89 protein-coding genes and 1 tRNA gene (1 of these 90 cut by a window edge) are annotated in these 115,343 nt (G+C 68.3%); 63 read left to right on the forward strand and 27 right to left on the reverse strand.

Features of this window, described 5'->3' with window-relative positions; translation table 11 throughout:
• Positions 1 to 173 precede the first annotated feature (173 nt).
• The gene (locus F4Y45_16615) at positions 174 to 1,100 is read left to right on the forward strand and encodes a hypothetical protein (GenBank protein ID MXY26126.1); all 927 of its coding nucleotides are present in this window, start codon (positions 174 to 176) and stop codon (positions 1,098 to 1,100) included.
• A gap of 6 nt (positions 1,101 to 1,106) precedes the next feature.
• On the opposite strand, the gene F4Y45_16620 is transcribed toward F4Y45_16615, so the two are convergent.
• The 3 genes from F4Y45_16620 to F4Y45_16630 are packed head-to-tail and all read right to left on the reverse strand — an operon-like array spanning position 1,107 to position 4,237.
• Entirely contained in the window at positions 1,107 to 1,562 is a 456-nt protein-coding gene (locus F4Y45_16620) for a hypothetical protein (protein ID MXY26127.1), read from the reverse strand.
• Positions 1,563 to 1,579: 17 nt separating this feature from the next.
• Positions 1,580 to 3,562: a C cytochrome precursor gene (locus tag F4Y45_16625; GenBank protein MXY26128.1), complete on the reverse strand. Its 1,983-nt coding sequence runs from the start codon at positions 3,560 to 3,562 to the stop codon at positions 1,580 to 1,582.
• A gap of 33 nt (positions 3,563 to 3,595) precedes the next feature.
• A complete protein-coding gene (locus F4Y45_16630) occupies positions 3,596 to 4,237 on the reverse strand; it encodes a hypothetical protein (GenBank protein ID MXY26129.1) in 642 nt (213 codons plus the stop codon).
• Between the two features lie 174 nt (positions 4,238 to 4,411).
• On the opposite strand from F4Y45_16630, the gene F4Y45_16635 reads away from it, so the two are divergent.
• The 6 genes from F4Y45_16635 to frc all read left to right on the forward strand — a co-directional run bounded on the left by F4Y45_16635 (position 4,412) and on the right by frc (position 12,836).
• Positions 4,412 to 5,056, forward strand: a complete 645-nt coding sequence (locus tag F4Y45_16635; GenBank protein ID MXY26130.1) for a hypothetical protein — start codon at positions 4,412 to 4,414, stop codon at positions 5,054 to 5,056.
• A gap of 121 nt (positions 5,057 to 5,177) precedes the next feature.
• Positions 5,178 to 7,343, forward strand: a complete 2,166-nt coding sequence (locus tag F4Y45_16640; protein MXY26131.1) for a carboxypeptidase regulatory-like domain-containing protein — start codon at positions 5,178 to 5,180, stop codon at positions 7,341 to 7,343.
• An 18-nt stretch (positions 7,344 to 7,361) separates the two neighbouring features.
• On the forward strand, positions 7,362 to 9,362 hold the full coding sequence (locus F4Y45_16645) for a hypothetical protein (protein MXY26132.1): 2,001 nt from the start codon (positions 7,362 to 7,364) through the stop codon (positions 9,360 to 9,362).
• 107 nt (positions 9,363 to 9,469) lie between these two features.
• A complete protein-coding gene (locus F4Y45_16650; GenBank protein ID MXY26133.1) occupies positions 9,470 to 10,492 on the forward strand; it encodes a hypothetical protein in 1,023 nt (340 codons plus the stop codon).
• Positions 10,493 to 10,545: 53 nt separating this feature from the next.
• The gene (locus tag F4Y45_16655; protein ID MXY26134.1) at positions 10,546 to 11,523 is read left to right on the forward strand and encodes a 2-dehydropantoate 2-reductase; all 978 of its coding nucleotides are present in this window, start codon (positions 10,546 to 10,548) and stop codon (positions 11,521 to 11,523) included.
• Between the two features lie 68 nt (positions 11,524 to 11,591).
• Complete coding sequence (frc, locus tag F4Y45_16660; protein ID MXY26135.1) at positions 11,592 to 12,836, forward strand: formyl-CoA transferase; 1,245 nt, start codon at positions 11,592 to 11,594, stop codon at positions 12,834 to 12,836.
• Positions 12,837 to 12,915: 79 nt separating this feature from the next.
• Here the strand turns inward: frc and F4Y45_16665 are convergent, their stop codons facing one another.
• The 3 genes from F4Y45_16665 to F4Y45_16675 are packed head-to-tail and all read right to left on the reverse strand — an operon-like array spanning position 12,916 to position 15,469.
• A complete protein-coding gene (locus tag F4Y45_16665) occupies positions 12,916 to 13,323 on the reverse strand; it encodes a HEPN domain-containing protein (GenBank protein MXY26136.1) in 408 nt (135 codons plus the stop codon).
• Positions 13,320 to 13,856, reverse strand: coding sequence for a nucleotidyltransferase domain-containing protein (locus tag F4Y45_16670; protein MXY26137.1), 537 nt, complete (start codon positions 13,854 to 13,856; stop codon positions 13,320 to 13,322). Before F4Y45_16670 ends, F4Y45_16665 begins: the two co-directional genes overlap by 4 nt.
• On the reverse strand, positions 13,853 to 15,469 hold the full coding sequence (locus tag F4Y45_16675; protein ID MXY26138.1) for a choline dehydrogenase: 1,617 nt from the start codon (positions 15,467 to 15,469) through the stop codon (positions 13,853 to 13,855). The genes F4Y45_16670 and F4Y45_16675 overlap by 4 nt, the downstream gene beginning before the upstream one ends.
• Before the next feature lie 49 nt (positions 15,470 to 15,518).
• On the opposite strand from F4Y45_16675, the gene F4Y45_16680 reads away from it, so the two are divergent.
• From F4Y45_16680 to F4Y45_16695, 4 genes are all read left to right on the forward strand, one after another.
• Positions 15,519 to 17,657 carry a PQQ-binding-like beta-propeller repeat protein gene (locus F4Y45_16680; GenBank protein MXY26139.1) on the forward strand — a complete coding sequence of 713 codons (2,139 nt, stop codon included), beginning with the start codon at positions 15,519 to 15,521 and terminating at the stop codon, positions 17,655 to 17,657.
• 251 nt (positions 17,658 to 17,908) lie between these two features.
• Entirely contained in the window at positions 17,909 to 21,247 is a 3,339-nt protein-coding gene (locus tag F4Y45_16685; GenBank protein ID MXY26140.1) for a TonB-dependent receptor, read from the forward strand.
• A 350-nt stretch (positions 21,248 to 21,597) separates the two neighbouring features.
• A complete protein-coding gene (locus tag F4Y45_16690) occupies positions 21,598 to 24,939 on the forward strand; it encodes a TonB-dependent receptor (GenBank protein MXY26141.1) in 3,342 nt (1,113 codons plus the stop codon).
• 135 nt (positions 24,940 to 25,074) lie between these two features.
• The gene (locus F4Y45_16695; protein MXY26142.1) at positions 25,075 to 25,674 is read left to right on the forward strand and encodes a Uma2 family endonuclease; all 600 of its coding nucleotides are present in this window, start codon (positions 25,075 to 25,077) and stop codon (positions 25,672 to 25,674) included.
• Between the two features lie 82 nt (positions 25,675 to 25,756).
• On the opposite strand, the gene F4Y45_16700 is transcribed toward F4Y45_16695, so the two are convergent.
• On the reverse strand, positions 25,757 to 26,335 hold the full coding sequence (locus tag F4Y45_16700) for a hypothetical protein (GenBank protein MXY26143.1): 579 nt from the start codon (positions 26,333 to 26,335) through the stop codon (positions 25,757 to 25,759).
• A gap of 86 nt (positions 26,336 to 26,421) precedes the next feature.
• Here F4Y45_16700 and F4Y45_16705 point away from each other — a divergent pair, with 86 nt between their 5' ends.
• The 3 genes from F4Y45_16705 to F4Y45_16715 are packed head-to-tail and all read left to right on the forward strand — an operon-like array spanning position 26,422 to position 29,326.
• Positions 26,422 to 26,919 (forward strand): nucleotidyltransferase domain-containing protein, encoded by a 498-nt coding sequence (locus tag F4Y45_16705; GenBank protein ID MXY26144.1) that lies wholly within the window; start codon positions 26,422 to 26,424, stop codon positions 26,917 to 26,919.
• The gene (locus F4Y45_16710; GenBank protein MXY26145.1) at positions 26,916 to 27,335 is read left to right on the forward strand and encodes a HEPN domain-containing protein; all 420 of its coding nucleotides are present in this window, start codon (positions 26,916 to 26,918) and stop codon (positions 27,333 to 27,335) included. Before F4Y45_16705 ends, F4Y45_16710 begins: the two co-directional genes overlap by 4 nt.
• Positions 27,332 to 29,326 carry a tetratricopeptide repeat protein gene (locus F4Y45_16715; GenBank protein MXY26146.1) on the forward strand — a complete coding sequence of 665 codons (1,995 nt, stop codon included), beginning with the start codon at positions 27,332 to 27,334 and terminating at the stop codon, positions 29,324 to 29,326. Before F4Y45_16710 ends, F4Y45_16715 begins: the two co-directional genes overlap by 4 nt.
• Before the next feature lie 113 nt (positions 29,327 to 29,439).
• On the opposite strand, the gene F4Y45_16720 is transcribed toward F4Y45_16715, so the two are convergent.
• The 4 genes from F4Y45_16720 to F4Y45_16735 are packed head-to-tail and all read right to left on the reverse strand — an operon-like array spanning position 29,440 to position 31,729.
• Positions 29,440 to 30,288 carry a creatininase family protein gene (locus F4Y45_16720; GenBank protein MXY26147.1) on the reverse strand — a complete coding sequence of 283 codons (849 nt, stop codon included), beginning with the start codon at positions 30,286 to 30,288 and terminating at the stop codon, positions 29,440 to 29,442.
• A 23-nt stretch (positions 30,289 to 30,311) separates the two neighbouring features.
• Positions 30,312 to 31,223, reverse strand: a complete 912-nt coding sequence (locus F4Y45_16725; protein ID MXY26148.1) for an aldose 1-epimerase — start codon at positions 31,221 to 31,223, stop codon at positions 30,312 to 30,314.
• Positions 31,216 to 31,521 carry a HigA family addiction module antidote protein gene (locus F4Y45_16730; protein ID MXY26149.1) on the reverse strand — a complete coding sequence of 102 codons (306 nt, stop codon included), beginning with the start codon at positions 31,519 to 31,521 and terminating at the stop codon, positions 31,216 to 31,218. The genes F4Y45_16725 and F4Y45_16730 overlap by 8 nt, the downstream gene beginning before the upstream one ends.
• Complete coding sequence (locus F4Y45_16735; protein MXY26150.1) at positions 31,478 to 31,729, reverse strand: plasmid maintenance system killer protein; 252 nt, start codon at positions 31,727 to 31,729, stop codon at positions 31,478 to 31,480. The genes F4Y45_16730 and F4Y45_16735 overlap by 44 nt, the downstream gene beginning before the upstream one ends.
• Positions 31,730 to 31,872: 143 nt before the next feature.
• Between F4Y45_16735 and F4Y45_16740 the strand changes: the two genes are divergently transcribed.
• From F4Y45_16740 to F4Y45_16770, 7 genes are all read left to right on the forward strand, one after another.
• Positions 31,873 to 34,026: a M3 family metallopeptidase gene (locus tag F4Y45_16740; GenBank protein ID MXY26151.1), complete on the forward strand. Its 2,154-nt coding sequence runs from the start codon at positions 31,873 to 31,875 to the stop codon at positions 34,024 to 34,026.
• 6 nt (positions 34,027 to 34,032) lie between these two features.
• Positions 34,033 to 35,070, forward strand: coding sequence for a Gfo/Idh/MocA family oxidoreductase (locus F4Y45_16745; GenBank protein ID MXY26152.1), 1,038 nt, complete (start codon positions 34,033 to 34,035; stop codon positions 35,068 to 35,070).
• Positions 35,071 to 35,080: 10 nt separating this feature from the next.
• On the forward strand, positions 35,081 to 36,724 hold the full coding sequence (locus tag F4Y45_16750) for a GMC family oxidoreductase (GenBank protein MXY26153.1): 1,644 nt from the start codon (positions 35,081 to 35,083) through the stop codon (positions 36,722 to 36,724).
• A complete protein-coding gene (locus F4Y45_16755; GenBank protein ID MXY26154.1) occupies positions 36,616 to 37,239 on the forward strand; it encodes a VOC family protein in 624 nt (207 codons plus the stop codon). The genes F4Y45_16750 and F4Y45_16755 overlap by 109 nt, the downstream gene beginning before the upstream one ends.
• Positions 37,240 to 37,306: 67 nt before the next feature.
• Positions 37,307 to 38,377, forward strand: coding sequence for a hypothetical protein (locus tag F4Y45_16760; GenBank protein MXY26155.1), 1,071 nt, complete (start codon positions 37,307 to 37,309; stop codon positions 38,375 to 38,377).
• Between the two features lie 135 nt (positions 38,378 to 38,512).
• Entirely contained in the window at positions 38,513 to 39,091 is a 579-nt protein-coding gene (locus F4Y45_16765) for a lectin (GenBank protein MXY26156.1), read from the forward strand.
• A gap of 76 nt (positions 39,092 to 39,167) precedes the next feature.
• The gene (locus F4Y45_16770) at positions 39,168 to 39,842 is read left to right on the forward strand and encodes a hypothetical protein (protein ID MXY26157.1); all 675 of its coding nucleotides are present in this window, start codon (positions 39,168 to 39,170) and stop codon (positions 39,840 to 39,842) included.
• On the opposite strand, the gene F4Y45_16775 is transcribed toward F4Y45_16770, so the two are convergent.
• Positions 39,829 to 40,149 (reverse strand): heavy metal-binding domain-containing protein, encoded by a 321-nt coding sequence (locus F4Y45_16775; protein ID MXY26158.1) that lies wholly within the window; start codon positions 40,147 to 40,149, stop codon positions 39,829 to 39,831. The genes F4Y45_16770 and F4Y45_16775 overlap by 14 nt on opposite strands.
• Before the next feature lie 151 nt (positions 40,150 to 40,300).
• Between F4Y45_16775 and F4Y45_16780 the strand changes: the two genes are divergently transcribed.
• The 5 genes from F4Y45_16780 (at position 40,301) to F4Y45_16800 (ending at position 46,181) form a co-directional block, all read left to right on the forward strand.
• On the forward strand, positions 40,301 to 41,314 hold the full coding sequence (locus F4Y45_16780) for a hypothetical protein (GenBank protein ID MXY26159.1): 1,014 nt from the start codon (positions 40,301 to 40,303) through the stop codon (positions 41,312 to 41,314).
• Between the two features lie 69 nt (positions 41,315 to 41,383).
• Complete coding sequence (locus tag F4Y45_16785) at positions 41,384 to 42,508, forward strand: hypothetical protein (GenBank protein ID MXY26160.1); 1,125 nt, start codon at positions 41,384 to 41,386, stop codon at positions 42,506 to 42,508.
• A 16-nt stretch (positions 42,509 to 42,524) separates the two neighbouring features.
• A complete protein-coding gene (locus F4Y45_16790) occupies positions 42,525 to 43,892 on the forward strand; it encodes a PQQ-binding-like beta-propeller repeat protein (GenBank protein ID MXY26161.1) in 1,368 nt (455 codons plus the stop codon).
• A 12-nt stretch (positions 43,893 to 43,904) separates the two neighbouring features.
• Positions 43,905 to 45,392 (forward strand): serine hydrolase, encoded by a 1,488-nt coding sequence (locus F4Y45_16795; GenBank protein MXY26162.1) that lies wholly within the window; start codon positions 43,905 to 43,907, stop codon positions 45,390 to 45,392.
• 423 nt (positions 45,393 to 45,815) lie between these two features.
• Positions 45,816 to 46,181: a hypothetical protein gene (locus F4Y45_16800; protein MXY26163.1), complete on the forward strand. Its 366-nt coding sequence runs from the start codon at positions 45,816 to 45,818 to the stop codon at positions 46,179 to 46,181.
• Positions 46,182 to 46,279: 98 nt separating this feature from the next.
• Here F4Y45_16800 and F4Y45_16805 read toward each other — a convergent pair whose 3' ends face one another.
• On the reverse strand, positions 46,280 to 46,753 hold the full coding sequence (locus F4Y45_16805) for an EVE domain-containing protein (GenBank protein ID MXY26164.1): 474 nt from the start codon (positions 46,751 to 46,753) through the stop codon (positions 46,280 to 46,282).
• Between the two features lie 157 nt (positions 46,754 to 46,910).
• Here F4Y45_16805 and F4Y45_16810 point away from each other — a divergent pair, with 157 nt between their 5' ends.
• On the forward strand, positions 46,911 to 48,542 hold the full coding sequence (locus F4Y45_16810) for an L-lactate permease (GenBank protein MXY26165.1): 1,632 nt from the start codon (positions 46,911 to 46,913) through the stop codon (positions 48,540 to 48,542).
• A 72-nt stretch (positions 48,543 to 48,614) separates the two neighbouring features.
• On the opposite strand, the gene F4Y45_16815 is transcribed toward F4Y45_16810, so the two are convergent.
• The 3 genes from F4Y45_16815 to F4Y45_16825 form a co-directional block, all read right to left on the reverse strand.
• On the reverse strand, positions 48,615 to 49,547 hold the full coding sequence (locus F4Y45_16815; GenBank protein MXY26166.1) for a formylglycine-generating enzyme family protein: 933 nt from the start codon (positions 49,545 to 49,547) through the stop codon (positions 48,615 to 48,617).
• Positions 49,548 to 51,239 (reverse strand): hypothetical protein, encoded by a 1,692-nt coding sequence (locus F4Y45_16820; GenBank protein MXY26167.1) that lies wholly within the window; start codon positions 51,237 to 51,239, stop codon positions 49,548 to 49,550. It lies immediately after the preceding gene.
• Positions 51,240 to 51,468: 229 nt separating this feature from the next.
• Complete coding sequence (locus F4Y45_16825; protein ID MXY26168.1) at positions 51,469 to 52,647, reverse strand: hypothetical protein; 1,179 nt, start codon at positions 52,645 to 52,647, stop codon at positions 51,469 to 51,471.
• A gap of 37 nt (positions 52,648 to 52,684) precedes the next feature.
• Between F4Y45_16825 and F4Y45_16830 the strand changes: the two genes are divergently transcribed.
• The gene (locus tag F4Y45_16830; GenBank protein ID MXY26169.1) at positions 52,685 to 53,497 is read left to right on the forward strand and encodes a VOC family protein; all 813 of its coding nucleotides are present in this window, start codon (positions 52,685 to 52,687) and stop codon (positions 53,495 to 53,497) included.
• Here F4Y45_16830 and F4Y45_16835 read toward each other — a convergent pair.
• Entirely contained in the window at positions 53,482 to 54,552 is a 1,071-nt protein-coding gene (locus F4Y45_16835; GenBank protein MXY26170.1) for a hypothetical protein, read from the reverse strand. The genes F4Y45_16830 and F4Y45_16835 overlap by 16 nt on opposite strands.
• Here F4Y45_16835 and F4Y45_16840 point away from each other — a divergent pair.
• From F4Y45_16840 to F4Y45_16870, 7 genes are all read left to right on the forward strand, one after another.
• Positions 54,551 to 56,569, forward strand: a complete 2,019-nt coding sequence (locus F4Y45_16840; protein MXY26171.1) for a cyclic nucleotide-binding domain-containing protein — start codon at positions 54,551 to 54,553, stop codon at positions 56,567 to 56,569. The genes F4Y45_16835 and F4Y45_16840 overlap by 2 nt on opposite strands.
• Positions 56,570 to 56,701: 132 nt before the next feature.
• The gene (locus F4Y45_16845; GenBank protein ID MXY26172.1) at positions 56,702 to 56,929 is read left to right on the forward strand and encodes a hypothetical protein; all 228 of its coding nucleotides are present in this window, start codon (positions 56,702 to 56,704) and stop codon (positions 56,927 to 56,929) included.
• Between the two features lie 234 nt (positions 56,930 to 57,163).
• Positions 57,164 to 60,820 (forward strand): TonB-dependent receptor plug domain-containing protein, encoded by a 3,657-nt coding sequence (locus F4Y45_16850; protein MXY26173.1) that lies wholly within the window; start codon positions 57,164 to 57,166, stop codon positions 60,818 to 60,820.
• 167 nt (positions 60,821 to 60,987) lie between these two features.
• Complete coding sequence (locus F4Y45_16855; protein MXY26174.1) at positions 60,988 to 61,989, forward strand: VWA domain-containing protein; 1,002 nt, start codon at positions 60,988 to 60,990, stop codon at positions 61,987 to 61,989.
• Positions 61,986 to 63,788 (forward strand): CRTAC1 family protein, encoded by a 1,803-nt coding sequence (locus F4Y45_16860; GenBank protein MXY26175.1) that lies wholly within the window; start codon positions 61,986 to 61,988, stop codon positions 63,786 to 63,788. Before F4Y45_16855 ends, F4Y45_16860 begins: the two co-directional genes overlap by 4 nt.
• A complete protein-coding gene (locus F4Y45_16865) occupies positions 63,785 to 65,380 on the forward strand; it encodes a tetratricopeptide repeat protein (GenBank protein ID MXY26176.1) in 1,596 nt (531 codons plus the stop codon). Before F4Y45_16860 ends, F4Y45_16865 begins: the two co-directional genes overlap by 4 nt.
• Positions 65,377 to 66,672: a tetratricopeptide repeat protein gene (locus F4Y45_16870; protein ID MXY26177.1), complete on the forward strand. Its 1,296-nt coding sequence runs from the start codon at positions 65,377 to 65,379 to the stop codon at positions 66,670 to 66,672. Before F4Y45_16865 ends, F4Y45_16870 begins: the two co-directional genes overlap by 4 nt.
• Positions 66,673 to 66,747: 75 nt before the next feature.
• Here F4Y45_16870 and F4Y45_16875 read toward each other — a convergent pair whose 3' ends face one another.
• Complete coding sequence (locus F4Y45_16875; GenBank protein MXY26178.1) at positions 66,748 to 70,494, reverse strand: tetratricopeptide repeat protein; 3,747 nt, start codon at positions 70,492 to 70,494, stop codon at positions 66,748 to 66,750.
• An 11-nt stretch (positions 70,495 to 70,505) separates the two neighbouring features.
• Between F4Y45_16875 and F4Y45_16880 the strand changes: the two genes are divergently transcribed.
• The 9 genes from F4Y45_16880 (at position 70,506) to F4Y45_16920 (ending at position 85,165) form a co-directional block, all read left to right on the forward strand.
• The gene (locus F4Y45_16880) at positions 70,506 to 72,290 is read left to right on the forward strand and encodes a CRTAC1 family protein (protein ID MXY26179.1); all 1,785 of its coding nucleotides are present in this window, start codon (positions 70,506 to 70,508) and stop codon (positions 72,288 to 72,290) included.
• A gap of 159 nt (positions 72,291 to 72,449) precedes the next feature.
• Positions 72,450 to 74,111 (forward strand): tetratricopeptide repeat protein, encoded by a 1,662-nt coding sequence (locus F4Y45_16885; protein ID MXY26180.1) that lies wholly within the window; start codon positions 72,450 to 72,452, stop codon positions 74,109 to 74,111.
• 109 nt (positions 74,112 to 74,220) lie between these two features.
• Complete coding sequence (locus F4Y45_16890) at positions 74,221 to 74,418, forward strand: hypothetical protein (GenBank protein MXY26181.1); 198 nt, start codon at positions 74,221 to 74,223, stop codon at positions 74,416 to 74,418.
• A 31-nt stretch (positions 74,419 to 74,449) separates the two neighbouring features.
• Positions 74,450 to 75,457: a VWA domain-containing protein gene (locus F4Y45_16895; protein MXY26182.1), complete on the forward strand. Its 1,008-nt coding sequence runs from the start codon at positions 74,450 to 74,452 to the stop codon at positions 75,455 to 75,457.
• Positions 75,458 to 75,512: 55 nt separating this feature from the next.
• Positions 75,513 to 78,374 carry a tetratricopeptide repeat protein gene (locus tag F4Y45_16900; protein ID MXY26183.1) on the forward strand — a complete coding sequence of 954 codons (2,862 nt, stop codon included), beginning with the start codon at positions 75,513 to 75,515 and terminating at the stop codon, positions 78,372 to 78,374.
• 28 nt (positions 78,375 to 78,402) lie between these two features.
• Entirely contained in the window at positions 78,403 to 80,091 is a 1,689-nt protein-coding gene (locus F4Y45_16905) for a CRTAC1 family protein (protein ID MXY26184.1), read from the forward strand.
• On the forward strand, positions 80,088 to 83,645 hold the full coding sequence (locus F4Y45_16910) for a hypothetical protein (GenBank protein MXY26185.1): 3,558 nt from the start codon (positions 80,088 to 80,090) through the stop codon (positions 83,643 to 83,645). The genes F4Y45_16905 and F4Y45_16910 overlap by 4 nt, the downstream gene beginning before the upstream one ends.
• 3 nt (positions 83,646 to 83,648) lie before the next feature.
• A complete protein-coding gene (locus F4Y45_16915) occupies positions 83,649 to 84,125 on the forward strand; it encodes a universal stress protein (GenBank protein MXY26186.1) in 477 nt (158 codons plus the stop codon).
• 146 nt (positions 84,126 to 84,271) lie between these two features.
• Entirely contained in the window at positions 84,272 to 85,165 is an 894-nt protein-coding gene (locus F4Y45_16920; protein ID MXY26187.1) for an acyl-CoA desaturase, read from the forward strand.
• 210 nt (positions 85,166 to 85,375) lie between these two features.
• On the opposite strand, the gene F4Y45_16925 is transcribed toward F4Y45_16920, so the two are convergent.
• The 3 genes from F4Y45_16925 to F4Y45_16935 all read right to left on the reverse strand — a co-directional run bounded on the left by F4Y45_16925 (position 85,376) and on the right by F4Y45_16935 (position 90,605).
• On the reverse strand, positions 85,376 to 88,273 hold the full coding sequence (locus F4Y45_16925; protein MXY26188.1) for a TonB-dependent receptor: 2,898 nt from the start codon (positions 88,271 to 88,273) through the stop codon (positions 85,376 to 85,378).
• Between the two features lie 224 nt (positions 88,274 to 88,497).
• Complete coding sequence (locus F4Y45_16930; GenBank protein ID MXY26189.1) at positions 88,498 to 89,559, reverse strand: phytoene synthase; 1,062 nt, start codon at positions 89,557 to 89,559, stop codon at positions 88,498 to 88,500.
• Positions 89,559 to 90,605, reverse strand: coding sequence for a squalene/phytoene synthase family protein (locus F4Y45_16935; protein MXY26190.1), 1,047 nt, complete (start codon positions 90,603 to 90,605; stop codon positions 89,559 to 89,561). Before F4Y45_16935 ends, F4Y45_16930 begins: the two co-directional genes overlap by 1 nt.
• 123 nt (positions 90,606 to 90,728) lie before the next feature.
• On the opposite strand from F4Y45_16935, the gene F4Y45_16940 reads away from it, so the two are divergent.
• The 4 genes from F4Y45_16940 to F4Y45_16955 all read left to right on the forward strand — a co-directional run bounded on the left by F4Y45_16940 (position 90,729) and on the right by F4Y45_16955 (position 94,624).
• Positions 90,729 to 92,225, forward strand: a complete 1,497-nt coding sequence (locus F4Y45_16940; GenBank protein ID MXY26191.1) for an alpha/beta fold hydrolase — start codon at positions 90,729 to 90,731, stop codon at positions 92,223 to 92,225.
• Positions 92,222 to 92,953, forward strand: a complete 732-nt coding sequence (locus F4Y45_16945) for an ATP-binding cassette domain-containing protein (GenBank protein MXY26192.1) — start codon at positions 92,222 to 92,224, stop codon at positions 92,951 to 92,953. The genes F4Y45_16940 and F4Y45_16945 overlap by 4 nt, the downstream gene beginning before the upstream one ends.
• Positions 92,950 to 94,143: an ABC transporter permease gene (locus F4Y45_16950; protein MXY26193.1), complete on the forward strand. Its 1,194-nt coding sequence runs from the start codon at positions 92,950 to 92,952 to the stop codon at positions 94,141 to 94,143. Before F4Y45_16945 ends, F4Y45_16950 begins: the two co-directional genes overlap by 4 nt.
• A gap of 70 nt (positions 94,144 to 94,213) precedes the next feature.
• Positions 94,214 to 94,624, forward strand: coding sequence for a cupin domain-containing protein (locus tag F4Y45_16955; protein ID MXY26194.1), 411 nt, complete (start codon positions 94,214 to 94,216; stop codon positions 94,622 to 94,624).
• 28 nt (positions 94,625 to 94,652) lie between these two features.
• Here the strand turns inward: F4Y45_16955 and F4Y45_16960 are convergent, their stop codons facing one another.
• Positions 94,653 to 97,142 carry an FtsX-like permease family protein gene (locus F4Y45_16960; protein MXY26195.1) on the reverse strand — a complete coding sequence of 830 codons (2,490 nt, stop codon included), beginning with the start codon at positions 97,140 to 97,142 and terminating at the stop codon, positions 94,653 to 94,655.
• Between the two features lie 8 nt (positions 97,143 to 97,150).
• Between F4Y45_16960 and F4Y45_16965 the strand changes: the two genes are divergently transcribed.
• From F4Y45_16965 to F4Y45_16985, 5 genes are all read left to right on the forward strand, one after another.
• Positions 97,151 to 98,302, forward strand: coding sequence for an aminotransferase class I/II-fold pyridoxal phosphate-dependent enzyme (locus tag F4Y45_16965; GenBank protein MXY26196.1), 1,152 nt, complete (start codon positions 97,151 to 97,153; stop codon positions 98,300 to 98,302).
• 84 nt (positions 98,303 to 98,386) lie between these two features.
• The gene (locus F4Y45_16970; protein ID MXY26197.1) at positions 98,387 to 98,626 is read left to right on the forward strand and encodes an AbrB/MazE/SpoVT family DNA-binding domain-containing protein; all 240 of its coding nucleotides are present in this window, start codon (positions 98,387 to 98,389) and stop codon (positions 98,624 to 98,626) included.
• Between the two features lie 4 nt (positions 98,627 to 98,630).
• Positions 98,631 to 99,029 carry a type II toxin-antitoxin system VapC family toxin gene (locus F4Y45_16975; GenBank protein MXY26198.1) on the forward strand — a complete coding sequence of 133 codons (399 nt, stop codon included), beginning with the start codon at positions 98,631 to 98,633 and terminating at the stop codon, positions 99,027 to 99,029.
• A 137-nt stretch (positions 99,030 to 99,166) separates the two neighbouring features.
• Complete coding sequence (locus tag F4Y45_16980) at positions 99,167 to 100,669, forward strand: hypothetical protein (GenBank protein ID MXY26199.1); 1,503 nt, start codon at positions 99,167 to 99,169, stop codon at positions 100,667 to 100,669.
• A 17-nt stretch (positions 100,670 to 100,686) separates the two neighbouring features.
• Complete coding sequence (locus tag F4Y45_16985; GenBank protein MXY26200.1) at positions 100,687 to 100,905, forward strand: hypothetical protein; 219 nt, start codon at positions 100,687 to 100,689, stop codon at positions 100,903 to 100,905.
• 81 nt (positions 100,906 to 100,986) lie between these two features.
• On the opposite strand, the gene F4Y45_16990 is transcribed toward F4Y45_16985, so the two are convergent.
• The 4 genes from F4Y45_16990 to F4Y45_17005 all read right to left on the reverse strand — a co-directional run bounded on the left by F4Y45_16990 (position 100,987) and on the right by F4Y45_17005 (position 102,914).
• Positions 100,987 to 101,868: a VOC family protein gene (locus tag F4Y45_16990; protein ID MXY26201.1), complete on the reverse strand. Its 882-nt coding sequence runs from the start codon at positions 101,866 to 101,868 to the stop codon at positions 100,987 to 100,989.
• A 32-nt stretch (positions 101,869 to 101,900) separates the two neighbouring features.
• On the reverse strand, positions 101,901 to 102,317 hold the full coding sequence (locus F4Y45_16995; protein MXY26202.1) for a DUF983 domain-containing protein: 417 nt from the start codon (positions 102,315 to 102,317) through the stop codon (positions 101,901 to 101,903).
• A 62-nt stretch (positions 102,318 to 102,379) separates the two neighbouring features.
• Entirely contained in the window at positions 102,380 to 102,784 is a 405-nt protein-coding gene (locus F4Y45_17000) for a DUF385 domain-containing protein (GenBank protein MXY26203.1), read from the reverse strand.
• Positions 102,785 to 102,838: 54 nt separating this feature from the next.
• Positions 102,839 to 102,914: transfer RNA gene (locus tag F4Y45_17005), tRNA-Glu, on the reverse strand.
• Between the two features lie 147 nt (positions 102,915 to 103,061).
• Between F4Y45_17005 and F4Y45_17010 the strand changes: the two genes are divergently transcribed.
• The 6 genes from F4Y45_17010 (at position 103,062) to F4Y45_17035 (ending at position 109,424) form a co-directional block, all read left to right on the forward strand.
• A complete protein-coding gene (locus F4Y45_17010; protein ID MXY26204.1) occupies positions 103,062 to 104,102 on the forward strand; it encodes a MoxR family ATPase in 1,041 nt (346 codons plus the stop codon).
• Positions 104,099 to 105,160 carry a DUF58 domain-containing protein gene (locus tag F4Y45_17015; protein MXY26205.1) on the forward strand — a complete coding sequence of 354 codons (1,062 nt, stop codon included), beginning with the start codon at positions 104,099 to 104,101 and terminating at the stop codon, positions 105,158 to 105,160. Before F4Y45_17010 ends, F4Y45_17015 begins: the two co-directional genes overlap by 4 nt.
• Positions 105,157 to 106,425, forward strand: a complete 1,269-nt coding sequence (locus F4Y45_17020; GenBank protein MXY26206.1) for a hypothetical protein — start codon at positions 105,157 to 105,159, stop codon at positions 106,423 to 106,425. Before F4Y45_17015 ends, F4Y45_17020 begins: the two co-directional genes overlap by 4 nt.
• 9 nt (positions 106,426 to 106,434) lie before the next feature.
• Entirely contained in the window at positions 106,435 to 107,526 is a 1,092-nt protein-coding gene (locus tag F4Y45_17025) for a VWA domain-containing protein (protein MXY26207.1), read from the forward strand.
• Positions 107,527 to 107,587: 61 nt separating this feature from the next.
• Positions 107,588 to 108,286: a hypothetical protein gene (locus tag F4Y45_17030; GenBank protein MXY26208.1), complete on the forward strand. Its 699-nt coding sequence runs from the start codon at positions 107,588 to 107,590 to the stop codon at positions 108,284 to 108,286.
• Positions 108,287 to 108,347: 61 nt separating this feature from the next.
• Positions 108,348 to 109,424 (forward strand): VWA domain-containing protein, encoded by a 1,077-nt coding sequence (locus tag F4Y45_17035; protein ID MXY26209.1) that lies wholly within the window; start codon positions 108,348 to 108,350, stop codon positions 109,422 to 109,424.
• A 123-nt stretch (positions 109,425 to 109,547) separates the two neighbouring features.
• Here F4Y45_17035 and F4Y45_17040 read toward each other — a convergent pair whose 3' ends face one another.
• Positions 109,548 to 111,119 carry an AAA family ATPase gene (locus tag F4Y45_17040; protein ID MXY26210.1) on the reverse strand — a complete coding sequence of 524 codons (1,572 nt, stop codon included), beginning with the start codon at positions 111,117 to 111,119 and terminating at the stop codon, positions 109,548 to 109,550.
• 150 nt (positions 111,120 to 111,269) lie between these two features.
• Here F4Y45_17040 and F4Y45_17045 point away from each other — a divergent pair, with 150 nt between their 5' ends.
• The 4 genes from F4Y45_17045 to F4Y45_17060 form a co-directional block, all read left to right on the forward strand.
• On the forward strand, positions 111,270 to 112,412 hold the full coding sequence (locus F4Y45_17045) for a hypothetical protein (GenBank protein ID MXY26211.1): 1,143 nt from the start codon (positions 111,270 to 111,272) through the stop codon (positions 112,410 to 112,412).
• A 2-nt stretch (positions 112,413 to 112,414) separates the two neighbouring features.
• The gene (locus F4Y45_17050) at positions 112,415 to 113,395 is read left to right on the forward strand and encodes a hypothetical protein (protein ID MXY26212.1); all 981 of its coding nucleotides are present in this window, start codon (positions 112,415 to 112,417) and stop codon (positions 113,393 to 113,395) included.
• 12 nt (positions 113,396 to 113,407) lie between these two features.
• Entirely contained in the window at positions 113,408 to 113,869 is a 462-nt protein-coding gene (locus tag F4Y45_17055) for a hypothetical protein (GenBank protein ID MXY26213.1), read from the forward strand.
• Positions 113,870 to 113,949: 80 nt separating this feature from the next.
• Positions 113,950 to 115,343 carry the 5' portion of a hypothetical protein gene (locus F4Y45_17060; GenBank protein ID MXY26214.1) on the forward strand. 178 nt of this gene lie beyond the right edge of the window, so 1,394 of the gene's 1,572 nt are visible here — the first part of the coding sequence; its start codon is at positions 113,950 to 113,952; its stop codon lies off the right edge, out of view.

Below are 115,343 nucleotides of genomic sequence, written 5' to 3' on the forward strand. Positions count from 1 at the left end.
CCCCCCCTCTCCTGCGCCCCCCCAACAACCCACAACCATCTCGCCTGTGTTAGCAGCAGACCCGGCTGGGGGGCGCGCCCGCCCCGCGTTGGGGGGCGGCCTCCGTCGTTTTCGCGCTCTTCGTCCTCGCCGGCGCCATCGGCCCCGCCGAGGCGCAGGTCAACCCGCGCGACGTGCCGATCGTCACGCAGCCGCAGCAGCGGTTCGACGGCGGTCAGGACATCCAGCCCATTTTCGAGGGTTGGACCCGCAACGATGACGGCAGCTACCTGTTTCACTTCGGCTACCTGAATCGCAACTATCGCGAGCAGCCAGCCATTCCGATTGGGCCGGAGAACCACTTCTCGCCCGGCGCCGAGGATCGCGGGCAGCCGACGTACTTCTACCCGCGGACGCAGCGGTACCAGTTCACCGTGCCCATGCCGGCCGACACCGGACCGGACCCCGAGGACGGCATCGTCTGGAACGTCACCGCCAACGGCAGTGAGCAGCAGGCGTACGGCTGGCTCCAGCCCGAGTGGGAGATCGACGAGAACACGATTACGTCGAACAATCGGACCGGCTTCGGCCGTCCGGTCGAGCAGTTGTTCGAGAACGCGGCCCCCGAGGTGAGCGTGTCGGCGAGTGCAGCCGCCGTGGGCGTGGGTGAGGCTGTGACGCTAACCGCCGTCCTGAGCGACGACGAATTGCCGGAGCAGATGCCGCCCCGCCGTCCCCGGACGCGCCTGCCCGCGCTGATACCGCCCGACGATCTGCCGAAGGCGCCCGACAACATTCGCTGGTATCGGAAGCCGAGCCCGCCCCGTAACGGTCTGGCGTTGCTCTGGGTTGTCTACCGTGGTCCGGCGGACGCGGACTTCGAGCCTTCGGGCTACCAGCGGGCGTACGCGGAAGAGGAGGGCGACACCGAGGTGGACGGGCTGGTGACCGAGGCTACGTCTTCCGGCACGCCCGCAACGCACATCGATGGCGACGGCTGGACATCAGCGACGTTCGAGGCGACCGTGACATTCGACGAGCCGGGCGAGTACACGCTCCGCGGCTGGGCGTCGGACGCCATGTTCCTCACGCCCGGCGACGTGACCATCACGGTCCGATAAGAACTCTCACCGTCGCACTTCTGCGCTCCCGCGCGCCAATTGCACCACCGCAATCAGCAGGCAGGCGGCTCCTGGCGGTACGAGAGCGATGCCGATCCCCGGGTCACCGCTGTAGAACGTGACGCCGCCGGCGAAGAAGCCGGCCGGCAGCAGGATTGTCGCGGCCATCAGCATCGTCGACGCCAGCCCCGTGCGGCGATGGTCTTCCGCCAGCTCCGGCACGGCGCGCAGCGTCACTCCCGCCACGACGTTGATCAGGCTGAGCAGCGCCCCATGCGCGTGCGCGAGCGTCCACATCAGTCGCCGTGTCTCGTTGGATACGTCGAGATAGAAACCCACCTTGAAGCCGTGCAGGGCTTCGAGCGTCGCGCCAAGCGTCAGGAACAGCGCGAGGGCCCAGAAACCGAATCGCAGATGACGGCGGACGTAGTCCGGTCGGCGAGCGGACGGCGCGGCGGTCACCGGGCGTTTCCCCCCATCTATTCGCGCAGGAACAGCGGCCGGTTGTCCCGCTGATCGAAAAGGCGGCGCATGGCCGCCGTATCCAGCGCGCCGTCGGGACCGAAGAGCAATTCCGGATCACGGCGCTCGCGCGAGAGGGTGCTCTCGCGCCAGTCGGTCAGGGCTCGGACGGCGGCGGCGATCCGGTCGTCGCGGTCGCCGGTGAAGTCGTAGTCGAACGAGGCATACCCGGGCAGCGTCCGCAGTGAACCAGCCGCGATGTAACGGATCGTGTCGTACGAGTCGCCCAGCAGCTCGCCGAGGTACGGGACCATCCAGCTTGTGCCCGAAGCGGTCTGCGCCGGTTCCCAGCCGTAGCTCCAGGCGGTCAGGGCGCGCTGGCCCGCGTCGCCCCGAAGCAGCCAGAGGACAGATGCCGCGACACGCTCCTCGTCGTCGTCCAGAGTCGGCGGCTCGTGACCGTACCACTCGTTCATGGCGTCGGCGGTCCAGGCGAGCGGGCGGTCCAGGTGGCAGAGGTTGCAGGCGTTCGGCCGGCCCACTTCCACCGTTTCGCGTACCGACGGGCTGGTGACCGTGTGGCTCCGGATGGCGCGCATGAGGCCGTACGACGTGTACGGCATGTGGCAGTTGTAGCAACGGCTGCCGGCGGACTCGGCAGCATGGTTGGTATGCGCGGCAACGTTGGCGGCGATGGGCTCATGGCACTGCGTGCACGCGGCGTCCCCTTCCATGCCGGCCGATACCTGGTGGGTGTCCGCCCATTCCGCCACCGGGCGCGGATCCTCCGGCGTCTGATGCATGGTGTGACAGGAGAAACAGGTCAGCGTCCGCTCCGCCGTGTCGGCGTTCGTATAGCAGGGCGAGTCGAGCAGGCCGTTGTACTCGCGGCCCGATACCCGGACCAGGCCGTCGGCCCAGAACGATCCCCGGACGAAGTCAGGGTCGGTGGCCAGTAGCGCCTGCATGTCGGGCGACTGGCGGTTGGCGGTGGGCTGCGCGATGAACCGCGTGTCCGTCAGGTTGTCGCCCGGCCGGTACGGCAGGCCGTCGGCGTTGGCGGCCCGCTCGTCCGCCAGGTTGCGGAACTCCCAGATGCTGTGGCATTGGCCGCACACCTGAGACGAGCGTTGCGGGTCGAGCCGCGTCGGTTCGACGATCGTGGGATCCGCCGTGTCCCTGGCATGCAGCGCGTAGCGCCGCGTCGGGCTCCGGTTGGCGGCAACGTGGTCGGCGGCCGGGCCGTGGCACGCTTCGCACGCGATGCCGAACTCCGCCACGGTCGTGTCGACCGCCTGATCCGCTATTGGTTCGGAACGGTACGGCGTGTCGAACTGCGTCTTGCCGTGCGTCGTGTGGCACACGATGCAGATGGCATTCCAGTGGCCGTCGAGTGTCGCCACGCCCTGATTCTGCGGCGAGAGGACCAGGGCGCTACGGGGCGTCCACTGCTCCTCGTCCAGCAGGTACGCTCCCGGCAGGACGTTCAGGGTTCGCTCGTGTCCGGTGGCGTACCAATAGATGTGCTGGTGGTGCGACCCGGTGATCATGACCACCTGTCGTCTAATGCGCGGCCGCTCGGAGGGCGGCCCCTCCCAGCCCGGGTCGTCGAACTCAGCCCAGAACTCGTCGTCGCGGCGCTCGAGCCGCATCGGCCGGCCGGGCACCGCATCGACCACGACCCCGTCGAAATCGGCCCGGACCGTCTCCGGCGTCGCCACCTGCGTCATCGTCCGGTGGAACGAGGCATACCACGTGGCGTGCTGCGAGGGATGGCATGCCCGACAGGTTTCGGAGGAGACGTAGCCGTCCTCGGAAACGGCGATTGGACGGTTCTTGATCGCCGACTCCGGGACAATGGGATCGCGTGTCACGGAAATTGCTGCGCCGAGCGCGACGCTGCCGACGAGCAGCGCCGCTATCGGCGCCGCGCCCGGCGTTGCCGCGGACGCCCGGCGTCGGCTCGGATGACCGCGGCGTTGGTCGGACGGCCGGGCCACGGGCTGCTAGCTCCTCCGTGCTGCGACCGCGACCTAGTCGATCGCGAAGCAGTAGTAGAAGCCGTTGCCGCCGGTGCCTTGAAGGTCGGCCTGGCCGCAGCCCCGCGAGCCGTGGGCCGTGCTCCAGTGGCTCGGGTTGGCGCCGCCACCGGTCCTGTCGTGGTGTCCGACGAGCGCGCTGCCGTCGCTCGTGTTGCTTGTCCAGTTGTTGCAGGTGGTGTCGCCCTCACCCTCCCAGGCGGTGCCGTCGAGCTGCGTCCCGGTCAGGATGTCGTGCATGTTCGGGTCGTCGCCGCGGCCGTTGACGATTTGTCCCGTCTCGGTGAGCTGGGTCTCCTTCGTCAGGTTGTTGGCGCCGAGCAGATTGTCGACACTCGAAGCGATCTCGACGCCGCCGTGGTTGTACCAGGGCCCGTTGCCGATCCGGTCCCGTGCGTTCTGGCCGGTCGGGCCGGTGGTGCTCAGGTAGGCGCGCCAGGTCTTCCCACCGGCGCCCGCGTCACTGGCCAGCATCTGGCAATGCGCGTCGGCCCCCTCGAGACCTCCGAGATTGGCGCCGTCGCCGGGGCCGGCGCTCGTGATGAAGAAGCTCATGGTGGCGGACTGCGCCGCCGCCGGCGCCGCCACCAGGGTGATCGCCAGAGCGGCGAGGCCGATAGCAAGGATGCGCTGCATGATGGACCCCCTACGCAAACACGGATGGAGCCAGTCTATAACACCTTGCGGCACCGGCTTCTCTAGGTGCGCTGGCCTCCAGACCGGCATTCCCGCCGCCCGTATTCCTGCGCGACGGTCGCCTGTCCGCACCTGGCGCGCTCCCACGCGCACCGCATCGCTTACCATGGGCGGATGCAACGGATCGCCATCGTCGCCGTCGTTGTCACCCTTGCCTGCGGGGGCGCCGCTGCCGGGCAGGAACCGCGCGCTCTGCTCAATCAGGCGATGGACGACTTCGCGGCGGGTCGTCTCGAGGCGGCGGCCGAAGGGTTCGACCGGGTGGCCGCGCTCGTTCCCGACGCGGCGCCACGGCTCTGGCAGCGGGGGATCGCTCTCTACTACGTGGGCCGCTACCAGGACTGCCGGGAGATGTTCGAGTCACATCGGCTGGTGAACCCGAACGACGTCGAGAACGCCGCGTGGCACTTTCTGTGCGTGGCGCGCGGCGAGTCGCCCGAAACGGCCCGGGCGGCGTTGTTGCCGGTCGGTCCGGACGGCCGGGCCCCCATGCGTGAGATCTACGAGATGTTCCGGGGCGAGCGGACCCCGGAGCAGGTGATGGCCGACGGTGAACGACTGGCGGCGCGGCGGGGTCCATCCGCCCGGTTCTACGCCCATCTCTATGTCGGTCTCTACCAGGAGGCGCTGGGAAACGACCGGGCGGCGCGCGAGCACCTTGAGGCCGCCGCCGGCGACCGGTACGCGGGCGTCGGGGGCTACATGCAGATGGTGGCGCGGGTCCACGTCGACTGGCTCGACCGGGGCGGCGCCAGGTAGGGCGCCCCGGCGGGCGGGCAGGTTCGTTGCGCCCCCCTTGAGGCGTCGCAACTGCCCGTGACTTCGTGCTACTGTGCGGCAGCAGGCGGACTCGACATTCCGGGTGACGGAGGAGGCGATGATGCGTAACAGCAGCTTCTGGCGATGGGCGATCGCGGCAGTCGGTTGCGCCGCGCTCGCGGCGGCGGCGGCGTGCGATCAGATGCCGGCGGATCCAGCCGCGCCGGCGGGCGACGACGACATTCAGGGTGTCGTGACGGGTCCGAACGGACCGGAAGCGGGAGTCTGGGTCATCGCGGAGACGATGGAGCTGCCGACCCGCTTCAGCCGCATCGTGGTGACCGACGACGAGGGACGCTATCTCATTCCGGACCTGCCGTCCGCCACCTATGAGGTCTGGGCGCGCGGCTACGGCCTCGTCGATTCCGAGAGGATGCAGGCGGAGCCGGGCGCTACCCTCGATCTGACCGCGGTCGTGGCGCCGGACGAAGCGGCCGCCGCCCAGTACTATCCGGCCGGCCACTGGCTGTCGCTCATCGAGGTGCCGGCGGCGGATCAGTTTCCCGGGACCGGCCCGGACGGCAACGGCATTTCGCCCAACATGCGAAGCCAGGCCGAGTGGCTACGCTCCGTGAAGTCGGGCGGCTGCACCGCCTGCCACTCGATGGGGAATCTGGCGACCCGCGAGATTCCGCCGCAGCTCGGCGACTTCGATTCGCTCGTCGATGCGTGGGATCGGCGGATTCAGTCCGGACAGGCGGGCGGCTCGATGTCGAATGGCCTCAACCGGATGGGGCGGCGCGCCGCCCTCGAGATGTACGCCGACTGGACCGACCGGATCATGTCGGGCGAGTTGCCCGAGGCGCCGCGCCGGCCGGAGGGACTGGAGCGGAACGTCGTCGTCACCCAGTGGGACTGGGCCGACCCGAGGGCATACCTCCACGACGAGATTTCCACCGACAAGCGCGACCCGACCGTCAACGCCTATGGGCCGATTTACGGCGCGCTCGAGGCAAGCGCCGACTACGTCCCGGTGCTCGACCCGGTCGGCCATTCGATTAGCCAGATTCCGGTGCCGGTCCGCGATCCGGATACGCCGCTGGCCGCCGGTCCGCCCCTGATGCCGTCGCCTTACTGGGGTGATGAAGCGATCTGGAACAGCCAGTCGAACGTCCACAATCCGATGCTCGATCAGGACGGACGCGTCTGGCTCACCTCGCGGGTCCGCGGCCCGGAGAACCCGGCGATGTGCCAGGAGGGCTCCGACCATCCATCGGCGCAGGCTTTCCCGGTGGAGCGTTCAGGGCGGCATCTGGCCGTGTGGGATCCCGCGACCGAGGAGATGACCCTCATCGGCACCTGCTTCAGCACGCACCATCTGGTCTTCGCCGAGGACGACAACAACACGCTGTGGACCAGCGGCGGGGGGCAGGTGATCGGCTGGCTCGATACGAACCAGTTCCTTGAGACGGGTGACGAGGAAGCCTCGCAGGGTTGGACCGCGCTGGTTCTCGATACGAACGGCAACGGCCGGCGTGACGACTACACGGAGCCGGACGAGCCGATCGATCCGGCGATGGACCACCGGGTGACGAGCGGTTTCTACGGCGTTGCCGTCAACCCGGTCGACGGCACGATCTGGGGTTCGTCGCTCGGCTTCCCGGGTTCGGTCCTTCGGCTCGACCCGGGTGACAACCCGCCCGAGACGGCGCTCACCGAAGTGTTCGAGGCGCCCTGGGGGAACCCTGGAGCGCCGGTGCAGGGCTATTCGCCGCGCGGCATGGACATCGATCGCAACGGCGTCGTCTGGACGCCGTTCGCGAGCGGCCACATGGCGAGCTTCGATCGGAGCAAGTGCACCGGCCCGCTCAACGGACCGGAGGCGACCGGCCAGCACTGTCCGGAGGGGTGGACGCTCTACGAGGAGCCGCTGCCGCAACTCAAGGGACTCGCCGACTCGGGTAGCGCGGAGGGCAGCTATTACACCTGGGTCGATCAGTTCAACACGTTGGGATTGGGCGAGAACGTCCCGATCAACACCGGCAACGCCTCCGAGGGGCTGCTTGCCCTCGTGGACGAGGAGTGGGTGATCCTGCGTGTGCCGTATCCACTCGGCTTCTACACGAAGTGGATGGATGGGCGGATCGACGACCCGGAGGCGGGCTGGAAGGGCCGTGGTGTGTGGGCCACCTACGGCACCCGCGCGCCGTTCCACACCGAGACCGGCGCCGGGACACCGAGCAAGGTCGTCCACTTCCAGGTCCGTCCGGATCCCCTGGCGAACTAGCGCGCCCCGAGTCAAGACATGACGGCCCGCAAGCTAGTCGCAGCAACGGTTGCGCTCTGCGCGTGTGTCTCGACGTTCGCGGTTTCCGCCTCCGCGGAGGTGATCCGGCTGGACATCCTCTCGCGAGAGCCGGTCGACGCCGTCCCCGGACAGGTTGGCCCGTACGAGCGGCTGCGAGGCCGGGTCGTCTACGCGCTCGACCCCAACCATCCGGCCAACCGGGCGGTGGTCGACCTCGGTCTTGCGGCCGACAATGGTGAGGGCCGCGTCGAGTTCTACGGCGACATCGAGATCCTGGCGCCCCGCGACCTCTCGCTCGCGCAGCCGACCATCCTCTACGACATCAACAACCGCGGGCGCCGCCTGTGGGGCACGCAGCCTTTCTTCCTTCGCCAGGGTTACATCACCGTCTGGAGCGGCTGGATCGCCCAGGTTCGTCCCGATCCGGACCTGCTTCGACTGGAGGCGCCGGTGGCGCTGGGCGAGGATGGCGTCCCGATTACCGGTAACGTCCGGGCGGAGATGATCGCGGAAGCGCCGGGCGATCGGCTGACGATTTCGGATCGCGGCCAGCTCGTCTTCGAGCCGGTGGTCAACTCGCTGGCCGACGCGACGCTGACCCGGCGTGCGCGCGAGCGGGATACCCCGAAGCTGGTTCCCAGGGAGCAGTGGGAGTTCGTTCTCACCCGCCGGCCCCGCGACGAAGGCAGCGGCCTGATCGGAGCCGACCTCCTCCTCGATGGCGGCTTTGAGCCCGGCGTTATCTACGAGCTGATCTACGAGGCGCGCGGCTCCGTCGTGCAGGGCGCCGGCTTCGCGGCAATTCGGGATGTCGTTTCGTTCCTGCGCTACGACGAGTCCGCGATGAACCCGTTGCGTGGCGTCGACGGCCGCCCGATCGCGCGCCGCGTCATCGGCGAGGGGCGATCGCAGAGCGGACGCGCCCTCCGAATGTTCCTCTACGAGGGATTCAACGCCGACGAGGAGGGGCGCGTCGTGTTCGATGGCGCGATGCCGGTCATCTCGGGCGGCGGGCAGGGCTTCTTCAACCACCGTTTCGCCTCGCCGACCCGGACCGCCACCGCGCACAGCGGCCATCTCTATCCGGTCGACGTCTTCCCGTTCGCCTACGGCGAGGAGACGGATCCGTTCACCGGCCGGGCCGACGGCATCCTGCGACATGCACGCGCGAACGGTGTCGCACCGAAGATCATGCACCTCGACACGAGCTCGGAGTACTGGCACCGGAGCGCTTCGCTCGTGGTGACCGACCCGTCGGGCTCGCGCGACGCCGAGATTCCCGAGGACGTGCGGGTGTACGTCTTCGGCGGCTCGCAGCACAGCCCGGGACGGGGGCCGCTCGAACGGGGGCAGCTTGCGCCCAATCCGAATGTCTATCAGCCGTTTCTGGAGACGCTGTTCCTCGCGATGGACCGGTGGGTGACCGACGGGACGTCGCCGCCCCCCAGCGTGCATCCGCGCATCGTCGACGGCACGCTCGTCGGCTGGCAGGAGGACAAGGCGGGCTGGCAGGCGTTGCCCGGGGTGCGCTACCCGACGTCGATTCAGCAGCCGGACGTCGTCGACTATGGCGAGCTGTTCGCGACCGAGCGCCGGATCGACAGCCATCCGCCGATTCGGCCGGGCGAGCGCTACGGCGTCCGCGTCCCGGCCCTTGACGACGACAACAACGAGCTGGGCGTCCTGCGGATGCCGGCGGTCGCGGCGCCGATCGCCACCTACACGAGCTGGAACCTCCGGGCGCCGGCGATCGGACAGCCCGACGCGCTTCTGGGTCTTGCCGGCGGGATCATCCCGTTCCCGAAGACCCGGGCGGATCGCGAGGCGTCGGGGGATCCGCGCCTGTCGATCGAGGAACGGTACGCCACGTTCGACGCGTATCTGGCCCAGACGATGCGTGCCGCGGAGGCGCTCGTGGCAGAGGGTTATCTGCTGGAAGAACACCTCTCCGACGTCAAGGCGCGAGCCGAGGAGAACCGTCCGCTGTTCTCGCGTTAGCAGCGTGCGGGCCGTTGCCGTTGCTCGCGCCGCCTCGCTACAATAGCGCCGACAGGCGTCCCACGCGCGGCCCTTGGGCCGTCGCGTGCGGGCGGAAGGAGAACACGATGCAGAGACGATCGTTCCTGGCACCTTATATGTTCAGCCTCTTCACGCTTGCGATTGCGTTGGCAGCCGGTGGCCCGGCGTTCGCGCAGACCGACGACGCCAATTGGACTCTGCCCCGCACGCCGGACGGCCAGCCGGATCTTCAGGGTGTGTGGGCCAACAACAACGCGACGCCGCTCGAGCGTCCGCCCGAGTGGGCCGGGAAGGAGCGGTTGACGGACGAGGAACTGGCGGCCCTCCAGGTAGCTGCCCAGGAGGCGGTGGACGACGGTGATGCGCTCTTCGGCGACCAGCTCGTCCTTGCCGCGATTCAGCGGACGCAGGCCACTTCCTACGATCCGACCACCGGCAACTACAACCAGTTCTGGATTGCCGACCGCGACTTCAACAACCGGACGTCGCTCGTGGTCGATCCGCCCGACGGCCGGATTCCCGAATTCACCACTTCCGCACGCACCCGCATGCAAATGCTGCGTGACCACCGCCGGGACCATCCCGCCGACAGCTACACCGATCGGCCGCTCTCCGAACGGTGCGTCACCTACGGCGTGCCGCGCCTCGGCGCCGGCTACAACAGCTATTACCAGATCTTCCAGAGCCCGACGCACGTCGTCATGTACCACGAGATGAACCACGACGCGCGCGTCATCCCGATCGACGGCACCCCACCCCTCGACGAAGATGTCAGGTTGTGGCACGGCGATTCGCGCGGCTTCTGGGAGGGCGACACGCTGGTCATAGAGACGGCGAACTATTCCGGAGAGGCGACGTTCCGTGGCCTTTCGGCGGAGAACATGCGCGTCACCGAGCGTCTGACGCGCACCGGGCCGCAGACCCTCGAATACGCGATCACCATCGATGATCCGACGACCTACACGCGGCCCTGGACCGCCTCGATCCCACTGATGGGAACGACCGACGCGGTCTACGAATACGCCTGCCACGAGGGGAACATCGGGATGGAAGGGATTCTCGCGGGTCACCGCGCGGAGGAGCGCGAGGCGGCGGCCGGCGGTCAGTGAATCCGTCGCCCGTCAGGGTCTCGGTCGTCGGCGCCGGCGCCATCGGCGGCTACATGGCGGTTCGCCTGGCCAAGGCCGGGCACGACGTATCGGTCATCGCGCGCGGACCGCATCTGGCCGCGATCCGATCCAACGGCCTCAAGCTTGTCGAGCGCGACGAGAATGGCGCCGCCACGGAAACGGTCGCGTCCAACCTGACCGCGACGGACCGGATCCGCGATCTCGACACCCACGACGTCGTCCTGTTGGCCCTCAAGGCGCATCAGATTGCCGCCGTCGTGGACGACCTGCCGGCCATAGTCGGCCCCGAGACCTGCCTCGTCACCCTGCAGAATGGCATCCCGTGGTGGTACTTCCAGAAGCTCGACAGCCCCTGGGCCGGTCGCGTCGTGGAGACGGTCGATCCCGGCGGCGTGCTGTTCAACGCGATCGACCCGGACCGGATCATCGGCTGCATCGCCTATCCGGCGGCGACTTTGCCCGAACCGGGGGTGATCCGCCACATCGAGGGCAACCGTTTTCCGGTGGGGGAGCTGGACAACAGCGAGTCGGAACGCCTGGCGCGGGTGTCGGCGCTGTTTGCCGAGGCGGGTTTCAAGTCGCGGGTGCTGACCGATATCCGCTCGGAGATCTGGCTGAAGCTCTGGGGCAATCTCACCTTCAATCCCATCAGCGCCCTGACGCACGCCACGCTGGTCGACATCTGCCAGTTCCCGGCGACGCGCTCGCTGGCGGCGGCGATGATGACCGAGGCGCAGGAGATTGGCGAGCGGCTCGGCGCCACGTTCCGCGTGCCGATGGAGCGCAGGATCGCCGGCGCGGAGGGCGTCGGGAAGCACAAGACGTCGATGCTGCAGGACGTCGAGGTGGGGAAGCCGCTCGAAATCGACGGCATGCTGGGCGCCGTGATCGAGCTGGCCGAGATGACCGGCGTCGAAGTGCCGACGCTGCGTGCGCTCTACGCGTGCGTCAGCCTGCTCAGCAAGACCATCGTCGACGAAGGGATCAGGGTCGCGGGAGCGCCCAGGTAGCCTCCGCGGCGGGGAGGGGCGCGCGCCGGTGTTCGCGCGGCATGGTGTAGTGAGTGCGGGAGAGTGACATGAAAGCGCTTGAGGGCATCCGCGTGCTCGACATGACCCACGTGCAGTCGGGACCTACCTGCACGCAACTGCTTGGCTGGTTCGGCGCCGACGTCATCAAGGTGGAGCGTCCCGGCGTGGGCGACGCCACGCGCGGCCAGTTGCGCGACATCCCGGACGTCGACAGCCTCTACTTCACGATGCTCAACCACAACAAGCGGAGCATCACTGTCAACACGAAGTCCGAGACGGGTAAGCAGATCTTCACGCGGCTGATCGAGAGCTGCGACGTCCTGGCGGAGAACTTCGCGCCCGGCGCGCTGGATCGGATGGGTTTCACCTGGGAGCGCATCCAGGAGATCAACCCGCGGCTCATCTACGCCTCGGTCAAGGGGTTCGGCCCGGGACCCTACGAGGACTGCAAGGTCTACGAGAACGTTGCCCAATGCACTGGCGGTGGTGCCAGCACGACCGGCTTCGACGACGGGCCGCCGACGGTGACGGGCGCGCAGATCGGCGATTCCGGCACCGGGCTCCACCTCGCTCTTGGCATCGTCACCGCGTTGTTCCAGCGCGAGAAGACCGGCCGCGGCCAGCGGGTCGTCTGCGCCATGCAGGACGGCGTGCTCAATCTCTGCCGAGTCAAGATGCGGGATCAGCAGCGCCTCGCGCATGGACCGCTCAAGGAGTACCCGCAGTATCCGAACGGCACGTTCGGCGACGCGACCCCGCGGTCCGGCAATGCGTCCGGCGGCGGGCAGCCCGGCTGGATCGTCAAGTGCAAGGGGTGGGAGGACGACCCCAACGCCTACATCTACATAATCACGCAGGCGGCTGCCTTCGAGGGCCTGGCGAGGGCAATCGGCCACGAGGACTGGCTGGCCGACCCGGAGTGGAATACGCCGGAGGCCCGCCTCCCGAAGCTCGACACCGTCTTTGCCGAGATCGAGAAGTGGACGATGACGAAGACGAAGTTCGAGGTCATGGAGATCCTCAATCCGCTCAACGTTCCGTGCGGCCCCGTCCTGTCCATGAAGGAACTCGCCGAAGAGCCGTCGCTTCGCGCGACCGGCACCGTCGTCGAGGTCGATCACCCCGAACGCGGCCGCTATCTCACCGTCGGCAACCCGGTGAAGCTGTCCGACTCGCCGGCCGACGTCGTGCGTTCACCCTTGCTGGGCGAGCACACTGACGAGGTCCTCGCGGAAGTCCTCGGGTTGACCTCGGAGGAGATCGCCGCCGCCCGGTCCTCCGGCGCCGTCTAGCTCCAGCCCGCTGCGGCGCGCCGGTTGGTGCGCGGGTTGGTGTGTCGGTTGGTGCGCCGGCCTCCAGGCCGGCACAAAGTCAGTGCCCGCCGATCAGATCCGTCGCTACGGACATCACCCAGGTGGCGTCGTTCAGAGCCTGCATGGCCTGTTCGCGAGTGTACTCGCGCTCCGGAATGAAGTCTTCGCGGCCGTAGAAGGACAACTCACGCTCCGAAGTCAGCAGCTTGGAGATCGCGGCCAGGCGCTCAACGTCGACGTCCGGGGGGAATCTCTTGCGATGTTCGCGCAAGATGCTGCCCACGTCATGCCAGCGCGGGGGCTCGACACCCGCCTCGCGCAGCATCGCCTTGAGCGCCAGCTCGATGATCTCCTGCGCCACGCGAACGACATCGGGATAGCCATCGTCATCGAACGCCAGTTGCAGGAATCTGAGCCGCCTCTCCGCCCGCCTCAGATAGCTCCGGGCCAGTTCGCCGTTGGTCATCGGCTCCTGACGCTCCGGGCGCCCAGCCAGCCCGTCGGGAACAGCTCGATCACGTCCCCCCACCGGTAGTCCGGCTTCAGATCCCAGTACCAGAGCTCGTCCCGCCAGACACGGCGCGCGCCAAGTTGACTCAACGTGCGCCGCAAGCACTCGAGAACGTGCGTCAGGTAGCCGTCGCGTTCGTAGAGGATGCGGGCATCTTCCGTCATGTCGAGCAGAAGCGGCGTGCCGTATTCGAGAACGGCACGGGTCTTCAAGATCGGCGAGAGCCGGACGTGCCGTCCGGCCTTCCACAGTGCATCGATCTGCGGGGCGACGGCGTCCTCGACGGCGTCGAAATCCCGCCGCTTCGGAAGAAACCCCTCCGGCAGCCCGTCGGCTACGACCAGCAGGTCGACGTCGGAATCCGCCGTCGGCGTTCCGCGGGCGACGGAGCCGTACAGGGCGATGCCGTGCAGCCGTTCCCCGTAGTGCTCACGGCAAGCGGCGACTACGCCGTCAAGTAGCCCTCTGTAGTCCGGATGCATGGTCATCGCGCCGCCGCGTCCTCGAGCACGAACTCCGCTCCCTTCTCCGCGATCATCACCGTGGGCGCGTTGGTGTTGCCCGACGTGATCCTGGGCATGACCGAGGCGTCGATAACCCGAAGACCGGACACGCCGTGCACGGCCAGCCGGTCGTCGACGACGGCCAGCGGGTCGTGGCCCATCCTGCAGGTGCCGACGGGATGGAAGATCGTCGTACCGAGATCGCCGGCCGCCTGCGAGAGCGCCTCGTCGCTCTGCACCTCGGGACCGGGCTTCCATTCCTCCGGCTCGAACCGCGCCAGGGCCCGTGCCGCCATGATGCGCCGGGTGAACCGCAGGCCGGCCACCGCGACCTGGCGGTCTTCGTCGGTGGAAAGATAGTTGAGGGTGATGGCGGGCGCCTGCAGCGGGTCCGGGTCCTTGATACGGACATGGCCGCGGCTCGTCGGCTGCAGGTTGGCGACCGACGGCGTGATCGCGTTGAACTTGTGCAGCGGGTCGCCGAACTTGTCGAGGGACAGCGGCTGCACGTGCCATTCGATGTTCGCGGACGGCCGCGACGGATCGCTGCGCGCGAAGGCGCCGAGCTGCGACGGGGGCATCGTCAGCGGGCCGGTCTTGAACAGCAGGTACTCCAGCCCCATGGCCGCCTTGCCGAACAGCGAGTTCACCCGCTTGTTCAGCGTTACCGTGTTCTTCACCTTGAAGATGGTGCGGATCTGCAGGTGGTCGTGCAGGTTTTCTCCGACGCCGACCAGGTCATGGATCACGTCGATGCCATGGCGTTGCAGCAGGGCGCCGGGGCCGATGCCGGACAACTGCAGGATCTGCGGCGAGCCGATGGCGCCCGCGGCCAGGATCACCTCGCACCGCGCCTCCAGCCGCTCGCCCGTCACCAGCTCCACGCCGGTCGCCCGCGGGCTGGCGTCGGTCGGTTCGACCGTTAGGCGCCGCACCTGCGCGTCGGTCCGCACGGTCAGGTTCGGCCGGTGCATGACGGGGCGCAGGTACGCCTTGGCGCCGCTCCAGCGGCGCCCGCTGCGCTGGTTCATCTGGAAATAGGCGTTGCCGAAGTTGTCGCCCCGGTTGAACTCGGCGATCTTCGGTATCCCGCACTCCTCGGCCGCGTCGCGCCACGCGTCGAGGATCTCCCAGCTCACCCGCCGTTCTTCGACCCGCAGCTCGCCCCCGACGCCGTGGCATTCGTCGGCGCCGTGTTGATAGTCCTCGGAGCGCTTGAAGACCGGCAGGACGTCGTCCCATCCCCAGCCGCGGTTGCCGAGCGATGCCCAATGGTCGTAATCGCTCCGCTGGCCGCGCATGTAGATCATCGCGTTAATCGAGGAGCAGCCGCCGAGGACTCGGCCGCGGGCGTAGCCGATGGTCCGGCCGTTGAGGCCGGGGTCGGGTTCGATCTTGTAGCACCAGTCGGTGCGGGGATTGCCGATGGTGTAGAGGTAGCCCACCGGGATGTCGATCCAGAAGTAGTCGTCCTTTCCGCCCGCCTCGAGCAGCAGCACGCTCTTGTCGGGATCTGCCGACAAGCGGTTGGCAAGGACGCAGCCAGCAGTCCCGGCCCCGATGACGATGTAGTCGCGGATCACGCGGCGATAGTACACGAGCCGATCGCGGCGCCTCACGCCGGCTGATGACGCTTAGAATGCACGCATGACGAAGACAACGCTCTCCATTGCGGCGCTGCTGGTAGCGGCGGCGCTTCTTGCGCCGGTTGCCCATGCCCAGCGCAGCGGCGGCCAGGCGGCGCCTCTCAGCTACACCGTGGAACAGGCCGCGGCGGGCGAAGCGGCGTACCGCCAGTACTGCGCGGCCTGCCATGGAGAACACCTTGATGACGGCGAGTTCGCGCTCCCCATCAAGGGTGAGGACTTTCGTCTGCGCTGGCGGCGGCGGCCGCCGTCGGAGCTCTTCATCGTGCTCCGCGACACGATGCCCCAGGATCGGCCGGGCTCGCTGCCGGACGAGACGTACGCGGCGCTGCTGGCCTATATGTTCCAGGAAAACGAGACGGACGCCGGAGACACCGAGCTGCCGGCCGACGTTACGGCGCTCGCGGCGATGGGGCCGCCGCGCTGGCCCTCCGCGGGGGGAGGTGGACTGGCGCCGGGGGCGGTGATTCCACCGTGGCCCGAAGCGCCCAACCCGCTCGACCGGATGCGGCCGGTGACGGACGCGATGCTGGTGGATCCGCCCGCCGAGAGTTGGCTGCTCTGGCGGCGTACGTACGACGGCGCCGGTTATTCGCCGCTCGATGGGATCACGCCGGAGAACGTCGACGAGCTGCGTGTCGCCTGGACCTGGTCGCTGCCGGCGGGGCCGAACCAGGCAACGCCGATAGCCCACGACGGCGTGCTCTTCGTTCATGGCTACGGCGATCACGTGCAGGCCTTCAACGCCGCGACCGGCGATCTGCTCTGGGAGTACGCGCGCCGCCTGCCGCGCGGCGTGCCGAGCAGCATCAAGCGGAGCATCTCGATCCATGGCGGCCGCCTCTACGTGCCCACCTCTGACGCGCACATCGTCGCCCTCGACGCAACGACCGGCGACGTCGTGTGGGATACACCGGTGGGCGACCTGGAGGCGGGCCTCCGGATGACCGGCGGTCCGCTCGTCGCGCGCGGGAAGGTGATGGTGGGCACGACCGGGCGGGCCGGGGGAGGCAACTACATCGTCGCGCTGGATGCGGACACCGGCGAAGAGGCCTGGCGCTTCGGGACCATTCCGGGTCCGGACGATCCCGGCGGCCACACTTGGAACGGCCTGTCGCGCGAGGCGCGGAACGGCGCGTCCGTCTGGATCCCCGGCAGCTATGACCCGGTGAACAACCTCGCCCTCTTCGGGCCGGGCAACACTTACGACACCGGCCCGCTTCGCGACCTCGCGCCCTTGCCGGGCGTCAACAACGACGCGCTGTACCTCGACACGACGCTCGCCCTGAATCCGGACACGGGAGAGCTGGTCTGGCACTTCCAGCACCAGGCGAACGGGCAGTGGGATCTCGACTGGGCCTTCGAGCGCCAGGTGATCGAGCTGCCGTCGGGTGGGCCCGGGAGCGATGCCGGCGACCGGGCGCGCATGGTGGTGACGGTCGGCAAGCAGGCGATCTACGACTTCCTCGATGCGGAGACCGGCAAGTACATCACGTCGCTCGACATGGGCCTGCAGACCGGTATCACGCACATCGATCCGGTGACGGGAGCGAAGCTGCAGGATCCGACCCTCATCCCGGGTGACGGCCAGACCAAGACGCTCTGCCCGCACGTCAGCGGCGGCCGGGGCTGGCTGCCGACGGCCCTCGATCCGACTTCGGCCGTCGTGTACGTCCCGATCGTCGAGGCGTGCATGGATCTTGTGCCGGTGCCCGAAGGCGAGCGGGGCAGCCTGTCGACCGGCGTGCGGTGGACGGTTCGTCCGCGGCCGGAGGGTGACGGCAACTACGGCCGGATCGAGGCGCTCAATCTGGAGACCGGCGACACCGCGTGGATTGCGCGGCAGCGCGCGCCGCTCACCTCGGGGACGCTGGCGACGGGAGGCGGGCTGCTGTTTGCGGGATCGCTCGACCGCCGGGTGGCGGCGTTCGATGCGTCGACCGGGGAGCAGCTCTGGGACGTGCGGCTGAACGAAGTGCCGAGCGCGCCGCCGATCACCTTCGCCGTCGACGGACGGCAGTACCTCGCGGTAGTCGTCGGGAGCGGCGGCTACCAGTCGACCAGTTACGGCCGGCTGGTGCCGGAGATCCGGAATCCAACGGACCGGGCGTCGGCCCTGTGGGTGTTTACGCTCCCGTGACGCCTACGGTCCGCAAGCACGAGAATCCAACCCGCCGGATCCGGAGCCCCAGAAGTAAACACGTCGCATTGCCTGGGGTGTGCCTCCGTCATTAGGCCTCAGCAAACGTGCCATAGGACGCGCCAGGGTGGCGGGCTACATCTGCCCCAGCGCGATCTGGCAACTTGGCACGAATGTTGCAGTCCCACTAGTCATCGCGTGCGCTCGTGCAGGCATTCTGCAAGCACTTGGCGTGCGGACGAGGAGGAAGAATGCGATTTGGTAAATCGTTCCTAGTCGGAATGGCCGTGCTGTTGCTGCCGGCCACCGGCTTCGCCCAGGGCGCGGCTCTGATTGGCGAAGTCACCGACAACACGGGCGGCGTCCTGCCGGGCGTCACCGTAGAAGCCGCCAGCCCGGTGCTGATCGAGGGGTCGCGTGTCGCGATCACTGACGGCACCGGCCGGTACAACATCATCGCCCTGTTGCCGGGCACCTACACCGTCACCATGACGCTGCCCGGCTTCTCGACGTTCGTTCAGGAGGGCATCCAGGTTCCGGCCGCGACGAACGTCACGATCAACGGCTCGCTCTCGGTCGGCGCGCTCGAAGAGACGGTGACGGTATCCGGCGAGGCGCCGATCGTCGACGTGCAGAGCGCGGCTCGGGTCGAGGTCGTTGAGCGCGAGGTTCTCGACTCGCTCCCGACGACGCGGAACACGCAGTCGATCGGCTACCTCGCGCAGGGCGTGCGCCTGACCCGGCCCGACGTCGGCGGGGCGCAGATGATGGAGCAGGTCCGCATGTCGGTCCACGGCGCCACCCCGCGCCACACGACCATGCAGGTGGACGGCATGATCGTCAACTCGCAGATGGGCGACGGCCTGATCATGAACTACAACAACCAGGCGCTGAGCCAGGAGATGGCGATGACCACCTCCGGCAACAACGCCGAGGTTCAGGCCGGCGGCCTTCGGCTGAACATGATCCCGAAGGACGGCGGCAACCAGTTCAGCGGGACCAACTACGTCGGCTTCACGCTGAACGAGAGCTGGCAGGCGGACAACTTCACGCAGGGGATGCAGGATCTCGGCCTGACGTCGAACCAGGGTGTCACCAACATCCACGACGTCAACCCCGCCATCGGCGGACCCATCCTGCGGGACCGGCTGTGGTACTTCACGTCGGCCCGCGCCATCTCGGTCGACGAGCTGTTCGCCGGCGCCTTCCAGCCGACCCTGCGCACCGACGTGTCCCCCGAGGTCATCCAGGACTACTTCAAGCGCGGCGCGCGGATCACCTGCGAGGACCCGAACACCAGCACCGGGTGCGTTGGCAACCACCCGGCGATCGCGGGAGCGACCCGCGCGGTGTCGGAGCAGCACGTCCGCAGCGTTCTGGCGCGCCTGACCGCCCAGGTCTCCCAGCGCAACAAGGTGAGCGCGTACCTCGACCGGATCTTCAAGTGGAAGAAGCGCGAGTTCGACGCGAACCGTGAACCGATCCAGGCGGCGGGCTTCCGCGATCCGGGCCAGGCGAACTACCACACGTTCCAGGCGAAGTGGACGTCGACCATCAGCAGCCGCGCGCTGCTCGAGGTGGGCTACTCGCAGGTCTACGAGCGGCTGCTCATCGCCAGCCAGACGGAGGAGGCGCTCCGCGAGGTCTTCCCGGACAACATCCCGCTGCCGAACCTGCGGGCGGAGACGCCGGGCAACCTGCGGACCTGCATCCAGACTCCCTGCTACTGGGACGCCGGCTACAACCAGACCGGGCCGTGGTACGCGAACGCGGTCATCGGCGACCGCGGCACCGGACTCCAGACCAACAACTACTGGGGCGACATCTGGATCACGCCGTCCGACCGCTTCTATCCGAACGCGGCGTTCTCGTACGTCACCGGCTCCCACAACTTCAAGGTGGGCATGCAGTGGTCGTTCGGTAACGACGGCGACACCCGGAACCGTCTCGGCCATATCAACATCCGGCCGTACAACGGGCTGCCGGTGCCGTGTGATCCCGACCCGTCGGTGGATTGCGAGGCACGGCACTTTGTCACGGCGCTCAACTACCCGACGAGCTGGAACACCACGGTGCGGGCGGATCGCGGCATCTACGTGCAGGACACGTGGACTGTCGACCGGCTGACCATCAACGCCGGCCTGCGCTGGGACCACTTCGAGTCGCTGATCAACACCTTCCGCACCGGCGACCTGCCGGGCGGCCGGTTCATTAATGCGCGGTCGGCCCCGGAGATCCCGGCAACGCCGTACTGGGACGACATCACGCCCCGGCTGAGCGTCACCTACGACCTCTTCGGCGATGCGCGGACGGCGCTGAAGTTCTCGGCGAACAAGTTCATGCGGCCGTACGCGAGCGGTCACGCCGAGCGCTACTCGCCGTACCGCGAGGTGGGTGACAACCGCGCTTGGTACGACTGCGCACTGAATCCCGCGGTCCATATGACGGGCGAGGACGGCGACCCGCGTGCGGCCTGCGCCACCGCGGCCGATCTGGGTGGCCTGCCGGCGTCTCCGGAGCACTACCTGAGCACGAACTACGACGGCATCGCGCAGGACCACGAGATCGGCCTGCTGGGCAACAGCACCGTGTTCCGCGAGGGCGGTGTTGCCGTTCCGTCGTCCCGGCCCGCCGACGACCTGCAGCGCGAGTACAACTGGGAGTACAACGTCGGCATCCAGCACGAGCTGCTGCCGCGTGTCTCGCTGAACGTCGGCTGGTACCGTCGCGTATTCGCCGACATCGAGGCGCGGAGCAACACCCTGCTGCAGTCGTGTAACGTCGCGACTGCACAGGCGGGCGTGCCGTGCGGAAGCTGGATCCCGTTCGCGGTGAACTTCGACGATCCGGATGGCCACGTTGCGCGTCTCCGCGCGCTCGGGCAGGACATCACGATCCCGTCGGGCCAGTTCCTGGCGTTCGACCTCGATCCGGCCTATCGCGGGCTGGTCAACAACCTGGACGTTACCTCGGATATCAACCGCAACTACTACAACGGTTTCGAGGTGAGCATGAACGCCCGTCTGCCGAACGGCGGCAACATCTTCGGCGGGTGGACGGCGAGCCAGCACATCCAGGACACCTGCGGCCTGATTGTGAACCCGAACGGCGTCAGCATCGAGGACCCGATCCGCGGCGCCGACGAAGGCATCACTCGCGGCGGCCGCTGGTGCGACCAGAGCACGCTGGGGATGCCGTTCCGGCACGACTTCAAGCTGTTCGCCACCTATCCGCTGCCGTACGACTTCGAAGTCAGCGGATCCATCCAGGCCTACTCGGGCGGAGAGCGGGAACTGACGTGGAGCCTGCCCGCCAGCTACTCGCCGACGGGCTCGTTCACATCGACGCCGACGGTCCAGTTGTTCCAGCCGGGCACGAACTTCCTGCCCTACTGGACGCAGGTGGACGTCTCCCTGCGGAGGCTCTTCCGGTTCAACAACATCCAGGCGTCGGTTCAGGCGGACCTCTACAACGCCCTGAACGCTGCCGTGCAGACCGACGAGAACGAGACCTACGGCGGAGCCTGGGGACGGCCGACTCGCCTGCTGCAGGGACGGATCCTGCGAACGGCGTTCCAGTTGAACTGGTAGTCCGTCCTTCCGTCCGCGGCTGACGCGCCTGCCGGGGCGCACGGTCGCTTCTCTCGGGCCGGTGGGGGAGCCTTCCCCCACCGGCCTTTTTTTGTCCCTGAGAGGTCCGGCGGCCGGAGAATCCAACCTGACGGATCAAGGCGCCCAAGGAATTGAACGTCGCCTGCCCCTGAGAACGCACGCTCATGCAGGGTCTCCGTGAGCATGCGACCAAACGCCCAATAAAACCGGCCTCTCTACCTCTTCGCCGCAAAGACTTGGCAACTGGCACGAATGTTGCTAGGGTATTGCGCCGCGCATGCATTTAGATGGCATAACGCTCTCTTTTGGCGTGCGGACGAGGAGGAAGAATGCGATTTGGTAAATCGTTCCTTGTCGGAATGGCCGTGCTGTTGCTAGTGCCGGCCACCGGCTTCGCTCAGGGCGCGGCTCTGATTGGCGAAGTCACCGACAACACGGGCGGCGTCCTGCCGGGCGTCACCGTAGAAGCCGCCAGCCCGGTGCTGATCGAGGGGTCGCGTGTCGCGATCACTGACGGCACCGGCCGGTACAACATCATCGCCCTGTTGCCGGGCACCTACACCGTCACCATGACGCTGCCCGGCTTCTCGACGTTCGTTCAGGAGGGCATCCAGGTTCCGGCCGCGACGAACGTCACGATCAACGGCTCGCTCTCGGTCGGCGCGCTCGAAGAGACGGTGACGGTATCCGGCGAGGCGCCGATCGTCGACGTGCAGAGCGCGGCTCGGGTCGAGGTCGTTGAGCGCGAGGTTCTCGACTCGCTCCCGACGACGCGGAACACGCAGTCGATCGGCTACCTCGCGCAGGGCGTGCGCCTGACCCGGCCCGACGTCGGCGGGGCGCAGATGATGGAGCAGGTCCGCATGTCGGTCCACGGCGCCACCCCGCGCCACACGACCATGCAGGTGGACGGCATGATCGTCAACTCGCAGATGGGCGACGGCCTGATCATGAACTACAACAACCAGGCGCTGAGCCAGGAGATGGCGATGACCACCTCCGGCAACAACGCCGAGGTTCAGGCCGGCGGCCTTCGGCTGAACATGATCCCGAAGGACGGCGGCAACCAGTTCAGCGGGACCAACTACGTCGGCTTCACGCTGAACGAGAGTTGGCAGGCCGACAACTTCACGCAGGGCATGCGGGATCTCGGCCTGACGTCGAACCAGGGCATCACCAACATCCACGACGTCAACCCCGCCATCGGCGGACCGATCCTGCAGGACCGGCTGTGGTACTTCACGTCGGCCCGCGCCATCTCGGTCGATGAGCTCTTTGCCGGGGCCTTCCAGCCGACCCTGCGCACCGACGTGTCGCCCGAGGTCATCCAGGACTACTTCAAGCGCGGCGCCAGGATCACCTGCGAGGACCCGAACACGAGCACCGGGTGCGTCGGCAACCACGAGGCGATCGCGGGAGCGGAACGCGCCGTAGCGGAACAGCACGTCCGCAGTGTTCTGGCGCGCCTGACGGCCCAGGTTTCCCAGCGCAACAAGGTGAGCGCGTACCTCGACCGGATCTTCAAGTGGAAGAAGCGCGAGTTCTCGGCCACCCGCGAGCCGATCCAGGCGGCGGGCTTCCGCGATCCGGGCCAGGCCAACTACCACACGTTCCAGGCGAAGTGGACTTCCACCATCAGCAGCCGCGCGCTGCTCGAGGTGGGCTATTCGCAGGTCTACGAGCGGCTGCTCATTGCTTCCCAGACGGAGGAGGCGCTGCGCGAGGTCTTCCCGGCCAACATCCCGCTGCCGAATCTGCGGGCGGAGACGCCGGGCAACCTGCGGACCTGCATCGCGACCCCGTGCTACTGGGACGCCGGCTACATGCAGACCGGAGACTGGTACCGGAACGCGGTCATCGGCGACCTCGGCACCGGGCTCCAGACCAACAACTACTGGGGCGACATCTGGATCACGCCGTCCGACCGTTTCTATCCGAACGCGGCGTTCTCGTACGTCACCGGTTCCCACAACTTCAAGGTGGGTATGCAGTGGTCGTTCGGTAACGACGGCGATACCCGTAACCGCTTGGGCCATATCAACATGCGGCCGTACAACGGGCTGCCGCAGCCGTGCGACCCGGACCCGATGATGCCGTGCGAGGATCGCCACGGAGTCGACGCGCTCAACTACCCGACGAGCTGGAACACGACGGTGCGGGCGGATCGCGGGATCTACGTGCAGGACACCTGGACGCTCGATCGACTGACGATCAACGCCGGCCTGCGCTGGGACCACTTCGAGTCGCTGATCAACACCTTCCGCACCGGCGACCTGCCGGGCGGCCGGTTCATTAATGCGCGGTCGGCCCCGGAGATCCCGGCAACGCCGTACTGGGACGACATCACGCCCCGGCTGAGCGTCACCTACGACCTCTTCGGCGATGCGCGGACGGCGCTGAAGTTCTCGGCGAACAAGTTCATGCGGCCGTACGCGAGCGGTCACGCCGAGCGCTACTCGCCGTACCGCGAGGTGGGTGACAACCGCGCTTGGTACGACTGCGCACTGAATCCCGCGGTCCATATGACGGGCGAGGACGGCGACCCGCGTGCGGCCTGCGCCACCGCGGCCGATCTGGGTGGCCTGCCGGCGTCTCCGGAGCACTACCTGAGCACGAACTACGACGGCATCGCGCAGGACCACGAGATCGGCCTGCTGGGCAACAGCACCGTGTTCAGGCCGGGTGGCGTCGCGGTTCCGGCTTCCCGGCCCGCCGACGACCTGCAGCGTGAGTACAACTGGGAGTACAACGTCGGCGTCCAGCACGAGCTGCTGCCGCGGGTTTCGCTGAACATCGGCTGGTACCGCCGTGTCTTCGGCGACATCGAGGCGCGGAGCAACACCCTGCTGCAGTCGTGTATCTATGCGGACGCGCGGGCCGGCGTGCCGTGCGGAAGCTGGATCCCGTTCGCGGTGAACTTCGACGATCCGGGTGGCCACGTGGCGCGTCTCCGCGCGCTAGGGCAGGACATCACGATCCCGTCGGGCGAGTTCCTGGCGTTCGACCTCGATCCGGCCTACCGGGGACTGGTCAACAACCTGGACGTCACCTCGGACATCAACCGCAACTACTACAACGGGTTCGAGGTGAGCATGAACGCCCGCCTGCCGAACGGCGGCAACATCTTCGGCGGGTGGACGGCGAGCCAGCACATCCAGGACACCTGCGGCCTGATCGTCGATCCGAACGGCGTCAGCATCGAGGACCCGATCCGCGGCTCGGATGAGGGCATCCGCCGCGGCGGACGCTGGTGCGACCAGAGCTCGCTGGGGATGCCGTTCCGGCATGACTTCAAGCTGTTCGCGACGTATCCGTTGCCGTACGACTTCGAAGTCAGCGGATCCATCCAGGCCTACTCGGGCGGCGAGCGGGAGCTGACCTGGTCGGTGCCGAGCAGCTACTTCCCGGGCGGCACGCGGACGCGGGGCGCCACGGTGCAGTTGTTCCAGCCGGGCACGAACTTCCTGCCCTACTGGACGCAGGTGGACGTCTCCCTGCGGAGGCTCTTCCGGTTCAACAACATCCAGGCGTCGGTTCAGGCGGACCTCTACAACGCGCTGAACGCTGCCGTGCAGACCGACGAGACCGAGTCGTACGGCGGAGCCTGGGGACGGCCGACTCGCCTGCTGCAGGGCCGGATCCTGCGGACGGCGTTCCAGTTGAACTGGTAGTCCGTCCTTCCGTCCGCGGCTGACGCGTCCGCCGGGGCGCACAGCCGCTTCTCTCGGGCCGGTGGGGGAGCTTCCCCCACCGGCCCTCTTTTTTGTGCGGTCAGCAGGTTCGCCTCCTGCGCGGCGGGACGCGCTATGATGATTGTTGCGGTCATCGGCGCTAGATGGGACAGACCCATGGACACTGCGCACCCAGCCCTGAAGTTCACCTACGAGGACTACCGCACGGCGCCTCCGGACAAGCGCTACGAGTTACTCGACGGAGATCTACTGTTGACGCCGGCCCCGAGTCTGAAGCACCAGGAAATCCAGGTTCGCCTGGGAAGGAGACTGGCTCAGTTCATCGAGGAACGGGCGCTCGGGAAGTTCTACTTCGCCCCCTGCGACGTAGTGCTTTCCGACACCGACGTCGTACAACCGGACCTGCTGTTCGTGTCACGGGAACGCGACCATCTGTTGAGGAATGGCGACAACGTCCGCGGCGCACCCGATCTGGTCGTGGAGATCCTGTCTCCCGCGACCGCCGACCGGGACCGTGGCTACAAGCGGACGCTCTACGCGACGCACGGCGTCACGGAGTGCTGGCTGATCGATCCGGCCACTGAGACCGTGTGGATTCATCGGCTGAAGGAGGGCGCACTGGAGATCGCTCACACGTTCGGCCGGGGACAGCTACTACGCTCTCCACTGCTTGCCGGCTTCGAGGTCGACCTGCACGACATCTTCTCGTCCTGAACGGAGCGCGGGAAACGGACGCGTCGGCAGCCTGCCATCCGCGCTCTCGTCAGGCCAGACGAACAGTGATGTTTGTCGCCCGCTATTCAATCTCGAACGGCATGCGCAGGCCGACGCCTCCACCGACGTCCAGTTCGTAGGACCCGCGTTCCCAGTCGCCGGTGCGGGCGGCGAAGAAGAGGTTGCCCTGCATGCATCGGTACTGGGACACGTCCGCGAGCGAGCGGCGGAGGCCCCGGTCTACGAAAAAATCCAGCTTGAGAGCGCAATTGCCTGGAGATCGGCGGTCGCCGCCCTGCATCTGAAGCTGCAACGGCAGCAGGCTGCTCCGTTGCTGAAGATAGGTCTCTTGCGAGATCAGCGGAGTCCGTGACCCGTCGGGATGCACGACGTGAACCTCGTCCCGACCGAACGTCATCGCTTCCCCCACCTTGCCCTGGACTGCGAAGTCAAGGGCCAACCACTTCGGATCGTGATCGCGAGGATAGTAGTAGTGGACCACCCAGGCCGTCAGATGGCAGTCCTCGTATCCCGCCACGCCGCGGTTGATTCGAAACGACTTGCCGGGTTCGGAACAGTCGTGGGCGGCGGCCGGGGCAACGGACACGCCGGCGGCGAGCGAGACAACCGCAATCACCGCCGGCCGGCGGGCACGCTGCATATCCTTATGGTAGTTACGCCAGCGTCGGAACACCAGACCGCGACCCCGAACCGGGGGTAAGGGGCACGCATCTATAATGGCTCGTCATGCATGCCGCGTACGACCCCCTGCTCGTGGATATCGCCGATGCATGCCGTCGCCACTACGGAAACCGCCTTCTCTCCCTCGCCGTCTACGGCTCCGTCGGCCGCGGCACTCCCCGGCCCGACTCCGACATCGACCTGCTGCTGGTCGCGACCCGTCTCCCGGACGGTCCGGTCGCCCGCAACGACGAGTTCCGCGCGGTTCGGACCGCCCTTGCGCCGCGGCTGGCGGCCGTCGGCGCCGCTGGCCTGCAGCCGGAACTGGCGCCGATCTTCAAAACCGGCGCAGAGCTCAAGCGAGGGTCGCCGCTGCTGCTCGACATGACCGAGGATGCCCGGATACTGCATGATCCGGACGGATTCCTGCGAGACGTGCTCGACCACCTCCGCCGCCGGCTCGGAGAACTGGGGTCAAAGCGCATCTGGCGGGGCGACTTCTGGTACTGGGATCTCAAGCCGGACTATCGGCCGGGCGAGATCTTCGAGCTGTTCCCGTCATGACCAACGGCGACCTCGCCGCCAGCTACCTCGTCAAGGCCACGATACGGCTCGATGTCCTTGCCGTGCTGTTGGAACGTGAGGGGCACTCGGATGTGGTCGGGGAAGGGCAGGAAGTTGTGGAGTTGGCCCTCAAGGGCATGCTGCGTCATGCGGCCGTGGAAGTTCCGCGCCGGCACGATGTTGGGAGCGTGCTGCGCGAGCACGCCGCCCGGTTCTCGGGTGTCGACGTAGCACGCATCGGGCAGCTTGCCGACGTTTCCGCGTGGCTACGCGAGAATCGTGAGTTGTCGTTCTACGGGGACGAGGGCTTCGTTCCGACCGAGCGCTACTCCAGAGAAGACGCGCAACGCGCCATCGACGGCGCCCGCCTCGCGGTGTCAACGGCCGCCGCGGTCATCGGTGAGCGTCGACCATGAGGACTCGCCGCGGTCCACGCCGAAGTGGGATCCGTCGGCAACGTGCTGCGCCGCTCGTCGCGGCGGCCGCCGCAGTGGGCCTGTTCGCCGCCGGCTGCGAGTCGCAGCAGGCTTCCGAAGCGCTCACCGCCGCCGCGCCCCAGGCAGGTGAGCCGACCGGCCCGATTACGTTTTCGCGCGACGTCGCTCCGATCGTCTTCGAGCACTGTGCGCCATGCCACCGCCCTGGGGGTTCGGGACCGTTCTCCCTGCTGGGCTACGACGACGCCGCCCGCCGCGCCCGGCAGATCGCCGAGGTCACGGCCAGCCGCTTCATGCCGCCGTGGCTGCCGGAGGCGGGCTACGGCGAGTTCGTCGGAGAACGCCGCCTGACGGAGTCGCAGATTGCGACGCTGGCCGGGTGGAGCGATTCGGGGGCCGCCGAGGGTGACCTGGCGGACCTGCCGGAGCCCCCGGCCGCTACCGACGGCTGGATGCTCGGCGAACCGGATCTGACGGTGGGATTGCCGGCCCCGTACACGCTGCCGGCGGATGGCTCCGACGTTTTCCGCAATCTCGTCCTGCCTCTGCCAGTCTCCGAGACGCGCTGGGTCCGGACGGTGGAGCTGCTTCCTGGCAACCCGCAGTTTGTCCATCACGCGATCATGGCGGTAGACGACACGTCGTCGTCGCGTCGGCGCGAGGCCGAGGAGACCGAGCAGCCGGCGGAACCCGGTTTCAGCGGGATGGAGATGGGACTGGCGTTCATGCCGGACGGCCACCTGATGGGCTGGACTCCCGGCATGGCGCCGAATCCGGGGATCGACGGTCTTGCGTGGCGTCTCGACCCGGGCACCGACTTCGTCGTCCAACTCCACATGCTGCCGTCCGGTCGCCCGGAGCCCGTCGCGCCGATGGCGGGCTTCCACTTCGCGGACGCGCCACCGTCGGGGCCGCCGCTCTATCTCATACGCCTCGACGCCGACCACTTGCTCGACATACCTCCGGGCGACGCCGCGTTCGTGGTCACGGACGAGGTGACCCTGCCGATCGACGTGGAGCTGCATGCCGTGTATCCGCACGCGCATTACCTGGCGAAGTCGATGGAAGGCAAAGCGACGTTGCCGGACGGCGCCGAGCGGTGGCTCATTCGCATCGACGACTGGGATTTCAACTGGCAGGACGTCTACCGCGTGCGCGAGCCGTACGTGCTGCCGGCCGGCACCACGCTGTCCATGCGTTTCACGTACGACAACTCCGCCGATAACCCGCGGAATCCGAGCGATCCGCCGCGACATGTGCGGGCCGGCAATCAATCGTCGGACGAGATGGCGCACCTGCAGCTCCAGGTGCGCCCGCGGCGCGCCGCCGACCTGGTGTTGCTGCGCGAGTCGCTCTACCGGCACGCCATCACCAGGAACCCGGCGAATCCGTGGTCGTACTACGAGCTCGGGAACGCGCTCCTGGAGCAGGATCGGGTGGACGAGGCGGCGCAACAGTACCTGGCGGGACTGGCCGCCGATCCGACGCACGTGGCATCGCGCGCCAGCCTGGGTGCGGTGCGCGAGCGGCAGGGCCGCCTTGAAGAGGCGGCGGCGGAGTTCCGGACCGCGGTGGAGTTGGATCCCGGTTACGCCCCCGGACATTACAACCTGGGCAGCGTGCGGCTCGCCCAGGGTCGCCTGGAGGAGGCAGTCAGCCACCTGCGTGAGACGCTGGCCCTGGAGCCGTATCACGCCGCCGCCCACGCCAACTTGGGTCACGCGTTGCGCGAGCTCGGTCGGCTCGACGAGGCGGTGACCCACCACCGGGAGGCGTTACGTCTCCGCCCCGGCTCCGCTGAAGCCCACAACAATCTCGGTAGCGCGCTGGCCGTCAGCGGCCTTCTCGACGAGGCCATCGAACACTTCCAGAGCGCCCTCCGGCTCCAGCCCGATCACATCGAAGCCCGCCAGAACCTGGAGTTGGCCTACGAGATCGCGGCCGAGCTCGAGCGGGCGGGGCTCCGCTGAAGGCGCTGCCCGACGGGCGCGTTGGGAGTCTCGCCAGGCGTGAAAGCGCGCTCTGACGGGCGCGTTGGAAGTCTCGCTGCCGCGAAACTTCTGCGGCGCGGTGGCTGGCGCGGTCAGGGTGCGGTACGGCTGGCCTCGCGCAGTTCCTGGATCTGGCTGACGGCGGCGATGATCTGCATTTCGAGGATGCGTTCACCGTACTCGGCCGTGGCCCGCGCGGGGTTGCCGTTGACGCCGTTGCCGCCCGGCCCGGTTCCCGTGCCGACCGCGAACTGGTCGGGCCGCAACTGCGACGGATCGAGGAAGAGGAACTGCGAGGTGTCGTGCATCCCGGCATGGGAGCCGACATCCTCCGGTCGTTCACCCTGCTCGACCAGCCAGTCGTCGCCCGGGCCGGGGTAGTAGGCGGTCAGGTGATGGACGCGCGCCGGGCCTTCTGCCCACTCGCGGTTGAGGCGCTCGGCGACCGCCATCTGAGACGCCTGGTTGCCGCCGCTGTCGCCCATGAGTGCGATGTCCGTAAACCCGTGGCGCGCCAGGCTTCGCGCGGCGTACTCCAGCACCTGTTCGAAGACGTCGGGCGGCGTGGTGATGGTGCCGGGGAAGCGCATGTGACCGGAGGGCGGATCGACGTCGCCCTCGGGGACGTAGGCCATGACCGGCGCCACCAGCGCGTTTCCCAGGCGGCGCGCCGCTTCGCCCGCCTTGTGCTTCACGAGGACGTTGTGCTTGCCGAGAACCATGTGCGGCCCGTTCTGTTCGGTGCCGCCGGTCGGGACAATCACGGTCGTCGTGCCGGCGGCGACGGCGTCGCGCAGCTCGACCCACGTGAGCTCCTCCAGGAAGACGGACGGCGCCGCCGGCGCCTGGGCCCGCGCGGCACCTGGGGACAAAGCCAGCGTTGTGCTGGCCATAAGAAAAACGAGAGAGCAGGCGGCGGCTGGGTTGCCGTGTCTTGGCATCGGGAGACTCCTTACCGTGCCCGTCAGAGTTCCGGTGTGAACGTGACGTCGCCGGCGGCGGTGTCGTTCGGACCGAGGACGATGATTCCAGTGTCGGTCCTGCCCGCCGCGGCCAGGTTGAAGCCGTCGATGCAGTTCGTGGCCGGCTCGACGCAGAAGAAATCCAGGCCGGCCGGCGTGTAGACGACGAGACAGGCGTAGGTGGGGTCCGCATCGATAAGCAGGCGCGCGTTCCACTCGGGCCAGGCGATCTCGGCACGCCCGCCGAAACGGACGAAGTTGTTGTCGAGGGGGGAGGCGTCCGGGTTCAGGCCGGCGCCGTCGAGCAGCAGTTGCGGCGGCGGAGGCGCCAGGTTGACCGGGACCATCGTGTCGTCGGTCACCCACATGCGCCCGACGTCGGCCCGCACCGTGGCCTGCGGCGTCCGGACGAAGTACGGATGCAGGCCGAAGCCGACCGGCATCGGTTCGTTCGCCTCGTTCGTCACGCTGAAGCGAACCCGGAGCTGTTCCGACGTCAGGTCGAACTGCTGCTGGGCGACGTACGGCCAGGGCCAGTCTCCCGCCGGGTGGCGGTACTCGATCAGCAGGCTCGCCGCGCCGCGATCCAGCACCGTCCACGGGGCGCGCCAGGCATGGCCATGGATGGCGTGCGGTTCCGGGCGGAAGTTCTGCGGCAACTGCACCGTCCGTCCGCGGAAGCGGAACCGTGCGTCGCGGATACGGTTCGAGAACGGCACCATGGGGAAGCTGGACGTGCCGCCGGCCGCCAGTTCGGCGAGCGCCTCGGCCGGGGCGGGGCGCATCCATTCGATGCTCCCGGCATTGCCGCCGCGCTCGGTGGCATACCGGGTGATGGAGCCGCCCACCTCAGGCGCCACGTCCAGCCGGACGGGGTCGGCGCGAAGTTCGATTACCTCGGAAGCCTCAGGCATGAATTGCGCCTCCTACGCCAGAAGCGGTGGGCAACTCGCGTACCGCTGCGCCGGTGTGCTCGTCGGCAACCGCGAGGTCGTACTGATTCTGCAGGTTCATCCAGAATTGCGGCTCGACGCCGAACCAGTGACCCAGGCGGAGGGCCGTATCTCCGCTGACGGAGCGCTTGCCTGCAATGATCTGACTGATGCGGTTGGGTGGCACCGCGATCTGCCGTGCGAATTCGGTGGGCGTTACACCGAGTTGCGCCAGTTCATCGCGTAGCACGATGCCGGGGTGAACAGTTCGCTTGAGCATCATCCTCCCTCCGCGTCAACAAGTGATAGTCCACGATCTCCACATTCGTTGGTCCAGGGCTACCGGCAGGCCACGTGAAACAGATCCGCCATTGCGCGTTGCTCCGAATCGAGTACTGGCCGGCCCGCGAGCCCTTGAGTGACTCCAGACAGTTGCTCGGCAACCCGCTCAGCGTAGAAAGCGACGGCGCAGCGTTCAGGATCGCCAGCCGCTTGGTGGCCGCTTGTGAGAATCACGAGCCAAATCCGGCGCCGTTGACGCTTGACGTCAAGCATAAACCCGGAAGGCTGGCGGTGCAAAACTGTTATCGTTTTCCTTTTGCGGCGACCACGATTCACCGGGAGGTTCGAGATGCAGGGTAGATGCACGCGCGCGTGGCTGGCGTTCGGTGTCGTCGGACTGCTGGCAGTGCTGGGAGTCGGCTGCGGATCGAACGAAGCCGGCCCTCCGGACGCCGCGGAGGACTCGATGGGCGATAACCCGTTCCTGACCGAGAGCACGCTGCCGTATCAGATGCCGCCGTTCGACCGCATCGAGGACGCGCACTACCAGCCGGCCTTCGAACAGGGAATGGCCGAGCAGCTTGCCGAGATCGAGGCGATCGCGGCGCAGTCCGACCCGCCGACGTTCGAGAACACGATCGTCGCGATGGAGCGTTCCGGTCGCCTGCTTGACCGGGTCGCGACGGTTTTCTTCGGTCTCTCGTCGGCCCACACCAACGATGCGATGGACGCGGTCCGGAGCGAGGTGGCGCCGAAGCTTGCCGCGCACACCGACGCCATCCTGCTGAACGGCGATCTCTTCGCGCGGGTCCGGACGCTGTACGAAGAGCGTGACGCCCTCGACCTCGACGCCGAGGCACGCCGCCTGGTCGCGGAGTACTACACCGACTTCGTGCGCGCCGGCGCGCGGCTGGACGACGCGCAGAAGGAGCGGATCGAGGAAATCAACGCCGAGCTGGCGTCGCTGTCCACGACTTTCTCGCAGAACGTGCTCGACGAGGTGAACGCGTCTGCCGTCGTCGTCGACACGCGCGACGAGCTGGCGGGCCTGCCGGACGACCAGGTAGCGGCGGCGGAAGCGGCGGCGGCGGCGCGCGATCTGGAGGGCAAGTTCGTCATTCCGCTCCTCAACACGAGCGGCCAGCCGGCCCTTACCACGCTGGAGGACCGCGCCCTGCGCGAGCGGATCACGAAGGCGTCCCTCGCCCGCAACTTGTCCGGCGGCGAATATGACAACCGCGAAGTGATCACGACCATGGCGCGCCTCCGGGCCGAACGCGCCGCCATGCTCGGCTACCCGAATCACGCCGCCTACATCCTGGAGCGGCAGACCGCGCAGACGGTGGAAGCGGTGAACGAGCGGCTCGCGAGCCTTGCGCCCCCCGCCGTCGCGAACGCGCAACGCGAGGCGGAGGATCTGCAGGCGATGCGGGGCGACGCGGGGGAGCTGGCGGCGTGGGACTGGTCGTTCTACACGGAGAAGGTGCGCGCGGACCGCTACGCCTTCGATGCCGAGCAGTTGCGTCCCTACTTCGAGTTGAACAGTGTTCTTGACAACGGCATCTTTTTCGCCGCGACTCAGCTCTACGGCCTGACTTTCGAGGAGCGGCCGGAGCTGCCCACCTACCATCCCGACGTCCGCATCTGGGAGGTCTTCGACGCCGACGGCTCGCCCCTCGGCCTCTTCCTGGGCGACTTCTATGCCCGCCCGTCGAAGCGGGGCGGCGCCTGGATGAACGCCTATGTCTCGCAGACCCACCTGCTCGGAACGTTGCCGGTGGTGGGGAACCACCTGAATATTCCGAAGCCGCCGGACGGCGAGGCGACGCTGCTCACGTTCGACGAGGTGGTGACCGCGTTCCACGAATTCGGCCACGCCCTGCACGGCTTCTTCTCGGACGTGGAGTATCCGTACTTCTCGGGAACGTCCGTGCCGCGCGACTTCGTCGAGTACCCGTCACAGGTGAACGAGATGTGGGCCACCTGGCCGGAGGTGCTCCAGAACTACGCGATTCACTACGAAACCGGCGAGCCGATGCCGTCCGACCTACTGGAGAAGGTCCTCGCGACGCAGACGTTCAACCAGGGCTTCGCCACCACCGAGTACCTCGCCGCGTCGCTCCTCGATCAGGCGTGGCACCAGATCACGGCGGACGAGGTCCCGGGCGCGGACGGCGTGGAAGCATTCGAAGCAGCGGCGCTGGAGGCCGCGGGCGTGGCGCTGGAAGCCGTGCCGCCCCGGTACCGCAGCACGTACTTTTCGCACATCTGGAGCAGCGGATACTCGGCCGGCTACTACTCCTACATCTGGAGCGAGGTGCTGGATGCGGATTCGGTCGAGTGGTTCAAGGAGAACGGCGGGCTCACACGCGAGAACGGCGATCACTTCCGGGAGACGCTGCTGTCGAAGGGCGGGAGCATCGAGGCGCTCGACCTCTTTCGCGCGTTCCGGGGCGCCGAGCCGGACGTCCGACCGTTGCTGATTCGCCGCGGCCTGAACTGACGCGAGGTGTCATCGCCGCTTACCGTCGCGTTCCTCGGCTGCGGGTTCATCACCGGCGTCCACGGCGGGCACCTGCGGCGGCTGCGCGACCGGTTCGTCCCGGCCTACGCCAGCCGCGACAGGGTGAAAGCGGAAGCGTATCGCGCCCGCTATGGCGGGACGGCTGCCTACGGTGACTATCGCGCGGCGATCGACGATCCGGCGGTCGACGCGGTGGTGGTCGCCATGCCGCCCCGCTTCCATCTGGAGTGGACGCTCGCCGCGCTCGACGCGGGCAAACACGTTCTGGTGGAGAAACCCGCCTTTCTGCGGATGGAAGACTACGAACAGGTCTGCGCATCGCGCGACCGCGCGGGCCGCACGGTGATCGTCGGTGAGAACGATCACTACAAGCCGCTGGCCGTCTGCCTCCGGCGTCTGCTGGCCGACGGCGCAATCGGCGACCTGCTGATGGCGCACTTCACCACCCTGGTCCGCCGTCTGAAGTCGGCGGGCGACTGGCGTAACGATGAGCATGCCGCGGGCGGGGACGCCTTCTTCGAGGAGGGAATCCACTGGCTGCACCTGGCGAACTGCCTGGGGCCGCGCATCACCACGGCGTGGGGCGTCCGGCCGACGGGAGGCCGCGAGGGATCGGACCGCCGTGCGAAATCCCTGCTCGCGGCGTTCCGCTACGACAACGGCGCCGGGGGAACGCTCTATTACTCGCGCGAGGTGCCGTCGCTGCTCCGCGGGTTGCGTCTGTCGAAGCTGTTCGGGCGCGACGGCATCATCTCGTTCGAGTCGAACGGCGCCGCGGTCCTCGTGCGAGGCCGCCGGACGCGCCGGCCGGAACTGATTCTTCCCGGTTTCCGCGACATCCGGGGCTACCGCGCGATGTACCGGGATTTTGCCGATGCGATCGCCAGTGGCCGGCCGCCCGAAATGAGCCTGGAAGCCGCGATGGACGATCAGCGGATCATGGAGCAGATCGCCGCCTCGGCGGACGGTGCGGAGGCGGGCGAGATAGGCGATGGTTCACGGGTGGGGGTTGACGGGCGATGACGGGTTGGCGATGACGGCGACCGAGACGCGGGCACATCCGACGCCGGCAGGGGAGTGGGACGTCATCGTCGTCGGCAGCGGAGTCGGCGGCGGCACGCTGGCGCGCGCCCTGGCGACCACCGGGGCGCGCATCCTGATCCTGGAGCGCGGCGACTTCGTCCCGCGGGAGGAAGCGAACTGGAGCCCGAAGGCGGTCTGGAGGGACCTCCGCTATCGCACGGACGAGTGCTGGCTCGATGGCGACGGCCGCACGTTCCGGCCGTACATGCACTACTGCGTCGGCGGCAACTCCAAGTTCTGGGGCGCGGTCCTGTTCCGTATGCGCGAAGCGGACTTCGGCGAAATCGAACACGCGGACGGTGTCTCGCCAGCCTGGCCGATCGACTACGGCACCCTCGCTCCCTACTACGCGCTGGCCGAGCGTTGCTACCTGGTGCGCGGCGCGTCCGGCGCGGATCCCACCGAACCGCCGCGCGACGCCTATCCCTTTCCCCCGGTGCCTCACGATCCGCACATCGAGCCGCTGGTCGAGCGGCTACGCAGGATGGGACTCCACCCGTCGCCCCTGCCGCTCGGCCTGTCGTCCCCGGGAACCCACTGTGTGCTCTGCAATACCTGCAACTCGTTCCCCTGCTACATCGATGCCAAGTCGGAGGCGGAGCAGTGCGGGGTCCGGCCGGCGGTGGCGCTCGGCACGGTCCGCGTCCTGACCGGAACCCGTGCCCGACGGCTGCTGACCGACCCATCGGGGCGGCGGGTGGCCGCGGTAGAAGTGGAACGGAACGGTACGACGGAGCGGTACGCGGCTCCGGTCGTCGTCGTCTCGTGCGGCGCCGTCAACTCGGCCGCGCTGCTGCTGCGCTCGGCCAGCGACAGGCACCCGAACGGACTCGGCAACACCTCCGGACTGGTGGGCCGCCGCTACATGGCGCACGTCGCCACGATGATGCAGGGCTGGTCGCCGTTCCGGGACAATCGCGCATCGTTTCAGAAGACGGTGGCGATTAACGACTACTACCTGCGGGGTCCCGACGGCGGGTTTCCCCTCGGCCAGCTCCAGACGCAGGGGCGGACACATCCGGAGCAGGTGCACTACGTGGAGCCGCGAATCCCGTACTGGATGCTCCGGCTCTGGTTGCGGCGCGGCTTCGACTGGCTGGCGATGACCGAGGATCTGCCGCGCGAGGACAATCGCGTCACGCTGGAGCCGGACGGCCGGATCCGCCTGGCCTACCGGCCGACCAACATGACCGCGCACCGGCGTCTCGTGCAGGTGATGCGCCGGATCCTCCGCCGGCTCGGCTACCCGATCGTCGTCGCCCGATCCCTCGGCACGCAGAACACGACCCATCAGTGCGGGACGATCTGCTTCGGTATGGATCCGGCTACGTCGGTTCTCGATCCGTTCTGCCGGGCGCACGAGGTGGACAACCTCTTCGTGGTCGACGCGTCGTGCTTCCCGTCCTCCGCCGCCGTCAACCCGGGGCTGACGATCGCGGCGAACGCTCTCCGCGTGGCCGATCACATCGCGGAGACCGAGCTGGGATGCGCGACCCGCCCGGACGTCTACACGAGGGGCGCCGACGACTGGCGAGACGAGAATGTCGGCCCGATGCACCTCGATCAGGAGAACCTGCCGGAGACCATTCGATGAGAGCCCGATCCTTCAGTCACGTCGGCATCACCGTCCGCAACTTCAACGCCGCCGTCCACTTCTACTGGGACGTCTTCGGTTGCCCGCTGGTCGGCGTCGCCGATCAACCGCCCGAGCGCGTGAAGAGCTTTTTCGGTGTCGGCGCGGACGTCGACGCGCCAAGCTGCAAGGTCGGCTGGATTCGCGTTCCGGGCGGTGGCGTCATCGAGATCTTCGAGTTCCAGCCGCAGCAACCGCCGGTCGAGATCCCGTGGAACCGGATCGGCATCACGCACATCGCGCTCAACATCCGCGGCATCCACCGCTGGCACGACTACCTGACGTCCAAGGGCGTGGAGTGCGTCAGTCCGCCCGAGCAGTCGCCGCGCGGTCACTGGTTCTTCTTCGCGAAGGACATGGACGGCAATCTGATCGAGATGATGGACCTCGGCTGGATGTACCACGTCCTTGGCTGGCTCGGTCTGCTGGGCGGCTGGATCTTCCGCCGCGGCATGTACCGGAAGTACTACGAGTAGCCGGCGTCGCTCCCTTGCGCGGCCGCACCCCCCTTGCGGGCGCGCCGCAAGCGCCTATAATCCAGCCATGCTGAGCCGCCGGGAATTCCTTGCCGGCACTGTCGGCGCCGCTGCCGCTCCCGCGCTGATCGGCTGCGGCGGCGGCCAGCCCGAGGCGGAACTGCCTGCCGAGAGCACAGCCGCCGCGCCTGACGCACCGCTCGCTGGCCCCCCGATTCCCGTCAACGACTGGAATCACATGACGTTGACGGTGACCGACATCGGGCGATCGCTCGAGTTCTACCAGGGCCTGTTCGGCCTCACCCTCGCCGCCCGCCAGGCGCAGACGCTGATTCTGCGGGTCGGCGCCGGCCCCCAGTTCATCGCACTCGGCGGCGGGAGACCCGACGTTCAGCCACACATCAACCACACGTGCCTGACCGTCGACAACTTCGACGCCGAACGGCTGGTCGGCATCCTCGGCGAGCACGGCGTCAACCGCGTTGCCCAGCCGTCCGAGGCCGGCCCCTCCACCGTCCGCATACGCATGCGCGGCGCGGAGTTCGGCGGGCATCCCGACGGCACGCCGGAGCTCTACATCGCGGATCCGGACGGCGTGGTCGTACAGTTGCAGGACAACACCTATTGCGGCGGCGAAGGCCTGCTGGGCGAGCTGTGCAACGCGCCGGAGCCGGCGCCGGGAGACGGCCTGATCGCGCTCCGCGAGATCAATCACTTCACGGTCTTCGTGTCGGATCAGGAGCGTGCGATCGCCTTCTACCAGGAGCTGTTCGGCATGCCGATCACGCGCCATCAGGGAGCCCTGCCGCTGCTGTCGGTCGGGACCGGCGCCCAGTTCCTCGCACTGGCGCAGGGGCCCGGAGAGCCGCGCATTCACCATGCCAGTCTCGCGATGGAGAACTTCCAGCACGAAGAAGTGACGGCGACGCTGGAGTCGTTCGGCATTCGTCCGCGGCCCGAAGGCGCCCAGGGGCCGCCCGGGCCCCTCGAGTCGTACGTCACGATGCGGATGCCGGACCGCGGCGGCGCGCCCGACGGCACGCCGGAGCTCTATTTCACCGACCCGGATGGCATCCTGCTGCAGCTGCAGGATGCGCGGTATTGTGGCGGCGCAGGCTATTTCGGCGAGACTTGCTAGGGAGACGAGACGATGAAGAGGAAGCACGGACGGCGAAACGTGGTGGCGGCTGGTGTGGCCGTAATGGTGGCAATCGCGGGCGCGGCGGCTCTGTCGTTCGTCGCCGCGGATACGGCGGCGGCGCAGGAGCCGGAGATGACCTTCTTCGTCACCAGCCGGGGTCTGGGCGATGGCGCCAACCTGGGCGGCCTCGAGGGGGCGGACGCCCACTGCCAGAGTCTGGCCGCGACGGCCGGCGCCGGCGACAAGACCTGGCGCGCCTACCTCAGCACCCAGGGTCCGAATGCGGTCAACGCGCGTGACCGGATCGGCGACGGCCCGTGGCATGCGTACGACACGCGCCGGCAGGTCGCGGCCGATCTCGGGTGGCTGCACGGTGACGACATCAATCAGGCAAGAATCGGCAACGCCATCGGCAAGGTGATTGCCCTGACGGAAGAGGGCAACCCGGTGAACGGTGTCGGTGACTCGCCGAACCAGCATGACATCCTGACCGGCACCCAGCCGGACGGGACCGCGTTCCCGGCCGGTGAGGACCGCACCTGCAACAACTGGACCAGCAACGGCGAGGGCTCCGCGCAGGTGGGCCACTCGGACCGGCAGGGGGGCGGCAACAGCAGTTGGAACTCGACGCATCCCAGTCGCGGCTGTAGCCAGGAGAACCTGGTCGCCACCGGCGGCGCGGGTCTCTTCTACTGCTTCGCCGTCGACTAGACGCATCTTGACGGGGTCGTGACAGGCTCCGCCGGCCCGGAGCTTCCGTGGCTCGGAAACCCGGCACTAGCTGACCATGAGACAAGAACGTCCACGCATCGGAGCCCTGCACGCCCTCGCCAACGCTATCCCGACCACGGATGATGCGTTCGCCCGGGTCTGGCCGGAAGCGGAGGTGGCGCACCTGCTCGACGGTTCGCTCTACCTCGACCGGAATGCCGGCACGATCGACGACGCCGAAACCGGCGCCCGCATCGACCGGCTGATCCGCTACGCCGCGTCGACCGGGGCGCAGGCGATCATCGTGACCGGTTCGTTCTTCGGCGAGTTCGCCAGGGCGTCACGCAGCAGCGTCGACATTCCGGTCGCCACCAGCTTCGACGGGATCATCGAGCGCGCGCTGGGACTCGCCGTCGACCATCCGCTCCACATTCTTTCCACCGCGCCCGCCTCGGCCCCGTTCCTGGCCGAAGCGCTGCAGGCGGAGGCGGCGAATCAGTCGGTCGCGGTCGACATCACCACGGCTCACGTGCCGGGCGCCATGGACGGCCTGCTCGGCGGCAATCCGGAGCAGCATGACGATCTGCTCCTCGAAGCGGTTCGCGCCACGCCACCGGGCGCCGCGGTCCTCTTCGCCCAGTTCTCGATGGAGCGCACCCTGCCCGCCGCCGATGCCGCTCGCGAGGCGCCGGTCATTGGCCCGGCCAGCGAGGGGGTCCGAAGGCTACGGCACCTCGTCACCGGGCGGTGACCGCGGTGCCGCTGACGGAGACCATCAACATCGATCCGCCCTGGCCGACCACCTCGTAGTCGAGGTCGATCCCGACGACGGCGTTGCCTCCCTGGCGCTCCGCCGCCTCGCGCAGCTCCTTCAACGCGATCTCGCGGGCCTTCTGCAGTTCCTGCTCGTACGCGGCCGACCGGCCACCGACGATGTCCCGGATGCCGGCGAAGAAATCCTTCACGATGTTGGCCCCGACGATGGCCTCGCCGGTGACTATCCCGTGGTATTGATGAATGGTCCGCCCCTCAATCGCGGGGGTCGTGGTCATGATCATGGATTGCGTCTCCTCCCTACCTCGATCGACGTGAATTGGCCCCGGGGAGTTCCTGAATGCGGGCTGCCGGGACTCTATCACCCCGGACGATCAGAAGTGCAGTAGGATGGGCGTCGGCGGGGACTCGGACCGGAAAACGGGGGGTTACATCATGACCGTTCGATTCCGTGCGGCGGAGAGAGTGGTGTTCGTGTTGATTGTCGGGCTCGTACTGGCGGCCGCTCCGGGCGCCGCGTGGGCGCAGGACGAAGCGCCTCGCACCCCGTGGGGTGCGCCCGACCTGAACGGCGTATGGGATTTCCGGACGCTCACGCCGTTCGAGCGACCGGAAGAGCTGGCCGATCAGGCGACCTGGAGCGAGGAGGAAGCGGCCGCGTTCGAAGCCGACCGTCTCGCCTTCTTCGAGATCCGCGACGATCAGGAGCCGGCCGACGTCGTCGGCAACTACAACCAGTTCTGGTTCGATCCGGGCGACAGCGTGAGCGATACGAACCAGACGTCGCTCGTGGTCGATCCGCCGAACGGCCGCGTCCCCCCGCTCAATGCGGTGGCGGCGGCGAAGCAGGCGGAGCTGGAACGGGCCCGCGAGGGCGTAAACCGCCATGTCCCGACCTACGGCGGCTTTGTCGAGGATCTGGGCCCGGGCATGTTCGCGGTCCGTTGCATCCTGGGATTCAACACCGGCCCGCCGATGACGCCGGGCGGTTACAACCAGAACGTGCAGATTGTGCAGACACCCGACCACGTCGTCCTGTTGAACGAGATGGTCCATAGCTCGCGTGTCGTGCCGCTCGATGGCCGGCCACCCCTGCCCGACGGCCTGCGGCAGTGGATGGGTGACTCGCGCGGGCGCTGGGAGGGCGACACGCTCGTCGTCGAAACCACGAACTTCCTGCGCGAGACCAGTTTCCGCGGCGGCGTCACCACCGCCGAACTCCACCTTGTCGAGCGCTTCACGCGTGTCTCGGACGGAACGCTGATGTACGAGGTGACGGTCGAGGATCCGAACGCGTGGGATCAGCCCTGGACCTACCGGCTGCCGATGAAGAAGAACGACATGCCGATCTTCGAGTACGCCTGCCACGAAGGGAACTACGGCCTCTACAACATCCTTGCCGGCGCGCGCGAGGAGGAGTTGGAGGCGGATGCGGCGGCAGGCCGCTAGGCCCGCCCTGGCGGGCGCGCAAGCTCCTGGGTGCACGGACGTGCGGGTCAGGGCCACGGGAGGAGATAGATGACACGTCGATGGGTTGCCGGGATCGTAGTGGCGGGATTGACGTTGCCCGCGGTAGCGACGGGGCAGGACACACCACGCACTGCCAGTGGCAGGCCCGACCTCTCGGGGACTTACGACACGGCGACGCTCACACCGTTGCAGCGGCCGCAGCAGTTCGGCACGCGGGGGGCGCTGACGGCGGAGGAGGCGGCCCTCGTCGAGTCCGATCCGGCCGCCCTCCGGACGCTGTTCAACATCGCGCCGGGTGGATCCGACGAGCGGCGCGAGGCCCGCAACGCCGCCAGTGGCGCGCAGGAAGCGGAGCAGGTGGCCCCGCCGGTCGGCGGCGACGGCTCGGGCGGGGCGGCCGGCAACGTGGGCGGCTACAACACCTTCTGGATCGATCGGGGCACCGGCGTTTTCCAGATCGACGGCGAATGGCGAACCTCGATACTCACGGATCCCGAGGACGGGCGGCGCCCGCCGATGACCGACGCGGCGCGGGCGCAGGCAGCGGAACGGGCGCGTTTCTTCCGTGCGAACACGGGGACGGCATGGTGGCTCGAGGACGATCTCGATGCGCCCGGCCCCTATGACGATCCGGAGATCCGCCCCCTCGCCGAGCGCTGTCTCCTTGGTTTCGGATCGGTTGCCGGACCACCCATGCTGCCCGTTCTCTACAACAACCTCAAGAAGATCGTCCAGACCGACGACTACGTGGTCATTTACGTCGAGATGGTCCATGATGCGCGCATCGTGCGGATGAATCAGGAGCACGCGCCGCCGGAGATCCGGAGCTGGCTCGGCGATTCGGTGGGCCACTGGGAGGGCGACACGCTGGTCGTGGACACCACGAACTTCAACGACACCCCGGCCCTCGGCGGGGCGTCGCGCAACCTGCATGTAGTGGAGCGATTCACGCGGATCGGGCCGGACGCGCTCCTTTATCAGTTCACCGTCGACGACCCGACGGTCTGGACGGCGCCCTGGACCGGCGAGTACGTCTGGCCGGCCACTAACGACCGGGTCTACGAGTACGCCTGCCACGAAGCGAACTACTCGTTCCGCGGCATCCTCGCCGGGGCCCGAATCCTCGAGGAGGACGCCCGCGCGGCGGCGGCAGCCGACGGCGCGCGCGACTGATTCCCGGGGACTGAGGATGGAGCAACCAGTGCGCAAACGCTCGATTCTCGTGTGGGCAGTTCTGTTCGCAATCGCTGCCGCGGTCGGCCTGTCGGCCGAGGACTGGCCGCAGTGGCGCGGCGCGGAACGGCTCGGCGTCTGGACCGAGACCGGGATCGTCGAGGATCTTCCCGACGAGCTCCTCGTGCGCTGGCGGACGCCGATCCGCTCCGGCTACTCCGGTCCGGCGGTTGCCGATGGCCGGGTCTTCATCACCGACTGGCGGGAGGACCCGAACTCCCGAACCCTCGACGGCACCGAGCGGGCGGTTGCTCTGGACGAGGAGACCGGGGAGGTCCTCTGGACCCACGAGTGGCAGACCAGCTACCGGATGCTCTCGGTCGCGTACGCCATCGGACCACGCGCCACCCCGACCGTCGACGGCGACCGTGTCTACGTGGTCGGCGGTACCGGGCGCCTTTTCTGCTTCGACGTGGAGACCGGCGACATTCTCTGGCAGAAGGACTACATCGCGGAGTACGACACGAGCGTTCCGGTTTGGGGCATCGTCAGCGCCCCGCTGGTCGATGGCGAGCGTCTGATCACGGTGGTCGGCGGCGAGCCGGACGCGCTCGTGATCGCGTTCGACAAGCACACCGGGGACGAGATCTGGCGCGCCATCGAGACCGGCACCGAGATGGGCTACGCCCAGCCGGTCATCTACGAGGCGGGCGGCGTGCGGCAGTTGATCATCTGGCACCCGCAGGCGCTGGCGTCGCTCAATCCGGAAACGGGTGAGCTGTACTGGGAGCAGCCGTGGGAGGTCGCGATGGGCGTCACCGTGCCCACGCCAGTCCGAAGTGGCGACTACCTGCTCGTCTCGCAGTTCTTCTCCGGCTCGATGATGATGCGCCTCAGCCAGGATCGGCCCGCCGCGACGCACCTCTGGCAGGGGCAGAGCCGGAGCGAGTTGAAGGGCGAGACCGACACGATCCACTCGATGGTGACGACGCCGATCATCATCGGCGACTACGTCTACGGCGTTGACAGCTACGGCGAACTCCGTGCCCTCGATGCCCGCACCGGACAACGCCTGTGGGAGAGCGCCGAGATGACGCCGCAGGAACGCTGGAGCACGGCGTTCCTCGTGCAGCACAAGGATCGCTGGTTCGTGAACAACGAAGAGGGCTATCTGATCCTGGCCCAGTTCACGCCGGAGGGCTACGTGGAGCTGGACCGGACACGGCTCATCGAGCCCACGTCGGCTTCCGGGACGCGGACACCCCATGGCCGCATCGCCTCGCGCATCGTCAACTGGTCGCATCCGGCCTACGCGAATGGCCATATCATTCACCGGAACGATCGCGAGATCATCCGTGTGTCGCTTCGCGCCGCGGACTATTGAGGGAGAGAAGTGATGACGCTGACGCCGTCGAGATTGCTGACCGTCGCCGCCTGCGCCGCCGCGCTGGCGTTTGCCGCCGCCATCCCCCTTGCGGCGCAGCAGGCCAAGCAGGAGGAGACCTACGACTACTGGCAAGTGCAGCGCCAGATGGTCCGCCATGGTCAGCAGGCCATCTTCATGTGCAATGGGCTGTTTACGTCCAACCGGACGCTGGAGCAGGTCTTCGCGCAGGAGCTCGCGTTCTTCCGGGGCAACCAGGTCGGGACGCCGCAGGGGGGCGACTACCAGGTCCACCGTGACCAGCGCGCCGTGACCATCGGCGATCCGAACGGCCCCGCCCCGGCGATGACCGCTGCGTTCCGCGAGGGCGTTGGCTGCGTGATCATGCCGCCCGATCAGACGCTGGCCGACATCGACGATCTTCCGATCATCGAGCTGCCGCTGCCGCCCGGCGACCCGGCGGCCATCGCCTGGCCCGATGGCGACCTGCTGAGTGACGCGGCGATGCCCGAATACATCGATCAGGCCGCCCTCGACGCGGCGTCGAACTGGGCGTTCGAGCGCGATACCCCGGAGCAGGACACCCTCAGCCTGCTCGTCGTGCACCGCGGCCAGATCGTTCATGAGCGTTACGCGGACGGCGTCGACATCCAGACGCGGACGCGCACGTGGTCGACCGCGAAGAGCATCGCTTCGACGCTCATCGGGATGGGTGTCGACGATGGGCTGCTCGACCTGGACGCGCCGCTCGGATACGACTTCTTCCCGAGCGTCGCCTCGGCCGAGCACGACCCGCGCCGCGAGATCACGCTTCGCCACGTGCTGAACATGTCGAGCGGCCTGCTGCCGGTCGACAACAGCGGCCTGGAGTACGCCATCGGGTCAGGGCTGTCGTACTGGGCAGGCTCCAGCTCTGTGAAGGGGGCGCGCAGCCGCGCCGTGATCCGCGAGCCGGGCGCCTACTGGGACTACGAGAACTACGACACGCTGCTCGGCGTCTATGCGCTGAAGCAGGCACTGGGTAACGAAAAGACGTACCGGGAGTTCCCCCGCCGGCGCCTGCTCGACAAGATCGGCATGCGCAACACGCTGGTCAGCACCGACCGCTTCGGCGACTTCGTCCTGAGCAGCCAGGTGTATACCAACGCGCGTGATCTGGCCCGTTTCGGCCTGCTCTATCTGAACGGCGGCGTCTGGAACGGCGAGCGGCTCATCTCGGAGGAGTGGATCGACTTCGTCCGCACCCCGGCGCCCGCGACGGGGCGGAGCGGCAACTTCTACGGCGGCCAGTTCTGGCTGGTCCCCGATGATCGCAAGGACGAAGTGCCGGCCGACGCCTATTCCACGTCAGGCAACCGCGGACAGTACGTCGTCATCGTGCCGACGCATGACCTAGTCATCGTCCGCCGCGGTCTCGACTGGGGCCGGCAGGGCTTCGACCGCTGGGAATTGACCGGCGAAGTTCTCAAGGCCTTCAGCCGCATGCCGTCGAACGAGTAGCCCTGGCGCGCCGGCCTCGTTGGTGCGCCGGCCTCCAGGCCGGCTGCAACACGCTGCGGAGCCGCGCTCAGGCTCCCGAAACCGGCCAAGTAGTCGACGCCGTCAATACCGACACGCTGTCGACGGACTGACTGTCGCGATTCCGCAGCTTCCGTCAAGCGCAGTGTCCGCACGGAGTACTTCCGCGGCTATTCGCGTGGGACTCGAACGGGCGCCGGCCGACCGCGACGCCCCGGAATCTCAGGTGGAGGATCGGCGGTTCGGTGCCGTTGGTGACACTGAGTCCGACGAGGTCGAGCTCTTGCGGTGGCGGGCGAAGTGGAGCGTATTGAAGAGGCCAAACGGCACGCTTCTTGCTACCGGTAGATCCGCGACGCGGCGTTGGCGACTGGACGCGCGCCGACCTATACTGCGGAGGTAGCGGTGGATGTAGAGGCCGTTGACGAGAGGCTGAACGTAGTCGAGCACAACGTGGCGGAGAACGTCAACCGGATCGAAGGGCTGCGCGAGGCGTTCGCCGAGCTGGGCAACCGTATGGACCACCGGTTCGACGCAGTGGACCGGCGATTCGAGTCCATGGAGCAGCGTTTCGACGCCATGGACCGGCGATTCGAGTCCATGGAACAGCGTTTCGACCAGCGATTCGAGTCCATGGAGCAGCGTTTCGACCGGCGATTCGAGTCCATGGAACAACGTTTCGATCGCCGATTCCTTTGGCTGACCGGCACGCTTGCCGCCACCATGCTGGCGGTCATCAGTGTCCTCTCCGCCACCCTGCTCGGAGGCTGAGCGCTACACGGCGGCTTGCTCTTTGCCGGCGTGGACGCCGGCGGACCAAGCCGGCGCACTTGTTCAGGAAGTGTGCAGCCGCCCTCCCTGCGGATTCCCTACGAACCCGTAGCGCGCCCGAGGCGGGCGACGATGTCGAACTCCCGCTCGGTGACCGGCTGCACCGACAGGCGGCTTCCTTTCTTCGTGACCATCATCTCCTCCAGCCCGGGAGTCGCCTTCAGGGTGGCGAGCGGGATGGTGGCGGGAAACCGCTCGACGAACTCGATGTCCACCATGTACCAGACCGGGTTGGCCTCGGTGCTGCGGGCGTCGAAGTACTTGTGGCCGGCCTGCCACGCGTAGTGGTCGGGATAGCCGGTGCGGCAGATGACGGCCAGGCCGGTGACGCCTGACGGCTCGGCGTTCGACGCGTAGAACAGCACGCCGTCGCCTACCCGCATCAGGTCGCGCATGAAGTTGCGGGCCTGGAAGTTGCGGACCCCTTCCCAGCACGTGCGTCCGTCGCGTTCCAGGTCGTCGATGGCGTAGGCGGACGGCTCGCACTTCATGAGCCAGAAGCGTTTGGACATAGGGACCAGCTCCAGGGGAATCGGGACGTGCGTAGCATAGCAGCCGAGCGCGCGCCCTTGCGGGCGCGTTGGAAGTTTCGCTGGCGCAAAACTTCTGCGGCGCAAGCTCCCAGATCCACGTGCGCCGGTACGGCCAACGCGTGTTACAGTCCGCCGCATGTGGGAACACAACTACACGCCGATTGCCGACAGCCTGGTCTGGTCCACCCTCATCTCGGCCATTCCACTGGCCGTGCTCTTCTACCTGCTGGGCGTCAAGCGCAAGCCGAGCTGGGTGGCCGGCCTCAGCGGGCTGGGCGCGGCGCTGGTCCTGGCCGTCGGTCTGTACGGCATGCCGGTTCCCCAGGCGGCGGCGTCGATGGTCAACGGCGCCGCCTTCGGACTGTTCCCCATCGGCTGGATTGTCATCGCGTCGCTGATCCTCTATCGGGTGACGCTGGACACCGGCAAGTTCGAGATCATCAAGGACTCCATCGGCGCGCTCTCGGATGACCGCCGCCTGCAGGCGGTGCTCATCGGCTTCGCGTTCGGCGCGTTCATCGAAGGCGCGGCCGGGTTCGGCACGCCGGTCGCGGTAGCCGCGGCCATGCTGACCGGGCTCGGCTTTCCCCCCTTCTACGCGGCGTTCATCTGCCTGGTCGCCAACACCGCGCCGGTCGCCTTCGGATCGCTCGGCATTCCGGTCGTCACGCTCGCCAACGTTACGGGCCTTCCGGAGGCCGCGCTGAGCTCCATGACCGGGCGCCTCTGCGGCCTGATCGCCATCGTCATCCCGGCCTACATGGTCGTCATCATGTCGGGGGCGAGGCGCGCGGCCGAGGTGCTGCCGCCCATCGCGGCTTGCTCCATTGCCTTCGCGGGCGTGCTGATCCTGGTGACCAACACCATCGGACCGGAGGTGGCGGTCATCCTGGCCTCCATCGCCGCTCTCGTGGCGATGGTGCTGGTGATGAAGGTCTGGAAGCCGGCGGAGGTCTTCCGGCTCGAGGGTGACGTCGAGGCGCCCAAAGAGCATCGCAAGCACACCACGGGCGAACTCGTCGGGGCATGGATTCCGTACATCCTGCTCGTCGTCTTCGTCCTCGCCTGGCGCTATCCGCCGATCCAGGCGCTCCTCAACCGAGTCAGCCTGCCGATCGAGGTGCCCGGGCTGCACAACACGATCATGCGCCTTCCGCCGCTGGTGGCGGAGCCCTCGCCCTACGCGGCGGTCTACAACTTCCAGTGGCTTTCGGGAGCCGGAACCTCCTGCTTCCTCGCCGCGTTCGCGGCGTCGCTCGTGCTCGGTATGTCGCCGGCCCGTTTCGCCGGAGTCGTAGGGTCGGTGCTACAGCAGCTCGCAAAGCCGCTGCTGACCATCGCGTCGGTGCTGGCGGTGGCCTACGTGATGAACTACGCCGGCATGACCACGACCCTGGGGCTAGCCTTCGCCGCCACCGGGGCGGTGTTCCCGTTCTTCAGCGCCATGCTCGGCTGGACCGGCGTCTTCCTGACCGGCAGCGACACCGCGTCGAACGCGCTCTTCGGCACGTTGCAGACGGTGACCGCCAACGCCCTGGATCTCAACCCGATCCTGACCACGTCGACGAACGCGGCCACCGGGGTCATGGGCAAGATGATCTCGCTACAGAGCATCGCGGTCGCGGTCGCCGCCACCGGCATGGCGTCGTCCCAGGAGGGCCGCCTGTTCCGGATCACGCTGAAGCACAGCATCATCCTGGCGTTGTTCATGGGCGTCGTGACCATGATCTTCGCCTACGTGCTGCCGCAGCTCGTGCCGCAGCCGTAGGCTCCGAATCCAGGTCGTTACGGGTGCCTTCCGCTAGAGGTGCTCGTCACGGCCGATGAGCGCAGTTACGCGTCAGTCGACGGTCAGGACGATGCGGAAGCCGATGAAGGGACGCCGGGCGCCGGGGTCGGCGCCTCCCCGGACGGCCGCGCGCGTGTTGGCGGGAGGATCTGTGAACGAACCGCCGCGCATGATGAAGAGGGCGTCGCCCGACAGGTCGTCGGCATCGTCCGCGTCGGTGTAGGGATACGGCTGGTAGGGGCTGCGCGTCAGTTCCCAGACGTTGCCCGCCGTGTCACTAAGGCCGTGCGCACAGTCCGGGCAGTCGATGGAACCCACTGCGACCGTGGCGCCGGGTCCAGTGTTGTCGTTTGCCGCGCCCGGCCGTGGCGTGTCGCCCCAGGGAAACACGCGGCCGTCCGTACCGCGTGCCGCCTTTTCCCATTGCGCCTCCGTGGGTAGCGTTATCCGCCAGCCCTGGTCCAGGCGCTGGCGAAGCGCCGGAGGCGTGCCGGACCAGCCGCGGAGCGTCGTCTCCAGCCACCGCGCGTAGGCGAGCGCATCGGGCCAGGAGATGTTCGCGACCGGATGATCGGGCGGGCCGCGCAGCGCTTCGCCGGCGACGCTGGCGCCGGCAGCGGCGGCGTAGGCGCCGAACTGTGCGACCGTCACCTCCGTGCGGCCTATATAGAAGGCAGGCAGATCGACGGTTCCCTGCGCGTCGGACGGCGACCATCGTTCGTTGTCATACGCCTGCGGATCGACCGCCGGGTCGCTTCCCATGACGAAGGGCCCGGCCGGGATCTCGACAAAGCCGAGCAGGGGATCGTCCGGCAGGAACCACGCGTCGGCGCGGTAGCCCTCCAGCGTCGCCGGCAGCGCCGGTCCGGCCGGCGGCGCGGACGCCTGGCAGGCGGGGCCGCTGGCTACGAGCAGGGCGAGCACGACGAGCCTCCCGGCGGACCGGTTCGCCGGAAGGGCGGCGGGCCGGGTTGCCCGGCGCACTTAGCGTGCCCCCTCGCAGGCGAAGGTCCAGCCGTGTTCGCAAGCGCGCGCATGGAGTTCGGGCTCGGGCATCTCCATCAGGTTGGCGCCGCCCTCGCGCAGGAGCAAGCGGAGATCGAGCGTCTTGGGTGGCCCGCGGTAGCGGCCGTCGCCCGCCAGCAGGTTGAGGCAAGCTGGCTGGAAGCGCAACTCGCACGCTCGGCCGAAGTAGCCGAGCGCCAGTTCCGCATTCGCCTCGACGAGGGCGCCCTCGCGATAGTGCCGTCCCAACTCGTTGCATGCCCAGGCGGAAGCGTCCGCGCAATAGGACGCCTGGATCTGCACCAGGCGTTCGCACCCCTGTGGGCGCTCCTCGGCGCACGCCTGCTCCCAGAACGGAAGGGTATCGCCCCGGTGCCGGCTGTCCGTCGCGCCGAGCGCGGCCATCGTGAAGAAGAAGGCGATCCAGACCGCCATCTGGGTCAGGTTCGCACGGGGCCGGGCGAGCCATACGGCTGCCGACTCCAGCGGCGCGCTCGACCCGATCCGTGTGACGAGGGCGTCGATCCGCCGAACGCCCAGGTTCAGCAGCGGGACGCCGAGCAGCTTGTCGTAGAACGTGGGGACGCCGAACGCACCGAGCAGGGCATACAGCCCGAAGACGCAGCCGCCGTAGAGGACGCCGAAGATCGTCTTGCCGATCGGCGTGCGGGGCGAGGTCGACGGATCCGTGACGAGCAGGTGGAGGCCCAGAAACACCGCGGTCGGGATCTCCGAGTCGATGAAGTAGGGCACCCCGGTCGTCGCCGACCAGAGCGCGCTCAGTCCGAACAGCACGATCGCCGCCGACGCCGCCACCAGTGTGATCGAGAACGCGTACATCACCACCAGTCCGGCGAGGAAGAGGAACAGGTAGATGTTCGGCGCGAGCGTGAGTGTCGTTGCGATTTCCTCGCCCCAGGTGATCGAGGTCGCGTCGGTTGCGATCAACGCGATCGAAAACAGGCCGAGGGAAAACGCCGAAGGATTGAAGATGTGGACGCGGCGGCCCTCACGTTCCCACCGGACGAACGCCTTGCCGAGGAATCCCACCGCGATCATCAGGAACTGCAGGGCAAACCAGTCGTCGCGGAACCAGAGAAACAGGTTCGTCGAAAAGATGATGGGGAAGGGCCCGAAACCAAGGGCGTATCGCTCGCCGCGGGACCAGGCGAGCAGCATGTCGAACACGTAAGCGAACAGCAGTTGTCCGAACAGCAGCCATGCGTGGTCGTAGACCGGCCCCCAGTAGTAGCCCCAGTACAGGAGGACCGAGAGTTGCACCGCGGCCTGCACGTAGTGCTGCGGCCGGAGCGACGTCACGACTCCGGGGGCACCCCCTCCGGCGGCGGCGCCGCGCTTGCCGCCGCCCGGCTCGCTCGAGGCGGCGCGCTCACTCGAGTCGGCCTGCGGGATTGCAGTGGCAGCCCGGCGGCGCAGGCGCAGGGCAAGGGCTCCCTGCCAGACGAGCAGCAACCCTGCCGCCCCGGCGAATGACGCCGTAAGCAGTTCATCTTCCCGGATCCGGGGCACGAAGCACAGCGCGGCGAGCGCCAGTGTCAGGAGGAGCGGGAGGCCGAAGCCACCCTGGCCTGGAGTGGCGGGCCGGTCCGAAGCGGCGATCTGGTGAGGGGACGGTTGGGCCTGGCGTTTGCGGCGGCTCACCCGGGACATCGGTCAGGTAGGATAAACGACCGAATGGACCCGAACACGACTATCACCATCCTGACCATCGCATCGATCGTGATGGTTGCCGTCGGCGCCCTTGCGTCGGTGCTCTGGTTCGTCTTCCGCCTGGACCGCGAGCAGGAGAAGGACGAGCAGCAACAGCGCGCGCAGGAACAGCGCGCACGGGAAGGTCACTGACGTTGCGGGCCAACCGCTCTGGCTGGCGTGGGGTTGACTATTGCGGGCCGGACATCCGTTCGAATTTCTGAATTCGCTGGCCGACGTTCACTTCGGTCGTATAGAGGTTGCCCCGCGAGTCGATGGCGAGGTTGTGCAGGCGGTAGAACTGGCCGGCGTACTTGCCGAGTCGTCCGAACTGCCCCTGAACCTCGAGTGTCTCGCGCTCCAGTATCCAGACGACGTTGTTCGTGCCGTCCGGCACGAAGAGCCAGCGCTGTGCCGGATCGATGGACAGCGTTACGCCACTCGCCGAGCCGCTCCCGAGCGTTTCCGGCCGGATGAACGCCTCGCGAACGAAGGTCCCATCCTTCTGGAATACCTGGATCCGGTTGTTGGTCCTGTCCCCGACGTAGACCAGGCCATCGCTCGCCAGCGCGATGCCGTGCACGGGGCTCCGGAAGTGACGGATCGGCTCGGCGCCCGGATCGTACGCTGGAAGCTCGACGTCGTCCGGCCGCTCGCCGTACGCGCCCCAGTGCCGCCGGTAGGCGCCGGTGGCAGCGTCGAAAACGACGACGCGCCGGTTCCCGTAGCCGTCGGCGACGTACACCTCGTTGGCGTCCGGATCGACGCGGATATCCGCGGGCCGTCCCAGGTTCTCCGTGTCGTTGCTTCCACCGCTCTGGCCGTACCGCCCGATCTGGAGGACGAACTCCCCGTCCCTCGTGAACTTCAGGATGTGGGCGTCGTCGGCCGCGTTCCCGCCGATCCAGACATACCCCTCGTGGTCTATGTGGATCCCGTGCTCGCTCTCGGGCCACTCGTAGCCGTCGCCCTCGCCCCCCCAGGAGCGGAGCACCGTGCCGTCCGGCGCAAACTCGATCACCGGCGGCGCCGGCACGCAGCACATCCCTTCCTCGCCGCGCTGCCGCGCGTCCAGCGTCCGCGGCCGGTGAAGCAGCCAGACGTGGTCCTCGCCGTCGACCGCCACGCCCGCCGCTTGCCCCAGGATCCAGTTGTTGGGCAGCTCCGCCGGCCAGAACGGGTCTATCCGGAAGCGGGGCAGGCCAGTCTCCGCCACGGACGCATCGTCCGCAGACGCACGGTCCGCGGGCGCAACGCGCGAAGACCCGTCGCCGGACACGCTGGCATCCTCGTCCGTCACCGGTCCGGCGCCTCCGCCGCAGCCGACGGCCACGATCAAGACGACCGCGCCGAAGATCCTTCTGGTCATGAAAGGCACGATACACTAGGGGCCTGCAGGAGGCATCATGACCAAGCTGCTGACCGCCACGCTGGCCGTCGTCCTCGCCGTCGTCTTTACGCCCGTCGCCGAAGCGCAGCTCGCCATACCGAATGAGGACGGGATCACGTTCGGCCACGTCCACCTGAACGTCTCCGACCTGGAGGCCCACAAGAAGATCTGGGTCGACTGGTTCGGCGGCACGGTCGTCCAGAAGGGGCCGCTCACCGCCATCCGGCTGCCGAACTTCCTGATCGCGCTGACGGAGCGCGAGCCGACGGGGCCGACGCAGGGCTCGGTCATGGACCACTTCGGCTTCAAGGTGCGCAACACCGCCGAGTTCCTCGATCGCTGGACCGCCGCCGGCATGGAGGCGGGAGAGATCTTCACCGGCGCCGAGGGCATGCCGAACGCCTACGTCATGGCGCCTGACGGTGTCTGGGTGGAACTGCAGGAAGACCCGTCGCTGCATGTCCCGATCGCCGGCTACCACATCCACTTCTGGACGCCGGAGCACGAAGCGCTGCTCGACTGGTACTCCGAGGTGTTCAACCTGCGCATCCGCCCGCGCGGCCGGATCGGGACGACGACCGATGTGCCCGGCATGAACATGAGCTTCGCAGGAACCGACGAGCCGACCGAACCGACGCGCGGCCGCGCCCTCGATCGCATCGGTTTCGAAGTGGACAACCTGGAGGCGTTCTCCGAGATGCTGAAGGCGAAGGGAGTCGAGTTCGACGTCGAGTACCGTGAGGACGAGAGCGTCGGGTTGAAGAGCGCGTTCCTTACCGATCCGGCTGGCACCTACATCGAACTGACCGAAGGCTACGACGAGTACTGATGGCTGCTGCGTAACGTAGCCACCTCGGCCGTCCAGCGGTCGTCGAATCCCGTCCAGTGGCGTTCGTCGGGGTCGTCCGAGTGGCTCACCGGCAGTTCGACAATCTCAGGGGGCGGCGACATGTGGTTCGTGATCGCGTACACGGTCGCGGCCGGCACGACGTTGTCCCGTCGGCCGACACCCACGATCGATCGGCACCCGATCCGGTCCGCCACGTTTACCGTGTCGAAGTAGGACATCGTCTCCATCACCGCCTCCTCGTGTGATGGATGCCGCTCCAGGTAGTCGTTGATTTCCTTGCCCGAGCCTTCCTTCACGAGGTGCCGCCGTCCGAACGCCCAGCCGAAGGTCGGCACCGCCACCGCCAGAAAGTCGGCCATCTGCGACACTGCCTGCGCCGCCAGGGCAAGCGCGCCGCCGAAGCTCCGCCCATGAAAGACGACTCCCCCGCTCCCACTCCCCAGCAGTCGGGCGACCTCGGCGGCGCGGACGTAGTCGCCTACGGCGCCGCGGAGAATGGAGCGGCGCGGGTCGGTCGCACCGGTCAGGATGTAACCCTCCGGGTGGAGGTCGCACGCCCTGCGTGACAGGCCGAAACCCCGGACATCGAAGCAGAAGAGGTCGGCGTTGCAGGCGACCGTATGCCTTGCCTCCAGTACGGGGTTGCACTGCGAGTTGTAGCCGTGCGTGGTGATCACGACCGGCCGGGCGGTAGATGCCGGTCGGGAGACCGGCGCACCGACCGGCGCACCGGGGTGAGTTGCCCCGGCAACCGGCGCACCGGTGACTGGCGCACGGTTTGCCTCGCACGTCAGCAGAAAGCCCTGAATGTCGCAGTTGTCCAGGGAAGCGAACTTCACGGGTGTGATCCGCGCGCCCTCGGCCGAGGTTACCGCGACACCGAGCCTGGGATCGGGCGCGACGCTGGCCAGTTCCTCCCGTGTTTCCCGCCAGAACCGCCGGAAATCCCCGCGCCGCGTGATCGGCGGCCGCGTTTCGCGGGCGGCCGTCGCTGCCACCGCGAACGCCGGGATTGTAGAGTCGTAGTCAGCCATGCCGGAAGTGGCGCCGCCCGATCTGCGTGACGAGTGTACCGCGTTCCTCCGTGCCGAGTCCGGCTGGCTCGACGCGGCCAACGACGCGGAATGGAATCGTCTGGCCACCCTCGGCGAGGAGCGAACTTTCGAGCCCGGCGACGTTCTGACGCAGCAGTTCGCGCCCGCGGCTTGGTTCTACTTTCTCGTCGATGGCGCCGTCCGCTACCAGATCCGTCTGGAGGAAGGGAACGAGGATCTCGATGTCGGCCATCGCGATACCCCTTGGACCGCCATCGGGTGGTCCGGTTTCCTCGCGCCGCGCCGCTACGTGACGACCGTGGTCGCCACCCGCGCCACGCGCACGCTCCGCTTCGAGTGCGCCGCTCTCGAACGCCTCTTCGAAGACAGCCCGCAGACGGGAATGGCCATGCTCGAAGCGATCCTCCGGCAGTGCTATGCCCGCCTGGCGGAAGCGCGTGCCCGCGTCACGGAGTACTCGCAGACCCCCACGAACTTCGCCCGGGCGCTCCAGGATGAGGGAGAAGAGGAAACCTACAACCGCGCGCCGCCTCCGGTGATGGACCTGCTTCGGCGGTCGGCGTTCTTCGAAGTGTTCGACGAAGCGTCCCTCCGCACGCTCGCGAGCACGGTCGAGAGCCGCTATTTCTGCCGTGGGGAGCGATTGGTCTCCCAGGGCGACGCAACGTCAGGTCTCTGGATCCTCGCCACCGGCCGGGTCGCACTGAACTTCCGGCCGCCCGGCAAGACCGAACCGTTCGCGCTCCGGACGCTGACCGATCCGGGTGCGGTCGTCGCCCTCGCCGGACTCGGTGGCGTCGACCGGCAGGCGGCCACGGTCGTCGCGCTTCGCGACTGCACCGTCTACCGTGTCGACCCGGCGCAGCTCGATCCCGTGTTGCGCGGCGATCCGCAGTTCGCGTGCGTTCTCACGCGGCGCCTCCTCTGGCTCGCCTCGACGCGGCTCCGCGCCGCCCGCGCCCTCTTCATCTCGCGCCGCTTCGAAAAGGAAAAGCTGGCAGTGGGCAACCTGATCGAGCAGAGCTGCACCCAGCTCAGCGTCCACTCGCCGCTGCACGAGCTGCCCCACCTGCTCGACAGTCAACTGACGGTGGGCGATGCATTCGCGATCCTCGAGAGAATGGTGCGGAGCGACGTCGCGCTTGAACGGAACCTGGCCCGTCTCTGCCAGGAGATGCTGCGCGACGTGAGGCACGAGCATGACTTCTTCGAGGCGCTTCGCCACGTGTATCACGCAGTCGTCAGCGCGCCCGCCACGATGCCGCCCGCCGACGTCCGCAAGCTGTGCGCCCGCGGTTTCCAGCAGGCGTTCCGCCAGATCCACTACGTGCTGGCCGGCGAGGAGAACCTGCCCTCCGAGCCAGGGCAGGTCTTTATCTTCAACCACCTGAAGAACCACGAGCACAACACGCTGCCGAACAACTTTCAGTTGACCCTCGACTCGCACTTCGTCAGCGCGATGATCCTCGACCGGAAGTACGGCGACAGCGGCATCCGCGTCGTCCGGCACAGCCGCGGCACCGAGTACGGCCACCAGGACTACTACAACCGTCTGGGGCACATCTCCGTGTATACGCACGAGTCGGACCGCCTCGACGAGACACCGGAGCAGCGCCAACACCGCCAGTCGGAGTTCTACGAGACGGCGGCCCGGTATCTGCGCGCCGGCGCCAACCTGATCCTGAGCCCGGAGGGGACCAGCTACTGGACCGAGGACTCGCCGGGTCCCTTCAAGCCCGGAGCCTTCCGCCTCGCGGCGAGTGTCGAGCCCGAACCGTGGATCGTTCCGATCGCCGTGGCTCACTTCGATCGGCGCATCCACTCGACGGTGTGCTCGGCCGTGATCAAGGCGCCCTTCCGGGTGTCCGACGTCCTGTCCGACCCCCATGACCGGGAGCAGTTGCGCGCGTTCCTCATCGGCCTGCGCGAGACGTATCGACGTTACGTGGTTGAGGCGCGGCGACTGGCCGAGGCGGCGGCGAGAGCAAGGTCCTGACGCCCTGAATCTAAGATCTTGGATACGCCCCGCATTCCCTTGGACCATGTCGATGCAGCCCCTGTGGAGGGGGTCTTCACTGCAACCCATCCCAGGGTACGCCGGTGACGCACGTAACACATTGCAAACGCGTTGGTGGAGCAGCTCGAGCCGAGTCTCGACCTTGGCGAGACCCTTGCCATGGCGCTGGCCGCGTCCGGTCGCTACCAGGAAGCAGCAACTCTTCAGCGCGATCTCGTCCAGGCTGCAGAGTCGGGTGGGTTCCCTGCGCCGTACGTCGCGCACCTCCGCGTGGTGCTCCAGCGCTACCAGGCCGGCCAACCATCCGATACGCCCTGGCCTCGCGGCGCCATTCCGTAGTAGTGGCCAGGAAATCTGATCAGTTGGATCGCTGATCCAAAACTATGGACATATGGCGCGCAAGCGTGGCGCAAAAGCCCACCGGCACGAACCACACGCAGGGGGGTAACCCACAGTAAAGACAGCTATTTGCGACCGCTCCGCCCGTGCTGGGGTCTATGGTGATCATTGGCTTGGATCTTGCAGGGGAAATAAACACGTTCGGGGTAGTTCGTGCGTTCGCGAGTCGTTTTGATGGAGGAGGGATCCATGAAGCGTTCGTTTGCGTTCGTCGTCCTCGCAGCCCTGGCATTTGCGCCCACCGCAACCTTCGCCCAGGGTGATTCCAGCATTGCCGGCGTTGTCAGCGACAACACCGGAGGCATACTGCCGGGTGTCACGATCGAGGCATCGAGCCCCGCCCTTATCGAGGGCAGCCGCGTCGCCATCAGTGACGGCACCGGGCAGTACAACATCGTCGACCTGCGGCCGGGGACGTACACGATTACGTTCACGCTGCCCGGCTTCTCGACCGTTGTGGTCGAGCAGCAGGAGTTGCCGGCCGGCTTCGTGCTGACCCTCGACGCCGAGCTGTCGGTCGGCGCCCTCGAGGAGACGGTTACCGTCTCCGGCGAGGCGCCGGTCGTCGACGTGCAGTCGGTCACGCAGGCCGAGGTCCTCACCCGCGAGGTGCTCGACGCCATCCCGACCGGCCGCAACATGCAGTCGACGGCCCAGTTGATTCCGGGCGTCAAGCTGAACCGGCCGGAGGTCGGGCTGACCACCGCGGCGCAGCAGACCTACATGTCGGTCCACGGCATGGGCGTCCAGCAGACGACCACGCTGATCGACGGCCAGCACGTGGCGTCGTCCGGCTATGACGGTGCGAACCAGAACTACATCAACCTCCTCGCGAACGAGGAGATGGTGTACGACACGAGCGGCATCGGGGCCGAGACGTCGACCGGCGGCGTGCGGATCAGCATGATTCCGCGCGAGGGCGGCAACACCCACAGCGGGCAGAACTACTTCGCCTTCGCGGACGGCGCGCTGCAGTCCGACAACCTGACGGATCGGTACGCGCAACGCGGCGGCCGGTCGGTCGAGTCGATCCAGGAGACCTACGACCTGAACGTGGCGCACGGCGGGCCGTTCATCCAGGATCGGTTCTGGTTCTTCGGCAGCGCGCGGCGCTACCACCTCGACGTGCCGGTCACCAACAGCTTCTACCAGAACATGTCGGGGCTGACGAACCGGTACTTCACCCTGGGGAGGAACGCCGAGGGCAATCCGATCCCACCGCCCGCACTCGACGGGAATGATGGCCGAGAGTATTTCCCGGGCATCAACGACGACCGGATGACGAGCGGCCTGCTCCGTCTGACCACGCAGGTGACGCAGAGCAACAAGTTCTCGGCCTACCTCGACCGGATCATCAAGCAGCGGTTCCACGACTACGACGCCCGCGTCGACGTCGGCACCGCCAGCCGTCACCACGGCTCGCCGATCTACTACGTGAGCGGCGCGAAGTGGACGTCGACGCTGAGCAACCGGCTCCTCCTCGAGGTGGGTTACTCCGCCACGATCGAGAACTGGAGCAACGTCGACCAGGAGGCCACGCCTCCGAACGGCCCGGGCGGGAACCTCGCCGGCCAGTGGTCGCACTCGCAGTTGTTCGGCAACTACGCCGGCTGGGGCAACCCGGACGTGATGGACGGCTACCGCGGCTGGCCGACGTGCCAGGTGCCGCCGTGCTTCCCGTCGCCGATGGCGACGATGCAGGGCATGGGGGCTTACGCGCCCGGCACCTGGGACGGCACGAACCACCTGCACCAGGTGGGCGGCCTCTACATGGGCATGACGGACAACACGACGGTGGTGAACCCGAGCGGCAGCATCAGCCCGGACATCATCCACCCGTACTACGCGAGCACGTTGCGGCGCTCGGCCGCGACGAACTTCGCGGACCGGTACCACTGGGGCGACCGGACGGCGTACGTCGAGCGGTTCAACACGAACAGCTCGGTGTCGTACGTCACCGGCTCGCACAACATCAAGGTCGGTCTGATGACCAGTTTTGGGCCGTTCCAGCACAACGAGAACGTGAACGGCGCCATCCGCCAGCGGTACACGGGCGACGGTCTGCCGCGGCAGATCGGCCGGACGAACCACTTCTCGACCTACAACCTCGGGTATGTGGACACGGCGCTGTACGTTCAGGACACTTGGACGATAGACCGTCTGACGCTGAACCTCGGCGTGCGGTGGGAACGGATCCAGGGTTACGTCGACGAGACGCTCCGGCCGTACAACACGCGCTGGGCGACGCGGATCCCGGGCGGCATCCCCGACAAGGAGAACCTGCCCAACTGGGCCGGCATGGCGCCGCGTCTCGGTTTCGCCTACGACCTGTTCGGTGACGCGCGGACGGCGCTGAAGTTCTCGTGGGGCAAGTACCACGCCTCGACGACGCACAGCGTCGCCGACCGGTTCCACACCGGAAAGGTCCAGTGGACCTCATCGAACTGGTGGGACTGCGCGTACAACTTCATGGACAACAGTTGTGCGACGTGGGACTGGCTGGCCATGAACTACGGTCAGGACGTGGCCATGCTGGCGTACGGTCCGAACTCCGGTCCCGGCGACACGTACACCCGCGGTATCCCGGGTACGACGAACTCCGGGGGCACCAACGGCGACGACTACGCGCAGGACTGGGAATCGGGCCCGACCGGCAACGCGCAGGACTTCGGCCTGCCGGGCGGCACGCCGGACATCGTCGAGGGCAACTTCGACCGTCCGTGGGCCGGCCTGCTCAACGTCGGCATCGACCACGAGTTGCGGCCGGGTCTGTCGGTGAGCTTCAACTGGTACCGGCGCGACTCGTTCGGCGGTCTGCGGCAGTACAACGCCTCGCGGGGCCCGGACGACTACGTCTACTTCGAGGTGCCGAATCCGTGCGGTCCGTCGGCCGGAACGCGGGCGGCCCCGAACGGCTTCCCGTGCTTCACCGCGGGTAGCGGGGACACCTACGACATGCTGCCGGTCTACGCCCTGAAGGACTCCCGGAGGGGTGAGGCTTCGGACAACCGGCTGGAGAACATCCTGTCCGGGACGGCCGCGAACCTCGGTCCCTACGGTGGGGAGTACTCGGAGCGGTACAACGGCTTCGAGGGCGGCTTCAACGTTCGTGGGGCGGGTGGAGCGACCATCTTCGGCGCCTACACCATCGAGCGCAACGTCATCCGGCGGTGCGACAGCGTCTCCAGTCCGAACGACTGGGCCTTCTGCGACGCCAGCTACTGGGGCGTCCCCTGGCTCCACGAGTTCAAGATGTCGGGCACGGTGCCGCTGCCGGGCGGCTTCCAGCTCAGCGGGACGCTGCAGAGCTACACGCCGCGTGAGATGCTGGCCATCGGCACCTATGGCGGCGCGACCTCGGGCGGCCTAAACGGTGGCGGCACCCTCTGGGGCAGCCTTGCCCGGCTCGGCAACGTCGGCTACCGCGTCGAGACGAGCACGTTCCCGGCGACGGGCGTGGATGTCGAGCAGGCGATGGCCGCCAACGGCGGGCAGATCCCTTTCACGGCGGATGGCAAGCTGGACATGGCGGCGGCGGCGTCCATGGGCGTCATGGCCGACACCCCGGTCGACCGGCTGGGTGCGGTCTTCCTCCCGCTGATGCCGGGTGGGTCCACCTACCAGGACCGCCTGAACCAGATCGATGCCTCGATCCGGAAGATCTTCGATCTCCCGGGCGGGCAGCGTCTGAACATCCAGCTGGATGTCTACAACATCTTCAACCTGACGCCGATCATCAGTACGACCAACGAGTACGGCGGCTCGCTCGGCAACGTGCTCCGGTCGATCCAGGGTCGGTTCCTCCAGGTCGCGACGCACCTCTACTGGTAGGTCGCGCGGACCTGGGCTCCTCCTGAGGAAGGAGCCGCACGTCAACCCGAAGGGCCGGGGAGCCGCAGAGGTTCCCCGGCCCTTCTTTCTGGCGTTGCAGTACGGCCGGCAACCGGCTCCCAACTGGCGTATAGTGTGACGTGGCAAGCGTGGCGGGGAGACGAATCATGACGAGACTGGCGCTGTTCCGCAGGTGCGTTGTCGTTGCCGCCGTCGTCGCCGTAACGGTTGCCGGATTCTGGAACGGGACTGCGCACCTGGGTGCGCAGTCATCGCAGCAGATGTATCTAACCGTGCTCGACAGCGACGGGCTGCCGATCACGGATCTGCGGCCCTACGAAGTGAGCATCACCGAGAACGGTGTGCGGCGCGAGGTGCTGTACCTGGCGCGCCCCAGCGGACCCGCGGACGTTTCCTTGCTGGTGGATACCAGCGGCGCGGTAGTGCCGGCTACGACGCATGTGCGGAATGCGCTGAGTGCGTTCGTGAATGCCTTGAACGGTCAAGCGCGGATGTCGCTCGTGACCTTCGGCGACCTGCCGGTGCGTCTCGTCGCGCCCACCACGGACATGACGCGTATGCAGGACGCGATAGACGGGCTGTTTCCGACGGAGGATGCGATCTCCCGCTTTCAGGACGCGCTGGTGAACGCGGCCATTGACATCAGTGAGCGTCAGCCGTCGAGGCCCACGATCGTCATCCTTGCGTCGGATCAACTTGCCGGCGCTTTTGCCGAAGTGTCCCCCAACAATACGACGCGGCCGGTGGAGCAGGTGATCGGCGTGTTGCAGGCGATTGGCGCACCGGTTCACATCATTGCCCTCCGAAGTCGCGAGTCGTTCGAGGTGGTCGGGCGCGGCGTTTTCGACCGCCAGTCGGCCTTCAGCGGCCGGGTCGACAATAACATCCGGAACTCGATCATGGCCCGCGAGACGCGCGACTGGCTCGAAGTATTCGAAACGGTGTCCCAGCGGACCGGCGGCCGGCTGTCGAACCTCTACGCGAGCGCCGGGCTCGACAAGCCCCTGGTCGGTCTCGCGAACGAGATCCTCGGCCAATACATCATCACCTACTCGCGTCCGGCGGAGGGCATCACCGCCGATGCCCTGGAGATTGGCGTCGGCATCGCGCGCGAGGATGTGACGGTCCGTGTCACCCCCGTGATGTGACGCCGTCGGTCCTCATCGCCCTCGCGTTCATTGTCGCCGTCGCGCTGCCTGCCGCGTGCGGCGGCGGCGCCTCGCCCGAGTCTCGCCCAATACCGGACGATTCTCCCATTCCGGCTGCCGCGACGGAGAACACCGGTCCGGCCGGGGACTGGTTTGTCGACCGCGCGCTCGAAGCGGGTCTGCGCTTCACGCACGTCAACGGCATGACCGGCCAGTTCTACCAGTCCGAGATGATGGCGCCCGGGGTTGCTCTCTTCGATTACGACAACGACGGCGATCTCGACGTCTACCTCGCGCAGGGGGAAACGCTCGGGGGGGGCAGTGCGATCCTGCCACCTCCCGCTGATCAGCCACCCGGCGACCGCCTGTTCAGAAACGATCTGGCCGTGGGGCCGGATGGCGTGCGCATTCTCCGGTTCACGGACGTGACCGACGCGGCCGGGATTCCCTCCGATGGCTACGGCATGGGCGTTGCCACCGGCGACTACGACAACGACGGCTGGATCGACCTCTATCTCACCCGATTCGGGCCGAACCGCATGCTGCGCAACCAGGGTGACGGCACGTTCGCCGACGTGTCGGCGGCCACGGGTACCGACGACCCGTCGTGGGGCGTGCCCGCAACCTTCTTCGACTACGACCGCGATGGTCTTCTGGATCTCTTCGTCGGCAACTACCTCACCTACACGCTGGAATCCCATTCGCCCTGCTTCGCGCCCTCGGGCCCGATGGACTACTGCCCGCCGGAGGTGAGCCTGCCGCGTCCCGATGTTCTCTACCGCAACCGGGGCGATGGCACGTTCGAGGACGTGACCGCCGCCGCCGGTCTCGGCCGGGAGTTCGGCCCCGCGCTCGGAGCGACCGCCGCCGACTTCGACGGCGACGGCTGGCTGGACCTCTTCGTCGCCAACGACCAGCGGGAGAATCAACTCTGGATCAATCAGCAGGACGGCACGTTCCGGAACGATGCGTTGATTCAGGGAGCCGCGCTCGGTTCCAGCGGGGAGGCGAAGGCCGACATGGGGGTGGACGCGGGCGACTTCGACAACGACGGCGACGAGGACCTGTTCATCACGGAACTGGCGGGGCAGGGGAGCACGCTGTACGTGAACGGCGGCGGGTCGTTCAGCGATCGGAGCGCAGCGTTCGGTATCCGGGCCGCCAGCCTGCCGCACACGGGTTTCGGGATGGGCTGGATCGATATCGACAACGACGGCTGGCTCGACATTGTCGCCGTCAACGGATCGGTCGTGCTCAATCTCGAGGAGTACTCGTCCGACAACCCGTTCGCGCTGCAACAGCGCAACCAGGTATTCCGCAACCTCGGCGGGACGCGTTTCGAGGTGGCGACGGATCGCGCCGGAGCGGTGTTCACACTCTCGGAAGTGAGTCGCGGCCTGGCGTTCGGCGACGTGGACAACGACGGCGATACCGACCTTGTGCTCGCGAACGCGGCCGGCCCGGCCCGGTTGCTGATGAACGAGGTGGGGCAGGACCGGCACTGGATCGGCCTGCGGCTCGTCGCCGGGGCCCCCGCGGGAGGTGGGGCGGCGGTGCGCGACCAGACCGGCACGCGTGTGGCGGTAACGGCGACGGACGGCGTAACGCGCCACCGGCGCGCACGTGCGGACGGCAGCTACGCGTCGGCGCACGACCCGCGTGTCCTCGTCGGCCTGGGCGACGCCGCCAACCCCGTGGACGTGCAGGTCATCTGGCCGAACGGATCGGTCGAGGCCTGGTCGGACGTTCCTGTCGACACCTACACCACGCTGACCCGGGGCGACGGCGGGCCGCCATGATCCCGAGCGCGCGTGTCGCCCTGATCGCGCTGCTCCTTGCCGGGTGCACAGTCTCTCCGGTTGCCGACCCGTCGCCTTTGGACGCGCCACTCCAGCCCGTGGTGCTTCCCGACCTGGACGGTCTGGCGCCTTCCGTGGCGCGGCAACTCCGCGCGCGCTACGACGCCGCCCAAGGCGCTGACACCGCGAACGCGTCCGGCTCGGAGCGCGCCGAGGCCTGGGGCCAACTCGGCATGGTCCTCCAGGCGGCGGGCTTCGTGACTCCGGCGGAGAGCGCCTATCGCCACGCGCGGGCGGCGGATCCAGAAGACCTCCGCTGGTTCTACTATCTCGCGCATATACAGCAGGTTACGGGCCGCCGCGGGGAAGCGATCGCCAACTTCGAGCGCGCCCTCGAGATCGACCCGGAGCACCTGCCGTCACTGGTCTGGCTCGGTGAGATGCTCCTCGATCAGGGCGCGCCGGGCGACGCCGCGGCGGCCTATGAGCGCGCCCTGGCACTGGCGCCCGCTTCGGCCGCCGCCCTTGCGGGTCTTGGGCGCGCCGCGCTGGCGCAGCAGGATGCGGAGAGTGCGGCCGCCTACCTGGAGCGTGCGCTTCGCCTGGAGCCGGGCGCGACGAGCCTCCACTACAGCCTCGGCATGGCCTACCGCGATCTGGGCGATCCGGAGCGCGCGGCCCAGCACCTGGCGCAGCATGGCGAGGGCGCGCCGGCCCTCCCCGATCCGCTGCTGCAGGCCCAGACCGGTTTGCTCGACAGCGGCCTCGCGCACGAGCGGCGCGGCATGCGTGCGCTCGCCGCGGGCCGCTTCGACGAGGCCGCCGCCGCGTTCCGCGAGGGGCTCGCGCTGGCGCCGGACGACGCCACGCTGCATCACCGCCTGGGGGTCGCCCTGATGGAATCAGGGGACGTCCGCGGGGCGGGGGCGCAGTTCGAGGAAGCGTTGCGGCTCGCGCCCGATTTCGCGGAGGCGCACCTCAGCCTCGGGGATCTGCATGTGCAGGGCAACCGCTTCGCGGAGGCGCTTCAGTCGTACGAAGCGGCGGTCATGCATCGCCCCGACTACCTCGACGCGCGCTTCGCCGTCGCGGACACGCTGAACCGCATGGGGCGCCTGACCGACGCCTTGCCGCACCTGGAGCGGATCACTGTGGTGGATCCGGCGATGGCGGACGCCTGGATGGCCCGCGGTGTGTCGCTCGTTCAGCTCGCGCGCTATCGCGAGGCCCGCGACTGGCTGACGCGGGCGCGAGAGATCCATCCGGACGACACGCGGATCCTATTCCTCCTGGTGCGGGTTCTGGCGGCGGCGCCAGACGGCGGCGTGCGCGACGGCGCTCGTGCCCTCGCGCTGCTGGAGACGCAACGGAACGCGCCGGCCAGCATGGAGTTGTTCGAAACGCTCGCCATGGCCTTCGCCGAAGCGGGCCGTTTCGGTGAAGCGGTCGACTTTCAGCGCCGCGCGATCGCCGTCGCGCAACAGACCGGTCAGACCTGGGCGGCTCCCTATCTCGCCGAGAATCTGGCCCGCTACGAATCCGGCCAGCCCTGCCGGACCCCGCTCCCTCCGGCCGCAGGAGCGACCGGATGAAGAAGGCGAAACTGCTCGGCGTCATTGTCTGCGCCGCGGCGCTCGCAGCTTGCGGCCCGTCCGGCGAGACGGGAGGAGCCTCCCGGATCGCTCCCGTGGCGCCGCCGCCCGGGTTTGTCCTGCCTGACATCTCCCCCCTCGCCCCGCTGGTCCGGGACGAGATCCGCACCCGTCACGCCGCGGCCGAAGATCAAGGCGCGTGGGGCGATCTTGGCCTCGTCCTGATGGCCGCCAGCTTCCTCGACGCCGCCGACGTCGCCTTTCGGCAGGCGCACGCCCGCGAGCCGGACGAGCTGCGCTGGCCGTACTACCTGGCCCAGCTCCATCGGCGCACGGGCGACACCGCCACCGCGGCCGACTGGCTGACGCGAGCCCTCGCGCTCGATCCGGCGCATGTCCCGTCGCTCGTGCAGCTCGGCCGACTCCACTTGGACGGAGGCCGTGCGGTAGACGCCACGGCACTGTTCGAACGCGCCCTTGCGGTCGACGCGACCTCCGCGGCGGCGCTCGCCGGGCTGGGGCGCGCCGCACTGGCCGCGGACGACGCCGCGGGCGCCGTCTCGTTCCTCGAGCGCGCCGTGGCGCTTGCGCCCGGGCCGTCCAGCCTCCACTACGACCTGGCGATGGCGTACCGGGCGCTGGGAGACCGCGCGAAGGTGGAGGAGCATCTTCGCCGGCGGGGCGATGCTGAGCCGTCGCCGCCGGATCCGCTGATGGCGGCCTACAGCGGCGTGCTCCGCAGCACGGTTGCCTACGAGCGGCGCGGCATGCAGGCGATGGACGCGGGCCGGTTCAGCGACGCAGAGGCCATCTTCCGGGACGGACTCGTCGCAATGCCGGACGACCCCGTCTTGCGCCACCGGCTCGGGACCGCCCTGATGATGGCGGGCGACACGGCGGGCGCAGTACGGGAGTTCGAGGCGACGCTCGCCGTCGCGCCCGACTTCGAGAAGGCGCACTTCGGCTTGGCTGTCATTCACGGGATCGAAGGACGTCACGACGCGGCGATTGCACGATACGAAGAGGCGCTCCGGGCGCGGCCCAACTACCTGGAAGCGATCCTCGGGTTGGCCGAGGCGCTCCGCGTGACGGGCCGTCTGGAGGAATCACAGGTTCATTTCGAACGCGCCGTCGATATAGACCCCGCCTTCCCCGACGCGTGGATCGTCCGGGGTGTCATTCTCGCCCAGCTCGGGCGCTTTCAGGAGGCGCGGGCCTGGCTCGAGAGCGCCCTCCTCGTCCACCCCGACCACCCGGATATCGCCGGTCTGCTGTCCGAGTTGCCTGGTTAGGTCACCAAGGTGCGCCGGCGTCCACGCCGGCATCGACCGTTGTTCTCTTGCCGGCCCGGAGGCCGGCGCACCAAGCTAGCGAGCGGCCAGCGACGGGTCGATGGCCAACGCGCGGGCGTGATGGGCGCCCGCTTCTTCGGCGTCGGCGTCGTCACCCGTGCTGCGCAGCGCGACCGCCAGGTTGTAGAGCGTGTCGGCGTCGTCCGGTGCCACCTCCAGAGCGGCGCGGTAGTGCTCGATAGCGGCCCGAGTGTCGCCGCGCCCGAAGAGGAGACCGGCCAGGTTGAAGTGCGCGCCGGCGTTCGCCGGGTCGGCTTCGATTGCGGCGCGGAAGTGCGTCGCCGCCTCGTCGGCCGCCCCCGTCGACGCCAGCAGGCCGCCCAGGTTGTTGTGCGCTTCCGCGTAGTCGGGGCGCAGTTCGATTGCGCGGCGGAAGGCGGCAATCGCACCGGGGATATCACCCTCCGCGAGGCGCACGCTCCCGAGGTTGTAGTGCGCGTCGGCGAACTCCGGCGCGAGTGCGATCGCGCGGGTCAGATGCTCGCCGGCGACGGCATGCTCTCCCACGTCGAGATAGCGGACCGCGAGGGCGGTGTGATTGACAGGGTCGTCCGGGTCCGCTTGCAGCAGCGTCTGGTAGGCGAGGATGTCGTCGCGGGCGCCCTTCACCGCGAGGCTGGCCAGCAGCGTGGCCGTGTCTCCCACCGGTAGGACCTGCAGCATCAGTTCCGCCATTTCATCCGATGCCGATGGCCCGAAACGGACCTCCGCGGGCGGGTCGTTCGGATTGCTGGGATTCCCGGCGGAGTTGTCGAACGTGAAACGGACCGCGACCCGGGTGCCGGCCGGCAGGTGGACCGGCTCGCGGTAGCGGTATTCGTCCTGCCAGTTGAAGTCCCAGTCGTCGATCCGGAGCAGGGCGCGCTCGGTGCCGTCCGGCAGCGTTGCATTGGCCTCCACGTGTCGGCCCAGGTAGTGCATGTGCGGGGCGACGGCGAGGAGGTCGACAGCTACCGGCAGCCGGTAGCTGTCCTGGATGACGTGCGCGTCGTCGCCGGCCGGGATCCGGATCGCCTTCGACGTCAACAGCACGGAGACCGGCGTGAGCGGCGCGGGCCGGTCGGCGAAATGGAGGGCGACTTCCGGCTGGATGTCCAGGCGTTCGCTCGCGTCGGGCAGCAGGTGAAGCTGCAGGACGAAGTCGGCGCCGGGGTCGAGTGGCCAGGCGATCTCGTCCGGGACGGCGGCAGGCGTGCGCCCCGGCGCCCAGCCGAGAAAGTGGCCGGGGGGAAAGCGGGCGTGATCGAGCATCAGGCCGTCGTATCCCGGTCCGGATGCGTCGGCAGCGTCAAGGGCGCGGGCCGCGCCGGACGGGTCGAGCATGATGCGGGCATGGTGAATGGCGCGCATGCCGCCCGCGCCGGGGCGCAACTCGACGGCTCGGACCCAGCGGCGTTCCGCGAGCGGGACGGGGAGCGTGAAGTTGCGATAGACATCCGGTCCGCCGGGTGCGAGCCGGTAGGGGACGGGCATCGTGACGACGAGGTCCGGCGGCCCAAGCCGGTCGGCGCCATCCGCCTCATCCGTCGCCGCGGTCACGGTCCGGGTGCCGGCCGGAGGTTCGCCCGCCGGTGATTCCCCGGCCGGCGCACCGCGCGCGGCCCACGCCGTCAGCGTGGCGATCTGATCGTCGGTCAGGCGGCGCTCGCCGACGAAGCGGCCGGCGGGGCCGGTCGGCTTCCACGGCGGCATGCGCCGCGCGGTCGCCGCTGCGGCGATCCGATCCGCCTGCGGGCGGGCGTCGGCGTACGTCGCCAGGCTGAACGGCGCGATGGCGCCCGGCCGGTGGCACGCGACGCACCGCGCATGCAGGATCGGTGCGACATCCTGGTGATACGTCACGTTGCTGCCCGCGCCGTCCGCCTCTCCCAGAAGGCGCGCGAGGGCCGCCCGTGTGTCCGTGTCCGACGGATCGAGTTCCAGGGCGCGTTCGTAATGCACGATCGCTTCCTCACGCCGTCCGGCGGCGGCCAGCGCACTCGCCAGATTGCTGTGCGCGGCGGCGTTCTCCGGTTCCAGGGCGACGGCCCGCTCGAAGTGTCCAAGCGCTTCGCTGGCGCGGCCGACCGCGTTCAGCACCGCGCCCAGGTTGTTGTGCGCAGAGCCGTGGTCGGGGCGGAGCTCGACGGCGCGCCGGAAGTGCGAGATAGCTTCCTCCAGGCCACCGCCGGCGGCGAGCAGTGTCGCCAGGTTGTAGTGCGCGGTGGCGGATGCCGGATCCAGCTCCAGCGACCGCCGGTAGTGCTCGACCGCGGCCGCCGTCCGGCCGGCGGTCATGTAGAGGACCGCCACGTCGCGGTGCAGCACGGCGTTCTCGGGTTGCGCGATCAGCATCGACTCGTAGCCGACGATGTCCTCGTTGAGGATCTTCGGCATGATGGAGCGCTGCAGCGTTACGCGATCCGCTTCCGTGCCCGGCAGCAACTGCAGCCAGAGGTCGCCCATCTCGTCGTTCGAGAACTGTCCGAAGAGCACACGGCGCGGCGGCCGATCCGGGTTGCGCGGGTTGTCGGCGGAGTTGTCGTAGACGTACTCCATCGACAGCGTCGTCCCCGCCGGCAGGAATGGACGGTCGCGGTAGCGGTAGACGTCCTGCCAGTTGAAGTCCCAGTCTTCGATCCGGATCAGGTGTTCCGTCTGCCCGTCGGGGTACTCGACCCGCCCGTTGATCTCCCTCGCGCGGAAGTGCGCGTGCGGCTGCACGCCGATCAGTTCCGCCCCGACCGGCAACGTGAAGCGGTCGCGGATGACGTAGCCCGAGTCGCCCGGCGGTATGTCGATGTTCTGCCGGCCCAGGCGCAGCATCACCGGCGTTCGGACCGGCGGCTCGTCGGTGAAGTACAGGCCGACGCTCGACTGAATCGACTCGAACCGGCCCGTCGACTGCATGTGCAATTGGATGACGAAGTCGCTTCCTGGTTCGAGCCGCCACGCCATTCCGGGCTCGGCGAGCGGCGGCAACTGCCCCGGCGTCCAGCCGAGGAAGTGGCCGTCCGGATAGTGAGCCTGCGGGCTGATCGGTCCTTCGTAACCGGGTAGCGGATCCTGGGCGTCGAGCTCGCGCGACGCGCGTGACCGGTCGATGCGGAGGTTCGCATGGTGGGCGACGCGTGCGTTGCCGGGGCGGAACTCCAGGCCGGCCACGAACGCCGCCCGGTCGATCGGGATCGGAAGGACGAAGTTCCTGAACGTGTCAGGTCCGTCGGCCGGCACCCCGAACGGTTCCGGCATCCTGACGATGACATCCGGTTCGCCCAGGCGCCAACCCTCCGCCGCCGGCTCCGGGGTGGCGGGCAGTCGCGACAGATCGCCGGCGGGCGTACCCGCCTCCGCCCAGCGCCGGAACAGCTCGACGTCGGCGTCGGCCAGGCGCCGCGATCCGACAAACGGTCCGCCGTAGCCTGGTTCGGGCTTCCAGGGCGGCATGTAGCGGCTCGCGGTCACTTCGGCGATTTGCCGCGCCCGCCGCCGGACGTCGTCGTAGCCAAGCAACGGAAACGGCGCCACCTCGCCCGGACGGTGGCACGGCGCGCAGTGGGTCAGGACGAGCGGCGCGATGTCGTCCGCGAACGTCGGGGTATTCGCCGCCTGGCTGCCGGCTTGGGCAGTCGCCGGCATGGGTGTGCCGGCCAGCACCGCGATAGCGGCCGCGACCGGGCCGATGCGGGGCAGTTGGCCGAAATACCGCAGAGGCTGGGCCGTCACAGGCTCTTCCGCATTATAGAAGCTGGCGCGTTGGGGGCCTCGCCGGGCCTGTGCCATACTGCCCCGCCGTGACCCGATCGTTACGTTTGCTCCTGCTGCTGGCGTTCGCCATCGGTTGCGGCGCCGACCGGAACGGGACGGCCGACAGTGCCGGAGAAGCGGCAGGCGCCACGACGGCGGGCGGCGCCGCCGGCGATGCGGCCTCCGGCGACTGGTTCGTCGACCGCGCAGCCGAAACGGGCCTGCGCTTTGTCCACCGTAACGGAGCGACCGGGCGCTACTTCTATCCGGAGATCCTGCCGCCCGGCGTCGGCCTGTTCGACTACGACAACGACGGCGACCTGGACGCCTACCTCGCGCAGGGCCATATGCTCGATACGGCTGCGACGCCGAGCGACGTCTGGATCCCGACCCCGGCTGGCGAACCCGCGGGCGGGCGGCTCTTCCGGAACGAACTGGTCCCCGACGGCGCGCTCCGATTCACTGACGTCACCGAGGCGAGCGGCATCGCCACCGGCGACGTCTACGGGCTCGGGATTGCCACCGGCGATGTCGACAATGACGGCTGGATCGATCTCCTCCTGACCAACTTCGGACCGAGCCGCCTCTATCGGAACAACGGCGACGGTTCCTTTACCGACACTTCGCGCGACGCGGGAATCGCGCAGTCGCCGGAAGGCTTCGGGGTTTCCGCCGCGTTCGTCGACTACGACCGCGACAGCCATCTCGACCTCTACGTCGGCTACAACGTGAACTACACGCTCTCCAACACCATCGAGTGCACGAACGTCACCGGCGCCCGCGAGTACTGCCCGCCCGAGACGTACGGGGGCATGCCGGATCGCCTGTACCGCAACACCGGCGGCGGGCGGTTCGTCGACGTGAGCGACGACGCCATTACCGGCACCCAGTTCGGGCCCGCGCTCGGCGTCGTCGCCGCGGACTACGACAACGACGGCTGGATGGACATCTACGTCGCGAACGACGCCACGGAGAACATCCTCTGGATTAATCAGGGGGACGGCACCTTTCGTGACGAGGCGCTGCTGGCCGGGGCGGCGCTGAACGACATGGGCCTGGCCGAGGCGAGCATGGGGGTCGATGCGGGTGACTTCGACAACGACGGCGACGAAGACCTGTTCATGACGCACATCACGAGCGAGGGGAACAACCTGTACGTTAATGACGGCGAAGGCGGGTTCGCGGATCGGAGCACGCCGTCCGGCCTCGGGGCCGGCAGTCTGCCCTACACGGGTTGGGGCACGACCTGGATGGACTACGACAACGACGGCTGGCTGGACCTGCTCGCCGTGAACGGCACGATCATGGCGACGCGCACCGAGACGGGACGGCCTTTTCCGTACGATCAGCGCAAGACGCTCTTCCGCAACCTGGGCGACGGCACGTTCATCGATGTTTCGGCGCAGGCGGGCGCGCCGTTTGCCCGCTCCGAGGTGGGGCGCGGCGCGGCGTTCGGCGATGTCGACAACGACGGTGACACGGATGTCCTCATTGGCAACGACGCCGGCCCGGCAGAGTTGCTGATCAACCAGGTGGGAGCGCGGAACCAGTGGATCGGCCTGCGCCTCGTCGGTGATCCGGCAACGACCGGCGGGCGTGATCTGCTGGGGGCGAGAATCGCTCTCCGCCGCGACGGCCAGCCGACGCTCTGGCGGCGCGTCCGGACCGACGGCAGCTACGCGTCCGCCAACGACCCGAGAGTTGTTATTGGCCTCGGCGCGTCCGATCAGACGCCCACCGTCGAGGTGATCTGGCCCGACGGCACGACCGAGACCTGGGGCGATCTTCGTCTCGGCCAGTACACGACCCTTCAGCAGGGTACCGCTCCCTGACGGGGCTGGGCGGCCGGAGCGCGGTCTGGTGCGCCGGTCTGGTGCGCCGGTCTCCAGACCGGCACTTACTGCCGGCGTGGACGCCGGCGCACCGCCTCGGCGCACGCCGGCGCACCGCCTCGGCGCCGACTCCGGGTGGTAAGCTGGAGCATCAGCATAATGTCCGGGTCAAGGCCAGTCGCCCTGCTCGCCAGCCTGTTGCTTGCCGCCGCCTGCGCGTCCGACCCGGAACCGGTCGCCGATGTCGCGTCGGCGCCGGGCGCCGCCTCGGCCAGCTTTGGGGATGCAGTCACCGCCCCTGCTTCTGGCCCTGCCCAGTGCGCGGAGACGCTTCCCGATCTGACCGGCCTGGGCGAGTCGGTCCAGCAGCAGATCCGGCAGCATCACGCCGCTTTTCCCCGCGCCGCGGCCCGGGCGGCCGCGCCGGCGCAGGCGCAGGGCATCGCCGTCGGATCGATGGGGATGATCCTGATGGCCGCCTTTTTGACGGAAGAAGCTGAACCCTGCTTCCTCGAAGCGGCGTCGCTGATTCCGGACGAACCGCGCTGGCCCTATTTTCTGGCTCATCTCCAGCGTGACCGGGGCGATCTGGCCGGCGCCGCCCGCTACTTCGAGAAGGTCCTGGAGCTGGCGCCGTCCGACCTCACGACGCTCTATTGGCTGGGCGACGTCCACCTGGAGGAGGGTCGTGCCGACGAGGCGATCCAGCTCTTCGAGCGGTCTCTCGTCATCGCGCCCGGTTCGCTCTCCGCCCGCTACGGCCTGGCGCGTGCGTCGCTCCTGGCGGAGGATTTCCAGCGCGCCGTCGATCTGCTGGAGGAGATCCACGAGCGCAGTCCCGATATCGGCGCCATCCACTATCCCCTGGGCATGGCGTATCGCGGATTGGGGAACGACACGAAGGCGGAAGAGCACCTGATGCGGCGCGAGAACGCCGAATTGCGTCCCGAAGACCCGCTGATGGCGGAACTCGACGCGATGCTGAACAGCGCCGGGACCTTCGCGTCCTCGGGCGAGGCGGCGCTGGAGCGGGAGGAGTGGGAGGCCGCCGAGGCGGAGTTTCGCCAGGCCCTCGAGTTGAATCCGACCGACCCGTCGCTACGTCACCGGCTGGGCACCGCCCTCGTCATGCAGGGGGACCTCGAGGCGGCGCTGGCGGAGTTCGAGGCAATCACCCGCGACGCGCCTGATTACCATGCCGCGCACTACAGCATCGGCGTGCTGTTGCAGGGAGCGGGACGCTATGGCGACGCGGTGGAACGGTTCGAGACGGCGCTCCGGTACCGCCCCGGCGATCCGGAGGTCAGCCTGCGCCTCGCCGTCAGCCTGCGGCAGTCCGGCAACCCGGCCGGGGCGCTCGATCACTACCAGACGGTTCTGGACGTCGATCCGAACGTGATCGAGGCGCGCTTCGGCTACGCGATGGCGTTGGTGCAGTTGGGCCGCTGGCGCGAGGCGTTCAACCGCCTGGAGACCGCGGCTGCCGCGTTTCCGGAGGAGATCGCCTTCCCGCACGCGCTTGCGCGCCTGATGGTGGCGTCCCCGGACGACGGGATCCGCGATGGTCAGCGGGCCCTCGACCTGGTGGAGCAGTTGACCGAACGACAGACGACGCCGACGATCGATCTAGGCGAGACGATGGCCATGACACTCGCCGAACTGGGAGAGTTCGCCCAGGCGGCGTCCATTCAGCGGGAACTGATTGGCGCGGCTGAAGCGGCGCAGCTTCCCTCCCTCGCCGACCGCCTCCGGGTCAATCTCGAACTCTACGAGCGGAACCGGCCGTGCCGAACTCCGTGGCCGCCCGACGCCATGCCGTAGGAGGCTCCTAACGCCCGTACAGTGTCATAATGCTCGTTGACGCCCTGAGGGGCGGAACGATTCTTGCGTGACGGATCCCCGGACTCAGCAGGCGAGTAGGGGAAACGACATGACCGAACTGACATCCGTCATCAGCATTATCTTGACCATCGTCATCGTCGGGGTTTCACTCGCGGCGTTCCTGGGTACCGAGCTCCGCGAATTGCGGTCGCAAGTCGGCGAACTCCGCGAGCGGATGGCGCGCGTTGAAGGGATTCTCGAGGGCTCGCTGTTCGGGCGCCCGGATTCCGACGCCGCGCAATCGTAACGGTGGAAGCTGCCCACGCGGGAGGGCCGTCATGAACGGAATGAAACGGTCTCGGAGAAGCGTTGTCGTCGTGGCGGGTGTCTTCGCGGCAGCGGTGGTTGCCGGGCTGTGGACGGCCGCCTCGACTACGGGCGCGCAGTCGGCGGAGCAGTTGTACCTGACCGTGCTCGACGAGGATGGGCAGCCGGTCGTGGATCTCCGGCCCTCCGACGTGCAGGTGACGGAGGACGGCGTGCGACGCGAGGTGCTCTACCTGTCGCGCGCCGGCGGTCCGGCGGACATCACCCTTCTGGTAGATACCAGCGCGGCCATGGTGCCAGCGACGACGCATCTGCGCCCGGCGCTGAACGCGTTCGTCGACGCCCTGAACGGCCAGGCGAGGATGACGCTTGTTACCTTCGGCGACCTTCCGGTACGCGTCGTCCCTCCGACAACGGAGCTGACGCGGGTGCGGGAGGCGATCGACGATCTGTTTCCGACGGAGGACGCCGTACCCCGTTTTCAGGATGCCTTGATGGGTGCGGCCATCGATCTCCGCGATCGTCAGCCGTCACGGCCTGCGCTGGTCGTGGTGGCCTCGGATCAGCTCGCGAGCACGTTCGCGGAAGTCTCCCCGGCGAGCACGACGCGATCCGTCGATGACGTGATTGGCGTGATGCAGGCGGTAGGCGCCCCGGTGCACATCATTGCGCTCAGGAGCAGGGAGTCGTTCGACGTGATCACCCGCGGGGCCTCCGACCGTAACGCGGTCTTCAGGAGCCCCCTGGACAATGCGCTCCGGACCGGGATGTCGGCACAGCAGACCCGTGACTGGCTCCAACTCTTCGAAACAGTATCGGACCGGACCGGTGGGCGCCTGACGAACCTCTACGCGAGCGCCGGGCTCGACGAGCCGTTGCTCGATCTGGCGAACGAAATCCTGGCCCAGTACATCCTCACTTACCACAGTCCGCCGAATGATGAAGGCACTGACGAGCGGGAGATCGGCATCGGTGTCGCCCGCGACGACGTCTCGGTCCGCGTCACTCTCGTAAGGTGAAGCCGGCGCGTGCAGTCGTGATGAGTACGCGCGTCGCGCTGAGTGCGTCACGCCAATGACCGGCCTTGTCCGAAGACTCGCCTCGACAGGACCGGACGTCCTTTCCGTCGGATTGGCGCTGCTTGTCGCGACCGGCATCGTGCTCGCGGCATGGCCCGACGCCGCGTTTCTCTATGTCCTGACGGTTCTTGCCCATCCCGCCCTCGGCCTGGTCTGGGGGATCGCTGGCGCGATCTGGGTGGTCCGACGCTGGCGGGCGCCGGCCGCCTCCGCGGCGGACGGTGGAACGGGACCGCTCCTGGCGCTCGGGATCGGCGCGAGCGCCGCTGGGTTCCTGCTGGGGGCAGGCGTTCTCGCGACCGGTGCGACCCGTCCCTGGACCTGGCTTCTGGGTCTGCACGTGGCGGCCTCGTCCGCCGGCGCGCTGCTCATCGCGGTCCACGTCTGGCGGGCCGTGGAAGGCGAGCGGGCCCGCCGGTGGGCGATTCGGGGAGGGATTGCGGCGCTGGCGCTGGCGGGCGCCTTGACCCCGGCGCTGCGCGACCGGCACGACGCCGGCTGGCGCGCGGCGTACGCCATCGAGAACCCGCAGCTTCCGCCCGTGTCGATGGAAGACGAAGGGGCGGGCGCCGGCTCGCCGTTCTTTCCGTCGTCGGCCCGAAGCACCACGGGCGACCTGATCCCGTCCGACTTCTTCCTTACGAGCGAGATGTGCGGCCGGTGTCACGGCGACATCTACGACCAATGGAACGAGTCGGCGCATCATTTCGCGTCGTTCAACAACCAGTGGTACCGCCGCTCCATCGAGTACATGCAGGACGTCGTCGGCACCCAACCGTCGAAGTGGTGCGCCGGCTGTCACGACCACGCGATGTTCTTCAACGGCCGGTTCGAACGGCCGGCCCGCGAGCAGATCGATACGCCGGAGGCGCAGGCCGGGCTGGGCTGCACGTCGTGCCACTCCATCGTCCATGTCGGCGGCACGATGGGGCAGGGCGACTTCGTCATCGAGTACCCCGCGATGCATGACCTGGCCGCGAGCGAGTTCCCGCCCATCCGCTGGGCGCACGACCTGGTGACGGAGCTGGCTCCCGAGCCGCATCGCCGGACGTTCCTCAAGCCGTTCCACACCGATCAGCAGGCCGACTTCTGCTCGTCGTGCCACAAGGTGCACCTCGACGTCCCGGTGAACGACTACCGCTGGATCCGCGGCTTCAACGAGTACGACAACTGGCAGGCGTCCGGCGTCTCGGGAGAGGGGGCGCGCTCCTTCTATTATCCGGCGACGCCGCAGACCTGCAACAGTTGCCACATGCCGCTCGTCCCGTCGGACGATCCGGCGGCGGACAACGGATTCGTCCGGTCGCACCGCTTCCCGGGCGCGAACACGGCGCTGCCGTTCGTCAATGGACACGACGAGCAGTTGCGCACGGTGCAGGAGTTCCTCCGCGACGGGCAGGTGACGATCGACATCTTCGGCATCGCGCGGGTCGAAGCGCCAGCCGCCCCGCCGGCGCAGGCGCGGCGCGCCGCCGAGCCGACGCTGTCGAGCACGTTCGCGGTGGGTGAGGAGTCGGCCAGCTTCGGCGCCCGGATGGGTGTCGCGGTGCCGTTGGCGGAAGTGACCGCGCCGCTCGACGTCCGGCCGGTGGCGGTTCGGCGGGACGAATCGGTCCGGGTGGAGGTGGTGGTGCGTACCCGCAAGGTCGGCCATTTCTTCCCGGGCGGCACCGTCGACGCCTTCGATGTCTGGGTGGAGTTCGAGGCGGTGGACGACAACGGGCGCGTCCTCCTGCACAGTGGGGCGGCGGCGGACGGTGGAAGCGGCCCCGTCGATCCCTCGGCGCACTTCTACCGCAGCCTGCAGCTTGACGGCCACGGCAATCCGATCAACAAGCGCAACGCCTGGATGACTCGTTCCGTGGCCTACGTTCGGCTGATACCGCCGGGCGCCGCCGACACCGTCCACTACCGGCTGCAGGTTCCGCCCGATGCGGGCGAGCGCATCCACCTGCGCGCGAAGGTGAACTACCGGAAGTTCGCCTGGTACAACACGCAGTGGGCGTACGCCGGCGTGCGCGATCCGAACGCGCCGCCCCCGGCGCCGGATCATGACGACGCCGAGTGGTCCTTCACCGGGGACACATCCAATGTGTCGGGGGGAATAAAGGCGATCCCGGACATTCCCACGACGGTGATGGCGGAAGCGGAGGCGACGCTCGAAGTGGTGGACGCCGACGCGCCGCTGCCGGAGGCCCTGGCGGCGGATGCGGCGGCGTCGGACACGTCAGGCGCGTCCGGGACGCCGCCGTCCGGCGACCTTCTGCGCGGGCGGTGGAACGACTACGGCATCGGCCTGCTCCTGCAGGGCGACCTGCGAGGCGCCGAGGGGGCCTTCCGCGAGGTGATGGCGGTCGCCCCGGAGTGGGGCGAAGGCCCGTTCAACCTGGCCCGTGTGCACCTCGAGGAGGGCGAGGTCGAACTGGCCCTCCCGTTGCTCGACGAGGCGATGCGTCTCGGCATCTCGCCGGCGCGGACCGGCTATTTCCGTGGCGTGGCGCTGCGCGCGCTCGGCCGGTACGACGAAGCGCTCGCGGCATTCGAGGAGGCCCGCGCCGTCTTTCCGCGCGACCGGGTGGTCCTGAACGAGATCGGCCGTCTGCATTTCCTCGAACGCCGCTACGACGAGGCCGTTTCGACGCTGGAGGCGGTGCTTCGCATCGACCCGGAGGATCTGCAGGCGCACTACACGATGATGCTGGCGTACCGGGGCGCCCAACGGATGGAGGAAGCGGCCGAGGCGCAGGCGCGCTACGAGCGCTTCACCGCCGACGAGTCGGCCCAGGCGATAACCGGCCCCTTCCGCCGCGCCTCTCCCGAGGACAACAACGAGCGCCAGATGATCCACGAGCATTGACCATGCCGGTTGATATGATCGACGCGGGTTGAGACGGCAACTGACAGGTGCAGGCAGCGTCGGGGCCGCCGCGGCGGTCTGGTTTGCATTCTCGCCGGTGACGGCCGCCCCGCCGGTCACCTTCAGCGACGCCACCGCCGCCGCCGGCATCGACTTCACGCACACGACCGGCGCGTTCGGTGAGAAGTACCTGCCCGAGACGCTCGGGGGCGGCGCCGTCTGGATCGACGCCGATGGCGACGGCTGGCAGGACCTCTTCCTCGTGAACTCGACCAACTGGCCGGGGCGGGGCGCCGCGACACCGTCCGCCTTCTACCGCAACGACACCGACGGCACGTTCACCGAAGCTGCCGCCATGGCCGGCCTGGACGAGCCGCTCTACGGCATCGGTGGGGCAGCGGCCGACTACGACAACGATGGTGACGTGGACTTGTACGTCACCGCCCTCGGTCCGAACCGGCTCTACCGCAACCGGGGCGACGGCACGTTCGAGGATGCGACGGTGGCGGCACGTGTCGGCGATCCAGGATTCTCCACGAGCGCGATCTGGTGGGACTACGACGCGGACGGTGACCTGGATCTGTTCGTCGTCAACTACGTCGAGTGGTCGGCCGAGACGGACCTCTTCTGCACGCTCGACGGTTCGACGAAGTCCTACTGCACGCCCGAGTCATACAGGGGACAGTCCGGCACCCTCTACCGCAACCAGGGTGACGGCACGTTCGAGGACGTGACGGTGGCCGCCGGCGTCTCGACGCCGACCTCCAAGGGTCTCGGCGTCGCGATGCTGGATGCCGACGACGACGGCCGGATGGACCTGTTCGTCGCGAACGACACGGAGCCGGATCAGCTGTTTCGCAACCAGGGTGACGGCACGTTCGAAGACATCGGTGTCGTTGCCGGCGTCGCCTACAGCGAAACGGGGGTGGCGCGGGCCGGGATGGGCGTGGACGCCGCGGACTACGACGACTCGGGACGTCCCAGCCTCGTGATCGGTCACTTCTCGAACGAGATGATGGCGCTGTTCCACAACGAGGGCGGGCTCTTCCTGGACGAGGCGCCCCGCTCGGCGCTCGGCCGGGCGACGCTCCTGACGCTCACCTTCGGCTGTTTTTTCTTCGATGCCGATCTGGACGGCCGTCTGGACATCTTCGCCGCGAACGGCCACGTGGCGGACGATGTCGAACGGCTACAGTCACGCGTCACGCACGCGCAGGCCCCGCAGCTGTTCCACAACACCGGCGGCGGACGGTTCGAGGAGGTGACTGACGGTGGCGACGCGCTCGCGGCGCCGATGGTGGGGCGGGGCGCGGCGTACGCCGACTACGACCGCGATGGCGACCTCGACATCATCGTCACCGTGAACGGCGGTCCGGCGCGCCTGCTTCGGAACGACCTGAACGGCGCTGCAAACCTGATCCGCCTGACGCTGCGCGGGACCGGCGCCAACCGGAGCGGCATCGGAGCGCGGGTGGAAGCCACGGTTGGCGGCGAGACGCGGCGGCGCGTGGTCAAGTCGGGATCGAGTTACGCGTCGCAGAGCGAGCTGCCCGTCACCGTCGGTCTGGGCGCCGCCGCCCGCGCCGACAATGTCCGCATCGTCTGGCCGGGCGGTGCGGTCGATGATCTCGGGGCGGTGGAGGCGAACCGGGAGATCGTGATCGGCCAGGGGGCAGGCATCGTGGAGACCATCCCAATCGAACGGAGAAATCAGTGACCGGATCGATTTCACCATCCTTCATCAAGCCGCCTGAGACCGGTGTGGGTCGTGCGCTGCATTTGGCGGGACTGTTCGTCGCCGCTCTGGTGGCGGGCCATGTGCTCGCCTGGTGGCTTCTGGGGGCAGGCGGCCCGGGTGGAGCCTCGCCCGAGTACCAGGAAACAGTGCGGGTCTTCTACCGCGCGTTGGCGTCGCTCGAAGTCGGCCTGCTGGACGAGGCCCGTGACGGCTTCGTGGAAGCGGCCGAGCTCGCACCGGACGAGCCGGCCGTGCAGGCGAACCTGGCGATAGCCGAGACGGTGATGGGCAACGACACCGGCGCGACCGCCGCGCTGGATGCGGCGGCGACGCTGGCGCCCGACAGCGCCGAGGTCGCCTACGTGCAGGGGCAGTTGGCGAGCTTCGCAGGACTGGCGGACGAAGCGGTGACGCACTACCGGCGTGCGGCGGAGCTGGACGACGGTCATCTGCGCGCCCGTTTCGCCCTGGCGCAGGAGCTGGAGCGTTCGGGAGATGCGGCGGTGTTGGCCGAGGCCCGGACGTGGCTCGAGGAAGTAGTGTCCGGTCGTCCCGGCAACCTGGCCGTGCTGCTCGAGCGGATACGCTGGGCCGCGGCGGCGGACGACGCCCCGGTGGTGGACGACACGCTGGGACGCCTGCGGGCTGCGAGCGGCGCCTGGCCGGCCCTCGCGGTCGCGCAGCTCGACGCGCTGGAGACCGCGGCCGGTGGGGACGACCTGGCGCGGGCGGCGACCTTCGCGCAGCTCCTCCGGAACGTGCTGGTTCGCACCGCCACCTTCCGCGAGGACCTGGCGCTGGTAAGTGTCAGCGCGGAGCAGATCGCCGAGCCGTTCAACCGGTTCCTGACACTGCCGTCGCCGTCGCCGGATGCGTCGCCGCCGGATCGGACGCTCGCCTACGTGCAGGAGCCGCTCGAGGGAGCGGCGGGCGCCCCCGCCACCGTGACGATCGTCCCGCCGGCCGATGATCGCGCCGCCGCGATCTTCGCGGCGGACGCCGAAGCAGTGCGGCCCGTTGGCCCGGATGCGGCGGTCGCCGGCGCGGTGTTCGACTTTCCGGTTGGCGCGGCCGGGACGCCGCCGGCGCCGGACGGCCTGCTCCCGCTCGACTGGGACAGCGACTACCGGATGGATCTGGCCCTCGCGGGCGGCGACGGCCTCCGTCTGCTGGTGCAGGGCGAGGACGGGACGTTCGCCGAGATGACGCCCCCGGCGGCGGACGAGTCGACCGACGCGCCGGCCGTGGCCGCCGACCTCGTGCTTCACGGTGTCTGGGCCGCCGACGTGGAGATGGACGGGGATCTCGACATGGTCGTCGGCCCGGACTCCGCGTCACCCTGGGTGGCTCGCAACAACGCCGACGGGACCTGGCGGACGGTCCGGCCGTTCCCCGACATGCCGGGCCTTCGCGGCTTCGTCTGGGGAGACCTCGACTTCGACGGAGACCCGGACGCGGTGCTCCTCGATGCCGAGGGCGGCCTCCAGGTGATGGAGAACCTGCAGGCGGGCCGGTTCGCTCCGTGGCCGGCGCCCGATCCGGCGGAGCAGGCGGTTGCCATCGCGCTGGGTGACCTGAACGCCGACGGCCGGCTCGACCTCGTGTCGCTCGACGGATCGGGAAGCGTCTGGCGGAGCAGTGTCGTCGCCGATCGGTGGGATGCGTGGGATCGCGACGCGGTGGTGACCTGGAGCGGATTCCCCGGCGGCGCCGCTGCCGGCTCGTACCGCCTGCTGCTCGCCGACTTCGATAACAACGGCTCGCTCGACCTCGCCGGATCCGGCCCCGCCGGCACCGAGATCTGGCTGGCGGACGAACGGTCGGAGCTGGACTCCGACCCCGTCGCCAGCGTGGCCGGCGTCCAGGTGTTCGCCACCAGCGACCTCAACGGGGACGGCTGGATCGACTTCGCCGGTCTCGACGGCAGCGCGCCAGTCCGGCTCCTGGGGCAGGGAAGCGCCGGCTACGGCTGGCATCAGATATTCCCCCGCGCCAACGTGGCCGCCGGCGATCAGCGGATCAACTCGTTCGGGGTCGGGGGCGAGATGGAGGCGCGCGCCGGACTCCTGGTCCAGAAACAGGTGATGACCGGGGGACCGGTTCACTTCGGCCTCGGAACGCGGCCGCGCATCGACGTCGCGCGGGTCGTCTGGCCGAACGGCGTGATGCAGGCGGACTTCGAGCTGGCCTCGCGGGATGTCTTCGTCGCCGAGCAGCGGCTCAAGGGGTCGTGCCCGTGGCTCTTCGCCCATGACGGCGAGTCGGTGCGCTTCGTCACCGATTTCCTCTGGCGATCTCCCCTCGGAATGCGAATCAACGCGCAGGACACGGCCGGCGTGACGCAGACCGAGGACTGGGTGCTGGTCCGCGGCGATCAACTGGCGGCGCGCGACGGGCAGTACGACCTGCGGATCACGGCCGAGTTGTGGGAGAGCCACTTCGTCGACCACGTCTCGCTCGTGGTGGTGGATCATCCGCCGGAGACCGAGCTGTACGTCGACGAGCGGTTCGCGCGCGATCCGGCGCCGTTGCGGCCATTCGTCACCGGCGTGTCGCACCCGGTTGCACGGGCCGTCGACGACAAGGGGGTCGACGTGACCGCGCTCGTGCGCAAACGGGACGACGAGTACGTTGCAACGTTCGAGCGGGGATGGCACCAGGGCATTACCCGCGACCACTACCTGGAGATCGAGCTCGACACCGCCGCCGGGCCGATGCCGGCTGACGGGGACGTCTACCTGCTTGCCTTCGGCTGGATCTATCCGACCGACAGCAGCATCAACGTCGCCCTCGGCCAGAGCACGTTGCCGCCCCCGCAGGGCGTTCGCGTGGAGGCGCAGGGGCCGGACGGCGCCTGGACGGTCATGCACGCGGATGTCGGCTTCCCGGCCGGCAAATGGAAGACGATGGTGATCCCGCTCGTGCGCCGCGCCGACGGAACCGTTCCGACCCGCCTGCGCCTGCACACGAACCTGGAGATCTACTTCGATCGTATCGCCCATGCCGCCGCCGCGGCGGAGACGGGAACCACTACGCGCCTGCTGGCGGACGTCGCCGACCTGCGCTACCGTGGCTACAACGTCACCGACTTCATCGGGCCGCGCCGGATCGAGATTCCGCGCTACGAGCTTGCTACCATTCGCCCGATCTGGCGCGACCTGGTCGGCTTCCATACGCGCTTCGGCGACGTCCGCGAACTGCTGACGGAGGTGGACGACCGCTACGCGATCCTGAACGCCGGCGACGAGCTCCGCCTCCGGTTCGACGCGCCGCCCGAACCGCCCGCCGGCTGGCGCCGCGACTTCATCCTGATTGGCGATGGCTGGGTCAAGGACGGCGACTTCAATACCGCCCATGCCAAGACGGTCGGCCCGATGCCGTCGCACGACACGCCCGACTATCCACGCGAGCCGTACCCGACGCTGGAGGACGACCCGGTCTACCAGCGCTACCCGAAGGACTGGGAGCGCTACCACACCCGCTGGGTCGCGCCGGATCAGTACCTGCGCGGTCTCCGGCGCCTGGAGAGGTGAACGATGAAGCTCGACAGGATCCTCGTGCCGACCGACTTCAGCGAGACGGCGCAGCACGCCCTGGACTACGCCCGCGACCTGGCGCAGACGTTCGGCGCGGAAGTGCACCTGTTGCACGTCGTGCCGGATCCCGTAGCCCAGGGCTGGGCGGGTGAGGCTACCGGGATGGTCATCCCCGACCTTCTGAGAACGTGGGAAGCGGATTCGGACCAGCGCCTGCAGGACATAGCGATCGAGGGTGTGACGATCGAACGGGTGACGGCGGTGGGTCACGACTTCGTGGAGATCCTGAAGTACGCCAGCGGGAACGGCATCGACCTGATCGTCATGGGTACTCACGGCCGCGGGGCCGTGAAGCACATGCTGCTCGGCAGCGTTGCCGAGAAGGTGGTCCGCAAGGCGCCCTGTCCGGTCCTCACGGTGCGCCATCCGGGCTACGAGTTCATCATGCCGACCATGCCGGTGATGACGGTCGCCTGACAGCAGAACCCGGCCGACTGCGTCATGGTGGATCGAGGCGGTGACGGTCCCTTACCCGGCTGCGGTAAGATCCCTCGGTTTGGCGCGGTCGAATCAATCCTGAAAGGCCGTCAGTAGGGAAGGGGTGCGCGGTGGCGGACGTGAACGTGACTGGGGCTTTGACGGAGACGGAGGCGGCCGCGGAGCCCGATCAGATTGACTGGTTGCGCAATCTGCCCTTCATCCTGCTGCAACTCGGATGCCTTGCCGTCTTCTGGACCGGTGTCTCAGAGTTCGCACTAGCGGTTGGGGCCGTTACCCTGGCCGCGCGGATGTTCGGCCTGACCGCCGGCTACCACCGCTACTTCTGTCACCGCGCGTTCAAGACGAGCCGGGTCTTTCAGTTCGTCCTGGCGTGGCTCGGCGCGTCGGCGGCGCAGCGCGGGCCGCTCTGGTGGGCGGGCCACCACCGGTGGCACCACCGCCACTCGGACACCGCCGAGGATGTCCACCCGCCCGGTGTCAGGGGGATCCTCTGGGCCCATGCCGGTTGGATCATGAGCAAGCGCAACGATCGGACACGGATCGAGTGGATCCGCGACTTCGCGGCCTACCGGGAGCTGCGCTGGCTCGACGCAAACCACTACGTCGCGCCGGTCAGCCTGGGTGTCGCGCTCTTCCTGCTTGGCGCGTGGCTCGCGGCGGCATACCCGGCACTGGGGACGAATGGACCGCAACTGGTCGTGGTCGGTCTCCTGTGCAGCACGACGCTGCTGTATCACTGCACGTTCGCGGTCAACTCGATCGGCCACACCGTCGGCAGCCGCCGTTACGTGACGCGTGACAACAGCCGGAACAGCTTCTGGCTGGCGCTTGTCACGGCAGGCGAGGGGTGGCACAACAATCACCACCGGTACCCGGCGTCGGAGCGGCAGGGCTTCTACTGGTGGGAGATCGATCTGACGCACTACGGCGTCGTGCTGCTGTCCTGGCTCCGGTTGGTCTGGGACGTGCGGGGGCCGTCAGCCGACGTATTGCGCGAAGGCAACCGCCAAGGTTAGATCCAATGGTCCGCCGGCCTCCAGGCCGGCAAGGGAATCCCAAGGTTCGCCGGCCTCCAGGCCGGCCCAAGAACAACAGTCGGTGCCGGCGTGGACGCCGGCGAACCGGCAGACCTCAACATAGACGCCGGCGCACCGGCGGACCCGGTGTCGCGCTGTGGCCACCGCGGGGACTTGCGGTGGCCACAGCAGTTGCCGGTTCCTCCCCGACTACCCGCCCCAGCCGTAGCTGACCCGGGTGTAGTAGTAGGCGCCGTTGAAGCCGAACGGCGAGAACTGGCCGTACTGGTTGCCCACGGTGTGGGCGCCCCACGGATTGACGTCGGGATACGCGTTCAGCAGGTTCTCGGCCCCAATCGCCAGCTCTGCTCCGGCGCCGAACGGAATGCCGAGTTCGACGTCCAGGAGAGCCTTGCCGGAATAAGGAGCGTACAGCCACGGGAGCGAAACCTCGCCCAGGTCGGCCGCGTTCCTGCCATCTTCGCTGTCCCAGTACGAGCCGTAGTAGCTGACCCGCGTCGTCAGCCGCCAGCGGTCGGCGGCATGATTGACGCTAAAGTTCCACCGGGTGTTGGGCAGCCCCTGCTCCAGCGTCGCGATACGGAACTCGTCGATGACCGAGCTCCGGATGTTCTTCAGTTCGGTGTCGGTGTAGTTGAAGACGGCACTGACCGTCGTGCTCCCAAGCCCCAGCGTCGAGATCACGTCGACCCCCTGGGTGGTGGTCGAAAAGTCGTTCACGAAGAACCGGAACACCGGGAAGTTGCGCGCCTCGGGGATGCCCTCCGCGAGCAGGGTCACGATCTCGTCTTCGGACAGGCTGATCTCCTGCGTAAGCGCCACCCGGTCGTCGATGTCGATGCGGAAGAAATCGGCCGTGAACGTGAACGGTCCCTGCTCGACCACGGCGCCCGCGCTGTAGTTGCGCGACTTCTCCGGCTGGAGTTGCCCGCCGCCGCGCGCCACCGCGACGGCGGAGGTGGCCGGTACGACGCCCTGGTTGGTCAGCTCGCCGCCGATGAACGCGGTCGTGACGTTGAAGGCGTTCTGCTGCCCCGGGGTCGGCGCCCGGAACCCGGTGCTGACCGCCGCGCGGAGGGAGAAGGCCTCGTTCAATGCGTAGCGGGTGGAGACCTTGCCGTTCGTCGTCGTGCCGAAGTCCTCGAAGTCCTCCAGGCGGACCGCCGTGCCGAACGTCCACCGGCCGGCCGGATCGTTGAACTCCAGGTCGCCGTAGACGGCGATGTTGCTCCGGCTCCACTGCCCGGCCGTCGTGTCGGCCCGGTAACCGTTGAAGCCGTTCGACCCGGAGCTGAATCCCTGCGCCGCGTACGGGCCGATTCTCCACGAGGGTTCGCCGCCCGCGCCGATGGTGAACTGCTCGTTACGCCACTCCGCGCCCGCCGCGAAGTTGACGATGTCGGTGACCGGCATGGAGATGTCGAAGTTCAGGTTGACGTCGTCCTGCCCGTAGATGCCGGGGTGGAACGAGGTGGGCGTGTCGTAGCCGAGGGACGCGTTGACGGTATCGAAGATGAACTGATCGACTTCGGTGCTGCCGATGTTCACGCTCGCGTCCCAGTTCAGGCCGGTGCTCGTGAAGCCCCGAAGTCCGGTGACCAGCGAATAGTCGATCATGTTGCCGCCGAACTGTGGCGTGAAGCCGCCGGGGAACCGGCTGTAGAGCGTCCAGCAGTTCGGGTCGGCTTCCACCGCGGCCAGGGCGCCGGCGTCGGGCACGTTGCCGACGATGGGAATCGCGGGGCAACCCGGTCCCATGTACCCGTCGTTGGTGCCGTGCATCCGGTTGTACTCCGCCAGCTCGACGTTGCCGACACGCAGGGTCGGGGTTCCGTCCGCCAGCGCGTCCCCGCGGAACACGCCGCTGCGGGTGTGGGGATTCCGGAAGTAGAAGCCGCCGGTTACCTTGCGGCTGGCATAGTTGGTGTGGCCGTAGAACTGCAGGCCGTTCTCGAAGAGGCTGCCGAAGTTGCCGAACAGCTTCAGGTCGTCCTCGATCAGCGGCGAGCCCCACACCTGGGCGGGATTCCGGACGTTGTCGTTGCCGGCCGAGATGATCCCGGCAGCGCCGTTGCGCTGGATGCTGCGGTTCGTCGGATTCGCGTTGCCGTACTCGAAGCTGAGGTTCAGGAACCCGTTCGGGCCGAGCGGCAGACCCGCGTTGCCGGCGACGCTATAGGCCCGGCCATGTCCGCCGATGCCGTTGCACGAATGCTGGATGTCGCCGATTACGCCCGACCCGCAGGTCGACGTGTCGCCCGGATTGGCGTCACGGTAGGCGCCGGTGCGGTATTCCAGGCTGCCTCCCTGACGCGCGTCCTTGAGCTGGAAGTTCATGACGCCGGCGATGGCGTCGGAGCCGTACTGCGCCGCCGCGCCGTCGCGCAGCACCTCCGCCTGCCGAATGGCGATGGCGGGAATGACGGAGATGTCGGGTCCCTGCGAGCCGTCCGCGATGCCGTTTCCGAGCCACGTAATGACCGCGGCGCGGTGCCGGCGCTTGCCGTTGACCAGGATGAGCGTGTGGTCCGGAGCAAGGTTGCGCAGGTTGGCCGGACGGACGATGGTGGCCGCGTCGCTGATCGGCTGGATGTTGATGTTGAACGACGGCACGACGGTCCGCAACTGGTTTGCGAGGTCGGTTGTGCCCTGACTGACGAAATCACCCGTCTGGATGACGTCGACGGGTACCGGCGACTCGGTCACCGAGCGCGGCTGCGCACGGGTGCCGACGACGACGACCCGCTCCTCGAGTCCGACTTCCATCTCCGCACTCGCGGTGGCGGTGGCCCCGTCGCTCACCTGCACCGTCTGGGCGGGAGCGTTGAAACCGGGCAGGACGAAGGTCACCTCGTAGGTGCCCGGCGCGAGCCCGGTGAACGAGTACTGGCCGGTTCCGTCGGTGAACGTGACCTGCGTGTTGCCGGCGTCGTCACGCGCCTCCACGGTGACGCCGGGCAGGATCAGCCCGGTTGCGTCAGTGACGGTCCCGGTAATGGACGCCTCGTCCTGCGCGCTGGCTACGCCGGGCGCAAACAAGGCAGCGGCGAGAGCTACGGCAAGAGCTCTCCTCAGGGAGTGGTACATAACGTTCCTCCTCTCACGGACGGGCCGGTAAGGATCATACCGGGACCCTCGATCCACGATCTCACCGGCGTGACGCCTCGTCACCTGGCCAGCTTTCGGGTGGCGCGCAGTTGGACAACCGGCGCGGGTAACATCACCCCATTGTACCAGAGGAGGCCCCGTTGTGACCGCATTGATGGGGTATCATGGCATTTTGGTAGGGTTCGCGGTCGTCTGGTGCCCCCTTACGCTTCATCCTGCGAATCCGCCAACGCACCGGGTGGAAGTCCCCGGGTAGCCGCCCGGAAGAGCAGCTTCAATGCCCGATCCGAACCGGCGACGGCGCTGATCAGGAGCATCCCCGCGCCCACCCGCACGCGCGACAGGCTGATGTTCTCGCCTTTCCTGAAGGAAGGGGTCGTGCACAGGCGCCGCCAGGTCAGCACGGCCAGCCCGAGGGTCCACAGAAGGTGTCGGCGGATGCCGGTTTCGCGGGCGGGGATAAGCAGGATGAACTGTAGTCCGTCCGCAAGGCGGCTGCGCGCGATCGTCAGCAGCTTGACGAGCCCGTCGACGAAACGGGCGTCCGCCTGATCGGCCGACGGTCCTTCCCACTCGCGTCCCGGGGGGGCGAACAGGTCTCGCGGCAGCCAGCACGCGCCGCGCCGTTGGTCGTCCCACACGTCCTTGAGAATGTTGGTGATTTGCAGCCCCTGGCCGAAAGAGACCGCGAGCGCGAGCAGCTCTTCGCGCCTCTCCTGCAGCTCGACGCAGTAGTCGCAGTACAGCGCGGTCGCGGTTTCACCGACCACGCCCGCGACGCAGTAGCAGTACCGTTCCAGGTGCGGCACGTCCCTCAGGCCGGCGGCGGTTCCGTACTCCTGGAATTCGACCATCCCGTTGGACATGATCCGGATGCACCGTTCGATCGCCTGGCGTTGAGGATCACGGCATGCCCGCGTTATGCGGATCACGCGCGGCGCGTTGGCGATGAGGTCGTGTTCAGCGTCGGGGGTTTCCCGTGAGAGCAGTGCGCCGAGTTCGCCCGCAAAGTCCGCCGCGTCGCCGCGGCCGTGCACCAGATCGACGAAGCGTTCCGAGAACGAGCGCTTCTGTTCCAGTGTGAGTGCCGGCTCGTCCTCGATGGCGTCCGCTATCCGGCAAAGGAGATAGACGTTGGCCACCACGTCGCGCAGGCCGTTCGGAAGCCGGGGAATGGTGAGGGCGAACGTGCGCGAGACACGCTGCAGGATCGCCGCCTGGTAGGTGAGGTCGCTCTCTCTCGATTCCACCGGCGCGCTCGTCATCAGGCTGGCGCGGTTTTCGGAAGGCCGTAGCCAAGCAGCCTGAAGAGCAGCCTGAGGGCCGTGTTGGACCGCGCCGCGATGCCCGTTGCGAACGCGATCGCCCATACGCTGCGACGTGAGACCTTGACCTCATGCCCGCTCGTGAACGCCGGCTTCCGGTGGATGCGCCGCAACGTCAGCACCGCGATCCCCAACGGCCAGAGGCAGGAACGACGGATGCCGGTCTCGTGGCGCGGGATGATCAGTACGTACCGCAGTGCGTCCGCGAGGTGACGCCGGGTGATCGCCACCAGCTTCCCCACGCCATTGACGAAACCGGGATCGGCCCGGCCGGAGGAGATGGAGCCCACTTCGACGCCGTTCGCGCGAAAGACGTCTCGTGGCAGCCAGCTCACGCCGCGCCGCCGGTCGTCCCACATGTCCTTGAGGATATTGATCATCTGCAGGCCCTGGCCGAACGAGACGGCCAGCGCGAACAGCTCGTCGCGGCGTTCGTCCATCTCGTCGGAGTAGTCGCAGAACAGCGCGGTCAGGGTCTCGCCGACCACGCCGGCTACGTGGTAGCAATACCGGTTCAGGTGGTCGATGTCCCGCAGCCCGTCGGTGCTCGCCGTGCGCTGGAACTCCACCATTCCGCGCGCCATGATCCGCACGCACCGCTCGATCGCACTGCGCTGCGCCGGGTTCAGGCGTCCCGTGATGCGGAGCACGCGGGGAGTATTGGCGATCAGGTCCTGCTCGGGCCCGGTTGTCGCCGGCGACAGCATCGCGCCCAGCTCGCGCGCGAACGGCGCCGGGTCTTCCCGGCCCGCGACGAGGTCGGCGAAGCGCTTCGAGAAGGCATCCTTCTGCGCCCAGGAGAGGGTCGGCTCGTCCTCTATGGTGTCCGCGATGCGGCACAGCAGGTAGGTGTTTCCCACCGCGTCGGCGAGCGGGTGCGGCAACTGCGCGATGGTGAGCGCGAAGGTGCGGGCAACACCCTGAAGGATCTTCGTCTGGTACGCGATGTCGCCGCTCGTGGACCCGTTGGAAGAGCCGGCGGCCATCTCCGCAGAATGTAGCACGCGGCCCAGCCGCCAGTGGTGAAACCCCCGCCGCCAGCGCCCGCGACGCGTAGCCAGCGGTTACGATGGTAGCACCCGTGTCGTGCCGGCGCGGGTATCGTGGTGATGCGGACTTTCAACCTCGGTGCGCGGCGCGGGCTCCCAGGCGCACTGGTCCTCACGCTCGTCATGACGGCCCCGGTGTCGGAGGTGAAGGCCCAGCCGGCGCTCGATCTTCAGGACTGCCGTCCGGAGGGAGTCTCCGTGCCGGCCCGTTGCGGTTCGCTCACGGTTTTCGAAGATCGCGCCGCGGGCGCCGGGCGGACCATCGACCTGAATATCGTGGTGATCCCGGCCGTTTCCGACAGTCCCGAGCCGGATCCGCTCTTCTTCCTGGCCGGAGGTCCGGGCCAGGCCGCCACCGACCTCGCGCAAGTGGTGCTCTCCCGATTTGCGAACGTGCGACGGGGCCGCGACATCGTCTTCGTCGACCAGCGAGGCACCGGCGGATCCGGGGGAATGACCTGCGCGTTCTTCGAGACCGAGCTGGACGAGCCGGAGATCAGCGAGTCGCTGCAGGTCGACACGCTGGGGCTCGATGACCTGCGCGACTGCCTCGCGGAGATCGCGGCCGTCGCCGACCCGCGTCAGTACACGACCCCGATCGCGATGGACGACCTGGATGACGTCCGCGCGGCGCTCGGCTACGAGACGATCAACCTGTACGGCGGGTCCTACGGCACTCGCGCCGGCCTGATCTACATGCGCCGGCATCCGGAGCGGGTCCGATCGGCCGTGCTCGACGGGTTGGCCCCGGTCTCGATGCGACTGCCGTCGAACATGAACGACGACGGACACCGGGCGCTGGATCGCCTGTTTGCCGACTGCGAGGCCGACGCCGGCTGCCGCGAGGCGTTTCCCGACCTGCCGGAGACGTTTGCACGTGTCATCGAGGATCTGGAGGCGAATCCGCGCCTGCTCACGACGACGCATCCGCGTACCGGCGAACCGTTCGAAATGGCGCTCAGCGCTCCCCGCTTCGCCAGCGGACTGCGCGGCGTCCTCTACAGCCCGCTCATCGCGAGCCTGTTGCCCTGGACCATCACGCGGGCGGCGGAAGCAGACTTCGGGCCGTTCCTCGCGCAGGTCATCCCACTGGCCGACGCCAGCGGGCAAATCAACCCGGGCATGTTCCTCTCGGTCATCTGCGCCGAGGACCTGTCGCAACTCGCCGATGATGACGTGGAGGCCCTCGCGGCGAACGGAATTCTCGGACGCCTTCAGATCGAGACGTTCGCCAGCGCGTGCACCGTCTGGCCGGCCGGGGAGTTGCCGGCCGACTATTTCGAGCCGGTTCGCTCCGATGCCCCGACGCTGCTGCTGTCAGGCGACCTCGACCCGGTGACGCCGCCGCGTTGGGGTGATGAAGTGCTCGCGGGCCTGAGCAACGCTCGCCACGTCGTCGCGCCGGGCGCCGGCCACGGTGTCATCGCCCGCGGCTGCGCCGATGACGTCGTCGCTGACTTCATCGAGGCGGGCACGCACGCTGGTCTGGACGTGAGCTGTCTCGAGCGGATCCGAAGACCGCCATTCATGCTTTCCGCCGCGGGTACCGATCCATGATCGAAGTTCGAGGTCTGGAGCGCCGTTTCGGCGACGTGGTGGCGGTGGACGGAGTCAGCTTCATCGCGCGCGACGGCCGCATTACCGGCCTCCTCGGCCCGAACGGCGCCGGTAAGACCACGACCTTGCGCACCCTCTACGGCCTGCTTCGCCCCGACGCGGGCAGCGTCGCCGTCGACGGGACGGATGCGGTTGCCGACCCGCTTGCCGTACAGCGGCTTATCGGCGTCCTGCCCGACGCGCACGGGCTCTACGTCCGCCTCACCGCCCGCGAACATCTCCGCTACGTGGGAGAGTTGCACGCCCTCGATGCCGCGACGGTCGAGAGGTCGATCGACCGTCTCGTGGAACTCCTGGACATGGGCGAGATCATCGACCGCCGCGTGCAGGGTTTCTCGACCGGCGAACGGATGAAGGTCGCGGTGGGGCGGGCCCTCGTGCACGACCCGCCAAACCTGCTGCTTGACGAGCCGACCAACGGCCTCGACGTGATGAGCACGCGCGCGATGCGCGAGTTGATCCGGCGGCTGAAGGACGCGGGAAAGTGTGTCCTCTTCTCCAGTCACATCATGCAGGAAGTCTCGGCGCTCTGTGACGAGATCGTCATCGTGGCCCGCGGCAGGGCCATTGCCCACGGCTCGCCGGCCGAGTTGTGCCAGCAAGCCGGGCAGGATGATCTCGAGGAGGCATTCGTGCGGATCATCGGCACCGACGAGGGACTGCAATGAGCGAACGCCGGCTGGGTTTCGCTGGCCAGGTCCGCGCGGTCTGGCGGAAGGAGTTCACGGACGCCATGCGCGACCGGCGGTCGCTGATGTCGGCGCTCCTCTATCCGATCCTGATGCCGCTGATGATGACCCTCATGTTCGGCGCCCTGGCGCGCCTGGAGGGCAGCGAGCGGCCGTTGGAACTGCCGATCGCCGGCCAGGAGCGCGCCCCGAATCTGGTCGCGTGGCTGGAGGAGCGCGGCGTGATCGTCGTCGATCCGCCGAGCGATCCGGAGGCGGCGGTGCGCAACGGTGACGTCGATCTGGTGCTGATCATCGACGAGGACTATGGAGAGCACTTCCGCTCGGTGCAGCCCGCGGCCGTCCGCCTCGTGCGCGACAGCTCCCGAACCGCGTCGGGTTCCAGCATCGGCCGGACGCGCAACCTGCTCCGCCAGTACAGCAACCAGGTAGCGGTACTCCGCTTGGTCGCCCGCGGCGTCAGCCCGGGAGTGATGCAGGCGGTGCAAGTCGACGAGCTGGATCTCGCAACGCCGGCGCAGTCCGCCGCCCGGCTCTTCGCCATGATCCCGATGCTGCTCATTCTGGGTGCGTTCATCGGCGGGCTCAACGTGGCCATAGACACCACGGCCGGAGAGCGGGAGCGCCACTCTCTGGAGCCGCTACTGGTCAACCCCGTGTCCCGCACCGCGTTGACGGCCGGGAAATGGCTCACGACCTGCGTGTTCGGCCTCGTCGCCTCGGTGCTGACGCTGATCGCTTTCCTGTTCATGATGCGCTTCGTGCCTCTGGAGCAGCTTGAGATGCAACTCAACCTGGGGTACCCGCAACTCCTCCTGATGGTCGTCGCCGTCGCGCCGGTGGCGCTCCTGGCTTCCGGCCTCCAGATGTTCGTGGCGACCTTCTCGCGCAGCTTCAAGGAGGCGCAGACTTACGTCAGCGTACTGATCTTCCTGCCGATGATCCCCGGCATGGTCACGCAGATATATCCGCTGCAGCCGGCGGCCTGGATGATGGCGGTGCCGGCCCTTTCCCAGCAGCTCCTGCTGGTCGACGTCATGGGCGGCGAGGGGGTCTCGATCCCGGGTCTCGTCGGATCGGCCGCCGCCACCACCGTGCTCGCGTTCGTGTTTCTTGCCCTTACGTCCCGGATGCTGAGTCAGGAGAAGATCATCTTTGGACGCACGTAGGGGCTTTCACCAGAGGAGGTCAGCGATGAGCTGGAGATCATGGCGGGAACGGTTGCGGATCGGACTCCTGATGGGGACCGTCGTGGTGGTCGCGGTGGTTTGGTTCGGCCAGGAGGCGTCGTCCGGCCAGGAGAATCCCTTCACCGGCACGTCCTTCCGGATCGAGGCGGGGGATGTCCGCGTGTCGTCCCGGGGTTTCGAGGCCGGCGCCCGAACGCACTGGCACACCCACAGCGAACAGTTGCTGTTCGTAAAGGAGGGCGCGCTCCGTTACCAGGTCGAGGGGCAGCCGGTCCGGAACATCGGTTTGCACGAGACCGCCCGTCTGCCGCGCGGCGTGCGCCACTGGCACGGCGCGACGCCGGATGAGGCGCTGACGCACGTTTCGATCACGTTCCCGAACGCGGACGGCGAGCACCTGGCCATCGAGTGGATGGAGCCGGTCACCGACGACGTATACGAGAGCGGCGCGGGCCGGTGATCGGGTCCGCGCCCGCCCTTCCAGGCGCCTAGCCGGAATCCCGGAGGGCGGCGAGCGGCTCGATCCTCGTCGCCCGTCGCGCGGCCAGCAGGCTCGCCGCCGCACATATGACCAGCAGCAGGGCGGTGAGGCCCGCAATGATCGCCGGCGCCAGCGGCGTCACGCCAAAGAGGAGGGGGCGGAGCAGCCCGCTGGAGGCGAACGCGACACCGACGCCGATGGCGGCCCCGAGCAGCGCGAGGCTGACCGACTGTCCCCAAACGAGGCGCAGCACGTCGGCGGGCCGCGCCCCGACCGCCCGGCGCACGGCGATCTCCCGGGTCCTCCGGGCGACGCCGAAGGCAACGGCGCCAAAGAGGCCGATGGCCGCGAGTCCCGTGGCCAGAGCCGCCAGCAAAGTGGCCATCGTCATGTTGAACTGCCAGGGTCGGAGGACGTTGTCGATCAGACTGCGCATCGGTGCAATGGACCCGATCACGAAGTTGGGATCGGCCAGATGAACCTCGGACCGGATCGCCGGGGCGAGTTGCGCGGGATCGCCTTCCGTTTGAATCACGAGGTGGTTCAGGTTCATCGGCACCTGGGTAAACGGCACATAGAGATCGAATCGTCCGCGTTCGAGTTCGCGGTAACGGGCGTCCCCGACGACGCCAACGACGGTCTGCCACGCCGGAGAGTCGTCCGCCTCGGCTTGGGCGCCGATGGCGATCAGGCGGCGGCCGAGCGGCTCGCTGGTTGGCCACAGGTAGCGCGCCAGCGATTCGCTCACGACGACGGCGGGCGGCGCCTCCAACGTGTCGCGGTCGGTGAACGTTCGGCCGGCCACCAGATCGATTCCCATCGCCGTGAAGTAGCCGGGCGAGACGGACTGCATGGCGATGGGCGGCCGCTCCGGGCGGTCGGGTCCATCCAGCGGTTCCCCCTCCAGGATGACGCCGCCGTCCACGCCGACGACGCCATGCTGGAAGGGGAGCAGCAGGGCGCCGCCCGCCGCTTCCACGCCGCGCAGTTCCCGGACGCGGTTGAGTAGTTCACGATAGGCGCTCCGCCGCTGCGCGTCCGCCTCGTAGGCGCCGTCGCGCGGCGTGAGGCTGACCGTCAGTACATCGGCGGGCCGGTAGCCGAGGTCGATCCGCGCGAGGTTGAGATAGCTCGACGCGAGGAGCCCCGCGCCCACCGTCAGCACCAGCGCCATCGCAACCTGGGAGACGACCAGCGCGTTGCGTGCGGCGCTCCCCGTCCGGCCACCCGTCGCGCCGCGCGCGCCGTCGCGCAGCCAGGCGGCGAGCGGCAGCCGGCTGGCCCCCGGGGACGTTACGGCGGTCATCGCAAGACCGAGGCCAAGCGCCAGCGCCGCGGCGACCGCCACCGCTCTTCCGTCGACGGCGGCGTTCTCCAGCCTGGGCAGGTCCGCCGGCCCGAGCGCCGCGAGCACCGGCAGGGTGACCCAGGCCAGTGCAAGCCCGCCTGCCGCCGCGCCTCCCGTCACGAGCAGCGTCTCGATCAGGTGGCCTCGAAACAGGCGTCCCTGGCCAATGCCGAGCGCGCACTGCACGGCCACGTCCCGCCGGCGCGACTGCGACCGCACGATGATCAATCCGGCCACGTTGACGCCGGCAATCAGCAGCAGGAGCAGCGCACCGATCTGGAGCACGAGCAGGGCCGCTTCGCCGTTGCCGAAGACGTAGTCCGCCAGGGGCGTGATGACCGCCCGTCGCGTTTCCCACCGCGAGAAGTGCGATTCCCACAGCCCCGGTACGATGACGTCCATTTCGGCTCGCGCCTGCTCCAGGGTCCGGCCGGGAGCGAGGCGGCCGATGACGTAGAGGACGCCGAGGCCGCGCCGCGCGCCCGCGTCCATGGTGTTTTCGCGGAAGATGCCGGCCAGCTCGCGCCCAACCGGCGTCCATACTTCCGCCCCGGGCGGGAATCGGAAGGCGGGCGGCATGACGCCGACCACCGTGAACGGTTCGCGCCCCGCTCCGACGGGGACCGTGGACCCCACGATGGCAGGGTCCCTATCGAAGTACTGCTGCCACGCGGCGTGGCTCAGCACCATCGTGCGGGGCGCCTCCGGCTCGTCCTCCGCCGCCACGAACGTCCGGCCGTGGAGCGCCTGCGCCCCCAGCGTGTCGAAGAACGAGGCGGAGACCGCGCTGATGGTCAGCCGGAGCGGCGGATCCTCCTGAACCTCCACGTCGCCCCAGGTCGTCGATCCCATCGCGGCCATATCCGCGAACGACCCCGCCTCCGCCCGCCAGTCCTCGAAGTTGGGAAGCGACACCTCGATGTGCGGGTTGCTGCTGCTGTCGTCCTTCTCCCACATGACGACCAGCTCGTCCTGATCGGCAAATGGCAGCGGCTGAAGAAGGACCGCGTCCACGACGGCGAACAGGCCCACTGTCAACCCGAGACCGAGGGCCAGCGTCAGCGTCGCCGTCAGCGTGAAGCCGGGTTGCCTGCGGAGGCCGCGGATTGCGTAGCGGAGGTCCTGGCGGCAGGCGTCGGCAGGACCCATGCTGGACGATGTTACTATCCGCCCCCGTGACCATCGAGCCGTTCGCTCTGGAGCGCTTCCAGTCCGTCTACGAGCATCAGGTCGACATCAACCTGTCGGAGAGCGGCGTCGAGCCCTTGCGGCTCGAAGACCTGCTGCCAGCGGACGAGCTCGAACGCTTGCTCCGGGAACCGCTCGGCTACACGCAGACGAACGGCTCGGCGGAACTGCGTGAACTCGTCGCGGCGGAGTACGCCGGCGCGTCGGTCGACAGCGTCCTGATCACCACGGGTTGTGCCGAGGCGAACTTCCTCACGTGCTGGAAGTTGGTCGAGCCGGGCGACGAAGTGGTGGTGTTGCATCCGAACTACCTGCAGACGCACCTGCTCGCCCATGCGCACGGGGCGCGCGTGCGTCCGTGGCGGTTGCGTCTCACCGGCGGCGGCGCAGCCCGCTGGGCGCCCGCGCTGGACGAGCTCCGCGACCTCGTCACCGAGCGCACGCGGCTGATCGCCCTCTGCAATCCGAACAACCCGACCGGGGCGCGCCTTACCGGCGAGGAGATCGACGCAGTGTGCACGGTGGCGGCGCGGCACGGCGCGTGGGTGCTCTCGGACGAGGTCTACCGCGGAGCCGAGCGCGATGGCGTTCTGACCGCATCCGTCTGGGGCCGCTACGACCGGCTTGTCGTCACGTCCGGACTCTCGAAGGTTTATGGGCTACCGGGACTGCGGATCGGCTGGGTCGTCGCTCCACCAGCCCTCTGCGAGGAACTCTGGGCCCGGCGTGACTTCACGACGATAGCGCCGGCCGCGCTGAGCGACCGCCTTGCCCGACTTGCGCTGGCGCCCGACATGAGTGCCCGGCTCCGCGCCCGGGCGCAGCAGCGCGTGGCGGAGCACTACGCCGTCGTTCGCGAGTGGATTGCCGGAACGGGGGCGGGTCTGGCTCACGTGCCACCGGAGGCGGGCGCCATCGCCTTCCTCGGCTATCCGCACGCCGTCGGGTCGGAGGAGCTGGCGACGACGTTGCGGGAGACCGCCGGCGTGCTCGTCGCCCCCGGCGCCTATTTCGGGCTCGACGGTTACCTGCGGATCGGGTTCGGCGAGGCGGAGGCGCCCCTCCGCATCGGCCTCGGCCGGCTGGAGCATCTCTTTAGCGGCTTGCCGCAGCCCGCCTGAGTGGATGCTCGGCTCCTTTCTGTATTGACGTCGCGTTGCGCAGGGCTGTAGCCTTACTTCAAGTAAGGAAAAGAGAAATACACAATGCAGGCTACGATAACCAGCAAGGGGCAGGTGACCTTGCCCAAACCGATCAGGGACAGGCTCCACCTCCAGCCCGGCGACAGGATCGACTTTTTGCTGGACGACGATGGCTGCTTGCGAGTCGAGCCCGTCACCGCATCGGTAACGCAACTGAAGGGCATGGTGCCCAAGCCCGGCGCACCGATCACTCTCGAGCAGATGGACTCGGCCATCTCTCGGGGAGCCAGGCGCAGATCCTGAGTCGATGGTCGGACTCGACACCAACGTCCTGGCGCGCTACATCGTGCAGGACGATCCCTCACAGTCTGCCGCCGCGACGCGCCTCATCGAGGAGCACTGTACGGTGGAGGTTCCGGGCTACGTAAGCGTTACCGTACTGGTCGAGTTGGTGTGGGTTCTGACGCGCGCCTACGGCTACGAGAAGCCGGTCGTCATCGAGGTGATCCGTCAGGTGCTGCGAACCGCCGAGCTCGTGGTCGAGGACCACCACATCATCTGGGCAGCCCTGCGCGAGTTCGCGCCGGGGACCGCCGACTTTGCGGACTACCTGATTGCCCACCGCAACCACGCCCGCGGCTGCGCGCGCACCTGCACCTTCGACCGCCGGGCGGCCCGAGGCCGGTACTTCGCACTCGTGACCTGAGTCGCGCAGCCTTGCGAACTCGGTGCTTCGGCATTCCGACTTCAAGAGGGTGCGTGTAGTAGCATTCCGCGCGGGCGCGCATCGCCTGCAGATTCGACCTCATCGGCATGTCTCAGCGTGGTCTTCCAGTCAGCCCGGTGCGCTTCCCTACCGCCCTGCTGGTGGCCGCGGGGATCGTCGCGTTCGTGGCGACGGCAGGTGCTTCGCCCGGCACCCGACCGACGGGAGCCGCTGGCGGCCAGGCAACGGAGGCCGACAGCGACGAGTGCGCGGCGGGGCTCGCCCTGGGTGACATCGGTCTCGCGGGCGGCGCACAGGTGCGCCTGACGGGCAATCAGGCCAACTTCGGCTTCCACGACCGCACGGTCGGCAGCGACCCGCAGCCTTCCGACTTCCTGAACCAGCGGTTCCGGGGCTGGGTCAACGTCCACGACCGCGAGGACTGCCGCTACGGCGTGTACGCGCAGGTGCAGAGCGGCCACGTCGAGCTGGGCAGCGGGCGCGAGTTTCCGAAGACGTTTGGCGTCACCCCTGGACGCCTCGGGGGCACCGACCAGACGGGTATCGCGCTGCGGCGTGGGTTCCTTTGGTACAAGCCGTCCGCCAGCTCGCTGGTCCGGGCCGGCGTGCTGGCCTGGGAGGATCGCTTCGGCGAGCGGCCGACCTTCGGCGATCCGATCTGGGCGGTGGACCGTTACGACACGACCCAGGCGCCGCTGGCGAACTCTGTCTGGGACTTCAACGTCGGCGGAATCACGTTCGAGGCGACCGCGCACGAATCGTGGCACTACGCGCTCGGGGCGCTGATCCTGCAACGCGACTCGCGGGCCGGCGACGGTGACATCTGGCTCCTGACGGCCGACGTGGACCGTTCCGTCGGCTCGTCGCTCTGGGGCGCAAGCGTCTACTACGCGCGCGACCGGGCCGGGAACCTGTTCTGCGCGTTCGGCGGTCCGGCCTCGACGCACGGCCGCCTGCCCGGCGAGTTCATCCAGCGCAGCAGCGCGCTGTGGGTCGGCGGGCGCGGCCACCTGCAGCACGGCGGCGGTTCGACGTCCCTGTTCCTCATCCTGAACCGGGGCGAGACGCCCGACTACAACTGGTCGCATACCGGCTGGGCCGCCAAGGTCGCAACCGCCGTCGAGGCCGGCTCCGGAACCGCGCACCTGCGGGTCCTGTACTCGACCGGCGATGCCGGCGACGATCCGACCCGTTCGGGCGAGTTCCGCACGATTGCCCAGAGCGCGCGCGACAACCGCGGTGCGCAGGGCTACTGGAGCCTCCTCGGACTGACTTCGCCACGCGGGCCTTCGGATGGCAACGACCTCGGCATCAGCCTGCAGAACGACGGCCTCGGCCTCCTGACCCTGCAGGCGGGCTACGAGCAGCCGGTGGGCCAGAGCTGGTCAGCGTTCCTGGCCGCGGGCTGGCTGCGCGCGGACGAGCCGCATCCATTGAGCGGATCGCTCGACATCGGCACGGAGCTGCTCGCGGAGGCGCGCTGGCAGATGGCATCGCCGCTCGCGCTTGAAGTCGGTGGGTCCGTGCTGCGGACGGGAGAGTTCTTCAAGGCCGGCCTCGCGGCGCCCCTCCCGGGGACCCTCTACGAGCTCTACAGCCGCTGGCAACTCGAGTTCTGACACTCGGGTGGGGCACGATGCCAACAGAGCCAGTCCGTCGTTGGCGTCGGTGGCTGGAGACGGGCGAACGGATTCTCGGCCACCTGGCGGCCGTGGTTGTCGGGTTCGTCCTGATGGTCCTTGGCCTCGGGTTGGGCGTAACGATGGTCATGCTGCCCGTCGGTCTTGTCGTCGGCCTTGTCGGGGCCCTCGTGTTCGTGTGGGGCCTCCTGGGGCATCTGGGGAAGGACCAGTAGGCCGGTGTACAGACAATCCCGTTTCGTCCTGGCGGGAGCCGGGCGCCGTTGGCGTGCTCGCCGTTGGCGAGGTGGAGGGCCCTATTCCCGCGCGTAGGCGCGTTCGAGGGTGGCCACGTCGAGTTTCTGCATGCCGAGGATGGCGTTGACCACTCGCCGGGACCGTGCGGGGTCCGGGTCGTTGATCATCTCCCACGCGCTCGCGGGCGCCACTTGCCACGGCACGCCGAACCGGTCGACTACCCAGCCGCCGTGTTGGAACGTGCCGCCGGAGCCGAGCCCATCCCACAGGTGGTCGAGTTCGTCCTGGCCGGCGCAGTCGACGTAGAGGGAGATGCCCGGGCTGAACGTGAACCGATGGTCCAGGCTGCTCTCGGTTACGGAAAGTTCGTAACCGTCCAGCGCGAAGCGGGCCTGCTCGATGAAGCCGGCCGGCTCCATGCCCCCTTCGGCGAAGCGGCGAAGCTCGACGATGCCTGAATCCGGGAACAGGGAGACGTAGCGGTTCACCGCTTCCTCGGCCTGCCCATAGTGTTCACCGACGAACAGCAGGCCGGGCACAATGCGCTGGCGCCCGGCCGCCGCCACGACCTGCCAGGAGACGCCGAACCGGTCCTGAATCCACCCGAAACGGCTGGCCCATGGGTACTCGTCGAGTGGCATCAGGGCCGTCCCGCCGTCCGCGAGCGGCTCCCAGACCGAATCGACCTCGGCCGGCGTCTCGCAGTGGACGAACAGTGAGACAGCCGGCGTGAACGTGAACGACGGCCCCCCGTTCAACGCCATCATCTCCTGTCCGAAGAGCGTAAACCGCACCGTCCGGACGGTGCCGGCGGGGCGCGGCTCGCCTGGCCCGCAGTGCGTGATGTTGATGAGTTCCGCATCGCGAAACGCAGAAACGTAGAAGCGAATCGCCTCTTCGGCCTGATCGTCGAACGTCAGGCACGGCTTAATGGTCGGCATGAGCACAAGAATACAATCCGCCGGTCACCAGGTCATTCCTGGCTGGTCTGTGGCGGTGGGATTTCGTCGGACGGATCCCGGAACCAGACCCGTCCGAGGTAGCTCAACGCGAGCGCGAGGCCCTGACGTTGTGGCATCGTCAGCAGGAGCGAACCGGCGATGGCCAGGAAGAAGAGCAGACCGCTCAGCCAGCCCGTGATCCGGAAGCCGAAGTAGATCGCGACGATGCCGGCAAAGAGGGGTAGTCGGTCCATAAGGAGCACGAACACCCACGTGTCGCCCTGGTTGCGGAGAAACACGAGACCACAGCTTGCGCACCGGGGATGGAACGTGATCCAGCGGGAGAAGAGCGGTCCGCGCCCGCAGTGCGGGCACCGGCGGCGCAGTCCGCGCCAGAGCACCGTCCGCACGCGCGGGTTGTGCGCCGCGGTCCCGCGCGAGGTTGCCATCAACACACTGGGGTACGGACCGGACCGAGTTCCTGTGTGATCGTCTGGCGGCGCCGCCAGGGTCAGTCTGCCTCGTCCAACCGCACGAAGTGACGTGGCGGAAACCCGGTCAGGATCAGGAACGCGAGGCCGTGTGGATGGTCGCTTTCGACCCGCTCGTGCTCGTCACCGGTCACCGGGACGGCCATGTAGTCTCGCGTTTCCCCGTCGCGCGTCACCTGTACCCTGGGGTTCGCCAGGGCGCGACGATACCAGGCGCGGGGCCAGTGATTGACCGCCACGTAGAGCTGCCCGTCGGTGTGCAGCCCCTGGAGCACGCGGTCGACGGCGCCGTCGTCCGCGTCCACCGTGGTCAACACCAGCGTATCGGGCGACTCGGGCTGAAAGTAGCCGAGCAGCGACTCGAAGGCCGCCACGATCAGCACGTAGCTGACAAGCACGATGCCGCCGGTCTTGATGGCTCTCACGCCACGCTCCCTTTCGCGGGCTCCGGCCCGCGCTGCCGGCCCCGGCTAGGAAAATGGCGTCCCCAACGGGATTCGAACCCGTGTCGCAGCCTTGAAAGGGCTGAATCCTAGGCCTCTGGACGATGGGGACGTCCCAAAGTGCAGATCAGAAAAGTATACACACCGAGGTCGCTGCGTACCTGCAAGTGCTGCGGAAACTGCGTGAGGATGTCCTCGCCAGCGGTCACATCGGCCATTTCATGCCTCGTGGCGGCGTCACTGCTAGGATCACTCCGCTATGCAGGCCGATCTGCGCGAGGCGGTCGATTTCCATCGCGCGATAGTGGCCGAGGGGGCCAAGGCCCTGGTGGGCTACGAGCGGGAGAAGCTGCTCGCCAACACCGTCCTGCTGTCGGAGATTCCCACCACTTACGATCGCGAGGCGGACCGGCAGGTAAATGCCGGCAACCTGCTGCTGCGCGGCGTGCCGGGCGTCGGCAAGACGTTCTTCGGCGTCATCCTCGCCGCCATCAGCGGCGCGCGGTTCGCGCGATTGCAGGGCCGGGCGGACCTGCAGCCGACCGAGGTTGTCGGTTTCGAGATGATCAACCCGGCGACCGGCCAGTTCATCACGGAGTTCGGTCCGCTCGCCTCGGCGGAGGTGATCCTGCTTGACGAGATCAACCGGATCCCGCTCAAGTCGCAGAGCGCGTTCCTGGAGGGACTGCAGGACCGGACGGTGACGGTGGGCAAGACGACGCGACAGTTGCCGTCGTTCAACTTCGCCATCGCGACGATGAACCCGATCGAGCTGGGGCAGGGGACCTTTCCCTTGTCGGAAGCGGCGACCGACCGGTTCGCGATCATGGTGACGGTCGGCTACCTCCCGCCCGAAGAGGAACAGCGGCTGGTCAACTTCGACTTCAAGAAGGTGGCGCTCGACGGCCTGATGTCCAAGGATCGGGTGGTGCAGCTTCGCTCCGCCATCACCGGCCAGGTGTTTCTGCATGACGCGCTCGGGAAATACATTCAGCGCCTGGTCGCCGCGTCGCGTCCCTACGATCCGGAGAACGACTGGCGGCGGCACTCGCCCTCCGAGCTGGTGGAGCGCTACGTCGACCTGGGTGGATCGCCGCGGGCGACCATCTGCTGGGGACGCCTCGTCAAGGTCTGGGCGCTTCTCGCGGGCGAGCGGGCGGAAGTGCATCCGGAAGACGTCCAGGATCTCGCGAAGTACGTTCTGGGACACCGCATCTGGCTGGCGCCCCACGCGGCGGGGCAGGGCGTCTCCGTGGACGCCGTGATCGAGGACATAATCGAGCAGGTGCCGATCCCATGAAGGAGATCGTCTCCTCGGCGATCGACGTGCGGGTGGGCGCGCATCCCCACCGCCCGAGCGGGCGCGCGCCGGTGGGAGCCCCGGGTGCTCCCGGCGGAACCGCGCCCGGGGGCGCCCCCGCCCGGGCGGGAGCCGGCGCATCCGCCGTCGAAGCGGACGACGACGCGCTGGTCAACTGGACCGAGGTGCAGGACATCGAACTCGCCATCGTCCGGCGGATGCGCGAGTACATGTCGGGACAGCATCCGAGCGTCTTCCATGGCGACGGATTCGAGTTCGCCGGCCTGCGCGACTGGGAGCCGGGCGACCGGCTGACGTCGATCGACTGGGCGCAGTCGACCCTCACCAACTTCGCGCCCATCGTCACGCGGGAGTTCGAGCAGCAGAGCACGGCCCGGCTCGTCATCGTCGCCGACGCGTCCAGCTCGACGCGGTGCGGCGCGGCCGGCGCTCCCATTGCCCGGACCATCGCCCGGACCGTCGGCACGCTGGCCCTCGCCGGAGCGTTCTTCCAGGATCAGGTGGGATTGATCACCTTCGACCGGTCCTCCCGGCATCTCACGGTGCGGCCCCGGGTCGGCCGGAATCACGCGATCCACTGCCTCGATGCGTACCAGGCCCTCGTGCACGGCAGCGGCCATGCGGCGGAGCCGCACCGCATCGACGACAGCATCGCCGGCCTGATCCGCCGGACGTCGCTCGTGCCGGTCGTCTCGGACTTCCTGTTCGACGGCTACGAGGAACTGCTCGACGAGCTGCTCGCCCTGAACGCGACGCATGACGTGTTTGTCGTCCTGATCGACAGCCGCGACGCGTTCGCGCTCCCGGCGCTGTCGGCCGGCTGGATCGAGGTGGCCGACGTCGAGACGGGCCGGACTCGCCTGGTCTCGGCGGCCGACCTGGAGCGGATGGGTGATGCGGTGGCGGCGTGGCAGGACGGAGTGGAGCAGCGGGCCGGCGAGCTGGGGCTAGAGGTGCTCCGGGTCGGCCACGACCCGGAGCGGTTCCATGAGCAGGTGGTCGAGTTCCTGGCGGACCGGCGCCTGAGGAAACGATGACCGGAAGGCGGATTCGTGCAGTGGGCCGGCGCGCGGCCCCCTGGGTGTTCGCGCTCGGGCTGATCGTCGTGGCGATCGGCGCGCCCGCCGCGCCCGCCCGCGCCCAGCCCGAGGCGGACAGGGTCGAGGTGAACGCGTTGCAGTGCTGGCGCTGGATCAGCGCGCACGCGGTCCACGTGGGCGAGCGCTTCGACATGCTGCTCACCTGCGCCGTCGTCGAGACCGACGATGCGCGCGCCGTGCCCGACGACGCATGGCTGGCGCCGGAGACGCTTGCGGTCTCGCCGTTCGAAGTGCTTGAGGGAGAGCGCTATGCCGACCTCGTCCGGGGTTCGCGCCGCTTCTTCCAGTACCGCTACGCCCTCCGGATCATCGGTGAGGAGTATTTCGGCCTGGACGTTGACCTGCCGTCGCTCGAGGTGCGCTACCGGATCGAACGGTCGCTCGACGGAGGGCCGTTCGTCGAGGGGCGCGAACTGGTACACGTGCTGCCGGCCGAGCCAATCCGCGTGCTGTCGCTCGTTCCGGCCACTGCCGCGGGCATACGCGAGCTGGCGGGGGACACGTTCGGAGACGCGGAGGCGCGGCTCTTCCGGGCCAACGCGGCGTCCATCTTGGCGGCCGCGCTGGCGGCGGCGGCGCTGCTGGTGCTGCTGGCGGCGCTCCTCCGGGTGCGGGGCTTCCGGCGCGGCGCCGTCGGTGCCGGCACGGTCCGCGTCGCCGACTGGCGGGTTGCGCGCGCCGTGCTGGCGGAGTTGCGGGGGGTCCGTGCCGCGAGCGAGACGGAGGGATGGACCGACGAGCTCGTGGCGCGTGCGCTCGCCGCGTTCCGGATGGCGGGCGCCCTCGCCATCGGCCACCCGGTGGCGCAGCGGCCGGCGGATACGCCCGGCGATACCGGCCTTCCGGTCAGCCGGTGGCCGATGCGGCGCGGGGGAGCGTTCGTCTCGTCGGCCGTCACGCTCTCGCAGGTCACGCGCGCCCTGGACCGGATGCGCCGCGATCGCCCTGGCGACGCGGCAGCGGCGGAAACGATGCGCGACGCGATGGCGCTGTTCGGTGCGGTGCGCTACGGGCCCGGCGGCCAGTCTGGCGACGACGGGCGCGATAACTCGGATCTCCATGCCGTGCTCGAGCGCGTGATCGAGCTCGTGCAGCGCCTGTCGTTCAGCGCGTTGCCTCCGGTGCGAGCCGTCGTGCGGTGGCGCGAGGCGTGGGCGAGCCACTGGCCGCGCCGGCGGACTGCGGCCGCCGCCACCGAATAGAGCGGGACGATGCCGACCGAACTCCTGGCGCTGGTTCCCGACACCCTCCGGGCGCTGCCGTCCGCGGCGGCCGGCACGTTCGCCTGGCTGCGCGCGGAGACCGCGGCTCTCGCGGCCGGGGTGTTGATTCTCCTCGCCGCCGCGGCGCTGGCGCGTCACCTGCTCCGGCCGCGCGCCCCGGGCAGCGGCAACGTTGTCCTGCCCGCCGTGCTGTCCGGCACCGTGGCGCCCCGGCCGCTGCTCCGCCCGCTCCGTCACGCGCCGTTCGTCCTGGCCCTCGCCGGGCTCGCGGCGTTCGCGGCCGCGTTCGCGGATCCCCAGGCCACGCTCGCCCGGTCGGAGGAGACGCATCCAGGCCACCGGATCGCCGTGCTGATCGACGCGTCGCTCAGCATGAACACCGCGTTCGCGACCGAGCGGCTCCAGGCGGGAAACACGTTCCTCGCGAACGTCGCGGCGGCGGAGTACTTCGTCCAGCGCCGAATGGAGGGTCCGTACCGCGATCTGGTCGCGCTCGTGCAGTTCGGCAACGAGGCGTACATCGTCACGCCGTTCACGAACGACTACCGGAACATCCTGCTGAGCATCAGCCTGATCGGCACCCCGGAGGAGTACCATCGCTTCCCGGATCACGGCACCCTCGTCATGAACGCGATCAACCGGGGCGTGCAACTGTTCCGGACGTTCGACTACCTCGGCGCCGCCGGCAACCTGATGGTCATCTTCAGCGACGGGCAGGACACGCATGCGCGGTTCGAGGACGTCACGCTCGACGATATCGTGCGCGAAGCGGCGGAGAACGAGATTCCCGTTTATTTCATCCGGACCGCCTACGCCCAGCAGCTGGGCGACATCGTCTCCGATCAGCAGTGGAAGCTGGCGGTGGAGCGGACCGGCGGGCGGTTCTTTCCGGCGGAGAACGAGTCCGCGATCCTGGCCGCGATCGAGGAGATCGACCGGCTCGCGGAGGGTCAGATCCGCGTGCGCCGCTACGAGGCGAGCGAGCCGCGGTTCGCACCGTTCGCGCTGGCCGCCGTGTTCTGCTGGATCGGTGCGGCCGGGCTGACGCTCGGCATGCGGCCGCTCCGGAAGTTCCCGTGACGAGAAGCAGCCACCCGGGGCCGCACGGAGTGAAGGAAGCGGTACGAACGGAGGAAGCGCGATGAGAACCGGCATGTCCTACGTGCTGACGGCGCTGCTGCTGGCGGCGCTGGCCGCCGTCGCGTACGGCGCGAGCCGCGTGGAGCGGGGCGTGGCGCGGGCCCAGCAGCGAATGGCGACCCTCGACCTCCAGGCGCCGGCCTCCGCCTACGCCGACCTGCTCGATGATCTGAACGCCGCCGGACCGCTGGCTGGCCTGTTCGGCGCGGCCCGGGCGGACCTGGAGACGCGCCGCGCTGCCGTCCGCTACTGGCAGGGGGACTATTCGGGCCTTCTGGAAGACTACGCCGGCGGGAACTCGGGCGCGGCGGGCGCCAACCTGGCGCTCCAGTTCATCGTGGCGAACGCCGCGACGCGCGCCGTCCTCGACACGATCGAGCCGGACTCGGCCGACCGCGACGCGACGCTCGGCGCCCTCGACGGAGCCATCGACGTCTACCTGGGCGTGCTGCAGCAGAGCCCGGACCACCGGGACGCCGCCTACAACTACGAGTACCTGCTCCGGCTGCGCGCCGACCTCGCGTCGGGAGCGGAGATCCCGATGACGCCGAACAACCCGCATGGCCGGGAAGGGGAGGCGCCGGAAGATACGGAGATGGAGGAGATCCAGATCTACGTCCCGGTGCAGCAGGACGTCGACCCGGAGATAGACGAATCGCCGACCCTCGGCGCGGGCCAGCGGATCCGCCGGCGCGGGTAGGCGCAACTGGGAGCGGAGTGGGGAGGCCAGGGGGCCGAAGCCCGGGAGCGAGCCGCGAGCGATGCAGGAACTGGAGTTCGGTCAGCCCGCGTTCCTCTGGCTGCTGATTGCCCCGGCCGTGCTGGCCCTGCTCTGGGTGCGCCTCTTCCTGCGGCGCCGCCGCGACATCCGGCGGATGCGCGAGGGGCGCGCCCTGCCGGTGGTGGAACGCCATGCGGCGGGGCGCGGCCTCTGGTTCTGGCTGGCCCTCGTCGGCGCCTCGGCCTGCGTCATCGCGGCGCTCGCCCGGCCCCAGGCGCTCGTCGCCGTGACCGAGAGCGCGGGCGTCGACTTCGTCGTCCTGCTGGACGGCTCCACGTCGATGCGGGTCACCGACGTGGCGCCCGACCGGTGGCAAAGGTCGGTCACCTGGCTCCGCACCTTTGCGGAAGTCCTGGGATGGCGCCAGGAGCGGGTGGCGCTGGCCCTCTTCGCCCACCGTGCGGCGCCCCAGGTCCGGCTCACGTCGGATCCCAACGCACTCTTCTTCTTCCTCGATCACCTCTCGGACGAGCCGCCGTTTCGGTTGCGCGACGACACCAGTTGGGATACCAACATCGAGGACGGCATCGCCTGGGCCGTCAAGATGATCGACAAGGACGAGGAGCTGTACGGCACGCGGCTCGGTGCGCGCGCCCTGGTGGTGCTTTCCGACGGGCAGTCGTGGACCGGGGAAGTGGAACGCGCCATCCGGGTGGCGCAGGAGCGGAACATCCGGATCTTCGTGATCGGCGTGGGGACCGACGCGGGCGGGTTCATTCCGCAACTGCCGGCCGGACGCTACGAGGAGCCGGAGCCGCCGATCCACTCGGTCCTGGACCGGCAGTCCCTCCGCGCGATCGCGCAGGCCGGGGGTGGCGCCTACTTCGAACTCGGTTCCGAGGCGGACCACGTCGTGGCGCTCCGGATCATCCGTGACGTCCAGCGATCGGCGAGCGGCTCGCTGGAGCGGCGCGAGGCGTTTACCGACCTCTACTGGCCGTTCCTTCTGGCCGCTGCCCTCCTCTTCGGCGCCGGCGCCCTGCTCGTCACGGACCGAATCCAGCTCTGGTGGCAGCTCGCCGCCGCCGGTCTTCTGCTGCTGGCGCTCGTGCCCTGACGGAGCGCCGGCCTGGCGCACCCCGCCGGGTTCGTCGGTTCGGCGCGCCGGCCTGGTTGCACCCGACTTGGCGTGTCGGCCTGGTGCGCCGGCCTCCAGGCCGGCACACGCGCGACCCTGCGCCTACCGCAACGCGCTCCGCGCCGCTGCCGCCACCGCGTCCACCCCACCCGACGCGTCGAGCCGGACCCACGACGCCGGTCGCGCGACCCGTTGCGCCTGCCGGGCCGCTACGTCCGCCGTCGCTTCCGACGCATCGCGGCGACGCCCGGCGAGGCGGCGCGCGAGCGTCTCGAGCGGCGCGTCGAGCCAGAGGCCGGTGAATGGCACACCCGCGTCCCGCGCGACCGCCTCGATCGCGCCGCTCGTTTTCGGATCGGGCCAGACCGCGTCGACGATCACGCCATGCCCGGCGTCGATGATCGCGCGGGCCCGGTCGAGCAGCGTGGCGTACACGCGCTGGTTGGCCTCTGTCGTATAGCCTTCCGGGCCGAGAGGACGCTCGGGCGGAACGCCGAACAGGCGCTTTCGCTCGATGTCGCTCCGAAGGACGACGGCACCCGGTGCGGGCCCGACCCCGGGAGCGAGACGCCGCGCGAGCGTTGTCTTGCCGCTGCCGGAGATGCCGCCAATCGCCAAAACCCGCGGGGCGCCCGGTTCCATCACCGAAAGCGCCAGCTCGAGGTACGACCGTGCAGCGTCCCGCAACCCCGCGGCGTTTGCGGAGTCCGTCTGGAGCGTCGCCGCCGTAGCGCAGATCTTTGCCCGCACGGCGGCGCGCACCGACAGGAAGAGCGGCAGCAGCGTGATGCCGTCGATGTCGCCGGTCCGGTCGAGGTAGCGGTTCAGCACGGCGTTCGCATGCGCGCCGAGGCCGCGGTCAAGGAGGTCCATCACCAGGAACGCGCCGTCGTACCAGGTGTCGATGCAGGAAAACGCGTCGTCGAACTCGATGCAGTCGAAGATGGTCGTCTCGCCGTCGACGAGGCAGATGTTGCGCAGATGCAGGTCCCCGTGGCAGTGGCGGACAAAGCCATCGGCGCGTCGGGCGTCGAGCCGGGCTCCCAACCGATCCAGCAGCGTGAGGCTCGACTCCGCCAGCCGCGTGCATGCCGCGCCGTCGAGAGCGCCGGCGCCGTAAGCCGCCAGGCCGTCGCGATTGCCTTCGATCACGCGGCGCATTGCCCCTGCGCCCCCGTGATCCCGCCGTGGCGTGGCCGTCTCGTGCAACCGGGCCATGGCATCGGCCAGGGGCGCCATCAAGGCCAGATCGAGCGCGCCGCGTTCGGCCAGCCGGTCGAACTGGGTCGCCGGATCGAACTGGCGCATCTCAAGCAGGTAGTCGACGGCGCGGCCCGTGCCGCTGTCGATCCGGTATGCGCCGTCGGGCGTCTGGCGCACGGCGCGCACGGCGCGGTAGATGGACGGGGCGGTCCGCCGGTTCAGGCGCAGCTCTTCCAGCAGGTAGTGCCGGCGCCGCGCCGGGGTGGAGTAGTCGAAATAGTCGTACCGGACGGCCCGCTTCAGCTTCCAGGCGCGCTGTCCGGCCAGAAAGACGACCGAGGCGTGGGTCTCGACCCGTTCGACCGCTTTGCGGGCGTCGAGCCCGTGCGCGGCAGGGGATGAGAGCCAGGCGATCAGGGGGCGCTGGGACTCTGGGCCGTTATCCGGTTTCGTATTAATTATTTGGGCCATTTATATCAATAAGGCCTTTGACGCCACCCGCTTCATATTAAGTGCACGTGGTAGTTAGTTTAATACTATTGGTCTATTGACTGAAATACTCGCCGGGTGTAGAAGTCGGGCGATTGGCGGTTACTCGTCAGGCAAAAGAGGAGGTCTGCCATGAGGCGACGATTGTGGTCGTTCGGCGTGGCGGCGACGCTTGCCCTCGGGTTCGGGGTGTTCCAGATGGCCGAAGTTCCGGTCGAGGGGCAGTCCGAAACCACCGCGTGGGGCCACCCGAACCTCGAGGGGATCTGGCTCGACGTGTACGACACGCCGTTCGAGCGTGACTCGGCGCTTGGCGATCGCGAGTTCGCCACGGACGAGGAGCGGCAGACTCGCGATGAGGCGCGCATGGTCAATCCCGGGCGCAACGAACGTTCGAATGCCGCGGCTCGTGACGTGGCTGGCGCCTACAACGCCGTCTTTACCTCGGCGAGACCGGCCGGGCCGCGCACCTCGCTCGTCGTCGACCCGCCCAACGGACGGATTCCCCCGCTGACGGTCGAAGCGGAACAATGGGCCGAGGTGCAGCGCGAATGGCGCCTCATGCTGCTGCAGAACACCGAGACGTGCGAAAAGAACGCCCCCGGCTGCCGTGGCGGAACCTACGGCCTGCCGTCGCCGCGCCGTTTCGACGTCACGCCGTTCTACAACACCTCGCGCATGAACCGGCACTTTGGTCCGGAAGATCAGAGCCTGGGCGATCGGTGCATGCGAGGAACGACTCCGGACACCAGGGGACATCGTCGGATCGTGCAGGGTGAGGATTCGATCGCGATCGGCATCGACACCGGGCAGGGCCAGGGATACCAGCGCATCGTCAATCTGGGCGGCGAGCATCCCCCGAGCCACGTTCGTCTCCGGCACGGTGACTCGCGCGGTCACTGGGAGGGCGAGACCCTCGTCATCGAGACTACGAATTTCTCGCCCAAGTTTCCGTTCCGGGGCTCGACCGAGAACCTCAGGCTGACCGAACGGTACACGCGGGTGGATGCGGACACGCTGGAGTACGAGGCGACGATCGAGGACCCGGCGGTGTGGACCGCCCCCTGGACGATTCGGCAGGAGCTGAAACGCCAGGACGATCAGCAGAATCGGATCTACTACGAGCCGCGCTGCCACGAGGGAAACTACGGTCTCCCGGCGCTGCTGATCGGGGCGAGGATGGACGACCAGCGGTTCGAGGAAGGGACGGGGCCGGATCCTTTCTCGCTGGACACGGCGACGTGCGTGAGCGGTCTGGCCGACGAGGGGCTGTGATCATGCTGAGAAATCTCAACGGTCCGACGGTTCTCACCGCAATGGGCGCGGCCGTGATCGGCGCCGCCGTCGCCGTCATGGTGACCGGCACCGCGACGCCGGCTCAGCAACCGACGGCTGCGCGTCCGGTTCAGACGCCGGATGGCCGGCCCAACTTCAACGGGGTGTGGCAGGCGCTGAACGAGGCGCACTGGGATCTCCAGGCGCACGAGGCGCTCCCGGCCTGGGTGACCCAGGAGGGGGTGTATCCCTATGAATACGCCAGAGTGCCGGCGGCGCCGGTCGTCGCGCTCGGGGCGGCGGCCGGGGTGCCCGGCTCGATGGGCGTCGTCGAGGGCGACGGGACGATCCCGTATACGGCGGAGGCGCTGGCGATCAAGCAGGAGAACCGGGACAACTGGATCGACCGGGACCCCGAGTTGAAGTGCTATCTGCCCGGTACGCCGCGCGCCATGTACATGCCCTATCCCTTCCAGATCGTGCAGAGCACGGACAAGATCCACATGACGTTCGCTTTCTCGAACGCGGCACGGGTCATCCACCTCGACGAAGTGGCGCGACCTCCCGACTACACGTACATGGGGCATTCGGTCGGCCGATGGGACGGCGACACGCTGGTCGTCAATGTCGATTACTTCAATGGGAAGAACTGGCTGGATCGGGCCGGCAACCATCACAGCGAGGCGCTCGAGCTGGAAGAGCGCTACACGCCGCTGTCACCGGACGCCCTCTGGTACGAGGTGACGCTGACCGACCCGAATACGTACACGGAGCCCTGGACGATCGGCATGCCGTTGTATCGCCGCCTGGAGCCGAATGCCACGGTCCTGGACTATCCCTGCATCGAGTTCTCCGAAGAGTTCATGTACGGGCACGTACGCCGCGATCAACTGGTCAGGCGGTGGGAAGGCGAGACGATCATTGTCGACATCACCCGCAAGGTGCCGGAGGGCGATGCGTTCCATGACTGGTATCGGCGATAGGAGGCCAAGGCAATGACAGCGAGACAGGCGATCGGAGTCGCGGCGGCGGTCGGAGTCGTTTCTCTCTTGCTGGCGGGCGCCACGGCGCCGGTCACCGCGCATCACGCGTTCGCCGCCGAGTTCGACGCGAACCTGCCCGTGGAGTTCGACGGGACGGTTACCCGGGTCGAGTGGGTGAACCCGCACGTGTGGATTCACATGGACGTCAGGCTGGAGGACGGCACGATCGAGGAGTGGGCGTTCGAGGGGGGGACCCCGAACGTGCTGTTCCGGCGCGGCTTCACCCGGGAATCGCTCCTTCCCGGCACCGAGGTGCACGTCGACGGGTATCAGGCGAAGGACGGAACCAATCGCGCCAACGGCCGCGACATCACGTTCGCGGACGGGACCAAGCTGTTCCTGGGCTCGTCCGGCACCGGCGCGCCGTATGAGCTGGCCCGACCCGGCGTCGACACGGTGGATCCGGGCCGCTAGCAGCCCGTGGTGAAACCCCCGCTACATTCGAGCGGCGATGCATCCCGGCTGAACGGCGTTGCTCCTCGGTCGCGGCGTCGATGACACTCACGCCCGCGGCGGCCCTCGGCCTCGTGGCGGCCGTTGCGGGCGGCGTCGCCGGGTTCGGCTTCCTTCCCGCCGTCAGACACGATCCGGCGTTTCAGTGGTCGTTCTTCGTTCCGGGCGGGGCTCTGCTGGCCTGGGGCGTCGTTCTCTTTGCGACCGCGCACCGCCGCGGGCGGGCGTTCACCCTCCAGGTTTCTCTCCGCAGGCAGCACTACGTACAGGCCTGCGCGCAGTTGGCGGTCTTCGCCTACTGGGGCTGGCACTGGCGCCCGGTCTACGACGCGGCGTTCCTCATTGCCGCGCAACTGGTGTTTGCGTATGCCTTCGCCATGCTCCTCAGTTGGTCGCGGGGCAATTCCTGCACGCTGGGGTTCGGGCCGGTTCCGGTCATCTTCAGCATCAATCTGTTCCTGTGGTTCCGGGACGAGTGGTTCTACCTGCAATTCGTGCTGGTGGCGCTCGGCTTCCTGGCCAAGGAGTTCATTCGCTGGAACAAGAACGGGCGCCGCGTCCATATCTTCAATCCCTCGTCGTTTCCGCTGGCCGTCTTCTCGCTCGGCCTGATCCTCACGGGGACGAGCGATCTGACCTGGGGGCAGGACATCGCGGTTTCGCAGTTCTATCCGCCGCACATCTACTTCGTGCTGTTCCTCGTCGCGCTCCCGGGGCAGTACCTGTTCGGCGTGGCGTCGATGACGATGCCGGCCGTCGCCGCCTCCTATCTGTTCGGCCTGCTCTACTTCGCGTCGACCGGCGTCTATTTCTTCTACGACTCGTACATCCCGATCGCCGTGTTCCTCGGGATGCATCTCCTGTTCACCGACCCCTCCACCGCGCCGCGCACCGAGTTGGGCCGGGTCTGCTTCGGTGTGCTCTACGGCCTGGGGACCGCCGCCCTGTACGTCTTGCTCGGACGCGCCGGCGTCCCGACGTTCTACGACAAGCTGCTGCTGGTTCCGGTGCTGAACCTGTCAATCCAGCTTCTCGACCGCGCAGCCCGGTCGCGCTGGCTGGGTGGATTCGATCGCGCGATCCTTGCCCGGTGGCGTGAGCCGCGCCGGCGGAACCTCGCGTGGATGGCGGCGTGGGCCGGGCTCTTCCTGGTGATGAGCGCCACCCAGGGTGTGGGCGACCGGCATCCCGGCCAGTGGGCGCCGTTCTGGCAGCAGGCCTGCGCGGAGGGCAGGCCCTACGCCTGTCCGTACCTCGCCGACATGCAGTCGGGGTTCTGCCGCGGCGGGTCGGCGTGGGCGTGCAACGAGGCGGGTGTCCTGCACGTCGCGCTTGCGCGCTCGGGGGATGACGCCCGGCGCCGGGATCCCCTGGACGCAGCCGAACCGTTCCGGCGCGGGTGCGAGCTGGGCTTCGAGCCGGCCTGCGGCAACGT

The sequence above is a fragment of the Acidobacteriota bacterium genome, from assembly GCA_009838525.1.
In the GTDB taxonomy this organism is placed as follows: Bacteria; Acidobacteriota; Vicinamibacteria; order Vicinamibacterales; family UBA8438; genus VXRJ01.

Bases quoted from the DNA above. Each gene is read 5' to 3' on its own strand.
- F4Y45_16925 (MXY26188.1), bottom strand. From the start codon at position 88,273: ATGTACCACTCCCTGAGGAGAGCTCTTGCCGTAGCTCTCGCCGCTGCC.
- F4Y45_16955 (MXY26194.1), top strand. From the start codon at position 94,214: ATGGGGACCGTCGTGGTGGTCGCGGTGGTTTGGTTCGGCCAGGAGGCG.
- F4Y45_16895 (MXY26182.1), top strand. From the start codon at position 74,450: ATGAACGGAATGAAACGGTCTCGGAGAAGCGTTGTCGTCGTGGCGGGT.
- F4Y45_16755 (MXY26154.1), top strand. From the start codon at position 36,616: ATGCGCGACCCGCCCGGACGTCTACACGAGGGGCGCCGACGACTGGCG.
- F4Y45_16640 (MXY26131.1), top strand. From the start codon at position 5,178: ATGCGTAACAGCAGCTTCTGGCGATGGGCGATCGCGGCAGTCGGTTGC.
- F4Y45_16765 (MXY26156.1), top strand. From the start codon at position 38,513: ATGACCTTCTTCGTCACCAGCCGGGGTCTGGGCGATGGCGCCAACCTG.
- F4Y45_16725 (MXY26148.1), bottom strand. From the start codon at position 31,223: ATGCCTGAGGCTTCCGAGGTAATCGAACTTCGCGCCGACCCCGTCCGG.
- F4Y45_16770 (MXY26157.1), top strand. From the start codon at position 39,168: ATGAGACAAGAACGTCCACGCATCGGAGCCCTGCACGCCCTCGCCAAC.
- F4Y45_16650 (MXY26133.1), top strand. From the start codon at position 9,470: ATGCAGAGACGATCGTTCCTGGCACCTTATATGTTCAGCCTCTTCACG.
- F4Y45_17010 (MXY26204.1), top strand. From the start codon at position 103,062: ATGCAGGCCGATCTGCGCGAGGCGGTCGATTTCCATCGCGCGATAGTG.
- F4Y45_16865 (MXY26176.1), top strand. From the start codon at position 63,785: ATGATCCCGAGCGCGCGTGTCGCCCTGATCGCGCTGCTCCTTGCCGGG.
- F4Y45_16655 (MXY26134.1), top strand. From the start codon at position 10,546: ATGGCGGTTCGCCTGGCCAAGGCCGGGCACGACGTATCGGTCATCGCG.
- F4Y45_16840 (MXY26171.1), top strand. From the start codon at position 54,551: ATGCCGGAAGTGGCGCCGCCCGATCTGCGTGACGAGTGTACCGCGTTC.
- F4Y45_16950 (MXY26193.1), top strand. From the start codon at position 92,950: ATGAGCGAACGCCGGCTGGGTTTCGCTGGCCAGGTCCGCGCGGTCTGG.
- F4Y45_16885 (MXY26180.1), top strand. From the start codon at position 72,450: ATGTCCGGGTCAAGGCCAGTCGCCCTGCTCGCCAGCCTGTTGCTTGCC.
- F4Y45_17020 (MXY26206.1), top strand. From the start codon at position 105,157: ATGACCGGAAGGCGGATTCGTGCAGTGGGCCGGCGCGCGGCCCCCTGG.
- F4Y45_16930 (MXY26189.1), bottom strand. From the start codon at position 89,559: ATGACGAGCGCGCCGGTGGAATCGAGAGAGAGCGACCTCACCTACCAG.
- F4Y45_17055 (MXY26213.1), top strand. From the start codon at position 113,408: ATGACAGCGAGACAGGCGATCGGAGTCGCGGCGGCGGTCGGAGTCGTT.
- F4Y45_16915 (MXY26186.1), top strand. From the start codon at position 83,649: ATGAAGCTCGACAGGATCCTCGTGCCGACCGACTTCAGCGAGACGGCG.
- F4Y45_16835 (MXY26170.1), bottom strand. From the start codon at position 54,552: ATGGCTGACTACGACTCTACAATCCCGGCGTTCGCGGTGGCAGCGACG.
- F4Y45_16775 (MXY26158.1), bottom strand. From the start codon at position 40,149: ATGATCATGACCACGACCCCCGCGATTGAGGGGCGGACCATTCATCAA.
- F4Y45_16810 (MXY26165.1), top strand. From the start codon at position 46,911: ATGTGGGAACACAACTACACGCCGATTGCCGACAGCCTGGTCTGGTCC.
- F4Y45_16760 (MXY26155.1), top strand. From the start codon at position 37,307: ATGCTGAGCCGCCGGGAATTCCTTGCCGGCACTGTCGGCGCCGCTGCC.
- F4Y45_16630 (MXY26129.1), bottom strand. From the start codon at position 4,237: ATGCAGCGCATCCTTGCTATCGGCCTCGCCGCTCTGGCGATCACCCTG.
- F4Y45_16970 (MXY26197.1), top strand. From the start codon at position 98,387: ATGCAGGCTACGATAACCAGCAAGGGGCAGGTGACCTTGCCCAAACCG.
- F4Y45_17045 (MXY26211.1), top strand. From the start codon at position 111,270: ATGAGGCGACGATTGTGGTCGTTCGGCGTGGCGGCGACGCTTGCCCTC.
- F4Y45_16695 (MXY26142.1), top strand. From the start codon at position 25,075: ATGATGATTGTTGCGGTCATCGGCGCTAGATGGGACAGACCCATGGAC.
- F4Y45_16890 (MXY26181.1), top strand. From the start codon at position 74,221: ATGACCGAACTGACATCCGTCATCAGCATTATCTTGACCATCGTCATC.
- F4Y45_16715 (MXY26146.1), top strand. From the start codon at position 27,332: ATGAGGACTCGCCGCGGTCCACGCCGAAGTGGGATCCGTCGGCAACGT.
- F4Y45_16965 (MXY26196.1), top strand. From the start codon at position 97,151: ATGTTACTATCCGCCCCCGTGACCATCGAGCCGTTCGCTCTGGAGCGC.
- F4Y45_17025 (MXY26207.1), top strand. From the start codon at position 106,435: ATGCCGACCGAACTCCTGGCGCTGGTTCCCGACACCCTCCGGGCGCTG.
- F4Y45_17035 (MXY26209.1), top strand. From the start codon at position 108,348: ATGCAGGAACTGGAGTTCGGTCAGCCCGCGTTCCTCTGGCTGCTGATT.
- F4Y45_17015 (MXY26205.1), top strand. From the start codon at position 104,099: ATGAAGGAGATCGTCTCCTCGGCGATCGACGTGCGGGTGGGCGCGCAT.
- F4Y45_16820 (MXY26167.1), bottom strand. From the start codon at position 51,239: ATGTCCCGGGTGAGCCGCCGCAAACGCCAGGCCCAACCGTCCCCTCAC.
- F4Y45_16995 (MXY26202.1), bottom strand. From the start codon at position 102,317: ATGGCAACCTCGCGCGGGACCGCGGCGCACAACCCGCGCGTGCGGACG.
- F4Y45_16705 (MXY26144.1), top strand. From the start codon at position 26,422: ATGCATGCCGCGTACGACCCCCTGCTCGTGGATATCGCCGATGCATGC.
- F4Y45_16900 (MXY26183.1), top strand. From the start codon at position 75,513: ATGACCGGCCTTGTCCGAAGACTCGCCTCGACAGGACCGGACGTCCTT.
- F4Y45_16730 (MXY26149.1), bottom strand. From the start codon at position 31,521: ATGCTCAAGCGAACTGTTCACCCCGGCATCGTGCTACGCGATGAACTG.
- F4Y45_16795 (MXY26162.1), top strand. From the start codon at position 43,905: ATGACGCTGACGCCGTCGAGATTGCTGACCGTCGCCGCCTGCGCCGCC.
- F4Y45_16870 (MXY26177.1), top strand. From the start codon at position 65,377: ATGAAGAAGGCGAAACTGCTCGGCGTCATTGTCTGCGCCGCGGCGCTC.
- F4Y45_16805 (MXY26164.1), bottom strand. From the start codon at position 46,753: ATGTCCAAACGCTTCTGGCTCATGAAGTGCGAGCCGTCCGCCTACGCC.
- F4Y45_16985 (MXY26200.1), top strand. From the start codon at position 100,687: ATGCCAACAGAGCCAGTCCGTCGTTGGCGTCGGTGGCTGGAGACGGGC.
- F4Y45_16635 (MXY26130.1), top strand. From the start codon at position 4,412: ATGCAACGGATCGCCATCGTCGCCGTCGTTGTCACCCTTGCCTGCGGG.
- F4Y45_16750 (MXY26153.1), top strand. From the start codon at position 35,081: ATGACGGCGACCGAGACGCGGGCACATCCGACGCCGGCAGGGGAGTGG.
- F4Y45_16710 (MXY26145.1), top strand. From the start codon at position 26,916: ATGACCAACGGCGACCTCGCCGCCAGCTACCTCGTCAAGGCCACGATA.
- F4Y45_17050 (MXY26212.1), top strand. From the start codon at position 112,415: ATGCTGAGAAATCTCAACGGTCCGACGGTTCTCACCGCAATGGGCGCG.
- F4Y45_16790 (MXY26161.1), top strand. From the start codon at position 42,525: ATGGAGCAACCAGTGCGCAAACGCTCGATTCTCGTGTGGGCAGTTCTG.
- F4Y45_16940 (MXY26191.1), top strand. From the start codon at position 90,729: ATGCGGACTTTCAACCTCGGTGCGCGGCGCGGGCTCCCAGGCGCACTG.
- F4Y45_16875 (MXY26178.1), bottom strand. From the start codon at position 70,494: ATGGCACAGGCCCGGCGAGGCCCCCAACGCGCCAGCTTCTATAATGCG.
- F4Y45_16670 (MXY26137.1), bottom strand. From the start codon at position 13,856: ATGACCATGCATCCGGACTACAGAGGGCTACTTGACGGCGTAGTCGCC.
- F4Y45_16830 (MXY26169.1), top strand. From the start codon at position 52,685: ATGACCAAGCTGCTGACCGCCACGCTGGCCGTCGTCCTCGCCGTCGTC.
- F4Y45_16945 (MXY26192.1), top strand. From the start codon at position 92,222: ATGATCGAAGTTCGAGGTCTGGAGCGCCGTTTCGGCGACGTGGTGGCG.
- F4Y45_16720 (MXY26147.1), bottom strand. From the start codon at position 30,288: ATGCCAAGACACGGCAACCCAGCCGCCGCCTGCTCTCTCGTTTTTCTT.
- F4Y45_16935 (MXY26190.1), bottom strand. From the start codon at position 90,605: ATGGCCGCCGGCTCTTCCAACGGGTCCACGAGCGGCGACATCGCGTAC.
- F4Y45_16645 (MXY26132.1), top strand. From the start codon at position 7,362: ATGACGGCCCGCAAGCTAGTCGCAGCAACGGTTGCGCTCTGCGCGTGT.
- F4Y45_16685 (MXY26140.1), top strand. From the start codon at position 17,909: ATGCGATTTGGTAAATCGTTCCTAGTCGGAATGGCCGTGCTGTTGCTG.
- F4Y45_16850 (MXY26173.1), top strand. From the start codon at position 57,164: ATGGAGGAGGGATCCATGAAGCGTTCGTTTGCGTTCGTCGTCCTCGCA.
- frc (MXY26135.1), top strand. From the start codon at position 11,592: ATGAAAGCGCTTGAGGGCATCCGCGTGCTCGACATGACCCACGTGCAG.
- F4Y45_16975 (MXY26198.1), top strand. From the start codon at position 98,631: ATGGTCGGACTCGACACCAACGTCCTGGCGCGCTACATCGTGCAGGAC.
- F4Y45_16960 (MXY26195.1), bottom strand. From the start codon at position 97,142: ATGGGTCCTGCCGACGCCTGCCGCCAGGACCTCCGCTACGCAATCCGC.
- F4Y45_16855 (MXY26174.1), top strand. From the start codon at position 60,988: ATGACGAGACTGGCGCTGTTCCGCAGGTGCGTTGTCGTTGCCGCCGTC.
- F4Y45_16700 (MXY26143.1), bottom strand. From the start codon at position 26,335: ATGCAGCGTGCCCGCCGGCCGGCGGTGATTGCGGTTGTCTCGCTCGCC.
- F4Y45_16680 (MXY26139.1), top strand. From the start codon at position 15,519: ATGACGAAGACAACGCTCTCCATTGCGGCGCTGCTGGTAGCGGCGGCG.
- F4Y45_16990 (MXY26201.1), bottom strand. From the start codon at position 101,868: ATGCCGACCATTAAGCCGTGCCTGACGTTCGACGATCAGGCCGAAGAG.
- F4Y45_16665 (MXY26136.1), bottom strand. From the start codon at position 13,323: ATGACCAACGGCGAACTGGCCCGGAGCTATCTGAGGCGGGCGGAGAGG.
- F4Y45_16740 (MXY26151.1), top strand. From the start codon at position 31,873: ATGCAGGGTAGATGCACGCGCGCGTGGCTGGCGTTCGGTGTCGTCGGA.
- F4Y45_17040 (MXY26210.1), bottom strand. From the start codon at position 111,119: ATGGCCCAAATAATTAATACGAAACCGGATAACGGCCCAGAGTCCCAG.
- F4Y45_16785 (MXY26160.1), top strand. From the start codon at position 41,384: ATGACACGTCGATGGGTTGCCGGGATCGTAGTGGCGGGATTGACGTTG.
- F4Y45_16825 (MXY26168.1), bottom strand. From the start codon at position 52,647: ATGACCAGAAGGATCTTCGGCGCGGTCGTCTTGATCGTGGCCGTCGGC.
- F4Y45_16780 (MXY26159.1), top strand. From the start codon at position 40,301: ATGACCGTTCGATTCCGTGCGGCGGAGAGAGTGGTGTTCGTGTTGATT.
- F4Y45_16690 (MXY26141.1), top strand. From the start codon at position 21,598: ATGCGATTTGGTAAATCGTTCCTTGTCGGAATGGCCGTGCTGTTGCTA.
- F4Y45_17030 (MXY26208.1), top strand. From the start codon at position 107,588: ATGAGAACCGGCATGTCCTACGTGCTGACGGCGCTGCTGCTGGCGGCG.